The sequence below is a fragment of the Pseudoxanthomonas gei genome, from assembly GCF_010119615.1.
Taxonomy (GTDB): Bacteria; Pseudomonadota; Gammaproteobacteria; order Xanthomonadales; family Xanthomonadaceae; genus Pseudoxanthomonas_A; species Pseudoxanthomonas_A gei.
The window spans coordinates 1-112865 of sequence record NZ_QOVG01000007.1 but is presented as its reverse complement, the minus strand read 5'-3'; the positions used below and the strand labels follow the sequence as shown (position 1 = coordinate 112865).

Below are 112865 nucleotides of genomic sequence, written 5' to 3'. Positions count from 1 at the left end.
ATCCTGCAGGCTGCGCTTGAGTTCCTCGGCGGCCAGTTCGCGTTCCAGCTCGTCCTTCACCGTATGCCACTGGGTACGCGCCCGGCGCACCCACATGCCGGCCAGGCGCGTGGCCTTGGGCAGGCGCTCGGGACCGAGCACGATCAAGGCGATGAGGGCGATGAAGAAAAGCTCGCCGCTGCTGATGCCGAACATGGCCGGGTTATGCCCCCGGTATCAACGCGCGTCGCGGTCGCGGTCCCGGGACTCGCTGGGGGTTTCGTCGCTGCGCGAGTCGTCGCCCAGCTGGCCGGGCTTGTCGTCGTCCTTCATGCCCTTCTTGAAACCCTTCACCGCCTCGCCCAGGTCCTGCCCGGCGTTGCGCAGGCGCTTGGTGCCGAAGACCAGCAACACCACCACCAGCACGATGATCCAATGCCAGATGCTCAAACCGCCCATGGTGTGCTCGCAATGAAATGAGGGTGCTCAGGATAACGCAGCGACGGGCCGGCGGACTGCGCCGGCGGCCCGTGCCCCGGTCACGGCGTACCCGGTTCGGCCAGCACTTCGCTGCGGATCTCGCCATCGGCGATGGGCTGGAAACCCTGGGTCTGGGTTTCCACGCCGGCCACTGGCTGCACCTGGGCCGCCGACGAGCCGGTCACGGTCACCGGCGCGGCGATCGCAGCCGGCTTGTCCGTTGTGGCCGTGGTGCCGTCGCTGCGCGCGGCGCGGGCGATGGCCGTGGCTTCCTCCAGCTGGTCGCGGAAGCCGACCACGGCGTCGGAAGGCAGCTCGGCGCGGCTTTCGAAAATCGCCCGGGGGGTGGCGGCGCTGCCGTACACGGCCACGTTGGCGTCATCGTCGATCTGCAGCACCGCGCCGTCCAGGGCCACGCCGGCGAACAGGCCACGGGCGCGCGACCACGACCAGATCTCGGCCTTGAGCTGGCCATCGGTGGACGCCGAGGCATTGCGCCCGACCGGACCGGCGGCCACGCCCGCATCGGCGCCCAGGGTGACCTTGCCGTTGACGATGTTTTCAAGATTGCGGTCGTTGCGGAATACCAGCACCACGTCCGAAGACTGCACCCCGGCCTGGAATCCGATGCTGCCGCCAGTGAGCTTCACGAACACCGGCTGCGACCAGCTGCCATCACGGTTCTTCACCGACATCAGGCCGTGGCCGCGGCGGGCGCCGACCACCAGCCCGACCTTGAGGGTATCGGGGATGACCACCACGGCCTTGCCTTCGTCCAGCAGCTTGTCGGGGATGCCCTGTTCGGGGATCTGCTGGATTTCAGTGAGTACGCGCACCGCATTGGTGGCGCGCTGGTCCTCGACGGGGCCGGCCATGGCATGGCTGGCGAAGGTGCTGGCGGCCAGGACGACGGCCAGACGCGACAGGCGCGACGCTGGAAAGCAATTCAGGACAGGCATGGCGGACTCCGGGTGTCGCGGTGGTTTGAAAAGAAGGTGTCGCGGAAGGAATGCACGCTAACACCTTGAAAGTTCAGCCTAGTCGCGAAAACGTGAATCGATGATGAGTATTGCAGGTGGGGTTCCGCGGACGAGGCTCGCAGCCCTTCTGTCATCATGTGGACATGCACCAAGCCCCCGATAGCCCGCCACGGATTGCACTGGTGGTCGCCAATCTAGGTACCCCCGATGCGCCCACGGCCAAGGCCGTGCGCCGTTACCTGGCCGAGTTCCTGCACGACCACCGGGTGGTCCAGCTCAGCCGCTGGATCTGGTGCCCGCTGCTGCATTTCGTGATCCTGCCGCTGCGCGGCCCCAAGGCGGCGCGCAAGTACGCCAGCGTGTGGTTGCCGGAAGGTTCGCCGCTGGCGGTCTACACGCAGCGGCTGGCCGCCGCCATGCAGGCGCGGCTGCCGGCGTGGCGGGTGGTGCATGCCATGCGTTATGGCCGGCCGGCGTTGAAGGAGGAATTGAAACGGCTGCGGGAAGAAGGATTCCAGCGCGTGGTGGTGCTGCCGCTGTACCCGCAGTATTCGACCACCACCACCGCTTCCATCCGTGACGTAGTGGATCGAGAACTCGAACTGCAGCGCGGACTCCCGGGCGGGTCCGGTGCCATGCCGGTGACCATGGTCGATGACTACTCCATGGACGCGCGCTGGGTGGTCGCAGTGGCCGATTCGATCCGCAGCTGGCGCCAGCGGCATGGCAGCGGCGAGCACCTGCTGTTTTCCTTCCACGGCCTGCCGCAGCGCATCGCCGATGCCGGCGACCCGTATCCGCAGCGCTGCGAGGCCAGCGTCAAGGCGATCACCGCCGCCCTGGGGCTCGGCGCCGACGAGTGGACGCTGACCTACCAGTCGCGCTTCGGCAAGGAGCGCTGGCTGCTGCCTTCCACCGATACGATGCTGCAGCACCTGTCCACGCGCGGCCTGCGCCGGGTCGACGTGGTGTGTCCCGGTTTCGCGGTGGACTGTTTGGAAACGCTGGAAGAAGTGGCGATGCAGTTTGCCGAAGGGTTCACCGAACAGGGCGGCGAGCTTCGCTACATCCCCTGTCTCAACGATTCGCCGGAACATGCCGAGGCGCTGGTGGCGCTGGCCCAGCGCGCCGAAGCGCGCCGGTGACAATCCCGGTCGAGACCGGCTTCGAGGTCCAGCTGGGTCGCCTGGCCGCCCTGCGCAGCGGGTCACCGGGGCAACCCCGGGTGCTGGCCCTGCATGGCTGGCTGGACAACGCGGCCAGCTTCGCGCCGCTGGCCGCCGAGCTGCCCGGCCTGGACCTGGTGATGCTGGACCTGCCCGGCCATGGCCGCAGCGCGCACCTGGCCGCCGGCGCCGACTACACCTTGTCGGTCACCCTCAACGCGATCCTCGACGTGGTCGATGGCCTGGGTTGGGAAAGCTTCGCGGTGCTGGGCCATTCGATGGGCGCGGGCATCGGCAGCATCCTGGCCGCCTCGCTGCCGCAGCGTGTCCGGCGCCTAGTCGCGATCGAGGCACTGGGCGCGCTGGCCGAAACACCCGGGCGCACCGCCTTGCGCCTGCGCCAAAGCGTGGCCGACATGCGCGCACTGCCCGGCAAGAAGCTGCGCGTGTTCCCCGACCTGGCCGCCCCCATCCGTGCGCGCATGCAGGCCAACCAGCTCAGCGAAGCCAGCGCCCGCCTGCTGGTCGAGCGCGGGGTGGTTGCCGTCGAGGGCGGCTACGCCTGGAGCAGCGACCCGCGCCTGACCCTGCCGGCGCTGCAGCGCATGACCGAAGAGCAGGTCGCCGACCTGGTCCGGGGCATCGAATGCCCTGCGCGCGTCGTCTTCGCCGACCCGGCGCAGAGCTACCTGCCCGATCCGCTGCGTCGTGCCCGCGCAGCGTTGCTGCCCGATGGCGAACTCTTCGTCATCCAGGGCAACCATCACCTGCACATGGAAAAGCCGGCCGAAGTAGCGCAGGCCATCGGCGATTTCCTCAACCGCTGATGACCGGCCGGTGGCGCTCAGCCGCCGTCTCGCATGCAATGTTTGCTCATCCGCTCGCCCCTGTAGGCGCAGCGGAGACCGAAGCTGGCGTCTACCGGGATGGAGTCGCCAGCAGGGCGCGCAGGCTCGCCTTGAGGCCGCGACCGTGGGCATGGAAATATTCCCGCTCATCGCGCCATTCGGGAAAGCGCGCTTCCACCTCGTGCCAGAACCGCGGCGAGTGGTTGGCATGGATCAGGTGGCACAGCTCGTGGACCAGCACGTACTCGAACGCCGACGGACGCCCCAGTACCAGCGCCAGATCCAGCGCCAGCGAGCCATCGGGGCTCAGCGAGCCCCATTGCGAGGACATCACCTTCAAGCGCAGCCGGGCCGGGCCGCGCGGCAGGCCAGGCAGGTAGCGGGGCAGCCAGCGGCCGATATCGGCGCGTGCTTCGGCCTCGTAGAACTCCCTCAGCGTGCGCTGCAGGGTGGCGTCGCTGGCCCGGCCCGGCAGATGGAAATGCAGGCCGTGCTCATCGCGGGTCAGCCGTGAATAGCGGCCCTCGTGCCAGGCCAGCGGAAGCGTGGCGCCGCGCAGCGGCAGCTCTGACGTCACGTTGCGCGCCAGCACCGCCGCGTTGTCGTCGCCGGCGTACTTGTCCAGTTGCAGTGCCAGCCACTGGCGGTGTTCGTGCAGGAAGCGATCGCCCGAGACCAGGCTGGCGCGCAGCGGCAGGGTCAGGCGCGCACCCCGTTCGTCCACGCTCAGCTTGATGCGCTTGGCGCGTGGGTCGCGCACACGCTGGACTTCCAGTTGCTGGTCGGGCAGTTGTACCAGCACGGTATCGCGCTCGATGGAAGGCGAGGGCTTGAGCAGAAGACGGCGCAACGACATGCCGCAAGTATGCGGCCATTGCCTGTGAAAACGCCCGCCGCGGGCAGGGGGCGCGGCGGCGCTGGCATTACCGGGCAGCGGAGCCCGTTGGCCCTGTGCCGCCGCGGTGCATCGAACTACCTGCCGGAGCTCATCTGCAACGGCATCGTGCGCAGCGCGGCGACCGTGTCGAACGGCAGGAGCGCGTTGCTGTCGGGTACGAGAATGGCAACAGCGCGAACGCGGGGGTTGTCGCGCCGGACGAGCGCCAGTTCGGCTTCACCGCGCCAGTGCGCCAGCAGGGTCTGGCAGCGACGCGCCAATCTGGCTGAATCAGCCGCTTGGGCAAAGGCAGCGTCGGTGCAGGTGCTGGCGAAGCGTTGGCCGCTGGGGGTCATTATTCCGGGCACCCGCAAGGATTCGCTTGCGGAAACAGATTGGGCCAGGGCCAGGGGCGGTGCGAGGGACAGTGCCAGCATTGCGAGCTTGAGCATTTTCATGTGGATTCCTTCCTGGTTGGGGTGGTTTCGACCAAGCCGCAGACCAGCCATCTGACCGGCATGCACCGACTATACGACCCGTCGCGCCCGGTCGTCGCAGTCCACTGCCGCGAGCATGTGCCCCGGCGCGTGGCCCACAGGGAGGATTGCCCTGAATACCGTGCAGGGACAGCAAGCGAAGGCTCGCTGTGGTCGGGGGCGGCCAGGCGCTCGGTGCGCTGCGCCGTTGCCCGCGGCTATTGGGATGGCAGGCGTTCGCAAAATCAGCATCCAGGCCCTTGGCTGCCGGCCAGTTCAAACCCGGCGTCAGGGTCCGGCACCTGGCTGGCCATGGTGGCAAGGCCCCGGACTTGATGCCGTCGCGAACTCAGGCTTCGGCCTTGCTCAGCTTCAGCGCGCTTTCGAGCACCACGAACAGCCGCTTTACTTCGCCACTCATCAACGCGAAGCGCGCGTCCAGTTCGGCACGCAGGTCCTCGCGTTCGGTGTTTTCCAGCTGGTCGACCGCGCCATCGAGGAACTTGAGCTTGCGCACGATCAGGTCCTCGCCGAGCACGAACGACAGATGGTCATCCAGGGTCAGGGCCAGCTTGGTGACCTGCTTACCCGATTCCAGGTGCTTGGCGATTTCGTCGCCCTGCAGGTCCTGGTTCTGGCACTTGACCACGGCGCCGCCTTCCATCGCGTCCTTCATCTCGCATTCCTCGCCCAGGGCCAGGCCCTCGGGCAGAGGCTCGCCGGCGATCCAGCCGGTCAGGATCGAGCGCGGCGCCACTTCTGCATTCAACGGCAGGGCCGGGAAACTGCCCATCGCATGGCGGATCTCGGAGACCAGGTTCTCGGCGCCCTTGCGCGAGGAACTGTCCACGGCGATGAAACCGTGCTCCAGGTCGAGCAGGGCGTCGGTGCGCGAGGGCTTGACGAAGGCGCGCGGCAGCAGCTCGTGCACCAGGTCTTCCTTGATCCGCTTGCGCGTGCGCCCACCGGGCTTGCGGCCTTCCTTCTGTTCGATCTCGGCCAGCTTCTTGCCCAGCAGGTCGTTGACCACCGACGACGGCAGCAGGCGATCCTCGCTGCCCAGGGTCAGCCAGATGGATTCGGCGACGCGATGCGAGATTTCCTCGGAATCGCGCCCGAACGGCGACACGAAACCGCGCGAGGAAAGTTCAAGCGCACCCACCGGCTTGAGCGGCACTTCGGCAAGCAGGCTGTCGAGCTGGGAGAAATCGAGGGTGGTGGGGAAGCGGAAGAAAGTCAGGTTGCGAAAGAACATCAGGAATCCGGTGGTGAAAGGGGAATGGAAAAAGGGGGAAAGAAAAGGACTACTCGGCGCGGTCAGCCTGGGTGGCTGCGGGTCCAGCTAGGCGTGCGGTGATGCGCCGGCAGCCGGATGATCGGGGTCCTGTTTCGAGGACAACCCCAGGAAATCGAACAGCTTCGGATCGGCCAGCTGCGAAGGTTCCACCCGGGCCAGCGCGCGCGCGATCTGGTCGATGCGGCCGGGCGTCGCGGCTTCCCACGCCGCCATCATGTTCTGCACCTGCCTGCGCTGCAGGTTGTCCTGCGAGCCGCACAGGTCGCAGGGAATGATCGGGAAGGCCATGGCCTCGGCGTGCGTGGCGATGTCCGCTTCGCTGGCATAGGCCAGGGGCCGGATCACCACATGCCGGCCATCGTCGCTCAACAGCTTGGGTGGCATGCCGCTGAGCTTGGCGTGGAAGAACAGGTTGAGGAAGAAGGTGGCCACCATGTCGTCACGGTGATGGCCCAGTGCGATCTTGCTGAAGCCATGCCTTGCGGCATGTGCGTACAGCGCCCCGCGCCGCAGCCGCGAACACAGCGAACACATGGTGCGGCCTTCGGGGATCACCCGGCTGACCACCGAGTAGGTGTCCTGCTCGATGATCTGGAACGGCACGCCCAGCGACTTCAGGTACCCGGGCAGGACGGTGGCGTCGTAGCCCGGCTGCTTCTGGTCCAGGTGCACGGCCACCAACTCGAAATCCACCGGCGCCTTCTTCTGCAGCTGCAGCAGCAGGTCCAGCAAGGTGTAGCTGTCCTTGCCGCCGGACAGGCAGACCATGACCTTGTCGCCGTCCTCGATCATTCCGTAGTCGGCGATGGCCTGGCCGACCAGGCGACGCAGGCCGTCGCCGCCTGCGCCAGCGGCGCGAACGGAACCTGGGTGGGGGAAGCGGGGTGCCAGAAGCGGTTGTGCCGATGCGTTGTTCATGCGAGCGGCCATTGTACCCGCCGCCCGCCGCGCTCCGACCCGCGCCAGGCCACGGCTGCGGTGACGTCGACGCCAGCGCCGGTGTAGGCTGGACCGGTGGAATCCCTCAGCCTTTCCGAGATAACCCGCCGCGTGTCCGAGCTGAAGCTCGAGCACCGCAACCTCGACGCCGAGATCGACCGGCTGGTCGCCGACATCCAGGGCGACGAGATAGCGATCAAGCGCCTGAAGAAGCGCAAGTTGTGGTTGAAGGACTGCATCTCGCGGCTGGAAAGCGCGCTGATTCCCGACGAGCCGGCCTAGGTTCCGCAACCACGGGCTGACACCGGCCCGGCCCGCGCATGCAGTTCACGCATGCCGTTGCTTTCTGACGCGATGCGTCACTCCTGAGTACGGTCCGGTCCGGTCTGCGAGCGGCCGGACCCCCTGTCTTCAAGCCTGGACCTGCATTGGCGCGATGTTTGCGTGACCCAATGCGCATTCCCGCTCTGCAGGATCCAGGTGAACGAGCACGCTGTGCACACGCCGGTACCGACCGTCGCTCCCGAGGGGGGTGTTCGCGGCGTGCCGCGCGCGGACTGGCGCGAGCCGGGGGCATCGTTGCGGGCCCGACGCATCTACCCGGGCGAGTCCCTGGGCGACGTGCAGCGTCTGCGCCGCGAGGTGTACTTCCAGGAGCAGGGGCGCGATGACCAGCGTCGCAGCCGGCGCATCGCCGACGGCCTGGATGCCAGCGGCACCGTGGTGGTGGTCGAGGCCGGCCTGCAGGCCGCGGCCACGTTGCGCTTGCATGACTTCGCAAGCCCGGCGGTGCAGGTCGAGTACGGCCGCCTGTTCGAGATCGACCGCTTCGCCGAAGCCTGGCCGCCTGAGCGGGTGGCGGCGTGCACGCGTTTTGCGGTGCAGGCCGACCAGCGTGTCAAGGCGGTGGTCGACGCGCTGATGGAGGAGATGTACCGGCACGCGAGCGAGAATGGAATCCAGTTCTGCCTGCTCGCCTGCGAGCCCTTCCTGCATAGCGTGTTCGAGCACTACGGCTTCCGCGAGTACCTGCCTCCAGCGGTGTTGCCGAGCGGTGTGGCCTTGCTGCGCATGGTCCTGGTGGTCGACGACGCGCTGCTGCTGCAGGAGTGCGCCTCGCCGTTGTACGGCCTGGTTAGCAATGCTGCCGCCGGCCATGCCGCCAGTGGCTGGCTGATGCGCGCCTTCCCGGAGAACAGCGCGATCTGAGGATCAGTCCTGCGACGTGGGCTCGACCTCGGGCCTTGCCGCTTCCGGACTCACGCGCTCGATGGTGTGGCGCAGCTCGCGGCCGAGGATGACCTTGGCGTCCTTGGCCCAGGCATCCAGGCGCTCGTCGAACACCAGCTTGCTGTTCTGGTCGGGCCATACCAGTTTCAGCTCGCGCAGCTTCTGGATGAAGCCGCGGAACAGCGCCTTGTCGAAGAACTCCGGGGCGGCCGGTGCGTACAGCAGGCTCAGGCGCTGCGCCGCCTGCTGGCACAGGCTTTCCAGTTCCGCGGTGCCCAGCACGCCGGGGCCGTTCTTCACCAGCACCGAAATGGCGATGTAGTAGCGCTCGAACGCCTGCTGCAGGGAGTGGCCGATGGCGCGCAGGCGGAACACTTCGTCGGTCTGGCCTGCGTTGCGCTGCAGGATGCCGCCGGCGTCCTCGTTGACCTGTTCCAGCAGGCCTTCGCGCACGAAGACCTCGATGGTCCGGTCGATGCGTTCGGCGAACTCGTCCTCGGTCCAGGGCAGGAACAGTTCCGCCTGCAGGAACGGGTACAGCGAGCGGCCCAGCTTGATCACCCGTCCGCGCGCCATGCGCCGGTTGCTCTGGAAGCAGCAGGCGATCCACGCCGCGGCGGTGAACAGGTGCAGCACGTTGTTGCGGTAGTAGCTCATCAGCACCGCGGTGTCTTCACTGACCACGTCCAGCACGTCGCCCAGCGGATGCTGGATGCGCTGCAGGACGTTGATCTCCACGCCGTGGGCGATGATGCGTTCGGGCGTGTGCGGGGTGATGGTGACCCGGTCCGAATACGGCATTTCCGACAGCAGCGTCTTGCACAGCTCGATCTGCGCGATGAGGTCGGCCTCGCCCATCGCGTGCTTGGGCGTGGACAGCAGGGCCAGGGCCAGCAGGTTGATCGGGTTGACGTCGGCGGCGGCGTTGATGCGCACGTTGATCTGCTCGGCCAGCGCATCGACGGTGTCGGACAGCCAGGCCGGCTTTTCTTCCTCGCCCAGGGCCTCGCCGTCCCATTCGGGTGCGTGCCTGGCCAGCATGTCGGAAAGCGAAATGACTTCGCCGAAATTCACCACCACCTGGCCGTAGTTCTGCCGCAGCACCTTGGGGATGCTCCACAGCACCTCCCAGATCGATTCCTTTTCCTTGGGGCGGCCGCTGAGTTCGTCCAGGTAGCTGGTGCCTTCCAGCAGCTTCTCGTAGCCGATGTAGACCGGCTGGAACAGCACCGGGCGCTTGGGCTGGCGCAGGAACGCGCGCACCGTCATGGTGATCATGCCGCCCTTGGGCTGCAGCAGGCGGCCGGTACGCGAGCGCCCGCCCTCGATGAAGTATTCCAGCGAATAGCCGCCGGACACCAGTTGCGCCACGTACTCGGTGAACACCGCCGAGTACAGCGGATTGCCGCGGAAGCTGCGGCGCATGAAGAAGGCGCCCCCCTTGCGCAGCAGGGTGCCGACCACCGGCAGGTTGAGGTTGATGCCGGCGGCAATGTGCGGTGGCACGATGCCGCGTTCGTACAGCAGGTACGACAGCACCAGGTAATCCATGTGGCTGCGATGGCAGGGCACGTAGACCACTTCGTGACCGGGCGCGGCTTCCTTGAACTTGTCCAGGTGGTGGACCAGCATGCCGTCGAAGATGCGGTTCCAGACGTGGCTCAGCAGGAAGCTGGCCGAGCGCACCGCCGGGGCCGAGTAATCCGCAGCCACTTCCCAGGCATAGGCGTGGGCTTTCTTCCACGCGTCCTCGGGCTTGATGTTGTCGCGCCTGGCCTGCGAGGCGATCGCCTCGCGCACCGGTTCGGCGGCCAGCACCTGGTCCACCAGCAGGCGGCGCGTCGACAGGTCCGGGCCGATCACCGCTTCGCGGATGCGATGGAAGTGGGTGCGCAGCACCCGCGAGAGTTTGCGCACGGTGCGTTCGGGCGGCAGGTCCTCGGCAATGCTGTCGCGAATCGAGACCGGCGCGGCGAAACGCACGATGGTGTCGCGGCCGTTCAACAGGATCGCCAGAAGCCGGCGGAAGCGGCCGACGATGGCCCAGTTTTCCGAGAACAGCACCGAGAACCAGCCGCTGGCCTTGTCCGGCGAGCGGCCGACGAAGATCGACACGGGCACCAGTTGCACGTCCAGCTCGGGATTGGCGCGGTGGGCCTGCAACAGGCGCGCCAGCGACCCGGAGTGGGTCTTGCTGCTGCGCGGCTCCGGCGCCTTCAGCACGCCGAGCGGCGAGGGACCCGCGTTGCGTCGTGACAGGGCCACATAGGCGCGCTTGCGCCCCAGCGGGTCGCCCGGCAGCGGCGACAGCGGCGAAGGCATGCCGGCATCGCGGCAGGCGCGGTCCAGGATCAGCGCGTTGGACAAGCCGTAATCCTCCAGCACGTAGCAGACCGGCCGCGCGTCGACGTACTGGCGCGGGTCTTCCGGTTCGATGCTGGGCGTCAGCCAGGGATCGGCCAGCTTGCTCATCAGCGCGGCCCACAGCGAGCGCTTGACCGGCCGTGCAGGTGGACGCGGAGGCGCCAGCAACGGATCCAGCGGCGGCGTGGGTTCCGGGGCGGGTTCGGGCGACGGTGGCGGCGGCGCGTCGGGGAACGGCAGGGAATTCTGTTCTGGCATCGGCGACATTATGGCCCAGGCGCCCGTTTGGCCCCGGGTGCGGCCATCAATCGGCCTTGGCGGCAGGGACCGGCAGGATTTCGGCCGCGGCCGTTTCGCCGGCCGGCGCTGCCAGCGCCTGTTCGGCCCGGCGCAGGTGGTCGCTCAGGTACCAGCGCCCACCACGCCGCTGCAGGCTGACCACGGTATCGATCCTGCGCCGACCCAGCGGATAGGCGATGCGGACCCGGGCCAGATCGCCCTTCTGCTCGACCAGGGTGGTGTCCAGTTCGGCCAGGCTGCGGTCCAGCGGCAGCCCGTAGTCCGCCAGCACCGCCTTGGCCTGGGCCAGGAACGGCGAAAGCCGGTGCAGGCTGCCGGTCATGCCGGCGTCGTGGAAGCTCTGGGCCGTGCTCAGGCCGGTCCTGCGCGCGGCCGCCACCAGTGGGGGAATGGCCGCGGCACCGCGCTTCGGATCAGACAGTGGCGCGCGTTCGGCCCAGTCCCCCAGGGCCGCGATCACCTGCGCGTAGTGGACGCGTTCCTCGTCGGTGAACACACCCTCGCGCTTGACGTACTGCACGCCGAACAGGCCCAGCGAACGGGCCGCGTCCTTCAGGTCCTTGCCCTGGTTGGCGAAATTGCGCTTGAACCCCTGCTGCAGGGTGCGTTCGGCATCGGGTGCGGCCAGGGTGGTGAGCAGCGGCTCCAGCTGGTCGTCCAGCGGCAGTTCCGTCAACGGCCAGCGGCTGCGTCCGTCGCGCCAGGCGGATTCCAGACGCGCGTAATCGGCTGCCGGCACGGCATCGCGGGCGAACCCTTGCAGGTCGTTGTCATGCAGGTGTCGGGCCAGCTGCCTGACGGCTGCCTCGGGACCGCTGGCCACCACCGGCGGCGGCCTGGCATCGGGTTTGCAGCCCGTCAAGGCGCCCAGCGTGCACAGCAGCAGGGCGAGCAGGCTTGTTGTTGGCGAAGCTAAACGTGGCGGCATGATCAAGGCGTCCCCAATCCAGCCGCATGGTGCTGGCTGCGAAGGTCGTCCACAAGTACCGCCATCACGCGCAGTGCCGGCCGCCAGCATAAAAAAGAGGCCGTGTTTCCTTGCGGAACCAGAGGGCCTCTGAAGCCGGCCGAAGCCGGTAGACATTGTTGTGGCACATTTCCGGCCAAGACCGGACGCGGCCATCTTAGGTCGCGTAAAAAGTTAATGCAACACTTCAATTGAATTGCTGCAACTGTTTGATTTGCTTCAGCTTACCCGATGATTTCCCGCTGGATTGCCTCCGCGGCTGCACGGGGGTCGGCGGCCAGGCTGATCGGCCGCCCCACTACGATGGCATCAGCTCCAAGCTCGAATGCTTCGGCGGCACCCACCGTGCGCTTCTGGTCGTCCCCCGCCCGACCCCCGGGACGGATGCCTGGGCAGACGATGGAGAAACCGGGGCCGCAGGCCTGGCGGAGAGGCGCTGCTTCCTGGCCCGAGGCGATCACCCCATCAATCCCGCACGCCTGCGCCGCCAATGCGCGTTGGACGACGATAGCCGCAGGATCGCCGGAAATGCCCATCTCATGCAGGTCGTTGGCATCCATAGAAGTGAGCACCGTCACCGCCAGCAGGCGCAATTCACCGGTACGGGCCTCGGCGGCGGCCTGCATCATGCCGGCATGCCAGCCATGGATCGTGGCAAAGGTCACTGGCCAGCGTGACAGTCCGCGGATGACGCCGGCCACGGTGGCGGGTATGTCGAAGAATTTCAGGTCGACGAAGATCTTCTTGTCGCGGCGGGCCAGTTCGTCCAGCACGGCGAAGTAGTCGCCGGACGCCAGCAGCTCCATGCCGATCTTGTAGAAGCCCACCGCATCGCCGAGGCGGTCCACCCAGTCCAGCGCCTGCTCGCGACTGGGGGCGTCCAGCGCGAAGATCAGGCGGTCACGCGGCGCCAACTCGAGTTTGGCGCGCGCCGTCACGGTGCGTAGTCCAGCGCGGCGCGCTTGTCCTGGCGCCGCGCTTCGGCCGGCTTGGCCCATTCGTTGTTAAACAGGGCCGGCTCCCATGAACCATAGGTGGGGTTGGGCAGCATCCACCAGCGTTCGCCGAACCAGTCGTTGTATTCGTCATACAGGCTGTCGCGGCCCTGGCGGGTATTGACCTGCACCTCGACGAAGTCGCCGATCTGGTCGCCAAACTGCATCAGCACCCGGTACTTCTGCCCGGCCAGTTTGCGCCGGCAGTTCTTCTCGCTGCCGTTCTGCTCGCAATCCTTGACGAAGGTGCCCAAGCCCAGGAACACGCTGTCGTCGGCGACTGGCAGGCCCGCGGACTTCAGGTTGGCCAGGGTCGCTTCCTTGAGATGCTCGGCACGATTGGAGATATAGAGGATCGTCACGCCCTTGGCGGAGGCGGCTTTGGCGAAGTCCACCACTCCGGGTACAGGTTTGGCCTTTTTTTCCGCCACCCATTGCGCCCAGGTCACCTCGTCGTAATCGGCGCCGTCGCGGATCAGGCGTGCCTGGTAGGGCGAGTTGTCCAGCACGGTCTCGTCGACGTCCATGACCACGGCCGGCTTCAGGCCGGTGGCGGCGTTGCCGCGCTCCTCGGGCACCAGCGCGTCCCAGTTCTTTTCCTTCAGCGCCTTGTCCAGCTGCTCGGCGGCGGCGCGGTAGGTCTGCTCACTGAGCGCGCGGTATTCCACCGAGGTCTGGACCCAGGCCACGGCATTGAGGTTGTCATGCGCTGACACGACGCTTGCTGGGGCCGGCGCCGCCGCCTTCACGGGCGCGGCGGCGGTCGTGGCCGGGGCGGGGATGACCGGCGCTTCGACGCGCTTGCATGCGCTAAGTGGAAGCAGGACACAGGTGGCAAGCAGCAGTCGGCGCATGGGAGATCTTCGACGTGGAAAGGGCGCAGTTTAGCGGCTGCCGATGACGGTCGGCGCTTGCGGCGCTGCCCGGTCCGCTATCCTTGCGCGCTGTTCAAGAGGTAGCGCATATGGATACGACCCACGACGAGACCGCACTGGTGCTCACCCTTGCCGAAGCACGTGTGCTGGGTTGCCTGATCGAAAAGGAAGCCACCACGCCCGATGCCTATCCCCTGACGATCAATGCGGCGCTGGTCGCCGCCAACCAGAAGACCGCGCGCGACCCGGCCATGGCCCTGAACGTCGGCGATGCGAGCCATGCGTTGCGCCAGCTGGAACAGAAAGGCCTGGCCAGGCAGGTGTTCTCCTCGCGCGCCGAACGTTACGAACACCGCGCCGACAAGACCCTGGACCTGTCCCGGCAGCAACTCACGCTGGTGGGCCTGCTGCTGCTGCGCGGGGCGCAGACGGTGCATGAACTGCTGGCGCGCAGCGAGCGCCTGGCCACGTTCAATGATGCCGACGACGTGCGCCACCATCTTGATCGCCTGATCGCGCGGCAGCCGGCACTTGTCCAGCAGATTCCGCGCGGTCCGGGCCAGCGCGAGGACCGCTACGTGCACCTGCTCAGCGGCGCGGTCGACGTGGCTGCGGTGACGGCGAGGATCGCGTCCTCGTCCTCCCCGGCTGAATCAGCCTCGCCGGCGCTGGAAGCGCGCGTGCAGGCACTGGAAGGCGAAGTGGCCGAATTGCGCGCGGCCATCGCCGCGTTGACGCAAGCCTGAGTCCAGCCTCAGGCCGGTCGCCTGCTGCTGCGTAGCAGGAACAGGCTGCCCAGCAGCGTGCCGGCAAGCGCAACCGCCAGGCCGGTGCCGGCCGCCACGGCCAGGTCCGCCGGCCACAGGTCGTTGGCGCCGGGATGGGTGGAGCTTTCCACCAGCAGGCGCGCCAGCACGGCGCACGGAATACTGGCGGCGATCGACAGCCACACTTTCCAGAACCGCGCGATCCCGAACGCGCGCGCCAGCATCGCGACCACGCCTACGGCAACCAGGCCCGGCCCGTACAGGGATTCGGGCAACGAGACCTGCGGGTACGGAATCTGCCAGTAGCGGAAACCCACGCCGACAAAAGCGATGAGGAAGGCGATCAGCAACCAGGCAGGACTGGATCGGGTCATGGGATTCGCGCGCGGTCAACGAGGGCGTCCAGCGTAACGCAGCGATGGTGGCGGGCCGTATCGGCCCATGAAAACCGACGCACGACGCGCCATCAGAGCCGCAACGAGGATCAGGCCGTGCTCAGTCGAACAGGGCCTGGATCGCCGCCAGACCGGCGCTGGCGCGTTCCTTCTTGCTGGCTGCGTCCAACTCGGGGTCGGCGCCGTCGCGTTGCAGCTCCGCCTGCGGCAGTTCATCCAGGAAGCGGCTGGGCTTGAGCCTGAGGCGATCGCCGAAGCGGCGCGTTTCGCGGCTGTGACTGAGGTACAGGCCCTGCTTGGCGCGGGTGATACCCACGTACATCAGCCGGCGCTCCTCGGCCAGGTTGCCTTCCTCCAGGCTCATCTCATGCGGCAGGGTGCCGTCCTCGCAACCGATGATGAAGACGTAGCGGAATTCCAGGCCCTTGGCCGCATGCAGGCTCATCAGCCGCACCTGGTTGCCGCCATCGTCCTTGTCGTTGCGCGAGAGCAACGCCAGTTGCGCGGCCAGGTCGCCGGCGTTGCCGCGGCGCTCGTTGCCGCTGGTGTGCTCGAACCAGTCGGCCAGTTCATCCAGGTTGGCGCGGCGGCGCGCGAACGAGGCATCGTCCTTGCATTGCGCGCGCAGTTCGGCCAGCAAGCCCGAACGTTCGGCCAGGCGGCGCACCAGGTCGGCCGCCGACAGTTGCGCAGATTGCGTGCGCAGGTCGCGCAGGATATCTACGAAAGCGCTCAGCCCGTTGGCCGCGCGTGGCGTGAGGGCTTTCAGTGCGCCCATCGACTCGGCGGCGCGCGACATCGGCAACTGCGCGTGCTGGGCCATTTCCGCCAACTTGGCCAGCGAAGTCGCACCGACTTCGCGCTTGGGCGATTGCACCGCGCGCAGGAAGGCGGCGTCGTCGTCCGGATTGACCACCAGGCGCAGCCACGACAGGGCGTCCTTCACTTCCTGGCGTTCCAGGAAGGCGGTGCCACCGGTGAGGTGGTAGGGGATGCGCAGCAGCTGCATCGCCTTTTCCAGCGGCCGCGACTGGTGGTTCCCGCGGAACAGGATGCAGAAATCACTCCACGCCGCGTCGCGCGCCACATGCAGGTAGGAAATCTCGGCGGCGACCTTCTCGGCTTCGTGCTCGTTGTCGCGGCATTCCCACACGCGGATGCGGTCGCCGTCGGGCTGGTCGCTCCACAGCTTCTTGGGGTGTTCGTGCGGATTGTTGGCGATCAGCGTATTGGCCGCGCGCAGCACGCGGTTGCTGCAGCGGTAGTTCTGCTCCAGCTTGATCACCTGCAGGGCCGGATAGTCCTGCGCCATCTGCAGCAGGTTGTCCGGGTTGGCGCCGCGCCAGGCATAGATGCTCTGGTCGTCGTCGCCCACGCAGGTGAAATCACCGCGCGGGCCGGCCAGCATCTTCAACAGCCGGTACTGGGCGTCGTTGGTGTCCTGGCACTCGTCCACCAGCAGGTAGCCGATGCGCTCGCGCCAGGCCAGGGCGATCTCATGGTCGTTTTCCAGCACCTGCACCGGCAGGCGGATCAGGTCGTCGAAATCCACCGCATTGAACGTGGCCAGCCGCGCCTGGTAGCGCGCGTACAACTTGGCCGCTTCCAGCTCGCGTGTCGTTTTTGAGGCAGCCAGTGCTTCCTCTGGCGAGAGCCCCGCATTCTTGGCCCGCGAGATCAGGTTCTTGGCCGCCTCGATCGCGTCATTCTTGGCGCCTGGCATCAGGTCCTTGATCTGGGCATTGCTGTCGTCGGCATCGAAGATGGAGAAGCCGCGCTTGAGGCCTACCGAGGCATGCTCGATCTGCAGGAACTTCAACCCCAACGCATGGAAGGTGCACAGGGTCAGACCTTCGGCGGCATCGCCCCTCAGGCGCTTGCCCAGGCGCTCGCGCATTTCCTTGGCGGCCTTGTTGGTGAAGGTGATCGCGGCGATGCGCTTGGCCGGTACGCGGCCCGAAGTGACCAGGTGCGCGATCTTTTCGATGATGACGCGGGTCTTGCCGCTGCCCGCGCCTGCGAGGACCAGCAGGGGACCTTCGCAGTGCCTGACTGCGTCGCGTTGGGGAGAGTTGAGGGAGTTCATGCAGGAGCCGTCGTATATGCCATCAGTTTACAGACATTGGGTGAAGTACCCGCCTAAGCTTCGCCCCACAAGGAGCACGCGGCGACGAACTGCCGCCCGCCGACGTACTCCTGGTTACGCCCATGGAACGGGGCCCGGTAATGACTGCCACATGACGAAAGGAACTCCGTATGAAGCTTCATCAATTCACGCTGCTGGCGTTGGCAATGGCCTCGGGGCCGGTGCTTGCCGGAGTGGCCGAGGCACCGCCTCCCTTCAAGGCCGAGCTGGAACAGCCGATGGAGCGTCCCAGGCAAGGTAATTACGTCGGCGAAGCGGGAATCCCGGCCAATGTGATGACGGAAGGCTTCCTGTCGGCGCATCCGGACTTGCGCTGGCGGCGCGAGGCCCTGCACGCCTACACCAACAAGCGCTACGACGAGGCCATGCAGTACTTCCTGCGTTCGGCGCGCTATGCCGACAAGCCGGCGCAGGCGATGATCGCCGAGATGCACTGGAAGGGCATTGGCGTGCCGCAGGATCGTGCACTGGGCTACGCATGGATGGACCTGGCTGCCGAGCGCTTCTATTCCAATTTCGTGATCAAGCGCGAACAGTACTGGGGGACATTGTCGGAAGCAGAACAGCGCGACGCGATCGCGCGCGGGCAGTCGCTGCTGGTGGAATACGGCGACGCGGCGGCCAAGCCGCGCATGGCCAAAATCCTGCGCAAGCAGCGCATGACCTCCGGCAGCCGCGTCGGCTTCGTGGGCAACCTGCAGATCATCCCGTTTACCGGCCCCGACGCGGGTAGCGGCATGACCATACGCGGCGACGAGTACTACGCGCCCAAGTACTGGCGTGCAGAGGAATATTTCAAGTGGCAGGACGAGGTATGGGATGCCCCCGGGGCACGCAAGGGCAAGGTCCAGGTTGGCGAACTCGAGAGCGCGGACAAGCCAGCGCCTGCGGCCAAGGATCCGCCATGAGCATGTTCTTGGATGTGGCGCAAGGAGCTGCATTGTCGTGCCTGGCTCGTGCCAGGCAGAAGATGAGGGCTGCCAGCGACGGTGACCGGCCGACGGCTCGGCGATAGAATCGCCGGATGGCCAAGCTCTATTTCTATTATTCGGCGATGAACGCCGGCAAGACCACAACCTTGCTGCAGTCGGCGCACAACTACAGCGAGCGCGGCATGCGGGTGGCGATACTGACGCCCAAGCTGGATCATCGCGCCGGCAGCGGCGTGGTGGCTTCGCGGATCGGATTGAGCGCCGAGGGCATCGCCTTCGAGCGCGGCACCGACCTGGAGCACCTGGTCCATGCCGATATCGCCAGTCACGGTAAGCTTGATTGCGTGCTGGTGGACGAAGCCCAGTTCCTGTCGCGCGCACAGGTCTGGCAACTCAGCGAGGTGGTGGACAACTTGCGCATCCCGGTGCTGTGTTACGGATTGCGCACCGACTTTCGTGGCGAACTGTTCGAAGGCAGCCAGTACCTGCTGGCCTGGGCCGACGAGCTGACCGAAATCAAGACCATCTGCCACTCGGGAAAGAAAGCCACGATGACTGTGCGCGTGGACGAGCAGGGGCGTGCGGTGCAGGACGGGCCGCAGGTGGAAATCGGCGGCAACGAGCGCTACGTGTCGGTCAGTCGCGCCGAGTACAAGAAGATCGCGCGCGGTGAAGGCAGCATCGACCCGATGCAGACCGCATTGCCGTTGTCGTGACCGGTTGGCGCCGAAGCCTGTCGGCTACTGCTGTTGCCCCGACGCATCGCCGGGGTCCGGCCTGGGCGCGACCCGCCGCGGCGGCAGCGCCGGGACCGATGAAGAGGCCTGCTCCTCCTCGGCACGCGCCGGCTCCCATGGAAAGCGCGGCAGGCTGTGCACGGCGGCCTCGAGCTTGCGCGACCAGGTTTCGTGGATTTCCGAATACAGCGGTGTGTCGCTTTCCATGCGCATCTTCTGGGTGACCTTGAGGTCGCCGGCACGGATCAGGGCGATGTCGATCGGCAGGCCGACCGACAGGTTCGAACGGATGGTGGAATCCAGAGACACCAGCGCGCAGCGCGCCGCATCCTCCAGCGTGGTCTGCGGGCGCAGGATGCGATCCAGGATCGGCTTTCCGTACTTGGATTCGCCAATCTGCAGATAGGGAGTTTCGGGCGAGGTGGCGATGCAGTTGCCCAAGGGATAGATCATGTACAGGCCGGGGCGCTCGCCGTCGATCTGACCGCCCAGGATCAGGGTGGATTGCACGCTGACCCCGCTCTGCTGCGCCTCGTCCTTCATCCTGATCTGGCTGGCGACCAGTACTTCGCCCACGTATTCAGCCACTTCGTACAGGTGCGTGAACGTGCGCAGGCTGCGCGTCGACCTGGCATCTTCGGCGTCGTGCATCAGCCGCGAAATGGTGAGCTGGGTCGTGGCCAGGTTGCCGGCCGACATGATCACGAAGACCCGGTCGCCCGGGTACTCGAAGATGTGCATCTTGCGGTACACCCGCACGTCGTCGAAGGAAGCGCTGGTGCGCGTATCCGCCGCGAAGACCAGGCCTTCGTCCGTTTCTATGCCGACGCAATAGGTCATGTGGCTGTTTGTACTGCCATTGTGCTGTGCACCAACGATTCTATGCGGGCCACCTGTGCTTGGCTAGCGCGCATGGCCGACGCGTAAGATGGCGCACCCGCTCCCCGCCATCGTCCGATGCCCGAACTTCCCCTTCCCGATCCCGATGCAGCCCGCCACAGCGACGCCCTGACGTCCCTGATTGGTGAAGAAATCGCCGCTTCCGGTGGCACGCTGCCGTTCTCGCGCTTCATGGAGCGCTGCCTGTACGCACCGGGCCTGGGTTATTACAGCGCCGGCAGCACCAAGTTCGGCGCTGCCGGTGATTTCGTCACCGCACCCGAGCTCGGCCCGTTGTTTGCCGGTTGCATGGCCGAGGCAGTGGCGCCGGTATTGCGGCAGCTGGGGCCTGAAGCGGAGTTCGTGGAAATTGGCGGCGGCAGTGGCGCCTTCGCCGAGGTCATGCTCAAGCGCCTGCTGGCGATGGATGCGCTGCCCGCGCGGTACGCGATCCTGGAACCCAGTGCGGACCTGCGTGAACGCCAGCGTGAGCGGCTGGGTCGCGGATTGATTCCGCCGGTGTTCGACCTGGTCGAATGGCTGGATGGCCCGCCCGAACCGGCGTGGAACGGCGTGCTGTTCGCCAACGAGGTGATCGATGCGTTGCCGACCTCGCGCTTCACCCTGCACGAAGGCGAAGTCTTCGAGGAACATGTAGCGCTGGATGGGCAAGGCCACTTCCTCCGCACTGACCGGCCCGCCGATCCCTTGCTGGCCGCTGCCGTGCGCCATCTAGAGCGAACGCTGGGCTACACCTTCCCCGATGGCTATCGCTCCGAGATCCTGCCGCAACTGCCGTACTGGATCCAGGCGGTGATGGGCGGGCTGGACGCCGGCGCGATGCTGTTCGTCGATTATGGTTACCCGCGCCGCGAGTTCTACCTGCCCCAGCGCGACAACGGCACGCTGCGCGCGTTCTACCGCCATCTGGTCCACAACGATGCCTACCGGTGGCCGGGCTTGCAGGACCTCACCGCATCGGTTGATTTCACCGCGCTGGCCGAGGCGGGCACGCAGGCCGGCTTCGACCTGGCCGGTTATTGCAACCAGTCCAGCTTCCTGCTCGGCAACGGCCTGCCGCAATTGCTGGAGGACGCCGAGTCGCGGGCCAGCGAGATCCAGTTGCAGAAGCTGCGCAACGAGGCCAAGACCTTGACCCTGCCCAGCGAAATGGGCGAGCGCTTCCAGGTGATGGGGTTCGCGCGCGATGTCGAATTGGGCGCGTCCTTCCTGGCCGGTGACCTGTCATGGCGGTTGTGAGCACGGGCCTCAAGCCGCTGCGGTGGCCGCGAGTGTGGGTGGGGCTGTGGTCACTGGCGGTAGTGGCGTTGGTCGTGATCTGCCTGGTGCCGCTGGACGGGTTGCCGCCGTTGCCTGAAAACAGCGACAAGGTCGAGCACCTGCTGGGATATTTCAGCTTGTCGGCGGCGGCGGTGCAGTTGTATCGCGGCCGCCTGCTGTGGCAGGCCGCCGCGGCGCTGGTGGTGCTGGGAATCGCCATCGAGTTCGCGCAGGGGATGACGGCTTACCGGTCGGCCGATCCAGTCGATGCGCTGTTCAACTCGCTGGGCGTGGCGCTTGGCATGGCCATGGCGTTGACGCCATGGCGCGACCTGTTGCTGCGCATCGAGCAGCGCCTGCCCGGGTAGGCGCGGGCGAGGCCCGCGCCTGCTGATTACCGGGGTTGCAGGGTCAACCGGTCCAGCACCCACATTGTCGGACGGGTGTCACCGGTGAAGAACACGCACAGGTCCTGCTTGCCCGGCGATGGTTTCAGCATGGCTCCCAGGATCACGAATCCATCGGCATCGGTGGCGGCCGGCAAAGGCACGCTTGCGAGCACGGCACCTGCGCAGCCCGCGCGGATTTCCAGTTCGCCATGCGGCGTGCGCGCCGGCTTGAACTTGCGCGCCGGTTCGTCATGGGCAAGCTGGAAGTAATAGGGCATGCGGCCTGCCCGCACTTCGATGCGGGCGATGCCATCCAGTCCGGCCGCTTTCCACAGCCAGCACGGATTGAAGATGTCGACGTTGAAGAGGGCGCGTTCTCCTTCCAGCGGACCGTCGTCTTCCAGGCGCAGCGTCAGCGCGCCGGTGCACATGGCCAGTTCCTCGTCGCTGCGGCTCAGCAGCGACGAAACATCCAGCTTGCGTGCTTGCGCGGGGACCAGCGGTAGCCCCTGCACGAAGACCGCCGCACGCAGTTCGGCCGGCAGCTTCACTTCGAAAGGCGCCTTGTACGCAGCCGATCGCGCGGAAGGTGCGCCGCCATCGATGGTGTAACGCATCTGCGGATAACCCAGGGGATTGGACAAGGTGACCAGCGCCTTGCCCTGGGGCTGGTCGCTGACCACGCTGCGTACCTCGAACGGCGTTTGCGCGTAGTCGATGCCCAGCAGGCGATAGCGCTGCAACTGTGCCGCCAGGCGGGCGCGGAATCCGGCCCAGTCCTTTTTCTGACGTGGCGACCAGGCGGTCTCGGCCAGCGCGGCGATCCGCGGAAAAATCGCATGCTGGACCCGGCCGTAGCTGCGCATGTGCTCGGTCCACACATTGGCCTGCAGGCCGAGGATGTGCGCGCGCTGGTCTGCGGGAAGCGCCGCCGGAATCGGCTCGAAGGCGTATACCTGCTGCAACGGGATCAGCGCCGGACGCCCGGGCGGCTCGTTCGGGGAGTCGGTCTGCAGATAGTCCAGATACAGCTCCGAGGAGGGCGCCATGACCACGTCGTGGCCCAAGCCGGCTGCGGTGACGCCGCCTTCGATGCCGCGCCACGACATCACCGTGGCTTCCTCGGGCAGGCCGCCCTCCAGGATCTCGTCCCAGCCGATCAGGCGGCGTTTGTGTGCGACCAGGTACTTCTCCATGCGTTTGACCAGGTAGCTCTGCATGCCGGCCTCGTCCTTAACGCCTAGCTCGCGCATGCGTTCCTGCACGCGTGCCGAAGCCTTCCACTGGTCCTTGACCGCCTCGTCGCCGCCGACATGCACGTAGGTGCCCGGAAACAGCTCGACCACTTCAGCCAGCACGTTCTCCAGGAACTGGAAGGTGCTTTCCTCCACGTTGAACAAGGTGGTGTTGACGCCCCATTCGTTGAGCACGGGAAGCTGCTTGCCGGTGACGCCGAGCTCCGGGTACGCCGACACCGCCGCCTGTGCATGCCCCGGTGCGTTGATCTCGGGCACGATGGTGATGTGGCGTTCGGCGGCATAGCGCACCACCTCGCGTACCTGATCCTGCGTGTAGAAGCCGCAATAGGGCCTGGGCTTGCCGTCGGCGCCAATGCCGCCATCGCCCGCGGGAATGCGGCAGCCGCCGTCTTCGGTCAGTTTCGGATAGCGCTTGATCTCGATGCGCCAGCCTTGGTCGTCGGTAAGGTGCCAGTGGAAGGTGTTGAGCTTGTGCAACGCCATCGCATCGAGCAGCTGCTTGATCTCCCCCACCGACTGGAAGTGGCGCGCCGAATCCAGCATCAGGCCGCGCCAGCCGAAGCGTGGTGCATCTTCGATGCGCAATGCGGGGATCGTGATCGGCACCTCCGGGTTCGCCGTCGCCAGTTGCCACAGCGTCACTGCGCCATAGAACAGGCCGCGCGGCTCGGCTGCCGCCACCCGGACGTGATGCGGGTTTACGTCCAACCGGTAGCTCTCCGGGCCTCCGCCGATGCCTGCATCGATCACGAACTCGATCACTCCGCCTTTTGCCGTGTTGCCGGGGCGCGATAGCGGCACCTCAAGCTTGCGTGTCGTCCGCAGGTAATCGGCAAACTGCCTGGCGACTGCACTGGCCGCATCGCCCTCGGCCAGCAGGGATGTAGTACTGGAAATGCGGAAGCTGCCCTTGGCTGGCTGCAGGCTTGCCGGCAGAGGCACCAGTGAGTAACCCGTTTCCGTCGCCGTGGCGGGCGAGCCCGTGGGCCCGGCGATCGCATTGCAGGCCAAAGGTACGGCCAGTGCCAGCATGGCCGAAAGCAGAACCCGGAACCGGTAGCCAGCTTGCCGCTTGGATGTTCTTGTCATGTCGCCAGTCTCTCGCAAAAAAATCGGGCCCGGACAAGTCCAGGCCCGTGAGGGAAGCACATCAATTGATGCCTTGTCTGTCGATCAGAACTTGAAACGCAGGTTCAGGTAATACTGGCGGCCATTGTTGTAAATGCCGCGTGGCTGGTCTTTGTTGTCCGCGTAGTATTTCAATTTCTCGTTGCTCAGGTTCATGCCGTCCAGCGAGACGCTGACCATGTCGTTGAAGGTCCAGCCCACCGAGGCCGAGACCGACTGCGTGTCGTCCTGGTTGAACGCAGACCGGCGATCCAGGCCGCTGTAGAAGTGCGAACGGTAGTTGTAGGCGACACGGGCATTGAAGTGTTCGTTCTCGAAATACCCCACCAGGTTGAAGGTGTTGCGCGAAGCGCCGACCACCGGGTCGCCATCATCTTCTTCTGCGTCCGTGTAGGTGTAGTTGGTGTTGAAGCCGAAATGTTCGCCCAGCGGCTGTTCCCACGAAAGTTCGATGCCCTTGGCCGAGGCCGGGGCGTTGATCGGCGAGGTGACCAGGTAGTTGCCCAGGTAGCCGTCCGGGTGGGCCGCATCGAAAGTCAGGAATTGCTGGTTGCTGGCGCCCTGGCTGACATAACTCGACATGTCCATGTAGAACACGCTGGCAGACAACAGCGAGCGCGGCGCGTAGTACCACTCCAGTGCGGCGTCGTAGTTGTTGGAGTAGATCGGCTTGAGGTTCGGGTTGCTGGAATTGCCGCCACCGACGTCGTTCTCGTCGGCCGGCGGCGAGAGGTTCAGGCCTCCGGCCAGTGCCGAGTAGTCGGGCCGGCCCATGGTGCGGGTGGCAGCCACGCGCGCGACCAGGGTGTCGCTCAGCTCGAACCTGAAGTTGGCGCTGGGCAGGACGTCGGTGTAGTCGTTCTTTATCGTGAACGGCGAGAAGATGCCGAAGGCCGAACCCTGGATGGCGCCCGGTGTGGTAGTGGTGCCGCCCGGCACATACTGCAGCACTTCCGTGCGGGTCTTGACCAGGCGCACGCCGACGTTGCCGCTCCAGCGGTCGCCGGACAGGTTGGCCTGCACGTAGGCAGCCTGGGTCTTTTCCTCCAGCGAGAAATCGTAGAAGGGGTAGCGGCGAACGACCGGGTCACGATTGGCCTGCACGGCATTCCATGCCGCCATCTGCTCGGCGGTGAAGTACCAGATGTCGCGCGGGAAGTTGCCGCCCAGGCCACTGGCGTAGTCACCGGGATAGTTGCTGTAGCCCTGCGGGAACGTTGCCGGATCAAACGGGCTGGCACCCCAGTTGGGTCCCTGCGCCACCACGTTCGCCGACTCGCGATCGTGGTTGGCCACCCGGACACCGAAGTCCAGCGACTCGAACACGCCGCTCTCGATGAAGTACTGGGCGTCGATCTGGCCCCAGGTGTCCTTGTCCTCGATGTCCAGGTTCTGCAGGCCGAAGATCCAGTCCAGCGCCAGGTTGGCCGGCGGAGTGGCCGTGGAATCATTGAGGTTGAAGGAAGGCGCCCGGTCGATGCCGTTGAGGGCGTAGGAGGCGCCAGTGCCCTGGCCGACGGTCCATTCGGCGACGTCCTGGGTCGGGGTTTCGCCATGGCCGGTGGAGGTGCCCAGCTTGAAGTCCAGGTTGAGCTTGTCGCTCGCCTTCCAATCGGCTTCGAAGGCCACGTAGGTGGTGCTGGCGCTTTCATCCGGACGCGAAATCATGTCGTACAGGCCGGTGTTGACCCCTGGCGTCGGGGCAAATTCCGCCGACACCAGGGTATTGTTGCGCACGACATACCCGGGCAATGGCAGCTGGCCGGCGCCGAGGATGCGCGGGTTGTACAACAGATAGTTGCGGTTGTAGTTGGAGGCATCCAGCTTGGACACGAAGCCGGACAGATCGAAACTCAGGTTGTCCGTCGGCTTGAACTGGACCTCGACCAGGCCACCGCGGCGTTCGCGCTTCTGCTCGAAAAGCGCCGCGCCAATCGCGCGTGGATACCAGACACCCGCCAGCGGGCTGGCCGAGCCGGGGGCGATCTGGTCGTAGCCCAAAACCTCCACGCCGTCGCGACGCAGGGTGCGATCTTCAGAGAAAGCCTGCACCAGTACGCCGAAGGTCGAGGCCTCGTTGCGGAAGTTGAGCAGCGCATTGATCTGCGGATCGGTCTCGCCCGGCAGGGTGGCGTAGACGGCGCCCACCGAACCGCTTGCGGTGAAGGTTTCGGCGAATTCGGTCGGCTTGCGGGTAATGATGTCGACGGTGCCGGTGACGCCACCCTCGTTCAACTTGGCCTGCGAGGTCTTGTGCACCAATACCTGGCTTACCAGGCTCGACGGCAACAGGGTATAGCTGACGCTGCGGCCGGCGTTGTCGCTCTGGTTCAGTACGAACCAGTCACCCGAGGAGACCGGGTGGCCATTGATCTGGGTCAGGGTGAGGCTGGGATTGGTGCCGCGCATGGACACGCGGTCGTTCTCGTCGAAGCCGCCCTCGGTCGCGCCGGCCGAGCTTATGGTGACGCCGGGAAGGCGCTGCAGCGAGTCGGCGACATTCTTGTCGGGCATCTTGCCGATGTCCTCGGCGGTGATGACTTCGACATGCGACTTGGCCTCGCGTTTCACATCCAGAGATTTCTCGATGCTGCCCCGGATGCCGGTGACGACGATCGTGTCGAGGTCTGTCGCTGCATCCGCAGGCGCTGTTGCCACCTCCTGCGCATGCAGTTGTGCGGCGAAGCCAAGGCTTGCCACGATCGCGGCCGAAAGGATTGATTGCTTGCAGTTCATGATGCTTCCCTATCGCTGGTTGAGTTGAGGCAGCGAAGACGGCTGCCATGCATGTGCTTCATTGCAACTACGCGATCACTTGCTGGAGGATCCGCCTGCGTTCAAGCAGTCAATCCATTCGGTGCGACGACTTCTCCTAATCACCCTCACATTGGCCGAGGTACCAGTTCGCGGCGCCGATGACGCCGAGTTGTCCGTGCTCGACCAGGCGCACGGGTATGCGTTCCAGCGCCGCGCGCATCGGTCCCTTGTTGAGGAAGCGTTCGACGAAGCTGCTGTTCAAGAGGAATTCGCGGATATGCGGCAGGATGCCGCCGGCCAGGTAGACGCCGCCCTGCGCGCCGTACAGCAGGGCCATGTCACCCACCGCGCTGCCCAGCAGGCCGCAGAAGACCTCCAGGCTTTCATGCGCCTGCGCGTCGCTACCTGAAATGGCGGCGGCAGTGATCTCGTCCGGCGTGCGGTACGGATTGCGGCCGCCGCGCATTGCACACAGCGCGTTGTGCAGGTTCATCAGGCCGGGCCCGGAAAGCGCGTACTCGACCGGCACGTGGCTGCGGTCCTTGAGCATTTCCGAAAGCACGGCCATTTCCAGCGCGTTGCCCGGGGTCAGCGCAGCCTGGCCGGCCTCGGTGGCCAGGACCAGCGCGCGCTTGCCGGCCGGGATCCAGACCGCGGCGCCAAGACCGGTGCCAGGCCCAAGTACCAGGGTGGGGCCGGACACGGGTGCGGTTTCCGGGCCGCTGAGATGCAGCACTTCGCTGGCATCCACGTAGGCGGCCGCATGCGCCACCGCTTCGAAATCGTTGACCAGCAGCAGTTCGCGGAAGCCCAGTCGTTCGCAGATAGCCTTGGGCGACAGGCGCCAGGGCAGGTTGGCGGTGATCACCGTGCCGTCTTCGAGCGGATAGCCGGCGCTGGCGATGACGCCGTGGGTGACCGGCTCGCCGTGCAGGGTGCCGATGAAATCCTCGATGATTTCGGCCAGGCCGGGGTATTGCGCGCAGACGTATTTGCGGTACTGCAGCACGCTGACTGGATGCGCCGCGTCGCCACTTCCCCGCACCAGGCCAATGCGTACGTGCGTCCCCCCCACATCGGCGGCGATGAAAGGCGCCCGCAGCGAGGCTGGAGAGTCCGGCGTTGGATTGGCGTTGGCGACCACAGTGCTCCCCGTGTTCTCGTGCCCCGCTGCAACGAATCGCAGGGCATTGGCGCCGGAGTGTGGGAGCGTTCTGACAACGTTGTCAACGGGCTGTCACATAAAATTTGAAGATGCCGTCGTATTAATGTCATTGATGGAACTGAATACGCACGAGTCTGATTTTTTGAATAAAGACTAGCCTTATACGTTCATAAATGATGCTTTGCTTGCGGTCAAAAGAAGTACCCGTCGGCCGACGTCGACGTGGACGGGGGGAGTGACAGGTCTCGTGGATGCGCCATGAAAGTAGCCCGACGCGACAAAGTATGACAACGTTAGCCCCGGTCATTACTTGGGGCCCAGGGTTGAGGACACGCTCGCCAGCCCACTTCCCACGTACGGCCGGAAAGCGAGAAGGCGTTGTTGCCGCCCGCGGAATATTCACGCGGCCGGGCAGGACGAACAGGCGGGCCACACCGGGAGCAACAGAGCATGGCTGAGCAGGGCACGCGCCGACCGACCATACGGGACGTCGCCGCGCACGCGAAGGTTTCCCTGAAGACCGTATCGCGCGTCATCAACAACGAGCCCTCGGTGATGCAGGGCACCCGCGCGCGCGTGCTGCATGCGATCGCCGAACTCGACTACGAGCCGGACCCGTCCGCGCGCAACCTGCGCAGCGGCACCCCGTTCGTGATCGGGCTGATCTACGACAACCCCAACCCGTACCACATCATCGGCGTGCAGAACGGCGTGCTGGCCGCCTGCCGCGAAACCGGATTCGGCCTGCAGATCCATCCATGCGATTCGACCTCGCCGTTGCTGGCCGAGGAGTTGGCCGAGTTCGTTCAGCGCTCGCGACTGGCAGGCCTGGTGCTGACTGCACCGATGTCAGAGCGCATGGACCTGGTCGCGGCACTGGCCGCGCGCGGCGTGAAGCTCGTACGCATCATCGCCGCGACCGAGGATCCCAACGACGGCTACCCCTGCATCTACGTGGACGACCACGACGCCGCCTACGAAATCACCGAGCACCTGATCCAGCTGGGCCACCAGCGCATCGGCTTCCTATGGGGCGGGCTGGCGCACCGCTCCAGCACCGAGCGCTACACCGGCTACGAACGTGCGCTGAAGGAATACGGCATCACCCTGGACAAGCACCTGGTCATCCCCGGTGACTACACCTTCGACGACGGCTTCCGCGGCGCGCGCCGGCTGCTGGCGCTGCGCGAACCGCCCACCGCGATCTTCGGATCCAACGACGAAATAGCCGCCGGCGTACTGGCGGCCGCCAAATCGGCGGGCATGAACGTGCCCTACGACCTGTCGATCGCCGGCTTCGAGGACAGTCCGTTTTCCAAACAGTCGTGGCCGGCGCTGACCACCGCCAAGCAGGCCACCGAGGACATCGCCAGGCAAGCCGCGCGCCTGCTGATCGCAGGCCTGCGCAGCGACGCCTATGACGACCATCCCGCGCCGCTGCACAACCAGGGTTTCGTCCCGCAACTGGTGGTGCGCGGTTCCACTGCGCCGGTCCGTCCGCGCAACGACTGAGGCCAGGTCATCCATATGAGTGCCGCACCTATCCGCCCGCTTGACCTGCCCGACCCGACCGGAACCCTGATGTTTGCCGAGGCCGCGCAAGCGGCCGACGTGGTCCAGGCCCAGTTCCAGCGCAACCAGGCCGTGCTTGCCGAGCTGGCTGCGGACCTGCGCCGCGATCCCCCGCCGTTCGTGGTGACCTGCGCGCGTGGCAGTTCCGACCATGCTGCCACCTACGCCAAGTACCTGTTCGAAACCCAGCTGGGCATCGTCACCGCTTCGGCGTCGCCGTCGGTGGGCTCGGTCTACGAAGCGAGACAGAAGCTGGATGGCGCGCTGTATCTGGTGATCTCGCAGTCGGGAAAGAGTCCTGACCTGCTGCGCAATGCCGAAGCCGCGCGCGAGGCCGGCGCGCGCGTGGTCGCACTGGTCAACGTGGAGGATTCCCCGCTGGCCCAGCTGGCGCATACGGTGGTCCCGTTGCATGCCGGGCCGGAGCGCAGTGTCGCGGCGACCAAGAGTTACCTGTCCTCGCTGTCGGCGATCCTGCAGCTTGCGGCCAACTGGAAGAACGAAAAGCCCTTGCTCGACGCGCTGGAAGTGCTGCCCGACCGCCTGCGCGCGGCCTGGCAGGCGGATTGGTCGCCACTCACCGAAGGCCTGGTCGAGGCCCACAACCTGTTCGTGCTCGGCCGTGGCCTGGGCCTGGCCGCCGCGCAGGAAGCGGCGCTCAAGTTCAAGGAAACCTGTGGCCTGCACGCCGAGGCCTACAGCTCGGCGGAAGTGAAGCATGGCCCCATGGCGCTGGTCGGCCCGGGCTTTCCGGTGCTGTGCTTCGCCCAGCCCGATGAAACCGAAGCCGGCATGCTGGCGCTGGCGCAGGAGTTCCGGGCGCGCGGGGCCGGGGTCTGGGTGTGTTCGGCGCACGGCGATCTGCCACTGGTGCAGGCCTCGCACCCGGCCTGCGCACCGCTGCTGACCATCCAGAGTTTCTATCGGGCCATCAACGCGCTGGCGTTGCGCCGCGGCCACAATCCCGATGTGCCGCCGCATCTGAACAAGGTCACCGAAACCACATGAGCGGCCTCGCGCTTTTCAATGGAAGGGTGCTGACCGATCGCGGCATCGAGGACGGACTGGCGGTGCTGGTGGAAGGCGGCCGCGTTGCGGCAGTCACCACGCGCCACGAAGCCCTTCAGCGCGCCGATGAAAGCCACGACCTGCAAGGCGCCACGCTGCTGCCCGGTTTCATCGATTGCCAGGTCAACGGCGGTGGCGGCGTGTTGTTCAACAACGCCACCGATGTCGCGGCCCTGCGCCGCATTGGCGCGGCGCATCGCAGATTCGGGACCACCGGCTTCCTGCCCACCCTGATCAGCGACGATGCCGCGCGCATGCGCGCGGCCATCGGCGCCACCGAAGCGGCCATCGCCAAGGAAGTGCCCGGCGTGCTCGGCATCCATCTGGAAGGCCCGTACCTGGCGCCGGCCCGCAAGGGCACCCATGACGCCGGCCAGTTCCGGATACCGGGCGCCGAAGAGATCGAGCTGGCCACTTCACTGGGCAACGGCCTGACCCTGATCACGCTGGCGCCGGAACAGGTGGGCGCCGAAACCATCGCCGCCATGGTCGCGCGCGGCGCCATCGTCTGCGCCGGCCACACCGCTGCGACCTACGAACAGGCGCGCGCCGGGATTGCGGCGGGCGTCCGTGGCTTCACCCACCTGTACAACGCCATGTCGCCGCTGACCGGGCGCGAACCCGGTGCAGTCGGTGCGGCGCTGGAAGATCCCGATACCTGGTGCGGCGTCATCGTCGACGGCCATCACGTGCATGCAGCCAGCCTGCGCGTGGCACTGGCGGCCAAGCCGCGCGGCAAGCTGTTCCTGGTCACCGACGCCATGCCGCCGGTGGGCGCCGACAATCCCAGCTACGAGCTGTACGGTGAAACCATCACCGCGCGCGATGGCATGGTGCGCAACGCAGCCGGCGCGCTGGCCGGCTCGGCGCTCGACATGGCCACGGCGGTGCGCAACAGCGTGGCGATGCTGGGTGTGCCGCTGGCCGAAGCCGCGCGCATGGCGTCCACCTACCCGGCCGAGTTCCTCGGCATCGGCGACCGTTACGGCCGCATTGCAATGGGTTACCACGCCGACTTCGTGGCGCTGGATGCCGAGCTGCAGGTGGTCGCGACCTGGATCCGCGGCAAACAGTGAACGAGGCGCCACGCCTGGCCTCGGTCGACGCCTTGCGCGGCCTGACCGTGGCGGCGATGTTGCTGGTAAACAATCCAGGCGACTGGGGACATGTCTACGCGCCACTGCTGCATGCGCAGTGGCATGGATGCACGCCGACCGACCTGGTATTCCCGTTTTTCCTTTTCATCGTCGGGGTATCCATCGCGCTGGGCATCGTGCCGCGCGTGGAAGCAGGTGCGGAGCCCGCCCCTCTGCGTCAAGCAGTGTGCCTGCGCGCGGCGAAGATCATCGGATTGGGATTGCTGCTGCACCTGCTGGCGATGTGGTTGCTGGGCAAGCCTGCCTTCCGGCCGTGGGGCGTGCTGCAACGCATAGGCCTCTGCTTCGGCATCGTTGGACTGTTGGCGACCGCGACGCGTGCCTGGCTGCAATGGGCACTGGTTGCGGCGTTGCTGCTCGGCTACTGGGCATTGCTGGCCGCAGGGGGTTCGTATGCGCCGTGGGAGAACCTTGCCAGCCGCATCGATGGCGCGATGCTGGGTCCACTGGCCTATCAGTACGATGCATCTACCGGCCGTGGACACGACCCCGAAGGATTGCTGAGCACGCTGTCGGCAATTGCCACCACGCTGCTGGGCCTGCGCGCGGGCCAGTGGCTGCGCAGTGGGGAATCTTGGCGCCTGTTGCCGGCCTCGGTCCTGGCCGTGGCGGTGGGCGGGCTGTGGTCGCAGTGGCTGCCGTTGAACAAGAACCTGTGGACCTCTTCCTACGTCCTGTGGACCGCGGGCTGGGCCATGCTGGCGCTGTGGCTTGCGCATGCGCTGGTGGACAGGCGCCGGTGGCCGCCGCTGGGCCGGAGTTTCGGAGTCAATGCGATCGCGGCCTACGCCGGATCAGCCGCGATGGTCTATGTGCTGGCCGGCCTGGGCTGGTGGGAGCCCCTCTATCGCCTGGGCTTCAGCAACGGGCTGGCGCCGCAATTCGGCCCGACCTTTCCCTCGCTGGTGTTCGCACTGGCCTTCGTCCTGTTCTGGTGGGCCGTGGTGCGCGGCCTGGACCGTCTCGGCTGGCATCTGAAAGTGTGACGCATCGTTCCGACGCGCCGACTCCGCTCAGAGGTCTATGACCGCCTCGATGCTCGCGAAGCGATAGGCATACGTCCCGTTGCCGGTCTGGCCCACCACCGGGGTGTCGCGGTAGCCGGCATTGGCGCGCAGCCACGCCTTCTTCCAGTGGGGTGTATCGACCCCGACTTCCAGCAGGCGCGCACTGCGCCAGCTTTCGGCATCGTTGCGTTGCCGGCCTGCGCCGATGATCGCGCGCCACTGGTAGCCGCCACGATTCCTTCGCAAGGCCAGCACGCCCAGCGCCTCGCCATGCCATTCCGGCGAGTAGTAGTCCCCTTCGTGGGCAACGCTGTTGCGGAAATAGCGGGTGCGCACCTGCACGCTGATCCCCTGCTCGGGCAGCGCAGCGAAAACAAGGTTGCCGCGCATGTGGGTGCGCAGGTTTGTGCCCGAACCGAAATCCTGCAGCCCCGCCAGCGCGGTGGCGGTCCAGCGCGCGCCGAGCGGAAGATCGATGGCGGCGCCGGCGAACGTCAGCATGAGGTCGCGCTCGACGCCTTGCCGCGTCTCCAGCAGTTCGCGCTCGATGAAGAACTCCTTGCGGCGCGCATCCTGGCTGTGGAGGGACGCGCTACCCAGCAGGTCCTCGCCATTGGTGCCGGCATCCACCTTCCAGCGCCAGTTGCCCCGGCCGCCTGCCGCCCGGCCATACAGGCGGTTTTCCGACCTGGACCAGTCGTCGCCGGCAAAGCGCGCGTGTTCGAGCTTCACGCCCAGCCAGTGGTCCTCATCCACGCGGCGCAGGTCCCAGCCAAGGGCCTGCTTCGATGTTTCATTGCCATCGGCATCCGAGGAGAACCACAGTTCCGGCCTGAGCGCCTGGCCCGGCGCATCGTCGGCCGCCGCCTCGGCGGCCAGCCCCAGGCCGAGCGCAAAGGTGAGTGCGAGGATCGCCGGTTTCATTTCGTGCCCCAGGTCTTGCGGAAGCGGAACAGTTCGGCGGCATATCCCATCACGCAAACCGGTTGCAGCAGCATCGTGTATCCCACCGAATAGAACAGGAAGCCGCCCCAGTTCCGCCGCACTCGCAGGCCCTGCTGCTTGAACATGCGGGTCTGCACGCCGAAGATCACGATGTTCCAGACCATGGCCAGCGGCAGCACCAGCAGGGTCATGAGCCCGGCGATCCAGTAGTAGCCGAACAAGGCCAGGACCAGGCCGGGCAGGAAGGCCAGCGTATAGACCAGGTCCAGCGGCAGGAACAGCAGGTTCCACCAGATGAACAGCGTGCTCATGCGCGGCGCCAGCAGCAGGCGGCCGTGGCGCGCGAAGGCTTCCATCAGGCCGCGCGACCAGCGCTGGCGCTGGCGCGAGAACTGCCTGAAGCTGGTGGGCACCTTGGTGAACAGGCACGCATCCTCGCAATAGCCGATGCGCGCGCCGGTCGCCAGCAGTGCCCACGACACCACGATGTCCTCGCCTACGCATTCGGGCCAGCCGCCGACCTGTGCCAGCGCTTCGCGCGTGTACAGCGAGAACGCGCCCTGGGCCACCAGCGTGCCGTGGTACATGCTCTGCATGCGCTTGACCGCAGCGATGCCGTGAAAATAGTCCCACTCCTGCGCACGCGCGAGCCAGTTATCGCGTGAGTTGCGCACCAGGACCGCGCCGGCCACCGCCACCGTGCCGGCGGGGTCTGAGAGAAAGCGCTGGACGATCTTGCGCAAGGCATCGGTGCGCAGGTAGGAGTCGCCGTCCACCGTCACCACCAGCGCCTGGCCGGTTTCGGCGAACCCGCGGTTCAGCGCCGCCGACTTGCCCGCATTGCGGGGCTGGGCGATGACACGTATCAGCATGCCCTGGCGCGACAGTGAAGCGGCCGCGGACCTTGCGATGGAAAGGCTGTCATCCGTGGATCCATCGTCTATTACCAGCACTTCCACAGCACCGGTGTAGTCCTGTTGCGCCAGGCTCTGCAGCGTGTCGGCGATGTTCTCGCCTTCGTTGTAGCAGGCCACTAGCACGCAGACCTGGGGGTAATGGGCGAACTCGCGCCGCGGCGGTCGGTGGTCAGCGAGTATCGAGCCGATCAGGAAGGCATTCATGAAGCCGGGCACGTAGGCAATGAAGGCGATGACTACCACAGCCAGGCCTAAACCCACCACATGCGACAGCTCGCCTAACCAGGACTGCGAGAGCCAGACGCTCAAGGCCATCCACGAGGATGCGAATGCCAGGACCACGGCGAATTTCAGCCGAAGCGGCATATACAGGGTCTTGCGCGACACCGCCGATGCGGTCGCTGGCACCGGCTGCGCGACGTACGAATCTGGCAACGGGTCGGAGGTCGGGTCCGGGGCCATGGCGGTGTCGATCGTGTACATGGCAATCCAGGCGCCGGCGTGGCAAACCCGACAGTATAAGCAATAGCCATGCCAAGTCAGGATTCGGTGTTTTGAGTCGCTTGCGCCCCGGCGCAGTGCAAACGACGGCGTCCGTTTAGGGCACAAAGTGCAAGCTGCGTCACATTTACCGCTGAAACGGCTCCGTCAGCCCGGCCCCGCGTCGCCCTGCGGCCCACGCGCGCTGGCAATCGCCAGGATCCGCGCCTGCTTCAGGGCCAGTCCCAGCGCCGGGCCGCTGGCCTGCTCGGGCAGGTCGCGGGCGCTGACGGCCAGGGCAACGCGATGGAGGCGCACCAGCTCGGGTCCTTGCGCATAGTCCGCCTCCTCGCTGCCGAGGCGACCGCGCTTGTCGGCCTCGCACACCAGCGCCAGCTGGGCGATCCGCTCGGGCTTGCGGAAGCCATCGCAGCGCGCCAGCAGCTCGAACACGGTGGCATCGCGAAGTTCGTCCAGGCGATGCACGTTGAGGTGCTCGCGGCAGGCCATGATCGCCAGCTCGCGGTGGGCGGTGGGCACTCTCAGGCGTTCGCACAATGTTTTCAGGGGGGCGAGGCCGGCGCGCTCGTGGCCGATGTGTTTCGGCAGCACCCCGGCGGGCGTCAGGGCCTTGCCCAGGTCGTGGACCAGCGCGGCGAAGCCGATCACGTCGTCGCCCGGGGCGAGTCTTGCCGCCATGTCGCTGACCAGTTCCTGGTGCATGCCGGTGTCGATCTCCGGATGGTATTCGGCACGCTGCGGCACCCCGTACAGGGCGTCGACTTCCGGCAATACCTGCACCAGCGCATTGCACTGGCGCAACGTCCGCAGGAAGGCCGACGGCGTTGGCGCGCGCAGCGCGCGGAGCAGTTCCTGCCAGACCCGCTCGGGCACCAGTTCGGCCAGCTCGCCGCCTTCGGCCATGGCCCGCATCAGCTGCAGCGTTTCCGGCGCAATCGAAAATCCCAGCCCGGCGAAGCGCGCCATGAAACGCGCCGCCCGCAGCACGCGCAAGGGATCCTCGACGAAGGCGCTGCCGGCGTGGCGCAGGACGCGCGCGTCCAGGTCGCGGGCGCCTCCCAGCGGGTCGGACAGCGTGCCGTGCTCGTCCTGGGCGATTGCGTTGATGGTGAAATCACGACGGCGCAGGTCTTCTTCCAGGGTGACCGAAGGATCGCTGTCGACCACGAAGCCGCGGTAGCCGCGGCCGCTCTTGCGTTCGGTGCGCGCCAGTGCGTATTCCTCTCCGGTTTGCGGATGCAGGAACACGGGGAAATCGCGGCCGACCGGCTTGAAGCCCTGCGCCAGCATCTCTGCAGGCGTGCTGCCGACCACGACATGGTCGCGGTCACCGGGTTGCAGGCCCAGCAACCGGTCGCGTACCGCGCCGCCGACCAGATAGGTTTTCATGCAGCGATGATGCCTGACTTCTCCCTTCAGGCGCCGTGGCAGGGAAGCAAGCCTCAGCTCTTCGGCAACTGCGCGCTTGGGCAGGTGAAGGATTTGCGCCTGGCCTGCACGCGGCCGAGCATGCGATCAGTCAACGGCAGCGCATCGCCGTTCAAGCGCCAGTCGTAGATCACGCTGAAGGCCAGCACGCGGGCCACGTACTCGCGGGTTTCCTTGTAGCTGATGGTCTCGATCCAGAAATCCGGATCGTAGTTGGGACGCTGCGACTGCCAGCGCGCGGTCGGCGCGGGGCCGGCGTTGTAGGCGGCGATGGCCACGTAAGGCACGCCGTACTTGTTTTCCATCTGCCGCAGGTAGGCGGTGCCCAGCATGATGTTGGTATCCGACTCGTACAGGCTGGCCGCGCCGCCCCAGGCCAGGCCCAGGCTTTTGGCGGTGGCCGCGCCGGTGCTCGGCAGCACCTGCATCAGGCCCATGGCGTTGGCGCCCGAACGCGCCTTGGGGTTGAAGATGCTTTCGGCGCGTATCTCGGCGGCGACCCAGGCCGGATCGATGGCGTTTTTCGCGGCTTCGCGGCGGATGGTGTCGACGTGGTGCAGCGGAAAGCGCAATTCGTACAGGCGCTGCTCATCGGGTCGGCTTTCACCACGCACGCTGCCCAGCGAGAACACCGCGCGGTCGAACCAGCCGTTGTCGCGCGCCACTTCCACCGCGATGCGGCGCTGGGTGTCGTTGAAGCGCGCCAGCGCGCTGTTCCATTCACTGGTCGCCCAGCCCGGCCGCTCCAGTTTCCACAATTCCATGGCGCGGACGATGGCCGGATCGCGGGCCACGGCGGTGCGCGCGGCCGCGCCGTCGTTGGGAATCCATGCGCACAGCGCATACGGCTGTTGCAGGCGGTCGGCGGCCAGGAAGCCATGGAACGTCGTGGTCTTCGCCGCTTCGCGGAACAGGCGCTGGGCTTCGGTGTTGTCGCCGGTCTTTTCAGCCAGCCGCGCCTCGAAATAGCGCCAACGCGAATCCTCGCGTTGCGCCTTCGGCATCTTGCGCACGGCCGCCAGTGCCGCGCGCCAGTCGCCGCGCGCCATGGCCTCGCGGGCGCGCCACTCGTGCAGCTTGTCGTCATAGACCGATTCGGGCACCGCATTGAGGCGGCGCGCCGAATCCGGCTCGTAGGAAGCCACCGTCCACAACGCCACCTCGTACAGCACCTTGCCGCGCTCGCCTTCGCCCATGCCCAACGCGCTGGCGTACTGCGGAAGCTGCAGTTCGGCGCTGGCCGGGGCTGACTTGGCCAGCCGCATCAGCCCGTACATGGCCATGCGCCGGCTGCGTTCGGTCTTCGGCCAGCCGAGCGCGCGCGCATGTACGCTATCCAGGAAAGCCGCGTAATCATTCGCCAGCGCCGCATCGGCCATGGGCAGCCCGCGCGCGGCACTGCGCATGACCGCCGACTGCTGTTCGGCGGCGGCCTTGTCGATGCGTTCCCAGCGCAATGAAGCGGGCAAGCCGCCCTGGGTGGCGAGGAGGGCGAACACCGGGTCGCAGCTGTCGGGCAGCGCCTTGCCGGTGCTGGTCCAGATTTTTTGCGCGTCGCTGGCCCACTGTGCATCGGCCTTGCCCAGGGCCTGGCGCGCGTTGAGTTCGGCGCATTGCAGGCCGACGTTGGAAGTCGGCTTCCAGGCAGCGCGCAGGGTCGGCCAGTCCTGGCGACGCGACAGTGCGGGCAACCACAGGGCGCGGAACGCCTCGGCCACCGCCTGGCCGTCGTAGCGCCTGAGGAAGGACTGCGCCTGCGAGGTCGGCAAGGTGTCGATATTGCGTTTCAGGTCGGCCAGTTCCACCCAGCCGAAGAGTGGGTGAGCGGCGAGGCCCGGGTACTGGGCCGCATCGAAACGTCCGCTTTCAGCGGCCGCCAGTGCGGCCTTGAGCTGCGGGCGCTGTGCATCGAGGTTCTGCGCAGCGGCGCGCGGTGCGGACGAGAGCAGGCAGGCGGCAGCGAGTACGATGGCGAGGCGTGGAATTTGCATGCGCGGGATACTAAAGGATGGAGGGTGAACAGCCTTTCCCGCCGCGCCCGTGCAGGCGCCCGCATGGTCCTGGTCGGTCAGCAACGGGGTGGGTGTGGTTGAAGGAATCTGGATGTTCCCGCTGCTTGGGATCGTGGCCGGCGTACTGGCGGGCTTGCTGGGTGTCGGCGGTGGCCTGGTGCTGGTGGCGGCACTGGCCTGGCTGTTGCCTTTGCATGGCATTCCCCGCGAAGCCGCGATGCATGCGGCGCTGGCCAGTTCGCTGGCCAGCATCGTACTGACCGCCGCCTCTTCGGCCTACGCCCACCATGGCCGTGGCAGCGTGCTGTGGCCGACGGTGAAATGGATGGTGCCCGGCCTGCTGCTGGGTGGCTGGCTGGGCAGCGGCATCGCCGTGAAAATGGATGATCAGGTGCTGCGCTGGGTGGTCGCCGGGTATTGCGTGCTGGCGGCGCTGCAGCTGCTGTTCGGCAAGACCCGCGCGGGCGACGCGGCGGCGCTGGCGCGTGCGCCGACCGGCCTGCCGATGTCGGCCGCTGGCGTGGGCATCGGTGCGATGTCGGCGGTGGTCGGCATCGGCGGCGGCAGCATGACCGTGCCCTTGCTGGTGTGGCGCGGGGTGGCGCCGGTAAGGGCGGTGGGCACTTCCAGTGCCTGCGGCGTGGCGATCGGTCTGGCCAGCGCGCTGGGCTATGCCTTGCATGCCCCGGCGGGCGCGCTTCCGGAGCACGCCATCGGTTACGTCTACCTGCCTGCCGCCATCGGCGTGGCCGCTGCCTCGGTACTGGCCGCGCCGTATGGCATGCGCCTGGCGCACCGGATCAGCGGGCTGGCGCTGAAACGGATCTTTGCCGCCTTTCTGATAGCCGTCGCGGTCTCGCTGCTCGTGTAAAGCGAAGGCGAGAACCGGGATTACATTCGGCTTCGTTTCACTTGCCGGCTTTACCTTTCCTTTACAAACTGCGCGGAGATCGCTGGAGCAGGGGCGAGCGGTCGATCTTCCTTCCCGCAGAAGAGAGACGCCATGAACATCCTCGGTTCAAGCCCGTTACGTCCAAGCCCGTTCCGTCAAAGCCTGCTCATCCCCACCCCGTACCATCAAGGTCTGCGCGAGGCCGGCCTGCGCCGGCAAAGATTGTCCCGCGCCGTCCACCTCAGCCTGTTGCTCGCCGTGCCCGCCTTCACCATGCCAGTCCTGGCGCTGGCCCAGGAAGAGCAGGCCAAGACACTCGAAACCGTGACCGTGACCGGTAGCCGCATCAAGCGCGCCGAGCTGGAAGGCCGCGTGCCGGTGCAGACCCTGACCCGCGAGGACATCGAACGCACCGGACTGACCTCCATCGGCGAGATCGTGCAGGAACTCACCGGCTCGGGGTCGGCACTCAACACCAAGTTCAATTCTTCCGGCAACTTCGGCTTCTCGCCCAATGGCGACGGTGTCGGTGCGGGGTCGGCGCAGGTGGACCTGCGCAACCTGGGTCCCAAGCGCGTGCTGGTGCTGGTCGATGGCCTGCGCTGGGTCAATGAATCCTCGGCATCGGGCGTCAGCGCCGCGGTCGACGTCAACACCATCCCGCTGGCGCTGGTCGACCGCATCGAAGTGCTGGAGGACGGCGCCTCGTCGATCTACGGCTCCGACGCCATCGCCGGCGTGGTCAACATCATCACCCGCCGCAATGTGGAGGGCGGGCAGGTGACGGTGCACTACGGCCAGTACGGCGAAGGCGATGGCCAGCTCGGCGGCGCCGACCTGTCCTGGGGTTTCAATACCGACCGCAGCAACCTGTTCCTCAGCCTCAGCTATACCAAGCAGAAGGAAGTGAGTTCGGATGATCGCGCGATCAGCGCGATCCCCCTGCAGGGCGGCAGTTCGCGCGTTCCCGGCGGTCGCTTCGCGTTCACCGACCCGGACGGCAATGAATACGACCTCACCACCAACGCCGGGCTCTCCAATCCGGTCTATACCCCTGGGCTGCCCGATTGCGAATCGGGCGTGGCACGCACCGACGATTTCCATTGCTTCGACTTCGGTACCGACGCCTTCAATTTCGCGCGCTTCAACATGCTGGTAACGCCTTCCGAGCGCCTGGGCGTGTTCGGTCAATACCGCTTCCAGTTCACCGAGAACACCAGCTTCTACGCCAAGGCGCTGTTCAACCGCCGCGAATCGACCAACCGCGCCGCGCCCGAGCCGATCGACCTGGGTCCCGGCGCCGGCACGGCCTACACCGCCAACGTGGTCATCCCCGCCAACCACCCCTTCAATCCCTTCGGCTTCGAGCTGGTTGGTGGCGAGGGCGGCAACATCGGTACGATCCGCCGGCGTCCGCTGGAAGGCGGGCCGCGCATCTTCGAGCAGCAGGTGGACACGCAGTACTTCGCCGCCGGGCTGGAAGGCTCCTTCGGCGGCCAGCGCCGGTTCTTCTGGGACGTCAACGCGGCCTACAGCAAGAACGAGGCCGAACAGACCAACCGCGGCAGTTACAACTCGCGCAACATCGCCACTGCGCTGGGTGACCCCGCGGTGTGCGCCGCCACGCCGGGCTGCACGCCGCTGGACATCTTCGGCTTCGGCACCATCACCCCGGCGATGCTCGCCTACATCAGTCCGCTGTTCCGCGACCGCAGCCAACAGGAACTGACCCAGGCCACGGCCAACCTCAGCGGCGTGCTGTTCGAAGGCTGGGCAGGCGACGTCGAATTCGCCACCGGTTACGAGTACCGCAAGTACCAGGGCAGCTACAACCCGGATCCGCAGACCGTGGCAGGCGAGTACAACGGCGTGCCGTCGCTGCCAACCTCGGGCAGCTACGACGTCAACGAGGTGTTCGTCGAATTCAACGTGCCCTTGTTTGCCCAGGACGGCGGCAGCCAGAAGCTCGACCTCAGCCTGGCAGGCCGCTATTCGGATTACTCGACCTTCGGCGGCGAGTTCACCCCGAAATACGGCTTGCGCTGGCAGGTGGCCGAGGAGCTGTTGTTGCGGGCAACCTATGCCGAAGGCTTCCGCGCGCCCTCAATCGGCGAGCTGTATGGCTCGCAAAGCCGCTTCGATGCACTGTTGGTGGATCCCTGCCTGGTGCCGCCCACCGCCCCGCTTGGCTCGCTCGCCCCGATCGCGTGCCCAGGGGTTCCGGTAGGCGCGCGCCAGAACGACCCGCAGATCCCGGTCCTTACCGGCGGCAACCCTGCCCTGGATCCCGAACGCGCCCGCAGCTTCAGCGTCGGCATGGTCTTCAGTCCGGCGTTCGCGGTCGATGCCCCGTGGTCGGAGAAACTCGATTTCGAGGTCACCTTCTATCGCCACGACCTGCAGGGCGCGATCCAGGCCATCGACGCGCAGACCCAGCTGGACCTGTGCGCCAACACCCAGGCATCGCAGTACTGCGACGGCATCACCCGGCTGGCATCGGGCGAGATCGATACCTTCAGCAACTTCCTGGTCAACCTGGGTTCGATCAAGACCGATGGCTGGGACGTGGACCTGTTCTGGACCCTGCCTGAGACCAGCTGGGGTCAGTTCAAGCTGGCATGGCAGAACACCTTCGTCACCCGCTACGAGGCACGCGGCGCCGGCGGCCAGTTGCAGCCGCAGGGCCCGGGCATCGTGGTCAACGACAGCGCGATTCCGGAGTGGACATCCACGGCGGTGCTCGGGTGGGAGTCCAGCGACTGGAGCGCCTCGTGGACGGTGCGGCACCTTTCGGAAATGGAGGAAACCTGCCTGGCCGCCGATCCGGCCACCTATTGCAGCGATCCTGCCGGAGGCAGCAACACGCTGGACGCCACCACCTACCACGACGCCCAGGTCGGCTATGCCTTCGACGTGCTGAAGGGGCTGCAGCTCACCGCCGGCGTCAACAACCTGTTCGACGAGGATCCGCCGGTGTGTACGTCGTGCTCGCTCAACGGCTACGAAGCCTCCACCTATGACATCCCGGGCGGGCGCTTCTTCTACCTGCGCGCGGACCTGAAGTTCTAGTGATCGGACCGGACTGCCGAAACGAAGAAGGCCGGCATCGCCGGCCTTCGTCATTGCGGGTCGTCACGCTTGCCGCATGACTCTCTCAGCGCAGGGCGCTGTGCGGAACGTCGATGCTCATCGCCAGGGCCAGATGATCGGAGAACGCCGCGGGAATGGCGCGCGCATCGGCGAACTGGATGCGTTCGCTGACCAGGATATGGTCGATGGCCCGCTGCGGGCGCCAGCTCGGGAAGGTGGGCACGCAGAAGCTCGGTGGGCGCAGGTGGGTGCGCTTGTAGAGCAGTTCCATTTCCGGGCGGTCCGGCACGCAGTTGAAATCACCCATCAGCACCGCATGCGGATGGTCGGCCAGCAGTTCGGCGATGAAGGCCAGTTGCGAATGGCGCGACGCCGCGCCCAGCGACAGGTGCGCCACCGCCACCACCAGGCCGTCGTCACCGGTGCCGAAGCGCGCCATCAGCACGCCGCGGCCGCCGATGCGGCCGGGCAGCGCATGGTCGCTGACTTCCATCGGCTCGACCTTGCTCAGCAGGCCGTTGGCGCTGGACGCCACGCGTCCGACGTTGCGATTGGTCTGGTGGCTCCAGAAATCGAAGCCGCCCTGCTCGGCCAGGTAGTGGGTCTGGTTGGTGAAGCCGGAGCGCAGGCTGCCGGGATCGGCTTCCTGCAAACCGACGATGTCGTGTTCGCCAGCCATTTTCGCGATCGAATCCAGGCTGACCCGCTTGCCGGCCGAAATCGCATGCGACCAGCTGCGGGTCACGTAGTCGCTGTAGCGACGCGTGCTGGAGCCGGCCTGGATGTTCGCGCTGAGCAGCCTGAGCCGGCGCGTGTCCGTGGTCACGGTCACGTGGGAAGGATCTGGGGGCTTACTTCGCCGGGCCAGACATCGCCGCCCGTTCGCGCGCGACCAGGTGCTCGACCGTGTTGAACATCACGTCATAGCCGCGCTGGTCCACCGACACCAGGTATTTGCCGGCGACCACGAGCGAGGGCGTGCCTTCGACCTTGGAGCGCACCGCGAACTGCTTGGCGCGGTTGAGCTTGGTTTCCACGCCGAAGCTGGACATGGTGCTGGCGAAGGTCTTGGCGTCGACGCCGTATTTGGCATAGAAGGCGCCAATCTGCTCGGGAGTCGAATTGAGTTCGAGGCTGTGCTGCACGTGCAGGGCGTTGAACACCGCGTCGTGGCTCTTTTCCATCACGCCCAGGGTTTCGGCGGCATAGAAGGCGCGCGCGTAGGTGATCCAGTAACCACCGAACGCCGCCGGGACCGGGGTGACCTGCACATCGGCCGGCTGCTTGCGTTTCCAGGCGGTGATCAGCGGTTCGAACTGCGCGCAATGCGGGCAGGTGTAGCCGAATACCTCAGCCACTTCGATCTTGCCCGCCTGTGGGGCATAGGGCTGGCCGGCGTCGATTTCGGTGTAGTCGGTGCCGGCCACGGGTTCGGGTCCCGCCGGTGGCGTGGCGGTGACCGGCGCTGCCGGCGCGGTCTCGGCCGCGGCCGGCGTGGCCGCAACTGCGGCCGGGGCCGCCACTTCCGCGGGCGGGGCGGCGGTGACCGGGGCCGGGGTCTCGGTAGCTGCGTCTTTCGGGCCGCAGGCGGACAGGAGCGGCAACACGGCGACCAGCGCCAAGGCGATCAGTCTGGAAGGAAACTTCATTGACAACTCCGGCGTGGAAGGTGGATTGCGGGCCAGCACTATGCCCGCGAAGCAGGCAGTTTCATACGCGAGGCGTTACGCAGGCGTCACTTGCGGGCCGCGCGCTCCCGCGCCACCAGGAAGTCGGTGATGCGCAGGCTGTCATCGAAGCTGCGTCCCAGCACCCGGTATTTGCCGTTGACGATCAGGGTGGGCGTGCCCTCGACCCCGGTCACGGTGGCGAAGTCCCGGGCGCGGTCGATCAGCAGGTCGGTGGCCGGGCTGTCCATGGCCGCGACGAAGGCCTTGGGGTCGGCGCCATAGCCGGCGTAGAACGCGGCGATTTCCTGGTTCGACACATTCTGTATGGGCAGCGTGCCGGTCTCGTGCACGGCCTTGAACATCGCATCATGCGATTTGGCCAGCACGCGCAATTTGGCGGCCGCGTAGTAGGCGCGCGCATACGGCGTCCAGTAGCCGCCAAACGCCGCCGGCACCGGGGTAAAACGCACCCATGACGGCTGCTTCTTCTGCCAGGCGCTGAGCACCGGCTGGAAATGGGCGCAGTGGATGCAGGTGTAGCCGAATACTTCCGCCACTTCCACCTTGCCAGCCAGCGCGGCATACGGCTTGCCCCCGGCAATCACGACGTAGTCGGTGCCCTCGACCGGCGTAGCCGGTGCAGTGGACGGGGCGGCACTGGCGAACAGCGGCACCAGCGCGAGCAGCACAAGCAACAGAGGTGATTTCATCAGGCGGGCTCCGGGCACAAAAAGAAACGCCGGCCATGATTGGGCCGGCGCGATGAACAAGACCTGTGATGCGACCGCGCCACGCGCGCTAAGTTCAGGACTGCTGCGGGGCGGGCTCGGCGGCGGGCGCGGGTGCGGCCGGAGCGGGTGCGGCAGGTGCCGCCGGTGCCGGGGCCTTGCCCGTCGAGGCGGCGTCATCGGCGCGGTCATGCAGGCCCTGCACGTAGGTGCCCAGCGCCTGGATTTCCTGGTCGGTCAGCTTGTTGGCGACCTGGGCCATGATGTTGAACTGCGCCGGATTCTTCTCGGTGGTGGTGCCGCTGCGGTATTCCTGCAGGCGCCGTGCCGCGTAATCCTGGCGCTGGCCACCCAGGTGCGGATAGGCGGGGCCGGGGTTGCCGGCGCCGCTGGGACCGTGGCAGGCCATGCAGGCCGGGATGCCGCGGGTGGCGTCGCCGCCGCGGTACAGCTGCTGGCCTACTTCGTAGAACTTCATGCCCTTGTAGGCGCCGTCGGCGATCAGGGTGTCGTCGGCGAGGCCGGCGCTGGCCTTCTGGGTCGCGAAGTAGGCGCCGATGTCGCGCATGTCCTGCGGGGTCAGGTTCTGCACGAACGGGACCATGGCCACGGCCGGGCCGGTGCGCTGGCCGGTGGCGATCAGGGCGATCTGGTGGGCCACGTAGCGTTCGCTCTGGCCGGCGATGTTGGGGTACTGCGGGTCGCTGGCATTGCCATCGGCGCCATGGCAGGCCGCGCAGGCCGAGGCCTTGGTCTGGCCGGCCTTGGCATCGCCCCACATGGTCTTGCTGAGGTCGATCTCCAGCGGCGCGGTGACCACCGGCGCGTTGTCGGGCAGGGGGGCCACGGTGGTCTGGGCAAATGCGACTGCACCGACGGCCGCAATGGCCAGTCCGGCAAGTCCAAAAACGCGAGCGTGGCGCATGCTAAAGCTCCGGAAATCATGAAAAGGCAGCGCCGTGCGGCAGCCGCGAAACTGGGGAATTATCGTCGCGGCGGGCCTTGCGGGTCAATGAAAGCCCGCATCGTCGGGCTTTTACCGCGCTTTGCAGCGGACATGATGCCCGGCCGCGGGCGTCGGCGTGCGATCCTAGGCGCATGTTCAATCCCCTAGAAAAAGCCAAATACCTGCTGGCGGCCCATCTTCCCCAGCAGCTTCCCGACGACACCGGCCATGAAGTGGCCTTTGCCGGGCGCTCCAACGCCGGCAAGTCGACCGCGCTCAATGCGCTGACCCGGCAGAACTCGCTGGCCCGCGTCTCCAAGACCCCGGGCCGCACCCAACAGCTGGTGTTTTTCGAGGTCGAGCCCAACAAGTACCTGGTCGACCTGCCCGGCTATGGCTATGCCAAGGTCCCGCACGAGCTGAAGGACCACTGGCAGGCGTTCCTGGACCGCTACTTCCGTACCCGCGAAGCCCTCAAGGGCTTGGTGGTGGTGATGGATATCCGTCATCCGCTCAAGGAATACGACCTGCACATGATCAGCTACGCGGTGGAAAGCGGGATTCCCGCCCACGCCCTGCTGACCAAGGCCGACAAGCTGGGCCGCGGCCAGCAGGGCAATACCCTGCAGGCCGTGCGCAAGGAGCTGTTCACCAAGTTCGGCGACACGGTCAGCGTGCAGACCTTCTCCGGCGAATCCAAGCAGGGCGTGGACGAGGCCCGCGCGGTGGTGAATGGGTGGCTGGGTTTCGGGCGGCCGCAGGCCGATCCGCGTCCCCCCGCAGGACGCGACGACAGCCAGGGCTAGTTCCTAGCCTTCGCCCTGCAGGCGCGGATCCATCCAGCCGCGCAGCAGGTCCACCAGCGTATTGATCGCCACGATCAGCGCGCCGACCACCAGCACCACGCCCAGCACCAGGGTGTAATCGCGGTTCAGGGCGCCCTGCACGAAGTAGCGGCCCATGCCGGGGATGCCGAACACCTGTTCGACCACGGCCGAACCGGTGACCACGTTGATGAGCGCCGGCGACAGCCAGGCCACGACCGGCAGCATGGCCGGCTTCAAGGCATGCGAGAACAGCAACCGGCTTTCCGAGAATCCGCGTGCACGCGCCGCGCGCAGGTAGTCGGCCGACAGGGTCTCCAGCATCGCCACCCGGCTCAGGCGGGCGCAGTAGGCGATGTTGGGCAGGGCCAGGGCGATCACCGGCAACACCAGGTTGCGCCACTCGCCCCAGCCACCGGCCGGCAACCAGTGCAGGGTCACCGCGAACAGCAGCACCAGCAAGGGCGCGGCGACGAACTTCGGGATCGCCAGTCCCAGCCCCGCCAGCAGCATCAGCGCGCGGTCGATCCACCTGCCCGCACACAGGGCCGCGAGCACCCCCAGCGGAATGCCGAGGACCAGGGCAAGCAACAGGGCCAGCCCGCCATTGACGGCCGATACCGGCAGCGCTTGCGCGATCAGCTGGTTGACCGTGTAGTCCGGGTACTGGAACGAAGGCCCCAGGTCGCCACGGGCCACGTCTCCCAGCCACGCTCCGTATTGCGCGAGCAGCGGCTGGTCGAGCCGGTACTGCGAGGCGAGTGCCGCCTGTACTTCCGGGGGCGCGGACTTCTCGGTGTCGAACGGGCCGCCGGGCGCGGCGCGCAACAACACGAAGCACAGCGTGGCCAGAAGCCACAGGGTGACCAGCGCTTCCAGCAGGCGCGCGAAAAATCGCCGCATCCGGTCAGCGCGCTGCCGTGACCATCAGACCTGCACGTCGAACAGGCGGCCAATCAGATAGGAGGCCGCCATCGCCAACGCACCCCAGAAGGTGACCCGCAGGGCACCGCGCAGCGGGGAGGCGCCGCCAACATGCCCGGCCAGGGCACCGGACAGCAGCAGGCTGACCAGGGTGGTGACGATGATCACCGGCTGCAGCTGGCCGGCAGGGGCCAGCAGCACTGCAGCCAACGGCAATACCGCGCCTACGGCAAACGATGCCGCCGAGGCGAGGGCCGCCTGGACCGGACGCGCGCGCAGGGTTTCGGTGATGCCAAGTTCGTCGCGCGCATGCGCACCCAGCGCGTCGTGGGCGGTCAGTTGCTCGGCCACTTGCCGGGCCAGGTCCGGTGCCAGGCCGCGGCGCACATAGATATGCGTCAGCTCGGCCAGCTCCGGGCCTGGTGTTTCAGCCAGTTCGCGCTTTTCCCGCGCCAGGTCGGCGTTCTCGGTGTCTGCCTGCGATTGCACCGAGACGTATTCGCCCGCAGCCATGGACATTGCCCCGGCGACCAGTCCCGCCACCCCGCTCATCAGCACGGTGGATGCGCTGGAGCCGCTGGCGGCCACGCCCACGACCAGGCCGGCGGTGGAGACGATGCCGTCGTTGGCGCCCAGCACGGCCGCACGCAGCCAGCCGACCCGATCGGAGCGGTGTGTTTCCGGGTGCGTGGTGCGCATGCGTGTCCTCCCCGTATTCAATGTCGCCAGCGTAACCAGCGCGAGGCGTGGCGGTCGAGTGGATTGGCCTCGAAGCCCTCCAGCTCCGGTCCGACCAGGTGCTTGGAGGTGTAGAAATACAGCGGAATCGCCATGTGGTCGTTGAGCAGCGTCTGCTCGGCTGCATGCAGCCAGGCGTTGCGAGCCGCCTCGGTTTTCGCGGCGTCGGCCCTGGCCAGGCGCTCGCGGAAACCGGCATCGTCGTAGCCGGTCCAGTTGAGCGGCCCGTCGCTGCCGAAGGCGGCGATGAAATTGCGCGCGTCGACCACGTCGCCGACCCAGCCGCCACGGAACACCTGGGTAATCGTGCGCTGCTTGCGATTCTGCACGAACACTTTCCATTCCTCGTTGCGCAGCCGCACCTGCACCCCAAGCACGTCCCGCCACATCGAAGCCACGGCCAGGGCCATGCGCCGGTGCGGAGTGGAGGTGTTGTAGCGCAACTCCAGCACCAGCGGTTTTCCTTCCGAGTAGCCGGCAGCGCGATACAGCGCCTTCGCCCGCGCCTCGCGTTGGGCCTGGCTTGCCCGGGCCCAGGTCGTCTGCGCGCCCGCATAGCCGGGAATGCCGGTGGGCACCAGGCCGTACGCCGGCTGCTCACCCAGGCCGGTGACGTGGCGGGTCAGTTTGTCGCGATCGACCGCCAGTGACAGTGCCTCGCGCAATGCCGGAGCGTCCTTGAACGGTGGCCTGGTCAGGTTCAACCCCAGCCAGAACGCGCCCAGATAGGGCGCGATGCGGAGCCGGCCGCCAAAGCGTTCGCGCAGGGCCTGCAGCGGCTGCGGCGGCACGGTTTCGGTGATGTGCAGGTCGCCGGCGGCAAAGCGCTGCAGTTCCGCCGAAGCATCCTCGGTCACCTGGTAGCGCACCCGCGCGATCGACACGTCCGCGGCCGCGTGGAAGTGCGGATTCTTCTGCACGCTCAGGTTCGCCTGTGGCGTCCATGCCAGCAACGAGTACGCGCCGTTGCCCACCAGTCGGCCGGGCCGCGTGTGCTGCGCGCCGAAACGCTGCACCGCCGGCAGGTACACCGGAAAGGCGATCGGCAAGGTCAGCAGGGCGGGCAGGGCAGCGCTGCGACTGAGTGTGAACACCACGCGTCGCGGATCCGGTGCGGCCACGCCCAGCGACGCCGGTGGCAGTTGGCCGGCCTGCACCGCCTGTGCGTTCTGCAAGGCGTCGAACAACTCGGCGAAAGGCGCGGCGGTCTGCGGCGAGAACGCGCGCCGGAAACTGGCCACGACCTGTGCCGCATCCAGTGGCGCGCCATTCGACCAGCGCAGTCCATCGCGCAGGTGGAAGGTCCAGGTACGGCCATCGGCCGACACCTCCCAGCGTTCGGCCATGCCGGGGATCAGGCGCCCGGCCGCGTCCTCGGTAACCAGGCCTTCGTAGAGATCGCGCAGCACGTTGCCGCACGCCACTTCCTGGCAGCGGTGCGCATCCAGCGTGGAAGGTTCGGGTCCATTGCCGCGCTCGAGCTGGCGGACTTCATTGCCGGCCTGCGCCAGAGCGCTGGCGGAACACAGAAACAGCAGGGCGGCAACGATAGGGCGCATCGGCTCAGGATATAGTGCGGGCCTTGCGATATCAGGCCCGCGGCCCGATGTCCCCCAGTCTTCCGACGCAGAGTATCCCCTTGTCCAGTCCGAGCCACGTTGCGGGTACGCCCATCACCGACCGCAGGCAACTGGTCGAGTACATCGCTTCAGGCGAGAAGCCGAAGGCCGACTGGCGCATCGGCACCGAGCACGAGAAGTTCGGATTCCGCCTCGATGACCTGCGTCCGCCGACCTTCGAGGGCGAGCGGGGCATCGAGGCGCTGCTCAAGGGCCTGACCCGCTTCGGTTGGGACCCGGTCGAAGAACACGGCCATGTCATCGCCCTGTTGCGCGACACCGCCTCGGTCACCCTGGAGCCGGCCGGTCAACTGGAACTGTCGGGTGGCATGCTTGAAAACATCCACCAGACCTGCAGCGAAGTCGGCACCCACCTGAAGGAAGTGAAAACCGTTGCCGATGAGTTGCAGCTCGGCTTCCTGGGCATGGGCTTCCAGCCCAAGTGGACGCGCGAGGAGATGCCATGGATGCCCAAGGGCCGCTACCAGATCATGCGCAACTACATGCCCAAGGTCGGCACCCTGGGTTTGGACATGATGAAACGCACCTGCACCGTGCAGGTCAACCTGGATTTCTCCAGCGAAGCGGACATGGTGAAGAAGTTCCGCGTGTCGCTGGCGCTGCAGCCCATCGCCACTGCGCTGTTCGCCGATTCGCCGTTCACCGAGGGCAAGCCCAACGGCTACCAGAGCTACCGTTCGCACATCTGGACCGATACCGACAACGATCGCACCGGCATGCTCGACTTCGTTTTCGAGGACGGCTTCGGCTACGAACGCTACGTCGACTACCTGCTCGACGTGCCCATGTACTTCAGCTACCGCAATGGCGAATACATCGATTGTTCCGGGCAGAGCTTCCGCGATTTCATGGCCGGCACGCTGCCGGCGTTGCCGGGCGCACTGCCGACGATGACCGACTGGTCGGACCACATGACCACCGCGTTCCCGGAAGTGCGGATGAAGAAATTCCTGGAGATGCGCGGCGCCGACGGCGGCCCCTGGGGCCGGCTGTGCGCGCTGCCGGCGTTCTGGGTCGGCCTGCTCTACGACCAGACGGCGCTGGATGCGGCCTGGGACCTGGTCAAGGACTTCAGCATGGAAGAACGCAATGCACTGCGCGACGGCGTGCCCCGGCATGCATTGAAGCTGCCCTTCCGCGGCGGCAGCGTGCGTGACCTGGCGGCGGCGGCATTGAAGATCGCGGTGGCCGGCCTGCAACGTCGCGCCGTGCACAACAGCAAGGGCGCCGATGAATCCGGTTTCCTGGATCCATTGATCGAGTTCACCGAAGCCAACGAAACCCCGGCCGAACGCAAGCTGGCGCTTTTCCACGGCGAATGGAAAGGCGACATCGACCGCGTGTTCCGCGAATTCGCATACTGATCGCGCTGCTGTAGTCTGGATTCCTTCCTCAGGAGTCCACCCAATGATGCGATGCACCGGCTTGTGCCTGTTGGTTCTGCTTGTCTTCGCACCTGCAGGTCAGGCAGTCGAACGCCTCGCCATGGTCGGTGGCACCCTGGTCGATGGCACCCTCAGCGATCCGATCCGCAACAGCGTGATCCTGATCGAGGACCAGCGCATCGTCGCCGTCGGCACCGTGGGCAACCTTGCCATTCCAGCCGACGCCAGGGTGATCTCCACCGAAGGCATGACCGTGCTGCCGGGGTTGTGGGACATGCACGTGCACCTCATGCTCAACGGGCATTCGGACTACGCGTACTGGGACAAGACCTATCCGGCGCAATTCGGCAGCGTGATCATGCCGGCCTCGGCCAAACAGTTGCTGATGGCCGGCGTGACCGGGGCCCGCGACCTGGGTGGCCCGCTGGAGGAAAGCATCGCCGTGCGCGATGCCATCAACAAGGGCGAACTGCCGGGTCCCACGCTGTTCGTGTCGGGCCCCTTCATCCAGAAGAAGGCCTACCCGGGCACCGAACAGTTCCGCTGGGGCGTGGATTCGCCCGCCGATGCGCGCGCCAAGGTCCGCAGGCTCGCCGAGGCCGGCGTCGACACCATCAAGCTGATCGACCAGGACCAGATGAGCGATGCGGAAATCGCCGCCATCGTCGACGAGGCGCACAAGCATGGCCTGCCGGTGGTGGCGCATGCGCACCGCCCCGAGGAAATCCGCCGCGGCCTGAAGGCCGGCATCGACTGCTTCGAGCACACCGGTCTGGCCGCGGCGCCCGAATACCCCGAGGACGTGATCAAGGCCCTGCGCGAACGCACCGCGGACATGTCGGCCGGTCCGTTGTTCTGGACGCCCACCATCGAGGGCCTCTACAACTTCCCCTACGCGGTCAAGAACCACGAGTTCATCGATGGCGATGCGTGGCATGAAGGCCTGACTCCGGAAATCGTGGAGGACATCAAAAAATCGCTGGAGCACCCCGAACGCATCAGCTACTTCCAGCAGACCCCGCAGCGCTGGCCCACGCTGAAGCGCAAGTTCCAGCAATTGCGCGAGAACGGGGCGATGCTGCTGATCGGCACCGATTCGGGCATCCCGATGAAGTTCCACAGCGGCAGCACCTGGAATGAACTCGACGTCTGGGTCAACCAGCTGGGCGTGCCCGCGATCGACGCGATCCGCGCCGCGACCTACTGGCCGGCGGTCGCGATGAAGGCCGACAAGGACTACGGCAGCATCGTCGAAGGCAAGTACGCCGACATCATTGCGGTCAAGGGCGACGTGCTGAAACAGGTCGCCTTGCTGCAGCGCGTGGACATCGTGGTCAAGCATGGCAAGCAGGTGAAGTAAGCCGTCGCCGGGGTGGATTGCCGGCGCAATCGTGCGGGGCATGTATACTCCACCCCAGTATGTAACCGGTCTTGCGCCATGCCTCATTCCGCCCACGAGAAGAAGCGCGTCCTGACCCGGGTGCGCCGCATCAAGGGCCAGGCCGACGCGCTTGAACGCGCGCTTGAGGCGGGCGTGGACTGCGGCACGGTGCTGCAGCAGATCGCGGCCATCCGCGGCGCGGTCAACGGACTCATGTCCGAAGTGCTGGAAGCGCACGTACGCGAGGAATTCGGCCAGGCCGCACGCTCGGATGCGCAGCGCGAGGCACGGGTGGTCGAACTGACCTCGCTGGTGCGTTCTTACCTTAAGTAGTCGGCGCCGCATGCGTCGCCTTCGCCACCAGTCCCATTGCAGGAGCCCTTCATGAAATCACGTGCCGCCGTCGCCTTCGCAGCAGGCGAACCCTTGCAGATCGTCGAGATCGACGTCGCCCCGCCCCGGAAGGGCGAGGTGCTGGTGAAGATCACCCATACCGGCGTCTGCCACACCGATGCGTTCACGCTGTCGGGCGATGATCCGGAGGGCCTGTTTCCCGTGGTGCTCGGCCACGAAGGCGCGGGCATCGTGGTCGAGGTCGGCGAGGGCGTCACCAGCGTCAAGCCGGGCGACCACGTGATTCCGCTGTACACGGCCGAATGCGGCGAGTGCCTGTTCTGCAAATCCGGCAAGACCAACCTGTGCGTGGCGGTGCGCGCCACCCAGGGCAAGGGCGTGATGCCCGACGGCAGCACGCGCTTTTCCTATAACGGCCAGCCGATCTACCACTACATGGGCTGCTCCACCTTCAGCGAATACACGGTGGTGGCCGAAGTGTCGCTGGCCAAGATCAATCCGGACGCCAATCCCGAACAGGTCTGCCTGCTCGGATGCGGGGTCACCACCGGCATCGGCGCCGTCCACAACACGGCCAAGGTGCAGGAGGGTGATTCGGTGGCCGTATTCGGCCTCGGCGGCATCGGCCTGGCGGTGATCCAGGGCGCGCGCCAGGCCAAGGCCGGCCGCATTATCGCCATCGACACCAACGCCGACAAGTTCGTGATGGCCAGGGAAATGGGCGCCACCGACTGCCTCAACCCGAAAGACCACGACAAGCCCATCCAGCAGGTGGTCGTCGAGATGACCACCTGGGGGGTGGACCATTCCTTCGAATGCATCGGCAACGTCAACGTGATGCGCGCGGCGCTGGAATGCGCGCATCGCGGCTGGGGCCAGTCGGTGATCATCGGCGTGGCCGGCGCCGGCCAGGAAATCTCCACGCGGCCGTTCCAGCTGGTGACCGGTCGCAAATGGATGGGCACCGCGTTCGGTGGCGTGAAGGGCCGTACGCAATTGCCCGGCATGGTCGAGGACGCGATGCGCGGCGATATCCAGCTGGCGCCCTTCGTCACCCATACCTTGCCGCTGGACGGGATCAACGAGGCGTTCGACCTGATGCACGAGGGCAAGTCGATCCGCACCGTGATCCATTTCTGACCTGCATCGCACAGGGGCGGCGCGCGGACGTTCCGCGCATCCTTTGCAATCGGTGGTATCCACCGGAGGGTCACCATGAGCACAGTCAGGATTCATCCGTCCGTAGACGATGGCATCAAGGCGGGCGACGATAATTTCCAGGGCGGCACGCTGGCCTGCCATTGCACGCAGGAGCAGGTCACCGTCCAGGTCGACGCGCAGACCGCGCACAACCACGCCTGCGGTTGCAGCAAGTGCTGGAAGCCGCAGGGCGCCACGTTCTCGGTTGTCGCCGTGGTGCCACGCGACAAGGTGTCGGTCACCGCCAATGCGCACAAGCTGAAGGTGGTCGACGAGGCTGCCACCATCCAGCGCCACGCCTGCAGCGGCTGCGGCGTGCACATGTATGGCCGCATCGAGAACCGCGAGCATGCGTTCTACGGCCTGGACTTCATCCACACCGAGCTGTCGCCGCAAACCGGCTGGTCGGCGCCGGGCTTTGCGGCGTTCGTGTCCTCGATCATCGAGACCGGCACCCCTCCGGCGCAGATGGCGGCGATACGCGCGCGTTTGCGCGAACTGGGCCTGGAGCCTTACGACTGCCTGTCGCCGACGCTCATGGACGCGATCTCCACCCACGTGGCCAAGGCACGCGGCCTGTTGCCTGCGTGAATCCGCGCGCAAGCGCGCAACCGGTTCCTGCCTCCCGGGAGGAAGGAACCAAGGGAAAGATCTATGACGCTTGAACGCATCGAACACCGCGCCTGTTTCGGCGGCTGGCAGGACGTCTACCGGCACCGTTCGCAGGTGCTCGGCTGCGACATGGCTTTCGCGGTGTACCTGCCGCCGCAGGCCGCCACCCGGAAATTGCCGGTGCTGTACTGGCTGTCCGGACTGACCTGCAGCGAGCAGAACTTCATCACCAAGGCCGGCGCGCAGCGTTATGCGGCCGAACATGGCGTGATCCTGGTCGTACCGGACACCAGCCCGCGCGGTGACGAGGTCGCGAATGCGGAGGGCTACGACCTGGGCCAGGGTGCCGGCTTCTATCTCAATGCCACCCAGGCGCCGTGGTCGACCCACTACCGAATGTATGACTACGTTGCCGCGGAGCTGCCCGCATTGGTGGAGGCAAATTTCCCGGTCACCGACGCGCGCGCCATCAGTGGCCACTCGATGGGCGGACATGGCGCGCTGGTCGTGGCGCTGAAAAACCCCGGGCGCTACCGCAGCGTTTCGGCGTTCTCGCCGATCGTGGCACCCTCGCAGGTGCCCTGGGGCGAGAAGGCGTTCACTGCCTACCTGGGCGAGGATCGCAATGCTTGGAATCCCTGGGATGCCACGGCCCTGGTCGCCACCGCGTCCGAGCGCTTGCCATTGCTCATCGACCAGGGCGGAGCCGATGAATTCCTCGCCAACCAGCTGAAACCGGAGCTGTTGCAGGCGGCATGCGCCGCGGCCGGCCACCCGCTCACTTTGCGCGTGCAGCCCGGATACGACCACAGCTATTACTTCATACAGAGCTTCATCGGCGAGCACATCGCCCATCATGCGGCCGCCTTGAACGCATGAAGGCGCGCGGTCTGTAGGAGCGACGCGAGTCGCGAAGCTTCGACGGCGTCAGATGTTCACGGGCTTCGCGACTTGCGTCGCTCCTACAACGCCGGCGGCGCTTCCAGTTCCAAGTCGGTGTAGGCGAAGCGCGCGTCGCGCAGGACGGTTGCGCCGCGCACAAGCCGGAGCGGCCGGCTGAACATCGGGCCGGCCTGCACGCAAGTGTGGAATTCGCCGTTTTCCCCGCAGGGGTCGATCTGCGCTGGCAGGTCGCGGAGCAGTGACGCGTCAAAGCGGCGACCCGCGAAATCCGCGGACAGTTGCAGCGTATCGACACAGCACACGTCCGCTTCCAGTCCGCCAGCCTGCATCTCCCGCGCCAGCAACGCGGTATCGCTGCCGAACAACGGCGTCTGTACGTTCCAGCCATGGCGCCCGAGCATTTCCACCCGGTAGTCCCGTATGTCCTGCAGGAACAGGTCGCCGAAGGCGATCTGGTCCAGTCCCGTCCAGCAGGTGCTTACGGTCCGCAGGCCCGAGGCGAACGCGTCTTCATAGGTGCGGTTGTCGCAGTCGGGTGGAATCATCACCTCGACCAGCGGCAATCCGGCTGCCGCGGCCTGCGCATGCAGGACGCTGCGGCGGATGCCCTGCATTGAAACGCGTTCGTAGCCCGCGGTGATCGTGGTGATCAGGGCAACGACGTGAGTACCCGACTGTTGCAGCCGGTGCAGTGTCCACGCCGCGTCCTTGCCACCGCTCCATGACAACAGCATGCGCTGGGACATGGCGCCGCTCAGGCGTTGGAGACGTCGCGCAGCTCCCAGGCATTGCCGGCCAGCAGGCGCAGGCGGTGCTTGAACACGGCGCCGGGAATGGAGGTGATGGCAATCAGGTCGATCTGCAGGTCGTGCTGTTCGCCCGTTACCGTCGCCGCGGGATCGCTGGCGCCCAGGCCGGGGTCGACCGCGTCGGGTTCGGCCTGCGCATCGCGCCAGCGCTGGAAGAAACCCGTGCTGCGCAACGCGTCCTGCAGCTGCGCGGCGAATTCGTCGGCCCCGTGCGCGGTGAACGCGAACGCGGCATCGTGGCCGCGTGCCTTTTCCGGGTTCTTCAGGCTGATGTAGTAGCGGATGGGCATGGAGCGCTCCCTTTGGGAAGGGCTCCAGCCTAGCGATCCTGCGTTAGTGGCTCGTTACGAAGTCACGAACTTGTGCGGTTCGGCGGCGAAGCCGACCACCACCGCGCCCTTGCCGACGTTGACCATGCCGGTCAGGCTCATCACGCTCTCGAATACTTCCACGTTGTTGCTGGCGCAGACCTCGCGCAGGCGGTTGTAACCGGGCAGCGCGCGCAATTCGCCCAGCTCGCCGCCATAGCTCATGCACAGCGTGGGCGTGAGCAGGCCCGAAATCACCCGGTTGCCGGCGAACTTGAACATCTGCTCGACCGCATTGTCGAAGCCCTTGAGCTTGGCGACGGGCTCGGTCTTGCCCGCATGGCCATGCAGCACCGGCTTGATGTCCAGGGCACTGCCCAGCGCCGCGCTCATGAAGCTGACGCTGCGGTCGCCCTTGGTGCGCGCGCGGGCGCGCAGGTAATAGAGGTCGCGCGGAATCATGTAGCCATGCGAATTGGCAGCCAGGTATTCCAGCTTGGTGCGGATGTGCTGCACGTTCTCGCCGGCCGCGCGCATGCGCACGGCCTCCACCGCGGTGATGCCCTGGGCGGCGAACAGCGTCTGCGTATCGATCACGCGCAATGCGAACGGCGAATTGTGGCCCGCGGCCTGCCGCACCGGCTTGTAGTCGTTGAGGATCGCGAAGCTGGCCTGCATCGCGTTCTCGTGGATCGGGCTGCGCGTCTTGGTGATGGTCATGCAGTAGACGTGGTCGTAGTCGATGACCAGCCGGCTCAGGAACAGGTCACGGATCTGGGCGACCGAGAACGGAATCGTCTCGGCCTCGTGCCCGCGCTCGGCGACGTGCGCATGCAGGAAGCTCAGCGTGGCCTCCTCGTCGCGGTGGTCGGCCAGCACGGCATCGCCGATGCGGACGGTGATCGGCAGGACCACGATGTCGTTCTTCTCAATGTAGTCCTGCGGCAGGTCGCACGCAGAATCCACCACTATCCCAATGCGCATGAAGCCCCTCCCGGCATGCATCGCTATTCAGCGCGGCAACGTAACGCGTTTGTGCTACCCAGCGCGCCATAAAATTGTGAACGGCCCCACATTATCGCGATCGAGGGGCACTAACCAGCCTCGTTGCAGGGGTTTGGCGGCCCACGCCAGCCTGCCGGGGCAAGGGATAACCCCGGTTTGGGCGGCTGCAGGCGTTCACGCGCCAGGGATGTGATCTCCATCACATTTTGCTTGCTTCCAGAACTTGTCAGCCCGTTCTGTTCAGGCGGACACTGAAAGCGCAGGCAAGGAGCGAAATGATCAGGCAGTGGCTTTTGGCGACTGTGGTTGGGGTGATGGCCTTGTCCTCCGTGCATGCGCGGGAACAGGGCATCGCCCGCATCGATCCTTTGTCTACGGCGCCGGCCCAGCCGGCGCAGAGCGCCGGCATCTTCGCCGAGCGCGATTTCGTGCGGGACCCGAACCGGCCCTCGGTGCTGGCCAATGGGCGCTGGCGGGTCCAGCCGGTCGCCGGGATGGAAGAGCCGTTGCTGCTGGTCTACCACCCCTACAGCGCCCGGGTCACGGTGCAGGGCGCGGCAGGCACCCCGCCGATGGCGCAGACGCTGTTCCAGCCGGACCTGGACCCGCAGTACTCACGCCACGCGCTGGTATTCCCCCTGGCTGGCAGCGATGCGGTGGAAGTCAGCGTGCAGGGTGCGCGCTATCCACTGCAGGTGGCGGTATTGCCGCGCGCCAGCCACATCGCGCGCGACCTGACCCAGGTGCGCGTGCTGCTGCTGTCCTGCGGTGTGCTGGTGGGCGTGGCACTGACCGTGCTGCTGTTCTGGGCCGTGCTGCGCGAACGGGTCTACCTGCTCTACGCCGCCAGCATGGCGCTGCAGCTGCTGTTCCTGCTGTGTTCCTACGGCGAGGCCTATGCCTTGCCGTTATTGCGCGGCCTGTCGGTATTTGGCGCGCCGGGCATCTGGTTCATCGCCACGCTGTCGACCATGGTCACGGTCTACATGCTGCTCGACTACGCGGCCCTGCGTACCTGGGTCCCGCGCCTGAGCGCTGGCATGCGCTGGCTGGGCGCCTACATCCCCGGCGTGCTGCTGCTCCTGCTGGTCTTGCCGTGGCCGGCCAGGAAAGAGTGGTTCCCCAATGCCGGCAACCTGCTGTTCCTGGCGACCAACGCACTGGCCATCCTGGCCCTGCTGGTGGCGTGGCGACGCGGCGGTCGGCACGCGGGCTTCGTGCTGATCGCGTGGGTGCCGCTGGTGTTCTTCAGCACCGCGCGCGCGCTGCAGCTGAGCATGGGCATTCCCATCGAACCCTGGCTGCAGTACGGCCTGCCGCTGGTGCTGGCCTTCAGCGCGGTGGTGCTGGCGCTGGGCCTGGCCGATCGCATGCTGACATTCCGACAGGAGCGCGACACCGCGCAGGCCCATGCCGAACGCGACTGGCTGACGGGCGTCATGAACCGCGCCGGCATCGAACACCGGCTGGACTGGGCGATCCTCAACACCCGCCGCGAAGGCGTGCCGCTGTCGCTGCTGTTCCTGGACCTGGACAATTTCAAGCAGGTCAACGACCGCTTCGGCCATGAAGTCGGTGATGGCTGCCTGCGCGCGGTGGTGCGCCTGATCAGCGGCGAACTGCAGTACGGCGACCAGCTCGGGCGACTGGGCGGCGAGGAGTTCGTGCTGGGCCTGGCCGGCGCCGACCGCGGCCGCGCCACCGCCATGGCCGAGCACCTGCGCCGGCAGATAGAAGCCCAGTGCCGCATCGTCGAGGGCATCGAAGTGGCCCTGACGGTGAGCATCGGCGTGGCCGAATGCAATGGCGCCGACACCGTCGCCAGCCTGATCAAGCGCGCGGACGGCGCCATGTACGTTGCCAAGCACGGGGGCCGCAACCGGGTCGAGGTGCAGGAAGCGACAGCGGGCTGAACGCAGCCGGCGCTGTCAGCAGCCGACCGATTCGTATCGCGCCACCTCGTGCAGCAACTCGCCCCGGCCTGCCTGCGATGACAGGAACAGGGTCGGGCGCGAGACGTTGTAGTGGTCGGTCGTATCGAAAATCAGGTCAAGCTTGCCGTCCCGGTCCAGGTCGCCGGCGAAGCGCAGGGTCGGGCTGGCGTCGTCGCCCAGCGACATGGTGGCGGAGCCGGGCTCGCGGTAGCCACCAAGCCTGGCCAATAGCTGCCGCTGGCCGCCGGTGTGCAACTCGATGCGGCAGTCGAACTGGGGCTGTTGCTCCTGGACCGTGCGCGGCTGCGGGTCGCATTGACTGGCGAGGCGGTACGGCTGGCCATGGAAAGTGAACTGGTACGGCAAGCCTGTGCCGGCCTGCTGGCCCGACAGGTCGACGGCTTCGATCGTGCCCGCAGCCAATCGCCCGCCACGCAGGTAGGCGATGACGCCCTCGTCGTGCGGCGAGGAAATCGCCAGGCCAGTGTGGGCGCCCTCTTCATCGACCAGTTCGTCCCGTACGACGCGCACGTTCAGCGTGGTCACCACCAGCGCTGCCTGCTTCTCGTGGACCCGCAAGGCCAGCCATGGTTCGCCGTCGCGGGCGACGGCCTCGCCTGCATGGAACTGGCCGGGTGGCTGGATCGCGAACGTTCCCGCCAGCAGCAGCGCCCATGCGGTGGTCATCGACATGTCCTCTCCCTGCACAGCTGCGCTGCGCGCATCGATCCGGCCCGGCGCCCGTGCCTGCAGGCTTCAGGGTGCATAGGCGCGTGGCAACGGACCTGCCGCCGGCAGGTAACGGTCACGCAATTCGGTCTGGCGCGAGCGCATCGGGATGGGCTTACCGCCCAGCCACAGCTGCGTGGCCACGTGGGCCACGTCCAGCGGGTCGCCGGTCCACAGCACCAGGTCGGCCAGCTTCCCCGGTGCGATCGTGCCCAGGCGCTCGCCGACGCCCAGTACCTGCGCGGGCACCCGCGTCAGTCCCTCCAGCCCCGCTTCCCAGGGCAGGCCGTTGGCGACCGCATTGCCGGCGTACTGGCGGATCTTGCGCGCGTTGTGCGAGGCGTCGCCGAACTGGGCGAAACTCACTTCGACACCGGCCGCATGCAGGCGCGCCGCATTCTCCAGGGTGGCGCCGATCTGGTCGAAATCGCCGGGCAGGTCGGCCAGCGCATCAACGAACACAGGCACCCGTGCGCGGGCGATCTCGGCCGCCAGCTTCCAGGCCTCGACGCCACTGGCAATGGCGATGTTGACGCGCTCGCGCTGCGCCCAGCGCAGCAGCTGGCGGATATCGGCGGCGCGGTTGACGGTGACCACGATGCGGCCGTTGCCGGCCAGGTAGCGCGCCAGTACTGCGCGCCCGGTGGGGGTCAGCAGCGCGTGCGGCGAGTCGGCGGCAATGCGCCCGCGCGCCTCGCCCACCATCTGGTCGAGCAGCATCCATTGCGCCGCGCGCGAGCTGCCGCTCTTGCCCAGCACGTCGCTGCCCAGTTTCACGAACAGCACGCGCGGGCCGATCGGGTCGGCGCCGCCATCCAGTCGCAGCACGCCACCCTGGCCGGCGATGAACGAGCCGCCGGTACCCGCGCCGAGCAGGGTGAAGCCGATGCCTTCCACCCGCGCCACCGGCACCAGCACCGACTCGGGGTTGTAGGCCAGGGTCACGTCGAATTCCGGACGCATCGGCTGGCCGTCGGCCAGGGTCACCGCGCTGTCCACGGTCTCCGACTCGCCGGACACTTCCTCGATGCCGATTTCGGTGATGCCGCCGAAGAAGGCAGGCGTCAGCGGCCGGCCTTCCGCTTCCACCACGCTGATCGAAGCAGGCGCCTGCAGGTTGCTGCCCACCGCGCGGATGAGGCCGCCCTGCACCAGCACGTCGGCATTCTGCAGCGTGCCTTGCGCGCCCGCGGTGTGCACGGTGGCGTGGCGGATGAGCACGTCCTGGGCGAGGGCGGGGACGCTGGACAAGCCGGCACCGAACATCAAAAGCACCGAAAAAATTCGCTTCGTCGTTTCCGCGAAGGCGGGAATAGCTCTCCGGCCAGATTGCGGTGCTGTTGCAGAGGAGCGATTCCCGCCTTCGCGGGAATGACGAGCAAAGCGATCGCGTAACGTGCTCATTTCCCACCCTCGCTTGCCGCATCCCCGGATCCCGTCCCGGGCAGGCCCTGCCCCAGCATGAAATCCGACCGTGGCTGACGCGCCCGGTCATTGCGGTCATACACGCGCGCGCCATCGATGTAGACCTGATCGGCATGCGCGTAGACGCTGAAGGGGTTCTGGTTCCACACCACCACGTCGCCCATCTTGCCGGTCTCCAGGGTGCCGGTGACCTCGTCGATGCCCATCGCCTTGGCCGGGTTGCGGGTCAGCCAGCGGATCGCCCGCTCGGGTGGTATCTCGATGCCGGCGCGGCGCGCATTGGCGATGACCTTGGCCGCTTCCTGGTTGAGGCGCTGGATGCCTTCGTCCGAATCCGAATGCACGATCGCGCAGCTGTTGGCGGGGCGGTCGACCAGGGCGATGTTTTCCTGGATGCCGTCGAAGGCTTCCATCTTGAAGCCCCACCAGTCGGCCCACAGCGCCCCGCACACGCCCTCCGCGGCCAGCCGGTCGGCCAGCTTGTAGGCCTCCACGCCGTGATGGAAGGCGGCGATCTTGAAACCGAATTCCCTGGCCAGGTCGAGCATGGTCGCCATCTCGTCGGCACGGTAGCAGTGGATGTGGACGCGGATCTCGCCGTTGATGGCGCCGGCCAGCGTGTCCAGTTTCAGGTCGCGCTTGCCGCCGCTGTCGCCGGCGCTGTCGGCACTGTCATCGCCCCGGGCGCGCTCCCACCAGCGCTTCTTCTTCGGCTTGGCGGGCTTTGGCTGGTTCTTCTTCAGGTATTCGCTGGCATCGATGAAGGCGGCGCGGTAGCCGGCGATGTTGCCCATGCGCGTGGACGGGCCGCCCTTCTGGCCGTACACGCGCTTGGGGTTCTCGCCGCAGGCCATCTTCAGGCCCCACGGCGCGCCGGGGAATTTCATGCCCTGGTAAGTGGTCGCCGGGACGTTCTTCAGGGTCACGCCGCGGCCGCCGACCAGGTTGGCAGAGCCAGGCAGGACCTGCAGCGAGGTGATGCCGCCGGCCAGCGCAGCGTGGAAGCCGGGATCCTGCGGCCAGATCGAATGTTCCGCCCACACATTGGCGGTGACCGGGGCGGTGGCTTCGTTGCCGTCGCTGTGCGCATTCATGCCGGGGCTGGGATAGACGCCCAGGTGGGAGTGCACGTCGATGACGCCCGGCGTGACCCAGCGGCCGCGGGCATCGACCCGCGTTGCGTTGGCGGGTGCGTCCAGTGCGCGTCCCACCGCGGCTATCCTGCCGTCCTGCAGCAACACGTCGGCATCGTCGAGGCGTTCACCGGTGCCGGTCAGTACGGTGGCGTGTTCGATCAGCACCGGGCCCGAGGCGATGGCGCGGTAGGTGCTGGGGTAGGGATCCTCGGTAAAGCGTGATTTGGCTGCGGCGTTGCCGACAGCCGCGCCCACGGAAACCAGGCCGATGACGGCCAGCAAAGCAATGCGCATGGTGTTGCCCCGGAAGTGCAGCCTTGAAACTAACCGGACCACCGGTGCTTGCCAAGTGCCGCGCCGCGGCTGCATGCCACAATTGGGCCAGCAACGAAAACCGGACAGGAGCTGTGATGAAGGACAAGAACGAGATCGTCGACAACTGGTTGCCACGCTACACCGGCGTGCCGCTGGACCAGTTTGGCGAACACATCCTGCTGACCAATTTCGGCGGCTACCTGCACGCGTTTTCCGCGCTGACCGGCGCCCCGGTGGTCGGCCTGGACCGGCCCATGGCCAGCGCCACCATCGACGGCATCACCATGATCAATTTCGGCATGGGCAGTCCCAACGCGGCCACGATGATGGACCTGCTGTCGGCGATCATGCCCAAGGCGGTGCTGTTCCTGGGCAAGTGCGGCGGCCTGAAACGCAAGAACCAGCTCGGCGACCTGGTGCTGCCGATCGCGGCGATCCGTGGCGAGGGCACCAGCAACGATTACCTGCTGCCCGAAGTGCCGGCGCTGCCTGCGTTCGCGTTGCAGCGCGCGGTCTCGACCATGATCCGCGACCTCGGCCACGATTACTGGACCGGCACGGTGTTCACCACCAACCGCCGGGTCTGGGAACACGACGTCGAGTTCAAGGAATACCTGCGCAAGCTGCGCTGCATGGCCATCGACATGGAAACGGCGACCATCTTCGCCGCCGGTTTCGCCAACCGCATTCCCTGCGGCGCGCTGCTGCTGGTGTCCGACCAGCCAATGATCCCCGAAGGCGTCAAGACCGAGGCGTCGGACGCGCGCATCAGCGCCGATTTCGTCGACCGCCACATCAATATCGGCATCGAAGCCCTGAAGCTGATCCGCCGCCACGGCAAATCGGTGCGGCACCTGCGGTTCGACGAGTGATGCCGGCGCAGGCTACGCCGATCGATCCGCAACTGCAGGAGTGGCTGGCCGCCGGCCGCTATTTCGAACATGCAGGCCACCGCAGCTTCTATCGCGACGATGGCGACGGTCCGCCGCTGCTGTGCCTGCATGGCTATCCCACCGCGTCATGGGACTGGCACCGGGTCTGGCCGCTGCTGCACGGCCACTATCGACTGGTCGCGCCGGACCTGCTCGGATTCGGTTTCTCGGACAAGCCGCGCGACCACGCCTATTCCATTGCCGACCAGGCCACGCGCGTGGAGCGGCTGCTGGTCAAGCTGGGTCTGCACGAGGTGCACCTGCTGGCGCACGACTATGGCGACACCGTGGCCCAGGAACTGATGACGCGGCATCAGACACGCCTGCAATCCGGAGAAGCAGGCGTGCGGCTGCTCACGGTGACCCTGCTCAACGGCGGGCTGTTCCCGGAAACCCACCGCGCCCGCCCCATCCAGACCTTGCTGCGTTCGCCACTGGCGCCGGTGCTGCTGCGGCTGTTCAACGCGCGCGCGCTGGGCCGCAACATGCGCGCGATCTTCGGCGCCGACACCCCGCCCGACGCGGCGGAGCTGGCGCGCTTCTGGGCGCTGATCAACTACAACGGCGGCCGCGCGATCATGGGACGGCTGCTGCATTACATCGGCGAGCGCAGGCGCAGCCGCGAACGCTGGGTCGGTGCGCTGGTCGATGCGCCCATGCCACTGCGGCTGGTCGCCGGCATGGACGATCCGGTGTCAGGCGCGCACATGGTCGAACGCTATCGCCAGCTGGTGCCGCAGCCCGACGTGGTCGAGCTGCCCGGCATCGGCCACTACCCGCAATGGGAAGCGGCCGAACGCGTGGCCGTGGCGGTCATCGGGTTCGCGCGCTAGCAAGGTAGCCGCGCTACGGCCCCACGGTTTTTTCGGTGGCCAAAGGCTTGAGGGTGCTGTGGTGCGCGGCCAGGAACGCGCGCAGCGACGCCGGCTTGACCGGCTTGGTCAACAACCGATAGCCGCGTTCGCGCGCGCGCTGCTTCAGCTCGTCACGCCCGTCGGCGGTCAGCAGGGCGCCGGCGATGTTGGTGCCGCTGGCCTGGCGCAGCGCGTCCAGGGTTTCCAGGCCGTCCAGCCGGTCGTGCAGGTGGTAGTCGACCAGCATCACCGCCGGTGCCAGGCCGATTTTTTCCAGCGCCTCGTCGACGGTGGCCGCGGTGACCACTTCCACCTGCCAGCGGCCGAGCAGGGCGCGCATGCCGTCCAGGATCTCCTGGTCGTTGTCCACGCACAGCACGCGCAAGCCGGCCAGCGAATCAAGCACCGGTGCGGGCGGGCGTGCGCGTTCGGACTCATCGGCCACCGCCGCGCGCGGCACGGTAATGGAAAACATGCTGCCGTGGTCGACCTTGCTCTGCGCGCCCAGGTCGTGGCCCAGCAGGCGCGAGATGCGCTGGCAGATCGACAACCCCAGGCCGAGGCCCTGCTCGCCCCAGTCGAAGGGCTGCGGATAGCGGTGGAACTCCTCGAAGATCTGGCGCATGTGGTGCTCGGGAATGCCCGGGCCGCTGTCCCAGACCTGTATTTCCAGGTTGCGCCCGCGCCGGCGCATGCCCAGCACGATGCGCCCGCTGCGGGTATAGCGCAGCGCGTTGGCGATGAAATTCTGCAACACCCGGCGCAGCAGGCGACGGTCGCTGCGTACCGCCAGGGCGGCGCCATGCACGCGCAGGTCCAGGCCGCGGCCCGCAGCGACCGGCGCGTACTGCGAGGCGAGTTCACGCAACAGGGCGCCGGCGTCGAAGTCGCTGATCTCGGTGCGCATGCCGCCGGCATCCAGCCGCGACACGTCCAGCAAGCCGTCCAGCAACTCCTCGGCCGCGCGCAGCGAGGCGTCCACGCGTTCGGCCAGGTGGCGCTGCTCGGCCGGCTCCTCGGTGTCGCGCAAGGCCGACGTGAACAGCCGCGCCGCATTCAACGGCTGCAGCACGTCGTGGCTGATCGCGGCCAGGAAGCGGGTCTTCGACTGCTGCGCCGCCTCTGCCTCGCGCCCGCGGTCGGCCACGCGCTGCTCCAGGTTCTCGTTGGCCTCCAGCAGCGCGTTCTCGGCGCGCTTGAAGTCGGTGATGTCGTTGTAGCTGGTGACGTAGCCGCCACCCGGCAGCGCCTGGCCGCGCATCTCGATGACGCTGCCGTCGCTGCGCACGCGCTCGAAGATGTGCGGCGAACCGATGCGCATGTAGTCGATGCGCTTGGCGATCTGGGCTTCCAGGTCGCCTTCGCCCAGTTCGCCGCGCTCGGCGTTGTAGCGGATCAGGTCGGCGACCGGGCGGCCGACGTAAAGCATGCCCTGTGGAAACCCGAACATCACCTGGTAGCGCCGGTTCCAGGCCACCAGGCGCATGTCCGGGTCGACCACGCTGACGCCCGAGCTGATGTTCTCCAGCGTGGTCGACAGGATCTCGCGGTTGAAGCGCAGTTCCTGCCCGGCCTCGTCCAGCACCGCCACCACTTCGCCCAGTTCCATGCCCGAGCCGCGCAGCACGCTCGTCAGCACCAGGCGCGCCGACGCCGCGCCGATGGCCGCGGCCAGCAGGCGTTCGGTGAACTGCACCCAGGCGCGATCGGCGGCGGCGGCCGGTTGCAACTCGCGTTGCATCATCGTCGCCTGCTCGGCGAAGGCGCGGCGCGCGTGGCGTTCGCCGACGATGCGCTCGGCCAGCGACAGCAGGTCGGAGACGCGCACGTTGCCGGGCCATTCGCTGGCCACCAGCGCCTGCCGCTGTGCATAGGGATCCAGGAACGGGGCGATGCGCAGGCGCTCGTCCACGCTGGGCCGCCAGCGCGCCGACACCAGCATCATCACCGCGGTATTGAGCAGCAGCGACCAGAACGTGCCATGGGTCAGCGAGTCCCAGCCGGTCATGTTGAACAGCTGCTGCGGGCGCAGCCAGTGGATGCCGTAGGGCCCGGTCTGCAGCCATTCCGGGCCCAGCCAGCCGGAGGCCGACAAGGTCGGCAGCAACAGCGTGTAGACCCACGTGCCGAAGCCGACCAGCATGCCGATTTCCACCCCGCGGCGACTGGCGCCCCGCCAGTACAACCCGCCAAGCAGGCCTGGCGCGAACTGCGCCACCGCCGCGAACGCGATCAGCCCGTACGAGGCCAGCGAATTGTCGTTGCTGCTGGTGCGGTAGTAGGTGTACGCGCACAGCGCCAGCATCAGGATGGCCAGGCGCCGTATCCACAGCACGCGCGAGGCCACGTCGGCCTCGGCGTGGCGCTCGGCCCAGCCACGGCGCAGCAGTACCGGCATGACCAGGTCGTTGCTGACCATCGTGGCCAGGGCGATGCTGGCGACGATGACCATGCCTGTGGCCGCCGAAAAGCCGCCGACGTAGGCGACCAGGGCCAGCGCCTTGTTGCCGGCGGTCAGCGGCAGGGCCAGCACGAAGGTGTCGCTGGCGATGCCGCCGCCATTGCCGAACATGGCCACGCCGGCCGCCGCGATCGGCACCACCATCACCGAGATCAGCACCAGGTAGATGCCGAAGAACCAGCGCGCCTTGCGGATGTCGCCGATGTCGCTGCATTCCACCACCGCCACATGGAACTGGCGCGGCAGGCAGACGATGGCCAGGAAGCCGAGCAGGGTCTGGGTGAAGAAGCCCACCGGCGGCGCATTCTCGAACAGGGTGCGCGCCGACTGCTCCACGTGCAGGGGCTGCCCGCCCAGCCACACGTAGGCGAAGATGCCCACCGTGATGATCGCCACCAGCTTGATCAGCGACTCCAGGGCGATGGCCAGCATCATGCCGTGGTGGTGTTCGGTGGCATCGACCTGGCGGGTGCCGAACAGGGCCGCGAACAGGGCCATCAGCAGCGCGACATACAGCGCTGGATCGGTGAAGAAACCGGTGTTGTCGGCACCCTGTCCGGTCAGCACGGCCAGGCTCAGCGCCACCGCCTTGTACTGCAATGCCAGGTACGGGACCACGCCGATCAGGGCGATGACCGTGACCAGGGCCGCCAGCCGGCGCGAACGTCCGTAGCGCGAGGAAATGAAGTCGGCGATGGACACCGTGTTCTGGCTGCGCGCGATCAGCGCCAGGCGCTCGATGATGCGCCAGCCGAACAACAGCAACAGCAGCGGGCCCAGGTAGATCGGCAGGTAGCCGATGCCGTTGCGGACCGCGCTGCCGACCGCGCCGTAGAACGTCCACGAGGAACAGTAGACCGCCAGGGCCAGGCTGTAGACCACCGGCCGCAACCACGGCCGGTCCGGATACAGCGGGCGCTTGTCGCCCCACCAGGCCACCGCGAACAGCAGCGCGGCATAGGTGACCGACACCAACAGCAGGATCCAGCTGGAAACCAAGCTTATGCTCTCCCTGCTCGTGAGGGTCCGAGTTTACGTCGATAAGCCGTCATCAGCCCTCTGCCGCCGTACGGTGTGTGCAAGCTGCATCGGCTGCGACCTGGACACGCGGAAACCGGGGAAAGCCACCGGAAAGCAAGTTTCCGGTTGCCGCGGACGCAGCTCCTACAGTCCGGCCAGCAACTGGCGGGCGGCGCGCTCGGCCTGCCCGCGAAGTTCCGGGACGGCGATGCTCTCCCACAGGCGGCCGATGCGCAGGCTGCCGACCACGATGACGCCAGGCAGAATTTCGGCTTCGGCGTTGACCAGGTCGCCGTCGCTGGCCGTGTCCAGGCCGATCCCGTGCGGGCCTGGCCGCGCATGGCCCTTGCCCAGCAGGTCCGACAGCAGCGGGTTGCGCATCAGCTGCGCGCGCATCTCCACGCCGGTGGCGTTGACGATGCGGTCCACGTCCAGCTGCAACGGGCGCCGGTCGCGCAGCATCACGCTGACCCGGATGCGTCCACCTTCGCGCGCCACGGTTTCCAGGCGGCCGCGATGCAGCTGCAGCTGGCCGCTGGCCTGCAGGGCCTGCAGCTGCGCGTGCACCGGCGCGGCGATGCGGTGCCGGTGCACGTCCCAGTAGCGGACCACGTGGCGCAGGAAGCGGCGCTGGTCATCATGGGACAACGTGCACCACAGCTTCTGCACCAGCGGCCGCACGCTCTCCATCGCGGCCTGCCATGGCAGGCCTTGCGCGACGGCGGTACGCGCCAGCTCGCGCAGGCGGTGCATGCGTTGGCGCAGGTTCTGCCCCAGCAGTGTTTCAGGATCGAATCCGGCCAGCGCATGCTCGGCGTGTGGCAGCGGCAACAGTGCGTGCCGCGACAGCACATGGATGCGGCCGCGATGGCCATTGGCGGCCAGGCTGAGCACCGTATCGACCATGCTCAGTCCGGAGCCTGCGATACATACGCTGGCCGCGGCCGGAATGCGCTTGATCGCGTCGAAGTCCCAGGCTTCCAGCACCGAATCCGGCGGCAGGCTGGACGCCCCACGCGCCGGCAGCGGCTTCGGCGTGTTGCCGACCGCCAGCACCACGCCGGCGCAGCGCAACGTTGCGCCGGATTCCAGTGACAGGCGCAGATCGCCCTCTTCGTTGTCCAGCGAGACCACTCGATCCTGCAGCAATTCGAAACGGGCGGGCGACGCGGCGCGCGCACGCTCGAGGCGGTCGCGCAGGTAATCGCCATAGCGGCGCCGTTCGGCGTAGGAGATGGCCAGGTCGGTACGCGCTGCTTCGCCTGCCTGCACCACCAGGTAATCGACGAAATCATCCGGCAGGTCGTTGAAGGCGCTCATCCGGCGCGCCGGCACGTTGAGCAGGTGTTCGCCATGGCGGGTGGCATAGGCCACGCCCTGGGCCAGCCGCGACCCTGGTTCTATCAGCACGATGCGGGTGCCGGCGGCGGCCTGGCGCAGCGCATGCAGCGCGGTGAGAACCCCGCCCGCGCCGCCGCCGATGATGGCGATATCGAAATCGCGGAAAGGTGTGTGTGTCGTCATCGGGCGCCATTGTAGGCGATGGCCTGGTGGCCTTCTTCGCTCGGCCACGCCTGCATAGCCTGCTGCGTCGGCCTCGCTTGCATCAGCCTCGCTTACATCAGTGAGTCGGCCAGCCGGGCGATGCCTTCGCGGCTGCGTCGCCAGGCCGGCCGGCGGCGCCAGGCCTGCGGATCAAGGTGGCGACTGTCGGCCAGGTAGCCGGCTTCGATCTGCCGCATGCGCGCGACCACGCCGGCGTCGTAGCAGAGCAGTCCGATTTCCGCATTCAGCGCGAACGAACGGATGTCCAGGTTGATCGATCCCACCAGGGCGATGTCATCGTCCACGCTCAGGTGCTTGGCGTGCAGGAAATGCGGCCGGTACAGGGCGATGCGCACCCCGCAGGCCAGCAGCTCGTCGTAATAGGAATCCTGGGCCCAGGCGGTAAGCCGCTGGTTGTTGCTGGCGGACAGGATCAGCTGCACTTCAACGCCCGACAACGCGGCAATGCGCAGCGCGCTGAGCGTGGCGTCGTCAGGCACGAAGTAGGGTGTCGTCAGCACGATCCGGCGCCGGGCCAGGTGGATCAGCGCGTTGACCGTGTCGTGCGCATTCTCGAATGGATAGGCCGGGCCGCTGGGCAGCAGCTGCATGGCCACGTTCGCATCGCCCGCCACCGGCACCGGCTTCACCTGCAGGCGCTCGCCGGTTTCGATGTACCAGTCGCTGGCGAACACGCCTTCCAGGTGCGCGACCACCGGACCCTGTACCCGCGCCACCAGTTCGCGGTTGGGGAAGCCGGCCACGAAATCCGGCGTAGCCAGGTTCTGCGAGCCCACGTAGCCGGCGCAACCGTCGATCACGGCGAGCTTGCGGTGGTTGCGCAGGTCCATGCGCCCGCTGCGCCGCCAGCGCAGGCCGCCGGGCAGCATCACGTGCAGGTCGATGCCGGCGGCGCGCAGGCGTTTCGAGTAACGCTGCAGCCCGCGCTTGGCGCCGACCGCATCCAGCAGCAGCCGGCACTGCACCCCACGCGCGGCGGCGCGCTCCAGCGACTGGCAGACCGCTTCGCCCACCGCATCGTCCAGCAACAGGTAGTACAGCAGGTGCACGCGTTCGCTGGCGCCGTCGATGTCGGCCAGCAGCGACCGCAGCGAGCCTGCGTAGTCATCCAGCAATTCCACGGCGTTGCCATGGGTGGGCATGAAGTCGCCCAGCCGTTCGACCAGCGGCACCAGCTCGCCGGCCGCGCCGTGGCCGCCCGGCAGCCAGCGCAGGGCGCCGTGCGGCTCCTGCTCGTCGCGGATCCCGCCCGAGGCCAGCGCTTGCCGGCGGATGCGTTCGCGCGACAGCCAGGGATGGCCGAACAGCAGGTACAGCGGCAGCCCCACCAGCGGCAGGAAACCGACCAGCAACAGCCAGCTGCGAGCCGCCGCCGGGGTGGTGCGGTTGGGAATCCACAGCAGCGCGGCCAGCCGGATCAGCCAGTCCAGCGCCAGCAGCCAGACGCCGGTGGAGATGGGGATGGCCCAGTCGGCGAGCTGGTGCAGGAAGGCGTTCATGCCGGGATTCTGCGGGGTGGTGGTGGAAAGGACAAAGCATGAGGCGTTGGTGCAGGAAGTCATTCCTCCTAGAAGAGGCTGAATTGTCCATCCCCTCCCTTGCGCAGCAGGGGAGCTCGACGCTGCGGCCAGCAGCGGAGGGGGAGGGGTGCCTTTTGCGTGGAAATGAAACCGAGGATCGAATGCTTCGGACTTTGGTGAGGGGTAGGACTTCAGTTGAGTCGACGGACCCCGCCCAGAGCACCCCTCCCCAACCTCCCCTTTGCTGCGCAAAAGGGAGGGGGCTGTTTCCGGGGCGTTGCAGATATCGCGCGTGGCCCGCCACCGATTCGCCGTGCTCGCGCAGGAATGATGGGCATTAAAAAACCCGCCTTTCGGCGGGTTCTCAGGAGGCCGTGGATCCCCGCCTTCGCGGGGATGACACGTTGGCAAAGCCGCGCTGGCGCGCGGGCCAATGTGTCACTTGATCTTGCCTTCCTTGTACATCACGTGCTTGCGCACGACCGGGTCGTACTTGCTCATTTCCATCTTGCCCGGGGTGTTCTTCTTGTTCTTGTCCGTCGTGTAGAAATGGCCCGTGCCGGCCGAGGAAATCAGACGGATCTTGTCGCGTTTGCCTGCCATGATTTATCTCCTCAGACCTTTTCGCCGCGCGCACGCAGCTCTTTCAGAACGGAGTCGATGCCATTCTTGTCGATGGTGCGCAGGGAATGCGCGGATACTTTCAGCTTGATCCAGCGGTTTTCGCTGGCAACCCAGAAACGGCGTTCGTGCAGGTTGGGCAGGAAACGACGACGGGTCTTGTTGTTGGCGTGGCTGACGTTGTTACCCGTCATCACACGCTTGCCGGACACTTGGCATACGCGGGACATTACGCACCTCGATGGTTGATCTTGTCGCCCTTAGCCAGGGGGACGGCGGCCCCGATGCAGGCTCCAAGGGAGTCGGGCATCACGCGATACGGGTAAAGGTTCCACTGCCGGGGCGGGCCGGAATCGCACTTCCGGACGCAAATCCGGACAGACCGGACGCAGCGAGCCGCGCATTATGCCCATCTTCCCCTTCTGGCGCAAACACTTAGGGGCGAACCGGGGGCCGAAACCGGGCCTGCCCGGCAGGCATGGCTGGCTGCCCGCTTGCTCGGGGTCCGCGGAATCAGCGCGCCGCCGATCCCCGCAGCCGCTCCAGCACCCCTTCCAGGGTGTCCAGGTCGGTGTAATGGATGACCAGCTTGCCCTTGCCGCTGCGGCCGTGGGCGATGGCGACCTTGGCCCCCAGCGACTCGGACAGCTCGGTTTCCAGCGAAGCGATGTCGGCCTGCGGCGCCGCCTTGCCCGGCTTGGGTTTGCGGCCGCCGTTGACCGGCACCTTGCCGGCGGCGAACTGCTGGGCGCGGTGCTCCACCTCGCGCACCGACCAGCCCTGGTCGGCGGCGTCGGAGGCCAGCCTGCTGGCCAGGTCCGGGGACAGGGTCAGCAGCGCGCGGGCATGGCCCATTTCCAGGCGCCGGGCTTCCAGCAGGGCGCGGATGGCCGGCGGCAGTTCCAGCAGGCGCAGCAGGTTGGAGACGGCGGCGCGCGAACGCCCCACCGCTTCGGCGGCCTCGGCGTGGGTCAGGGAGAACTCGCCGATCAGCCGCTGCAGCGACTGGGCCTCTTCCAGCGGATTGAGGTCTTCGCGCTGGATGTTCTCGATCAGGGCCATGGCGATGACGGTGCGGTCGTCCAGCTCGCGCACCACCACCGGCACGTCGGCGAGGCCGGCCTCCTGCGAGGCGCGCCAGCGGCGTTCGCCGGCGACGATCTCGTAGCGCGCCGGACCTTCGCTGCCGGGCGGCAGCTCGCGGACCACGATCGGCTGGATGACGCCCTGGGCCTTGATCGACTCGGCCAGCTCGCTGAGTTTGGCCGGGTCCATGTGCAGGCGCGGCTGGTACTTGCCGGCCTGCAGCTGCGTCACCGGGATCTGGCGCAGGGTCTCGCCCGGCTGGGCTTCCGGTGGCGCCGTGGCGGCGGCCTTGGGACCAAGCAAAGCTTCGAGGCCGCGGCCGAGGCCGCGCTTCTTGGGGGCGGACATTTACACGTTCTCCGGGTGGCGGAATTGCGGCCTGGCGGGCGGCTTGTTGCGTTCGTGCTGGCGGCGCAGGATCTCGCCCGCCAGGCCCAGGTAGGCGACTCCGCCGCGGCTGGCCTTGTCGTAGCCGACGATGCTCTGGCCGTGGCTGGGCGCCTCGGCCACGCGCACGTTGCGCGGCACGATGGTGCGGAACACCTGGTCGCCGAAATGGTTGGTCAGTTCGCCCGACACCGCATTGGCCAGGTTGTTGCGCACGTCGAACATCGTGCGCAGCACGCCTTCGATCTCCAGGCCGGGATTCAGGCGCGCCTTGAGTGCATCGATGGTTTCGATCAACGCACTCAGGCCTTCCAGCGCGTAGTACTCGCACTGCATCGGCACCAGTACCGAATCGGCGGCGGTCAGCGCATTGAGGGTCAGCAGCGACAGCGCCGGCGGACAGTCGATGAGGATGAAATCGTAGTCCTCGCGCAACGGATCCAGCGCGGCCTTGAGGCGCTGTTCGCGGCCATCGATCTGCATCAGCTGGATCTCGGCGGCGGTCAGGTCGATGTTGCCGGGCAACAGGTCGAAGCCTTCCGGCGTCCTGACGATCACGTTGCGCGCATCGGCTTCCTGCAGCAGCACGTCATAGCTGGAGGCTTCCAGCTCGCGTTTGTCGATGCCGCTGCCCATGGTCGCGTTGCCCTGCGAATCCAGGTCGACCAGCAGCACGCGCTTGGGCGCGCGCGCCAGCGCCGCGGCCAGGTTGACTGCGGTGGTGGTCTTGCCGACTCCGCCTTTCTGGTTGGCAATGGCGATGATGCGGGCCATGCAGGAGCGCCTCGAAGGAACCATGGTGGGCCGGGGATTATGCGGGATGCGGGCGGCAACTTTGGGGAATCGGGGCCAGGCATACGGATTTGAGCTGTTTGTGCCCACTCGACGCGCATGCGCTCCAGGCCCTGCCGCCTATGGCAACGGGGTTACGGGGGATTTTCCCCTCGTCGCGAAAAGAAAAGCCCCTCAATCCTCCGTTGACGAAGGGGAGCGCCTGTTTCAGGCATCGCGATCGATGATCACCAGGTGGCGTTCGCCGACCAGCCCCGGTACGGCAAGCGCATGCACGCCTGAAACCGTCCAGCCCGCCGGCAATGCGGCGATTTCCTCTTCCGGCCGCACGCCCTTCATCGCCAGCAGTTTGCCGCCCGGCCCCAGCAGGTGGCCGCCGACCTTGATGATGCCCGCCAATGTGTCCAGCGCCCGGGCGGTGATCGCGTCATAGGCGCCGCCGCGGTTATCGGCATCGACCTCCAGCGCTTCGGCGCGCGATTCGGCCACGCGGGCGTTGGCCAGGCCCAGCGTGCGCACGGCCTCGCGCAGGAAGCGGGCCTTCTTGCCGTTGCTTTCCACCAGCGTGACCTGCAGGCCGGGCCGGGCCAGGGCCAGCGGAATCCCGGGCAGGCCGGGTCCGGTGCCCAGGTCGGCCAGGCTGCCGTCCACGACGAAGGGATGCATGGCCAGCGAGTCGAGCAGGTGGCGGGTGACCATCTCGCGCGGGTCGCGGATGGCGGTGAGGTTGTAGGTGCGGTTCCAGCGGTCCAGCAACGCCAGGTACGCCAGCAGCGGCGGCGCCAGCGTGCCGGCATCCAGGCCCAGCGCGGCCAGGCCGTTGTCGAGTTCGTCCTGCAGCGCGCGTGGAAAAGGGGAGTTGGTCATCGCCGCAGTATCGCAGACGACCGGAGGACCTACGGGCCGGCAGTGGAACGCCAGGCCAGCGCCGCGTTATAACCGGGCAAGGGCGTCCACTCGCGCAAGCTCCAGTCCTGCGGCCGGCCCAGGGCGAAATCGCAGTCGACCAGTTGCAGCGCGCCGGCGGTCTCGGCGAACACCAGTTTCTCCAGGCCGAACGACAAGCCCTTTCCATGGGCTTTGAGTACCGCTTCCTTGGCGCACCACAGGCGCACGAAGGAAAATTCCATGGCGGCCTCGTCCTGTTCGTCCAGCCAGCGCACTTCATCGGCATGGAAGAAGCGTGCCGCCAATTGCCGCGCGCGCGGCCGCGGCCGGATCTGTTCGATGTCCACGCCCAACTGCACCGATTCACCCAGGGCCAGCAGCAGCGCGTCGCCGCTGTGGCTCCAGCCCGCGTCGCAATGCTGGTAGGGAGGCCCCAGCAAGGGCCGGCCTTCGCTGCCGCGCGACAGCGGCAGCTGGTCGTCATCGCAGCCCAGCGCCTCGCACAGCAGCGGGCGCACGTAGGGTTCGCCACGCTCGCGACGGGGATGGCGCAGCAGCCACAGGCGGACCGGCGTTTCTGGAAATTCGTGCGACATGCGTACCAATGTAGTCGATGGCCGGCGCGGTGGTCGCCCTGCTGCGCAGCGGCGTGCAAGCCCCGCCGGTTTGCGCTATCTATCCCGTCAACAGGAGAGGGCCCCACCAGGACGCGGGTTTAACACAGGTTTCACATATCGAAGCCTTAAATCGTTGCCAGTTGAGAGTTCAACTGTTCCTGCACGAAGCAGGGACGCCCTTCCACAAGTAAAAGCAAGGAGAACGCTGGATGAATTTTCTGATCTATCTGATTGTCGGTGGTATCGCAGGCTGGCTTGCCAGCATCGTAATGAAGCGCGATGGCTCACAAGGCATCATCCTCAACGTCGTAGTTGGCATCATCGGCGGTTTCCTGGGCGGCTGGCTGTTGCCGCAGCTTGGTTTCGCAATGGGTGGCACGATCGGTTTCCTGATCACCGCGTTCATTGGCGCGGTCGTGTTGCTGCTTATCGTCAACCTGTTTACGCGCGGCAGAACGCGCTAAACGTTTCGCTGCGACCGCGTGCGCATGTAGACGCACCCATGGTTCGTGGCACCACAAAGGCCCGGCATTGCCGGGCCTTTGTTCGTCTGGAGATTGCGGGTTGTTGCGAACAGTGTGGGAAAAACTTCAGCGCGGGCTTTGCAGGCAGAAGCCTCGGGGCTGAAGCCCCTCCCACGACAACCGCAACATGGAAGCCCGGCGCGCAGGCGGTGCCTTCAGTTTTTCAGTTCGACCCAGGCTGGCGCGTGGTCGCTGGGGCGTTCCCAGGTGCGCGGCTCGCGGTCGATGCCGGCGGCGAAGGCGTCTTCGCGCAAGGCTTCGGAGACCAGGGTCAGGTCGATGCGCAGGCCCAGGTCGCGGCGGAAGCCGGCCATGCGGTAATCCCACCAGCTGAAGACGCCGCCGGCCTCGTTGTGCAGGCGGTAGGCGTCGTGCAGGCCCAACGCGTACAGGCGTTTGAGCGCGTCGCGTTCGGCGCTTGAAGTCAGGATGTGCGAATCGTTCCACAATGCCGGGTCGTGCACGTCGCGCTCGTCGGGGGCGATGTTGAAATCGCCCAGCACCACCAGTTTCGGATGCGCGCGCAGCTCCTGCTCCAGCCAGGCGTGCACCGCCTCCAGCCAGCGCAGCTTGTAGGCGTATTTCTCGGTGCCCACGTCCTGGCCGTTGACCACGTACAGGTTGACGATGCGCACCTCGCCCACGGTGGCGGCGATGACGCGCTTCTGTTCGTCGTCGAAGCCGGGAATGCCCACCTGCACGTCGCTGGCCGGCAGCCGCGACACCAGGGCCACGCCGTTGTAGGTCTTCTGCCCGGCGAACACGCTGCGATAGCCGGCCTCGGCCAGCACGGTGTCGGGAAACTTGTGGTCCTCCAGCTTGGTTTCCTGGATGCCAACCACGTCCGGTGCGAACGTGCCCAGCCACTGCTGCAGGTGCGGCAGGCGCACGTTGAGCGAGTTGACGTTCCAGCTGGCGATTTTCATGGTGCGCTCTTGGTAGGAGCGGGCCTGGCCCGCGATGCTTTCCGATGGCGTCAGGGTAAGGCATCGCGGGCCAGGCCCGCTGCTATGGGTAATGCATGCGCGCCTAGCGGATGATGAAATCGATGAAGCGTGCGACCTTCGAATAAGGCGGCTTGAGCATGTCGCTGCCCGCGCGCCGCGGCTGCCACAGGATCGGCAGCGCCTTGCTGAAGGCATCGAAGCCGGCGCGTCCGTGGTAGGCGCCCATGCCGCTGGGGCCGATGCCGCCGAACGGCAGGTTGTTGATGCCGAAATGCAGCACCGTGTCGTTGACGGTGACGCCGCCGGCCAGGGTGCTGCGCAAAATCTGCTCCACCTTGGTGCGGTCATGGCTGAAGGGATACAGCGACAGCGGGCGGTCGTGCGCGTTGACGTAGGCGATGGCCTCCTCGAGGCTGCGGTAGGACTTGATCGGCAGGATCGGCCCGAAGATCTCTTCCTGCATCACCCTGGCGTCGTCGCCCGGTTCCAGCACCAGCGTCGGCGCGAACAGGCGCTCGCCGGCTGCTCCGTTCTGGCCCAGCGCCAGCACCTGCAGTCCGCGCGCGCGCGCGTCGTCCAGATAGCCTTCAAGGCGCGCGTACTGGCCGTCGTTGATGATGCGGGTGTAATCGGCGGAGTCGGCCAGCGTGCCGTAGCGCGCTCGCACCTGTTCGCGCAGCGCCTCGGCCAGCGCCGGGGCACGGCCTTCGTCGATCAGCACGTAATCCGGGGCGATGCAGGTCTGGCCGCCGTTGAACCACTTGCCGGTCGCCAGGCGCGCGGCCGCCTGTTCCAGGGGGAAGTCGGCGCAGACGATGGCTGGCGACTTGCCGCCCAGTTCCAGGGTCAGCGGGGTCAGGTTCGGTGCGGCGGCGGCCATGACCTTGCGGCCGACCGCCGTCGAGCCGGTGAACACCAGGTGGTCGAAGGGCAGGGCGGCGAACGCGCCCGCCACGTCGGCGCCGCCGGCGGCGACGGCGACGCGATCGGCCGGGAACACCTCGGCCAGCAGGCTGCGCAGGAAGCCGGTGGTATGGGGCGTGTGCTCGGACGGTTTCAGGTAGACGTGGTTGCCGGCGGCAATGGCGGTGGCCAGCGGAATCAGGGCCAGGTTGACCGGATAGTTCCAAGGGGAAATCACGCCCACCACGCCGACCGGTTCGCTGCGCACTTCCGCGCGCGCGGGCCAGAAGCGCCAGCCCACGCCAACGCGCCTGGGCTTCATCCACTTGCGCAGCTGGCCGCGCAGGTGATCGATCTCGTTGAGCACGGTCATGCCGTCGGCAATCAGGCTTTCATGACGCGAGCGCTGGCCGAAATCTTCGGCAATGGTCCCGGCCATTTCCTCCAGCCGTCGTTTCAGCACCTCACGCAGTCGTTGCAGGTCGGCGCGACGCTGGTCATAGCCGGGCTTGTTGGCCTGCCACGCCCGGCGCAACTGCTGCAGCATCGGCGCGAGCTCGGCAACTGCGGTATCGCCGCCGGCCTCTGCGGGCTGCCAGTTGCCTGGCGAATCGCCATGGCTGGCGGCCCTGTCGGCAGTGGCGGCGGTGATGGCCGCATTGGCTGCGGTAATGGCCGCGTTGGCGGCGATGTTGGCGGTGATGGTCATGGGCCGAGTGTATGTCTTCCGATGCGGATCGGCGCACTACAATGCGGCCATGCATCAGACCCTGACCGCATTGCGCCCCTATCTTGGCCGCCTTCCCACCCTGGGCCAGCGGGTCTACGTGGACCCCGCTGCCACCGTGATCGGCGAAGTGGAACTGGGCGACGATGTATCGGTCTGGCCAGGCACCGTCATCCGCGGCGACGTCAACCACATCCGCATCGGTGCACGCACCAATGTGCAGGACGGCACCATCATCCACGTCAGCCACCACAGCCCCTACAACCAGGCCGGCCATCCGACCCTGGTCGGTGAGGACGTGACCATCGGCCATGGCACCATCATCCATGCCTGCAGCATCGCCGACCGCTGCCTGATCGGCATGGGTGCGTGCATCCTCGACGGCGCAACGGTCATGACGCACGGCTTCGTCGGCGCCGGGGCCATCATCGGCCCGGGCAAGGTGGTGGGGGAAGGCGAACTGTGGCTGGGCAATCCCGGCCGTTTCGTGCGCCGGCTGGGCGACAAGGAAATCGAGAGCCTGCTGTATTCGGCCCAGCACTACGTGCGCCTGAAGGACCAGTACCTGGCCGCCACCGCGTAGGAGCGCGCCTTGCGTGCGAGGAGTGCTGCTACGGACGTGTGGCGATTTCGAGGCTGCCCAGATAGGCCGATGCGTCGCCGCGATTGTTTCCGCACATTTCCATGGAAGGACGCAGGGACACGCAGAACGCCGGGCGATCGGGCTTGCCGAACAAGCGGCAGCGAAACTCCGCATCGAGTTGCACGCAGGCCACCCCGGCCGGTTTGCCATCGGGCATTCCGGGGATGGGCGAGGTGATCGACGGCGCGATGCAGCAGGCGCCGCACAGGCTGCGGCAGGGGTATGGGGTGTCCTTCACTGCGACAGTCTAGTCGCGCTGGGCAAGGGCGGGATTCGCGGCTAAAGTCGACGCCGACGGAAATCGCACACACACAGGGACGCGCATGGCGCGCAAATTCGATACGCCCACTGGACTCCGTCCCTGATGCTGGACACCTACCGTGAAGTGGTCACGCCCGAAGGCGTGGCCCTGCACCTGCCCGCCGCCGGACCGGTACCGCGTGCGCTGGCCTGGGGCATCGACCTGGCCATCCGTCTCGGCATCCTGCTGCTGCTGGCGATGGTGCTGGGCCTGCTGGGCGCGGCCGGCCAGGGCCTGTATCTGATCGTACTGTTCGGGGTCTTCTGGGCCTATCCGATCCTGTTCGAAGCCTTGTGGAACGGGCAGACGCCGGGCAAGAAAGCCATGGGCCTGCGCGTGGTCAACGGCGACGGCGCGCCGGTGGGCTGGTTGCCGGCCATTACCCGCAACCTGTTGCGCACGGTCGACATGCTGCCGTTCGGCTACACCGCCGGCCTGCTCGCCTGCCTGGCCGATCCGCACGGCCGGCGCCTGGGCGACCTGGTGGCCGGCACCCTGGTGCTGCACGAGGCACGCGAACACCAGCACGTGGCCGCGCCGATCAACGCGGTGCTCGCGCCGCCACTGGCCTTGCAGCCGGCCGAACAGGCCGCGGTGGTGGCCTTCGGCGAGCGTGCCCCGTTGCTGACACCGGCGCGCCAGGAGGAACTGGCCGACATCGTCGAACCCCTGACCGGTGCGCGCGGACAGGCCGGTGCGCTGCGGCTGTTCGGCATGGCCAACTGGTTGCTGGGGCGGCGATGAGGCAGGAGCAATTCGTTGCCCGCCACCAGCGCGAATGGCAGGCCTTCGAGCACTGGCTGGAAACGCGTGGCGATGCGCGCACGGCCGCGGCCGAACGCAATACCGGCGAGATCGGTGACGAGGACGTTCCGGCCCGTTACCGCCGCCTGTGCCAGCAACTGGCACTGGCGCGGCGGCGTGGCTACAGCCCGGTGGTGACCGCGCGACTGCAGGCATTGATGCAGCGTGGGCACAACCTGCTGTACCGCACGCCGGCGCCGCGCTGGCAGCGCGCGGCCGAATTCCTGCTCGCCGATTTCCCGCGGCTGGTGCGTAGCGAGGCGGCCTGCATGTGGGCTGCCGCGGCGCTGTTCGTGGTGCCGCTGCTGGCGATATTCGTACTGCTGCAGTTCCATCCCGAGCTCATCCACGGACTGATGAGCCCGCAGCAGGTGGCCGAGCTCGAGCGCATGTACGACCCCTCCAGCGAGCGCCACAAGCTGGGCCGCGAGAGCGGCACCGACTGGGCCATGTTCGGCCACTACATCATGAACAACATCAGCATCGGCCTGCGCACCTTCGCCAGCGGACTGCTCGCTGGCGTCGGCACGATCCTGGTGCTGATCCTCAACGGCCTGACCATCGGCGCCGCCTTCGGCCACCTGCAGCAGATCGGCTCGGGCGACCCGCTGTGGCGTTTCGTCGCCGGGCACGCGCCCTTCGAGCTGACCGGCATCGTGCTGGCCGGTGGCGCCGGACTGCGGCTGGGTTTCAACCTGATCGCGCCGGGCCGGCGCCGCCGCGTCGATGCGCTGTTGGTGGCCGGCCGCAAGGGCGCCAGGCTGTGCCTGGGGATCGCCTTCATGCTCCTGGTGGCCGCCTTCATCGAGGCATTCTGGTCGTCCACGCAATCGATCCCCGCGGTGGTCAAGTACTCCGTGTCGGCCGTGCTTTGGACGCTGGTGATGCTGTGGCTGTGGCGCGGTGGCCGCCACCAGTCCGGAGCTGCGGATGCGCCTTGAGCAGATGACCGTGCACCTGCGCGCACGCTCGGCCTGGGAGGCCATCGAGCTGGGCACCGCGCTGGTTCGCCGGCACGCCGCCGTGATCTGGAAACCCTGGTTGCTGGTGACCCTGCCACTGTTCGTTGCCTTCAATGCCGCGGCCTGGGCCATCGATGCGATCTGGCTGGCCGGGCTGCTGATGTGGTGGCTGAAACCGGCCTTCGACCGCATTCCCCTGTTCGTGATCTCGCGCGCCACCTTCGGTGCGGCGCCTTCGCTGCGCGAAACCCTGGCCGCGCAACTGCGCTGGGGCGGGAAGCCCTTGCTGCACTACCTCAGCTGGCGTCGCTTCGGTTTCGCGCGCTCGCTGTACCTGCCCATCGACCTGCTGGAAGGCGTGCAGGGTGCGCGACCGGGCGATCGCCGGCGCGTGCTCGGTGGCGCGGTGTATGGCAACGCGGTCCTGCTGTCCCTGGTCTGCCTGCACTTCGAAGCGTCGCTGCTCTTCGGCGGCATCGCCCTGATCTTCCTGTTCGTGCCGGTCGAGTCCCTGCCCGAAACCCTGCGCGCGGGCTGGTCGCTGATCAGCTCGCAGCCACCGTGGTGGGCGCAGGTGGGGTTCAACGGCTTTGCCTGGCTTGCGGTTTCGGTGATCGAACCGTTCTTCGTCGGCGCCGGCTTCGGCCTCTACCTCAATCGCCGGACCCAGATCGAAGCCTGGGACGTGGAAATCGCCTTCCGCAGGCTGCGCGCGCGCCTGGCTGCGGCTGCGGCACCGTTTGCGCTGGCGCTCGCCCTGCTGGGGCCGGGGCTGTTGCCTGCGCACGCACAGGAACCGCAATCCCCCGCGCCCGCTGCCGCGCCCGCGGCGGCGGCAACGCCACGCAAGCCGATCGAGCCCACCTTGCCGCGTGTCTTCGGCGAAGCGCGCGTGGACGAGCGCGGTTTCAGCAAGGCCGTCGACCGCGCCTACCTGGACCCGCTGCTCAGCGGCAAGCGCAGGCAGGTGACCTGGGAGAAGAAGGACAAGACCCAGCCCGAGCCACCCGGGCAGCAGGACCTGTCCTGGCTGTCGGGCGTGGGCGCGCTGTTCGCCTTCATCGGCGAATGGGGACTGTGGTTGCTGGCCGGTGCCCTGGTCGTGCTCCTGCTGTTGACCCTGCGCCACTGGCTGCCATGGATGCGCGGTTCGCTGCGCCGGCACAAGCCGCAACCGGCAGCAGTGGAAACCGAGGTCCTGCAGCTGCCCGACAGCTTGCCCGACAACGTGCCGGCCGCCGCCCGACGCCTGTGGGCCGAGGGCCGGCCGCGGCATGCGCTGGCCCTGGTGTATCGCGCCAGCGTCGAGAGCATGGCCGTGCGCGCGAATGTCGCCCTGCCGCCGGGCGCCACCGAATCCGAATGCCTGCGCGCGTCGCGGCGCATGCCCGATGGTGAGGACCGCAGCCTGTTCGCGGGCGTGGTGCGGGTCTGGCAATACGCGGCCTATGGCCAGCGCCTGCCGACGGTGGACGAATTCAACGCCTTGTTGTCGCAACTGCAGCAGCGCTTCCGGTGGGCCGCATGAAGCCGATGGGCAAGGCGCTGCGCATCGTGCTGGTCGGGGCACTGGTCGTGGCCGTCGCGGGCGCGGGTGTGGCGTGGTTCCTGCACTACTACGAGCGGGTCGAAAAGCAGGTCGACCTGCCGCCACGCGGCGAAGCAAGCTACAACCCGCTCTACGCGCTGAAGAAAGCCCTGCAGGCCGACGGCCTGCAGGTTGAATCGCGCCAGCGGCTTGACTTGGGCGCGCAGCGACTGGGTCCGCGCGACACGCTGCTGATCCTCAACGATCCGCGCGTGATGACGCCGGTGGAATCGCGCAAGCTGCTGGAATGGGTCGCTGGCGGCGGCCACCTGCTGGTGCGCACGCCCTCGCCGCAGGGTTGGCAGGAACAGGGCCATGCCGCACTGCTCGATGCGCTGGGCGTGCTGCCAAGGGAGGACAGCGCCCGATGCGAGCCGATGCAGGTCGAAGGACAGGACCACCACGTCGAGTTCTGCGCGGGCAGCCGTTTCAGCTTCGACGGCGTCGAACCCGAGCTGGCCTGGGGCGACCTGCAGGCGGGCTACGCGTATGCACGCCTGGCCCACGGCGAAGGCCACGTGGACGTGCTGGCCGATTTCGATTTCCTCGGCAATGGCGGCGACGGCGGCGGCGACGTCGCCGGCGATGGTGTGTCGGTGCCCGGCGCCGGTGGCATGCGCAGCGGCGGCCTGCGCGACGGCCCGCATCGCGCCCTGGCCCGGCAGGTGCTGGCTCCCAATTACGGCCAGGGCACCATGCACCTGGTCTACGCCGCGCAGATGCCGTCGTTGCTGCGCACCGTGCTGATGCTCGGCTGGCCGGTATGGCTGCCGTTGCTGCTGGCGCTGCTGGCCTGGCTGTGGCGACGCATGCAACGCTTCGGCCCGCGTCTGCCCTCTCCCGTCGGCGAGCGCCGCTCGTTGCTGGAACACGTGCGCGCCAGTGGCGAACACCTGTTCCGCTACAACAAGCGTGCCCTGCTGTATGCGGCGGTACGCAAGTCCTTCCTGGCGCGCCTGCGCCGCCGCGATCCGGTCGCCGCGGTCCTGGGCGGCGACGCGCAAGCCGCTGCCATCGCCGAGCGCGCTGGCATGCCGGTCGAGGCGGTGCGCATCGCCTTGCAGGCGCCCTCATCGCACGACAAGCAGGCATTCCGCACCCGCATTTCCACCTTGATCCAATTGAGAAACCGCATATGAATGACTCAAGCATGGCTGGCGTCACCGCGCCGGTTGCCATTACCGGCCAGGCCCTGGCCGAACGCGCCGCCGCGGTCCGCGAGGAAGTGTCCAAGGCCTTCATCGGCCAGCCGGAAGTGCTGGACCAGATCCTGATCGCGCTGCTGGCCGGCGGCCACGTGCTGATCGAGGGCGTGCCCGGCCTCGGCAAGACCCTGCTGGTGCGCGCGCTGGCCCAGGCGCTGGAGCTGAACTACGCGCGCGTGCAGTTCACCTCGGACCTGATGCCCAGCGACGTCAGCGGCCACGCGGTCTACGACCCGAAGACCGAGAGTTTCAAGATCCGCCGCGGCCCGGTGTTCACCAACCTGCTGCTGGCCGACGAGATCAACCGCGCCCCGGCCAAGACCCAGTCGGCGCTGCTGGAAGTCATGCAGGAAGGGCAGGTCACCATCGAAGGCAAGCCGTTCGAACTGGCGCCGCCGTTCCTGACCCTGGCCACGCAGAACCCGGTCGAGCAGGAAGGCACCTATCCGCTGCCCGAAGCGCAGCTGGACCGCTTCCTGCTCAAGATCCTGATCGACTACCCGGAGCTCGAGGACGAGAAGCGCATGGTCGATGCGATCACCACCGGACGCAGCGCGGGTGATTTCGATCTTTCCAAGGTGCAGCGCGTGCTGGGTGCGGCCGATATCGTCGCCATGCAGCAGGGCACCGCCGCGGTCACCGTCGATGCGCAGGTCATCGACTACGCAGTGCGTATCGTGGCCGCCACGCGCAAGTGGCCGGGCATCTCGCTGGGCGCCGGCCCGCGCGGCAGCCTGGCCCTGGTCCGCGCGGCGCGCGCGCAGGCGGTGCTGCAGGGCCGCGACTTCGTCACTCCCGACGACGTGCGCGACATCGCCAGGCCCGCGCTGCGCCATCGCATCACCCTGTCGCCGGAATTGCAGATGGAAGGCCAGTCGGCCGACGACGCCCTGCATGCGCTGCTGGCCAAGGTCGAAGCGCCACGGAAATGATCCAAGGCAATTCCACGATTGCCCCGCCTGTCTTCCCCCTTTGCAAAAGGGGGCCCGAGGGGGATTTGCTCTTGCCGTTGCCTGCAGGCAATGACGCGAAGAGCAAATCCTTCCCGACCCTCCTTTTTCAAAGGAGGGGGCGGTCATGAGGCCCGCACCATTGCTGATTGCCCTGCTGGTGGGGTGGGGTCTCGCCGGCCTCACGGTACTGTTCGCCGACGTGCCTTTGCACACCTGGCAGATCACCGGGCTGGCGATCGCGTTGCTGGCCATGCTTGACGGCCTGCTCCTGCGCCGCCGCGCGACCCCGGTGGTCACCCGCGAGATCCCGCAGGTCCTGCCGCTGGGCATCGAACGCGAGGTGACCCTGCGCGTGGAATCGCGGGTGCGCCAGCGCGTGGACGTGTTCGACCTGCATCCCGGCAGCTGGCCGGCGCAGGGCATGCCGCAGACGCTGAAACTGGCGGCGGACACCGCATCCACTTTCAGCTATCGCCTGCGGCCCATCGCGCGTGGCGATGCAAGCTTCGAAGGCGTGCAGCTGCGCCTGGCCTCGCCGCTGCGCCTGTGGACGCAGTCGCGCGTCGCCGGGGCGCCGCAGCGCGTGCGTGTGTATCCCAACTTCGCGCCGCTGACCAAGTTCGCGCTGTTCAGCGCCGAGCGCGCCTCGCGCCTGGTCGGTGCCCACCTCAGGCGCCGGCGTGGCGAAGGCACCGACTTCAACCAGATGCGCGAGTACCGCGTCGGCGACAGCCTGCGCCAGATCGACTGGAAGGCGACCTCGCGCTCGCGCAAGCTCATTTCACGCGAGTACCAGGAAGAGAAGAACCAGCAGCTGGTGATGATGGTCGACACCGGCCGCCGGATGATGGCGCGCGATCCCGCCCCCACGAAGGCGGGGAGCGAGCTTGCCCATTTCGACCATGTCCTCAATGCCGCGCTGGTGGTGTCCTACCTGGCCCTGCGCCAGGGCGATGCGGTAGGCCTGTTCGCCAGCGGCGGGGACTCGCGCTGGGTCGCGCCCAGGCGCGGCATGGCCAGCATCGATGCGCTGCTGCGCGCCAGCTATGACCTGCAGCCGCAGGCGGTCGCCACCGATTACCTGGCCGCCGCCAGCGAGCTGTCGCTGCGCCAGCGCAAGCGTTCGCTGGTGATGCTGGTCACCAACGTGCGCGACGAGGATATCGAGGACCTGCTGGCCGCCGTGCGCCTGTTGCAGAAGCGGCACCTGGTCTGCGTGGCCAGCCTGCGCGAGCGCGCGCTGGACCAGGCCATGGAAGAAGAGGTGCACGACCTGCCCGGCGCCATCCGCGCCGGCGCCATCGCCCGCTACCTGGAGCAGCGCACCGCCGCGCACGACGCACTGCGCAGCCATCGGGTCATGGTGCTGGACGTGGCCAGCGAGGAGTTGCCCGCGGCCCTGGTGGAGCGCTACCTGGCGGTGAAGCGGCAAGGCTTGCTGTAAGGCATTGCCGGTTGCGGCGTAGCCACCCGGCGGGGACGGGTTTTCGCATGGGACGTGGGACGCACGGCACTGGCGGCCCGGCCCACGCTATTGGTCGGTGATCTCGATCCAGCGGCGGATGATCGTTTGCAGCGCCGCCCGCTGGGCCTGTATATCGGCCATGTCGTTGAAACGGGCCAGTCTGCGGTCCTTGTAGTCGCCGGTCAGCAGGCCGTGACCGTCTTCGATCATCCGGCCGCGATGGAACACGAATACGATCTGCACGAAACCATTGGCGCGCGGATTGAAGGCGGCGATGTCGTCCTGGTAGAAGAAGCTCGGCGCATTCCACTTCACCCGTTCCTGCACTTTGGGGTCGGCCGCCAGGATGATCTCACGCAGCGCCTGGATCTCTGCCTTGAACGGGTGTTCCAGCGCGGCCATGTAGGCGTCGACGGCCTCGCTACCGGAAATCTTGCTCGTCCTGGCCATCTGGGCATCCATGATTGCTCGCCGGCGACGCGCCGGCAGGAGCGGAGGGTCAGGCCGGTGGCGGTGCGGCGTGCGACGTGCGCGTGGCCTGGCACAGCGCCCACACCACCAGCAGGAACCCGCCCAACGACACGCAATTGACCAGCAGGCGCACGGCGCCCAGCAGCGCGAACAGGCGGCTCATGCCGACGGCCGAATCGCCTTGCATGCCGTCGATCATCCAGGTCTGGTAAAAACCGATGCCCAGCTGCAGTACCGCGCACACCAGCATCAGTCCCGCGCCCCACAGACCGTGGTCGCGCGCCCTGCCGCGCTGCGCGCTGCTCCACAGCAGCGCCAGCGCGACCCCGCATGCCAGCAGCTCCGGCAGCGCGTAACCCAGCGTAGTCAGCATGCGCATCAGTGATGCGTCCATGTCCGTCCCTCAGTCCGCAGTGACCAGGGAAGCATCCTTGCCGCGCAAGGTCGCATAGACACCGGCCGTATCCGGGCGCACGCCGTGCCACAACTCGAAGGCCGCGGCCGCCTGCTCCACCAGCATGCCCAGGCCGTCGACCCGGTCGCGGCAGCCGGCGGCCTGCGCCCAGGCGAGGAAGGGAATGGCAGCCTCGCCATAGTTGAGGTCCACGGCCAGCGTACGCGACGCGGCCAGCGCGAACGGCAGCGAGAATTCCTGCAGTCCGTCGCGGGATGCGGAGGTCGCATTGACGATCAGGGCGAAGTCGCCTTCGTTCACCAGGTCATTCCAGTAGCGCGAATGCGCACGTCCCGGTTCACCCAGCAGGTCGACAAGTGCATCGGCGCGTTCGGGCGTGCGGTTGGCGATGACCAGTTCCGACACGCCCGCATCCAGCAACGCCGGCGCCACCCCGCGCGCCGAGCCGCCGGCGCCCAGCAACAACGTGCGCCGTCCGCGCAGGTCCAGCCCGAGTCGTGCGGTGAGGTCCCGGACCAGGCCGATGCCGTCGGTATTGTCGCCATGCCACTGGCCGTCGTTGCGGGTCAGCGTGTTGACCGCGCCGGCCCGTCGCGCCCGCTCGCTGGTGACGCTGCACAGGGCGAAGGCGGCTTCCTTCAGCGGCAGGGTCACGTTGGCGCCCTTGCCACCGGCGGCGGCGAACGCATCCAGCGCCTGCGCGAAGCCTGCGGGCGTGGCCTCGATGGCGGTGTAGTCCAGCGCGATGCCGGTCTGCCGTCCGAACTCGGCGTGGATGCGCGGCGACAGCGAATGGGAAACCGGATGGCCGAAGACGGCGTAATGGCTCATGCAGGACTCCTCGATGACAGGCCTGCAGTGTGCAACCGATGGCGCCGTGTTGGAAGCAGCAGGCCGGCATCGACCTCTTGTACAACCGGGCAAGCCCGGCTCTACGAGGTCCAGGGCCGGACTAGTGGTTTTCCTGCAGCCAGCGCGCCGCATCCAGCGCGAAATAGGTCAGCACGCCATCGGCGCCGGCGCGCTTGAACGCGGTCAGTGCTTCCAGCACGCAGGCGCGTTCGTCCAGCCAGCCGTTGGCGAAGGCGGCCTTGAGCATCGCGTACTCGCCGCTGACCTGGTAGGCAAAAGTCGGCACGCCGAACTCGGTCTTCACCCGGCGCACCACGTCCAGGTAAGGCATGCCGGGCTTGACCATGACCATGTCGGCGCCTTCCTCCAGGTCCAGCGCCACTTCGTGCAGCGCCTCGTCGGAATTGGCCGGGTCCATCTGGTAGTTGTACTTGTTGCTCTTGCCCAGGCTGCCGGCACTGCCCACCGCATCGCGGAACGGGCCGTAGAACGCAGAGGCGTACTTGGCCGAGTAGGCCATGATCTTCGTATGCACGTGGCCGTCGTTTTCCAGCGCCTCGCGGATCGCGCCGATGCGCCCGTCCATCATGTCGCTGGGGGCCACGATGTCGACGCCGGCGCGTGCATGCGACAGCGCCTGCTTCACCAGGGCTTCGACGGTGATGTCGTTCATGACATAGCCGCTGTCGTCGATGATGCCGTCCTGGCCGTGGGTGGTGAACGGGTCCAGGGCCACGTCGGTGATCACCCCGAGTTCCGGAAACCGCTGCTTCAACGCGCGTACCGCGCGCTGGGCCAGGCCGTCGTCGTCCCACGCCGCCTCGGCCTCCAGCGACTTGGTTTCGGGCGCGGTGACCGGGAACAGGGCCAGCGCCGGAATGCGCAATCCAGCGGCCTGTTCGGCGACCTTGAGCAATTCATCGATCGACAGGCGCTCCACGCCCGGCATCGACGGCACCGCTTCGCGGCCGGCCAGCTCGTGCACGAACACCGGATAGATCAGGTCATTGGCGCTCAGCACGTTCTCGCGCATCAGCCGGCGGGAAAAATCGTCGCGGCGCATGCGGCGCGGGCGGGTATAGGGATAGGCCATGGGGGCTCCTGGATCAATGTGGGAATGATACGCCCGTGGTCCAGAGCCCCTCTCCCTGCGGGAATCGAAGCCGCGCCCGGCGGATGAGGGTTGGGGTGAGGGTACGGCGAAGCAGACGTGGACAAGATCCTGGTTGCTTCGCGTAGCCTCCACTTGAACTCGGAACGCGCTCAACCCAGAAGCAGCTCATCCTCGTTTCATTCCCACGCCAAGAGCACCCCTCCCCAACCCTCCCCTTTGCTGCGCAAAAGGGAGGGGGCTAAAGCCGCGCGCTGATTGATCCCGCATGCGGCGCGTGACCGCCAGGGTGCTCATGGCGGCCCCGGCACGCCGCGAGCTGCTGAACAACTTGGGACGCTCTGGAACGGCCCCCTCCCTTGCGAAGCAGGGGAGGGTTGGGGAGGGGTGCTCTTGGCGAGGTCCATCAACGCCATCTGCCCCCGTATTGAGTACGGTGCAGGCTCTGCGGGCACGCCCGGCTTAGTGGGAGGCTCTTCGCCCGAAGGGAGAAGGGATTTGAAGCAAGTTACGATGCCCCTCATGCAATCCCTGCGCTCCCTCCCGCCCATCGCGCGCGCCTGCCTGGCCACGCTGGCGGTGCTGGCGCTGATCTGCTGGCTTGGTCCGCTGCTCAGCGCGTATCCGCCGCATTCGCCGGACTGGAATTCGCTGTCGGTCGCGCCCGGCGTCAACGGACACTGGTTCGGCACCGACGCCATCGGCCGTGACGTGTTCGCGCGCACGCTCGCCGGCGGGCGGTTGTCTCTGACCATCGGCCTGCTGGCCAGCGTGGTCGCGCTGCTGATCGGACTCGGCTATGGCGCCATCGCCGGCCTGGCCGGCGGACGCGTGGAGCGGGCGATGCTGCGTGTGCTCGATGTGTTCTCCGCCTTGCCGTTCCTGCTGGTGGTGATCCTGCTGCTGACCCTGTTCGAACGTTCGCTGGGCCTGTTGCTGGCGGCGATCGGCGGCTATGTGTGGATCGACCTGGCGCGGGTGATGCGGGCCGAGAGCGCGCGCCTGCGCGAGGCGCCGTTCGTGCTGGCCGCGCATGCCGCCGGGGCAACCTTCAGCCAGCGCCTGCGCTGGCACGTGCTGCCCAACCTGATGCCGCTGGCCTTCGTCTACCTGGGCCTGATCCTGCCGCAGGCGATCCTGGTGGAAAGCTTCCTCGGCTTCCTCGGCCTGAGCGTGGACGAACCGTCGGCCAGCTGGGGTACCTTGCTGGCCGAGGGCGTGCAGGAGCTGGATTCGGCGCCGTGGACCCTGCTGTTCCCGGCCTCGTTCCTGGTGCTTACCCTGGCGGCGTTCCAGTTCCTGGGCGACGGGCTGCGCGACTGGACCGATGTCCGTGGCGCCGCGCGCCGCAGCGAGCCGGCTGCCGCATGACGGCGTCCACCCGCGTCGAGCTGTCCGACCTCCAGGTCACTACGCAGGGCCGCACCCTGCTGGATGGCCTGTCGCTGCAACTGCAGGGCGGCCAATGCACGGGCCTGGTCGGTGAATCGGGCAGCGGCAAGAGTCTGACCTCGCTGGCCCTGCTGGCCCTGCTGCCTGCGCAGTTGCAGGGCAGCGCGACCCTGCGCGTGGATGGCGAGGACATTGCGTTCGCCTCGCCCGCGCATGCGGCCCTGCGTGGGCGCGTGTTCGGCCTGGTGCCGCAGGATCCGCTGGCCGCACTGCATCCGTTGCGCCGGATCGGCGCGCAGCTGGTGGAGACCCTGCGGGTGGCGCGCGGCCTGGGGCGCGACGCCGCACACAGGCAGGCCGAAGAACTCCTGCGCCGCGTGCAGTTGCCCGAACCACGCGCGGCGTTGTCGCGTTACCCGCATTCGTTCTCGGGCGGGCAGCGCCAGCGCATCGCCATTGCCCTGGCGCTGGCGACGCAGCCGCGCGTGCTGATCGCCGATGAACCGACCTCCGCACTGGATGCCCGCATCGCCCGCGACATCCTCGACCTGCTGGATGAGTTGCGCCGCGAGGAAAACCTCGCCCTGCTGCTGATCAGCCACGACCTGCCGCTGGTGGGCGCGTACGCCCAGCAGTTGCTGGTGCTGCAGCGTGGCCAGGTGCTGGAGCGCGGCGATACGCGGGCGATATTTTCGGCCCCGCGGCATCCCTACACCCGCGAGCTGCTGGCGGCGGACGTGTTGCAGGCCCTGCCCGCGCCCAGCGAAGCGGCGCCGGTGCTGCTGCGCGCCGAAGGCATGCGCATGCGCTACCGCGACGCCGGCCGCGACGCGCTGGATGGGGTGGACCTGGTCCTGCACCGTGGCGAAGGCCTGGCCCTGGTCGGCGAATCGGGCAGCGGCAAGAGCACACTGGGCCGGGCCGTGCTCAAGCTGTTGCGTGGCGCGCGCGGACGCATCCTCCTGGACGGCGTTGAGCTGGGTTCGCTGGATGCCGCCGGGCTGCGCCGCATGCGCCGGCGCATCGGGGTGGTATTCCAGGATCCCTACGCCTCACTGGATCCGCGTTTCACCGTTGCCCGCATTGTCGGCGAGCCGCTGCGCATCCACGGCATCGGCGATGCCGCCAGCCAGCGCGCCACGGCCTCGGAGCTGCTGGCGGCGGTGGGCATGGACGATTCGGCGCTCGACCGCTATCCGCACCAGTTTTCCGGCGGCCAGCGCCAGCGCATCGCCATTGCCCGGGCCCTGTCCACGGCACCGGAGCTGCTGGTCTGCGACGAGGCGGTCTCCGCGCTCGATGCCCACCACCGCGCCGCCATCCTGGCCCTGCTGGCGAAGCTCAAACGCGAGCGCGGCCTGGCGCTGCTGTTCGTCACCCATGACCTGTCCGCCGCTTCGGCCGTGGCCGAGCGCATCGCGGTGCTGGAACTGGGGCGCATCGTCGAAACCGGCGCCACGGCCTCGGTGCTGGAACATCCACGGCACCCCCATACCCGGGCGCTGGTGGCGGCGCGTCCGGCCCTGGCGCAGGCCCAGTAGCGGCGGCTCAAGGGCGCCGGCCGCAGCCAGGGCCTGGAAGGCGCCCGCAAGGACCTGGCCAACCGCTTCTACAAAGGCCCGCGCAAGCCCGAGCCGCCCGCCACCCCGTAATCCCCGCTGCACGCCGCCTGCACCACCGGGAAAGCCGCCTTCGGGCGGCTTTCCTTTTGTCCGTTGCCGCAAAACGCCCCGCCGCCAGCGTCAAAAGCGCCGTGCATGGCGTTGAAAGCGTCATCGCTGCCGCTCAAAGCGCCATCGATGACGGTCAAAGCGCCTCCGTTGCCGCTCAAAGCGCCATCACTGACCGAAAAAGCGCCAGCGATGACGCTTTTTTCGTCACCACCCAGCGTCAAAAGCGTCATGCACGGCGCTCAAAGCGTCATCGATGCCGCTTTCAACGCCATCGATGACGCTTTTTTCGTCATCGACGACGCTTTTGACGCTGGAAGCAGCGTCGACTTCGCTATCCATTGCCGCTTTGACCGCCAGCGATGACGCTCAAAGCGGCAGCGATGGAGGAAAAAGCGTCATGGCTGACGGAAAAAGCGGCATCGATGGCGAAAAAAGCGGCATCGGGTCATCCCGGCTACCGGCGCAGCTAGGACCGCGTGGGCTTCCGGATGGGCCGTCGATCAGGGGGCGCAGCGGTCGGGCGACTGGCGTCACTGCCGCGGCGGCGTTTGTCGCTCCCGCCGGTCAGATGATCCCGCCGCCGATGCCCAGGCGGATGATGCCGACCACGATGACGATGCCGTTGAGCAGCAGGCCGGTCTTGGCGCGGCCGGTTTTGGCACTGGAAGTGAACAGGACGCCGATGGCGCCGATGATCGCGCCAACCGCCGCGAACGGGATCAGGAACCAGTTGCTCCACCCCAGCAACGGAATCAGCGCCAGCACCATCAGGAACATGGCCACGATGCCCCACACCAGACTGATAAGACCCATGAATGCGCTCCCTGTTGGATAGCGCCACTATAGCGGAGGCCGTCCATCGGCCCGTCCCACGCCAGCGGCCATTGCGCGCCGCACCGCTCACATCGGCGCTGGCGGGGGTATGCGAGCATTCAGTGCTACAGGCCGATCATCCCGGCATTCTTCCAGGGAGCACCACCATGATCCTGCGTTCCGCAAGCCTCCTGCTGTTCGCGCTGGCCGTCACCGGCTGCGCCGGCACCTCCAGGGTCATGCTCGGCAGCGCCCGCGCGCCGGTCGATCCGGCCCAGGTCCGCATCTACACCACGCCCCCACCGGGCTCGATTGAAATCGCCCAGCTCGAATCCTCCAGCGCCGTCGGCTTCGGCACGCAGGGACAGACCGATGCGGCGGTGGCGCGGCTCAAGCGCGATGCCGCGGCCCTGGGCGCCAACGGGGTGATCCTGATGGGCGTGGGTTCCAGTGGTTCACCGGTCGGCATGTCGGTCGGTGCCGGCAGCTTTGGCCGCCACACGGCCGGCGGCATCGGCATCGGCATCCCGACCACGCAGAAGAAGGCCGCGGGCGTGGCGATCTACGTGCCGCCAGGCTCGCAGGCTCCCAGGCCCTAGGCGGGAATCGCGAAGCGGCGGCCAGCCGCTTCGCGTGATGGCCTGCGTCAGCTCTTCTTTTTCTTCTGCGCCGGGATGAATTGTGCTTCCACCGCCTTGGCCAGCTGGTCCGGCGGCAGCAGCCCCTGGTCAAGCAGGAAATTGTTGAAGGCCTTGCGGTCGAACTGCCGGCCCAGCGCCAGTTCGGTGCGCATGCGCAGTTCCAGGATGCGGGTGTAGCCGTAGAAGTAGCTGCCGGCCTGGCCGGGGGCGTTGAAGGTGTAGCGATCCAGTTCCTGGCGCGCCATCGGTTCGGACAACCCGACATCGTCCTCCAGTACCAACCGCGCGCGTTCGCGGTCGACCAGGCCCAGGTTGAGGCTGGGGTCGAGCATTGCGCGCGCGGCGCGCAGCAGCCGGAACTGCAGGGCGATCAGCTGCCCGTCCAGCGGTTCGTACGGCACCATTTCGGCTTCGGCGTACAGCGCCCAGCCTTCCACGTTGACCGAATTGAAGGCGAACAGGCTGCGCGCCAGCGACACGCCACGCTCGACCATGGCGGTGAACTGCAGCTCATGGCCGGGGCGGCCCTCGTGCGCCGACAGCGTCCAGGCCACCGAGTCGAAGTTGAAGTCGTCGTACTCCTTGCCCTTGCCGTCCTTGTCCGGGTTGCCCAGCGGCAGCACGAACGTGCCCTGCTGGCCGGTGTTGCCCACCAGGGGCGCCGGCAGGAAATGTGGCGCCGGTTGCGCGGCGCTTTCGGCGGCCGAGCCCAGGCGCATCTGCATGGGCCGGTTGGGCACGTCGACGATCTTCTCGCGCGCGATGATCGGGTCGATCCGGTCGATGATGCCGCGGTAGAAGGTTTCCAGCTGCGCGTTGGCGATCGGCTTCTTCTTCAGCGCCTTGATCACCTCGCGGTAGTCGGTGGCCTCGATGCCCTGGGCCTTGGCCACCAGCGGGGCCAGCTGCTGCATCACCGCGCGGGTTTCCATGAACTCCAGTTGCGCGCGCTGCATCAGCAGGGCCGGGTCGATGTCGATGCCGTACTGCTTCAACTGGTAGGCATACAGCTCGGGCGGCAGGCGGGTATCGGTGCGTGCCTTGGGCAGGACCTGGCTGCGGCTCCAGTCGTTGTAGTCCTTGACCTGCTTTGCCATCGCATCCAGCGCCTGTTCGGCGCCGGCGATCCTGTACTTGGCGAACAGCTCGCGCACGCCGGTGACGTAGGTATCGCCGTTGCCGACCGCGCGCTGTACTTCCAGCCGGGTCGGCTGCAGCAACTGGCCATCGGCCAGCTTTTCCTCGTAGCGCTGCCTGGCCAGGGTGGTCAGCGCCGTGCTGCCCGGGGCCAGGCCCACGTAGGCCTTGAGGCGATCCAGCGCCTTGGCCCGGCGCTCCGGCGGGGTCTGGTCGGAGAGCAGCCCGTTGAGGCCGCTGAAAATGGATTGCGGCGCATCGCTCCACGGCAACAGGTACTTTTCGTTGAGCGCGCTGCCTTCGATGTTCTCGTCGGCCGCCTTGATCATGATCTCCAGGTCCTGGCGCACGTTGGTATCGCGCTCGGTCTGCAGTTTTGCCTGCAGCGCGGTCCTGGCCTTGGCGACGGCGTCCCGGTAGCGCCGCGGATTGTCCGGACCGAAGTCGGCGACCTTGTCGTCGTAACCCGGCACGCCGAAGAAGCTGGCGTACTCCGGCTGGAAGGCGGCCTGCGCCTGCAGCAGGATCTGCGCATTGCGGTTGCTGGCTTCCACCCAGGCGGGTGCCGGCGCGGTGCTGGTGCGGGTCGCGGGCGCGGCGGCCTGGGCGAAGGCGGGCAGGGGCGCGGACAGCGCCAGGGCAATGGCAAGAACGAGTGGCTTCATCGGCGGACTTCCAGGCAGTGAGTCCGCCGACCCTACGCGGTCGTCAATCCGCGGGCAATGCGCCGTAGGTCACGCCGGGCAGACGCAGGGCCTTCGCCGCGGTTAGCGGCCGCTTGGCCCGGGCATGAGGTCGGAAGGCAGCGTGGGCTCGGAAAGGATCCGTTCCATGGCCGCCCAGCGCGCCGGTGCGGTGGCGCCGGCGGCGTCGACATGCGCGCGCACCAGTTCCTGGCCGAGTCCGTAGTTGATGACGTAGCTGCGGTATTTGTCGGTGAAGGCGATCGACTGCTCGGCGCGTTGCGGTGACAGCAACTGGTAGTGCTGCGCCAGGCGCACGGCCTCGGCGCGGTCGATGCGGTGGTCCAGGTAGTCGCGGGCGATGGTCAGGCGCGCGCCGGCCAGTTCGCTGCGCGCCTGCTGCAGGCGCGCGTCGCGCGCGGCCAGCGCCGGATCCAGCCCGGCCAGTGGATACAGTACGTCGCGTTCGAAGGTTTCCTTTTCGTTGCCGGGAAAGGCCAGTTCAATGCCGAAGTTGGCCGAGCCCTCGGCGATCAGCGACATCGGGCTGTACAGCGGATACACGGTGAACTCGATCCAGCCGCGCTGCTTCGACAGGCGCTGCTCGAGCAGCAGGTTCAGCACATGGTGGCCGGGATAGCCTTCGTGGCAGCCCAGGTCGACGGCACGGCTCATCAGTACCGGCAGGTCGGTGTTGATCTGGATCAGGCTGGTGGCATCGCCCTTGTACCAGTTGTAGCCGGACCAGGGCTGGCCGGTGACCAGTTCCAGGCTGAACTTTTCGTCCTTCGGCAACGCGATATGCGCCAGCGTGCGCCGCTTGCACTCCTCGATCGACGCATGCATGACCGCCTGCAGCCGGTCGGCCGGAATGGCCGTGGTGCTGGCGAAGGCATCGACGCGTTGCCACAGCGGACCGGTGCCGGGGAACTGCGCTTCCAGGCGCTGCAGCGCCGGGTCGTAGGCGGTGCGCGGTTTCAGGACCGGGCGCAGTGCATACAGGCCTTCGGCTTCCTGCTCGAACGGCAGCGCTTCGCCCGCGAGCATGGCCATGCGCGTGCGCGCCGCGACCAGCTGGGCGGCGAGCAGGCGCTTGCGGCGCACTTCCAGCGGATCGAGTCCCGCCTCGTCGACCGCCGAGACCTGTTTCAGCAGCGCCTCGGCGGCAGTGCGCAACTCAGCCAAGGCGCGCGGGGATTGCCTGGCCTGGCGCGCCCACTCCTGCGGCCCGTAGTAGGCGTCGATATAACCGGGTTCGTGCTCGCCGATCTCCAGGCTGAGGTGGACGTAGGCCTCGGCGATGGGATCGAGCGTGTTGCGCGAGGTGTCGGTGCCCGCAATAGCCGGCGCGTGAGCAGCGTGGACGGTGCTTGAAATCATCATCAGGGTGGCCAGCAGGAATCGCATCAGGTCATCTCGTTTGATTATGCGGAAGCTTGTCTGGTTTGCGCCCCTCTCCCCTTGCGGGAGAGGGTGGCCGACAGGCCGGGAGAGGGGAAGGCCGGAGCCTGCATTAAATCCGCTGTTCCGACGTCTCGAGTGCGGAACTCATTGCAGCAATGCTGCATTCGAAAAATCCGTTTGACTGGATGGGTTACTGGCTCCGGCCTTCCCCTCTCCCGCCTTCGGCACCCTCCCCCACAAGGGGAGAGGGCGTGCCCTGTGCTTTTTGCGTGGGTTGCGGATGCGCGGTTCCCAGGAGTTCGAACCCCATCTGCGCCAGGATGACGAACATTATTTCTGCTGTGGGCCTTGCCCGAACAGATGCCTGCGTTCCTCCTCGCTCAACGGCTGCCCGGCCTGCGGGTTCACCTTGTGCTTCCACGCATAGGCACGCGCGGTGGCCGGGCGTGAGGCGATGGCGTCATGCCAGCGCCGCAGGTGCGGGAAGCGGGCGAAATCGGCGGGCAGTGCGTCGTAGGCACCGATCCACGGATAGCTGGCCATGTCGGCGATGCTGTAGTCGTCCCCGGCCAGGAACTCGTTGCGTGCAAGCCGCTGGTCCATGACCCCGTGCAGGCGCGCCACCTCGTTGCCGTAGCGTTCGATGGCATAGGCGATGGGCTCGGGTGCGTAGACATTGAAGTGACCCATCTGCCCGCTCATCGGACCCAGTCCTCCCATCTGCCAGTACAGCCATTCCAGGGTGGCCATGCGTCCGCGCAGGTCCTGCGGCAGGAACAGGCCGGTCTTTTCGGCCAGGTACTGCAGGATCGCGCCGGATTCGAACACGCTCACCGGCGCGCCGCCGTCGGCAGGTGCGTGGTCCACGATCGCCGGCATCTTGTTGTTGGGCGAAATGGCCAGGTAGTCGGGCTTGAACTGGTCGCCGGCGCCGATGTTCACCGGCTTGATCGCGTATTCCAGCGCATGGCCGGCGTCGACCAGTTCTTCCAGCAGCAGGGTGATCTTGTGGCCGTTGGGGGTGGGCCAGTAGTGCAGGTCGATCATGCTGAGCTCGTTGCAGGGCGGGGGAAACCGAGTGTAGCCCCGCCGTCGTGCTTGGCAGCGTCACCATGGGCCGGTAACCTGCCCGATTCCCGCAACGCAGCATTCCGATCCCATGCAGCCCGACCGACCCGCCCGCCTTGGCCCCCTGCCGGCCCTGATCTTCAGCTCGCGCTGGCTGCAGCTGCCGCTTTACCTCGGCCTGATCGTGGCCCAAGGCGTCTATGTCGTGCTGTTCATCAAGGAGCTGTGGCACCTGGTGCATGGCGCCACCAGCCTGAGCGAGCAGGACATCATGTTGCTGGTGCTGGGCCTGATCGACGTGGTGATGATTTCCAACCTGCTGATGATGGTGATCGTAGGTGGCTACGAGACCTTCGTCTCGCGTTTGCGCCTGGAGAACCACCCGGACCAGCCTGAATGGCTGAGTCACGTCAATGCTTCGGTCCTGAAGGTCAAGCTGGCGATGGCCATCATCGGCATCTCCTCTATCCACCTGCTCAAGACCTTCATCGAAGTGGGCGGGTTGGGCGAACTTCCTTTTTGCGGAACGGCCGATGCCTTCGCTGCGGCCGACATCGCCAGGAGCGCAGCCTCGAAGGTCAAGACCTGCACGACGGCCACGCAAATCGGCGTCCTCTGGCAGACGATCATCCATACGGTGTTCATCCTCTCGGCCATCGGTATCGCCTATACCGACAAGCTCATGCAGAACGACAATCACAAGGTCAAGGCCGCTGCGCACTAAACTCACGTAGTGGATGTCTCTCACCTACTCGATGACCTGAACCCGGCGCAGCGCGAAGCGGTCTCCGCCGCGCCCGGTCACTACCTCGTGCTTGCGGGCGCCGGCTCGGGCAAGACCCGCGTGCTGACCCATCGCATCGCCTGGCTGCACGAGGTGCATGGCGTGCCGGTGCACGGCATCCTGGCGGTCACCTTCACCAACAAGGCCGCCGACGAGATGCGCCATCGCGCGGCCGCGCAACTGGGCCAGTCCGGATCGGGCCCGGGCAACCGCGGCATGTGGATCGGCACCTTCCACGGACTGGCCCATCGCCTGCTGCGCCTGCACTGGCAGGACGCGAAGCTGCCGGAAAGCTTCCAGGTGCTGGATTCGGACGACCAGTTGCGGCTGGTCAAGCGCGTGGTGCAGCAGCTGGAACTGGACGACGCGCGTTTCCCGCCGCGGCAGATCGCCTGGTGGATCAACGCGCAGAAGGACGAAGGCCGGCGCGCCGAACACATCCAGCCCGGCGACGACCAGTGGACCGACACGCTGCGCCGCGCCTATGCGCTGTACCAGGAACGCTGCGACCGTGCCGGCCTGGTCGATTTCGCCGAACTGCTGCTGCGCGCGCACGAGCTGCTGCGCGACACCCCGGCGTTGCTCAACCATTACCGCTCGCGTTTCCGCGAAATCCTGGTCGACGAATTCCAGGACACCAACGCGGTGCAGTACGGCTTCGTGCGCCTGCTGGCCGGCGACACGGGACACGTGTTCGTGGTCGGCGACGACGACCAGGCCATCTATGGCTGGCGCGGCGCCAAGGTCGAGAACGTGCAGCGTTTCCTCAAGGACTTCGACAGCGCCCGGACCATCCGCCTGGAGCAGAACTACCGCTCCAGCGCCAATATCCTGGGCGCGGCCAACGCGGTCATCGCGCACAATCCCGACCGCATCGGCAAGCAGTTGTGGACCGATACCGGCGAAGGCGAGCCCATTGACCTGTATGCCGGCTACAACGAGGTCGACGAAGCCGGCTTCGTGGTCGAACGCATCCGCCAGTGGGTGCGCGACGGCGGCAGCTACGGCGACTGCGCCATCCTCTACCGCAGCAACGCCCAGTCACGCGCGTTCGAAGAGCGGTTGCAGGCCGAGCCGCGCGTGCCGTTCCGCGTGTACGGCGGCATGCGCTTCTTCGAGCGCGCCGAAATCAAGGACACCCTGGCCTACCTGCGCATGGTCGGCAACCGCAGTGATGACGCGGCCTTCGAACGCGCCGTCAACACGCCGGCGCGCGGCATCGGCGATCGCACCCTGGACGAAGTGCGCAAGCGCGCGCGTTCGCAGTCGCAGTCGCTGTTCGAATCGGCGCGCGAGCTGTCCATCGGCAACGAGCTGGCGGGCCGCGCGCGCAATGCACTGGGCGGTTTCATCACCCTGGTCGAGGCGTTGTCGGTGGAAGTGGCCGAGCTGGAGCTCAAGGACAAGATCGACCACGTGCTGATGCGCTCGGGCCTGCGCGAGTTCTACCTCAACGAGAGCCGTGGCCAGCTCGATTCGCGCACCGAGAACCTCGACGAACTGGTGTCGGTGGCCTCGCGCTTCGAGCGCCGCGACGAGGAAGAGATCGCCGGCATGAGCGACCTGGTCGCCTTCCTGTCCTACGCCTCGCTGGAAGCCGGCGAAGGCCAGGCCCAGGCCGACGAGGACGGCGTGCAGCTGATGACGCTGCATTCGGCCAAGGGCCTGGAATTCCCGGTCGTGTTCCTGGGCGGCCTGGAGGAAGGCCTGTTCCCCAGCAGCAAGTCGCTGGACGAGAGCGGACGCCTGGAGGAGGAACGCCGGCTGGCCTACGTGGGCATCACCCGCGCGCGGCAGAAGCTGGTGCTCAGTTATGCCGAGACCCGGCGCATCCACGGCCAGGACATGTACGGCATTCCCTCGCGCTTCCTGCGCGAGATCCCGCCGCACCTGCTGCACGAGGTGCGGCCCAAGGTGCAGGTATCGCGCAGTTATTCCGGCGGCCCGTCGCGCAATGCCGGCCACGCCAGCATCGAGGCGCCACCGCTGAAGATGGGCGCCAACGTGGTGCATGCCAAGTTCGGTTCCGGCGTGGTCACCGACTACGAAGGCACCGGCGCGCATGCGCGCGTGCAGGTGAACTTCGACGACGAAGGCAGCAAGTGGCTGGTGCTGGCCTACGCCAACCTGCAGGTCGTATGACATAGGGCGGGCCCCGGCCCGCCATTGCCACTGCGATTGCGATTGAACAGCATGCATTTGTAGTGGCACACGCTCATTTCGCTGGTTGCCATCGGCAGCGGCAAGATGGCAATGGCGGGTCAAGACCCGCCCTCCGCCGCAAGTCCCGGTGACGCCTGGCATATGCGCACGGCCCGGCTTTCGTGGACTACTGCCTTCGGACGTGAACCGGAGCAAGGCGATGCCGCATGAAATCCCGCCCACACCAGCCGCCAGCGGCAAGCACTGGCTGCGCCGGGAACTGCCGCAGATCGTGGCCATGCTGCTCCTGCTGGCCGCCGCGCGCGATTCGCTGGCCAACCATTACTCGGTGCCGTCGGGATCGATGGAACACACGCTGGAAGTCGGCGATCGCGTCGCCGTCGACATGCGCGCCTACGGCATCCGCCTGCCGTTCACCGACATCACGCTGGTGGAAACCGGCGCCCCGCAGCGCGGCGACATCGCCGTATTCGACTCGCCGGAGGACGGCACCCGCCTGATCAAGCGCGTGGCGGCGGTGGCTGGCGATGAAGTGGAGCTGGAAGACGGCAGGCTCAGCCTCAACGGCGCGCCGATGGCGACCGTGGCCGACAGCGATACCGAGCTCTTCCTCAGCCATCGCGCCACGCTCAACCTCAGCCATGGCGGCGGGCCCGACATCCATGGGTTGACCGTGCCCGCCGGCCAGGTGCTGATGCTGGGCGATGCGCGCGGCAACAGCCATGACGGGCGATTCTTCGGGCTGGTGCCCGCCACGGCGCTGTATGGGCGGGCCGTGGCCGTCTACTACCGCCGCGACGAGGGCCTGGGCTGGCGCGGCCTGTGACGGTATGGCGCCAGCTTCGATCACAGACTCTCAATCGGGTTTTACGTAACTCACCTCCAGCTTGAAATTGCCGGCCGCGTAGCCACGCACCATGACGTAGATCTTGCTGCGGTTGGTCGGCACTTCCAGTTCGCAGGTCTCGTTGGCATGGCTCAGGTACGGCCGGCAATTCCAGCGTGCGGTATCGGGCTGGCCGGTGTAGCGCACGTACAGATCCGGATCGCCCGGGTTGGCGCCCACCGCCGTCATCTTCACCTGCGCCAGCGTGCCGGGCTTCACCGTGAACGGCCCGTACTGCTTCTTCGCATCCTTGGCCACCGACTGGTTGTCGAAGGTCTGGCTGCTGGCGGTGCCGGTCGCCGGCGCGGATGGTGCGTGGTAGGTGCACTGGCTGAGGTTCTCCGGATTGTTGCTGCCCTTGCCGTACAGGCAGGCCGAACCGGCCTTGTCCAGGCCGGTCAGCACCAGTGACCAGTCGCCGCCGCCGTTGCATTGCGGGTAGTGCATGACCGAGAACTTGTCGTAGGCGGTGACGGTGATGACGTTGGCATCCTCGAAGCACATGCCGGCCTCCGGCCGCGTGTGTTCGTGGCGCAGGCCCAGCGCATGGCCCAGTTCGTGGCGCAGGATGCCGACCAGTTGCAGCGGCTCGCCAGGCGTCAGGTCGAACGAGGTGTTGTCGATCAGCACGTTGCGATCGGCGCGCTGGTCGCTGGGGAAGAACGCGCGCGCCAGGTATTCGCCGTCCACGTCCACCGGCCGCACGTCGAAGACCACGCTCTGGTTGCCGGCGGTGCAGTTGCCGTCCTGGCCGGCGACATGGATGAAGTCGACGTCGGCGGCCTGCTCCCAGGCCCCGGTCGCCGCCTGCATGTCGGCCACGACGGCGGCCTTGTGCGGGCCGAAGGCATCGCTGACGCAATAGGCCAGCTGCTTCTTCTTCGCGCTGGTCCAGATGTCCACGCCACCGTTGGTGGTGGTGGCCGCGGTCAGCGCCCTGGCCACGGTCAGCTTGCCGTGGGCTACGCCATCGGCTTCCTGCTGCATCTTTTCGAAAAATTCGCGCAGCAGCTTGCGGTCGGGAATGGCGATGTCGCCGTTGACGATGTACTTGCCGCCTTCGCCCGGCTCCTTGTACACGCTGGCTTCGAATTCCTCGAAGGTCTTGCCCAGCCATTTCCTGCGCGCGGCATCGGCGGCTTCCTTGATGGACTGCTGGGCCGCGGCGATATTGGCGTCGGTGGGTTCCACGGCGCCGCTGGCGGGCTTGAGGTCGGTGACGACGGGCGTGGCAGCCGGCTCGGCGGCCGGCACCGCCGGCGGGGTGACGACAGGTTCGTCCTTCCTGCAGCCGGCCAGCGCCAACGCCAGGGCCAGGCTCAGCAGCGAGACATCGATCGTTCGGTGGTTTGCATTCATGGGGTCGGTTCCTTGCGGTAGGGGCAGGGGGTTTCGGCGATCTCGAGCAGGTCGCTGCCTGTCGCGAGGCGGCGCATCTCGGCCAGCGCGGACTGGGCGTCGGCGGCACTGCGGAATTCGATGCACAACCTGGACTCGCCTTCCAGGCCGATGCGCTGGACCTCGAGCGCGGTGACCGAGGCGCTTGCCTTGCGTTCCTCCAGCAAGGCACGGATGCGCTTCAGCACCTCGCGTGTTTCCGGTGGCACGCCCTTGCCGCGGGACAGCGTGGTGACCGTGGCGTGGACCGGCGCCGCGTCCGGCACCGGCACCGGCGCAGCCGCAACGGACGGCGGCCTGGGAGCGGGCTCCCTGACTGCAGTGAGGGGGCGGGGCTTCTTCACCGGCGCAGGCGCCGGCGCGGGCGCGGTGGCGACTGGCGGAGCTTCCACCACCGGGTTCTCGATCACGGCGGCAGGGGGCGCGGCCGGTGGTGCAGTCTCGGCAACCGCCGGCGCGCTGGCCGGCGGCGATGGCGATGGCAAGGGTGCTGCGGATGGTGATGGCGCGCCGGTCGCCTCCTGCGGCGGCGGCGTGGGTGCACTGCAGGCACTGCACAGGCATGCCAGCAGCAGCGCACGCCCAGCGTGGGCAATGCTCACGGCGTGCCTGCCATGCGCGTGGCCAGGGCGCGCGACGCCCGGGGCTTGACGGTGTCCGGTGCCTGCAGGGCGCCCGGGGACGGCGCTTGCAGCGTGCGCTGGAAACCCTCCGGGTCGCGCATCGCCAGGTCCATCAATTCGGGGCCGAACCGTTCCAGTTCCGCATCCAGGTCGGCGGGCTGGCCCAGCAGCCGCTGCAGCCCCGCGCGCACTTCCGCCGGATCGCGATCCAGGGTGCGCGCCATCAGGTTGACGGTGTCGTCCCGGGGTGGCGCCCGCAGCTGGGTGCGCGCGGCCCCCAATGGCTGGCGCAGCAGTTTTTCCAGGTTGAGGATGCCGGTGCCGTAGCGTCCCGCGTCCCAGCCGGCAGGCACCCGTGCGCTGGCCTGCATCGCCTTCACAAAGAGGTCGCGCCGGGTCAGGCTGCCCTGCGCGGCCTTGATCCGCGCGCGACCATGGAACGCGATCCAGCTGGCTGCCGCGCCGGCCACCGCGGCGGTGGCGAACGAAGTGCCGTTGCCGGGACTGGACTCGATGCCGGTCGCGCCGGCGACGGCGTCGGCGACGTAGACGTCCTCGCCGGGCGCGGAAATGTCCACCGCGCGACCCTTCGACGAACCCTTCCACGGCTTGTTGTCGACATTGGTGGCCGCCACCGCGATGGCGTTGTCGTAGCTGGCCGGCGCGACCACCATGCCGATGCAGTTGCCGGCGGCATTGACCACGATGATGTCGCGGCGCACGGCATCGTTGATCGCGCGCTCCAGGCCGAAGAACGCGCGCCCGCCCAGGCTCATCGAGATCACGTCGCACTGCGCGGTGGTCGCGTGGCGCACGGCGCGCGCGGTGTTGGAATCCAGCACCCGGATCACGCTGTTGAACGTGCGGATCGGCACCAGCGTGGCCCTGGGCGCCAGTCCGTCGATGCGACCCGGTGCGGTGGTGTTGCCGCTGGCATCGAAGCCGCCGTCGCTGACCAGCACGCTACCGGTCTTGGTGCCGTGGCCGGGATTGCCGGAATAGCCCAGCGGGTCATGCGCGTCGGTGCCGCCTTCCATCAGGTTGAGGGTGGAGCGCCGGTCGATGCGCCCGGAGTCCAGGTCGACGTGGTCGGTGTAGCCGCTGTCGGGATGGCAGATGCGCACGCCTTCGCCCAGCGCCTTGCCACCCGGCGGCAGTGCCAGCTTGCGTGCCGCTTCCACGGCCATGTGGTTCGCATCCAGTGACCAGGCCGGATTGGCCGGTGCGGCCACGCCGGTATCGCCCAGGCAGGCGGTGACTGCCGCGCGCTTCTGCGCCTCGGTCAGGGTGTCTTCGCTGTCCGGCTCCACGCGCAGGAAACCGCCGCGCTCGCGCAGCGCATTGGCGCCGTCCCAGGGCGTGCCCTGGGGTGCATCGGCGACGCGCACGCGATGGATGCGCGAAAGCCCTTCGGGGTCGTCGCCGGGTTGCACGTCCGGGAACAGCGGTTCGACGCTGACCACCTTGGCGAACACGGCCTCGGCCGCCGCGCGCAGCTCGGCCGGCGTCTGCGTGGGTGCCAGTTCGACCACATAGCCCTGCGTGTAGGCCGCCGGCGGCACCGGCACGCTGGCAACGGGTGCAGTGACCGGTGGCGTCGCCACGGGTGGCTTGTCGGGCTTGCAGGCCACAACGCCCAGCAACAGCAACGGCAACAGAAACAGACAGCGCATGTTCAATCCTCAGGAATGGGCAGGCAGTACGCAGACGCGCGGATCGCTGCGCCAGGCCGGCGCGGCCAGGTCCAGGCGCTCGACCACCTTGGTGATCGGCAACACCGCTTCATGCGCGCGCCAGCCGGCGGCCCAGGGTTCGGACAGGTCTTCCTGGCCGTCGAACAGCAGTCCGATCACGGCGTGGGAACGGCGGTGATAGACCGGCGAGCCGGAATTGCCGTGATAGGTATCGCTGTCGGCGCCAATGGTGGGCTGGTGGGCGAAGCGCACGCTGATGTATTCGTAATAGGGGGCGCCATCGCCTTCGCGCAACTGGTAGCTGTCGACGAATTCCTTCAGCTTGCCTTCGCGATAGGACAGGTCCTCGGCCTCGATGGAATCGAATTCGGCACTGACCAGCAGTTTCATGGCGATGTATTCGTCCGGCGTGACCCGGAACGGGAAGTACACGAAACTGTTGTCATGCACGGTGCGCGGCTCGCCCAGGGGATAGCCGATCACGTACAGCGGATCATCGCGCTTGACCTGGGTCAGCGACAGGCACTGCACCGGATAGGCGTTGCCTGGCGCCACGCCCTCTGCATTGGTGCCCAGTTCAAGCAGGACGAAATCCAGGTTGCCGCGTTCGTCCTCGTCGCTCAAGCGGATCGCAGTGACCGGGAATACCTGTCTTGCCAGGTGGTTTCCATCCAGGTCGTCCTCGTAGTCGAACACCGCCTCGAACTCCTCCGGTGTCTCTTCCAGGATGCAGTGGTTGTTGGTGAGCGCGAGTTTCTCGCCGATCAGCACGGCGCTGCAGCGCGGCTTCTCCTCGGCGCGCGCGCGCAAGGCGAAGGCGCCACGCGAATTGGCGTAGATGCGCTGGTAGGTCTGCGGCGGATAACGGTCGTCTTGGTCCAGCCCATACAGCGACTTGTTGAGCCGGCGCAGTTCGGCGTGCTGCTCCACCAGTTCGCGCTGTTCGCTGCGCTGGTTGGCGCCCAGCGTCTTGTAGGCCTGCACGAGTTGCCGCTCGGTGTCTTCGGCGCTGCGCTTGAGCTGGCGCAGGTCGGCTTCGGTCGCGTTGGCGCCCAGCGCGGTTTCGGCGATGGTGCTCATGCGTCGCTGCGCCGCATCGACCCGCCGATACTTCGCGCGCCGCGCCGGGGCCAGGTCGTTCCAGCGCTTGGTGGCCTGCAGCTGCACGTCCTTCAGTTCCACCGAATCGCCGGGGCCTGCGCCGACTGCCGCCTGGATGGGCACCTGCCGCACCTGCTGCGCCACTGCGCCGGCGTTGGATACGGTGACCGCCGAATCGGCCGTCTGCAGCACCACGCGGTCGCCCTGCTTGGTGATTTCCACTGGCACCACCACGCCTTGCGGGCGCCGGCGCACCTGGTCGCGCAGCTCGCCGGTACTGATGCGCTGCTCACGCGGCGCGTCCTGCGCCAGCGATGGCAACGGGGCGTAGAGGCACACGGACAGGGCAAGGCAGAGGCAACGGACAGGCAGAACCATGGGCGGATCTCGCGGGGGGAAATCGTTCGATGCGGCGCTTGCACGCAGAAGAATTTTTCGGACTTGCATAGCAGTCAACGCGACGACGCGTGAATTGGGGCCAGTGGCTGCAGGTGTCCTGCCACGGCGCGCCGCTGCGTTGGGTGAGACGTGACGGCGTGAGGGGACGTCGCGGCGCAGGACGCCGACGCAGCGCCGTGCGCGTGCAAGCACGGCCATCCCATGGAGGTTGCCCCGTTGAACAATCCACGCGCGCGCTGGCCACTCACTCGATTGACCTGTGCCCTGTTGGCACCCCTGGCACTGGCCACGTGCACGCAACAGGCACACATACGTTCCGCACCGCCGGCATCGGCGGACGGAGAGGCGCCGCGCTCCGCATTGGCGACCGCCTTGTTGCCGGCCGCCAGCGGATGCGCGCCAGGCGCGCGTTGCCTGGCCGTCACTGCTGCCGGCCGGCCTGCCGCAACAGGCAATTACGTGGCGCAGTGTCGCGGCAGGTTCGCCGATTTCATCGTGCCCAGGACCACGCTGCCCGCTGCGTATCCGGGTCCCTGGTTCCAGCCCAGCCTGCTGGAGCAGGCCGCAACGGGCGTGCCTGGCGGATCGCGGCCGTGGCTGTCGTTCAATCCGCGCGATCCTGCTCAAAGGCTTGGCTACGCGCTGGCGTTGCGCAACTACGCCATGAGCAGTGCGGTGGCGCGCGCACTGACCCCGCAACTGTTGGCCGATGACGACTACCGCGATCCGCTCGGCGGCAGCGTGACCACCGCCCAGCGAAACCAGAAGTGGTATCCGGCGCCGCGCATGTTCTATGGCGCCACCAATGCGCCCGGCACCCGCGAAGCCGCGCACGGCATGACCCTGGAGCGCACCGTGCGCGTCAACGAACTCGGCGGCAACACCGCCGCTTTCCAGAACTACGCCGTCGCCTACTACGATGCGCGCGGCGGACGCGTATTCCAGAGGCTGTGGAAGACGACCACGCCGGGCATCGACCGGCCCCAGCCGAGCGGGATGAAGTTCACCGAGGGCAGCTTCGTGTTCAAGCTGCTTTACAGTGCCGCGCCGTCGGCGGCGTTCCCGCAGGACCTGCTGGCCGGCTCGTTGCGGGTGGAGATACTGCCCAATCCCGGGGGCGTGCCGGTGCCGGTGCGACTGATGCAGATCGATATCGCGGTGAAGGACAGGCGCGCCGGACCCACGGGCTGGTACTTCGCGACTTACGCCTACGACGTCTCGCAGGCCGGTGCTTCGCCCTGGACGAAAATGGCGCCGGTCGGGATAATGTGGGGCAACGATCCCGCTGGCGCGCCGCTCACCGAATCCTGGATCAATCCGGCGGCACCGGCGTATGCGCGCGCGCACCTGGGCGTGGAGGGGCGCCTGAACGGCCCGGTCGACAATCCCGCATCGGCCTGCATGAGTTGCCACAGCACCGCGCAGGCGCCCGCATTGGCGCCGATGCTGCCCACTGCGGCGTGCGCGCAGCCGCCGTTCCGCGCCGACTGGTTCCGCAACCTGCGGGGCACCACGGCCTTCGGTCGGCGCCAGGCAAGCGGCGGCGCGTGCCAGACCGATGCCTCGGGCATCACCGTCACCGCCGCCGACTATTCGCTGCAATTGTCATCGACGGTGGCCCGCGCCCTGCCAACCGCCACCGGAGGCCCGACCTACAACCCCTGCACCTGGGACGAAAACGCACCGCCTTCGGCGCTGGTCAGGCCATCGGCCGACGCTTCGCGCCTGCAGCAACGGCACATCGAACAATACGAAGTGACGCGCGACCCCTAGCGTGCGATGCGCCGCAACTGCGTGGACGGCCGTTCGCCGTCCACGCCAGCGTGTCACCAGCCGTAGAGCTTCCAGTAGACCGGCGAGACCGTGCCTTCGCCCTTGCTCTTGTCCAGGCGGCCATCGCCATTCTCGTCCATCAGGTAATAGGCCGGGCCGCGCGACGGGGTGACCTTGACCATGCGCAACTGGCCAGCGACCCGGTATTCCTCGACCACGTCACCGTTGGTCTCGGTGCGTACGGCCACCTGTGCATCGGCCAGGTCCGCGGTCGGGTCGCCCTGGGCGGCCATCGACGCGCATCCCGCCAGGAGCAGCAGCAGTGGCCCGATCCAAAGGGTTTTCATGGCAGTTCCTCGCAGTACGGGACAGGCCGCGATTATGCGCCGCGCCGGCACGCGTGCGTGAAAGGGCAGGGGTTAGAATTGGACCATGCCCAGACTCGTATTGATCGACGGTTCCAGTTATCTCTATCGCGCTTTCCACGCGCTGCCGCCGCTGACCAATGCCGCGGGCGAGCCGACCGGCGCGCTGTTCGGCGTGGTCAACATGTTGCGCGCCACGCTCAAGGAAAACCCCGAGTACCTGGCCTTCGTGGTCGACGCGCCGGGCAAGACCTTCCGCGATGCGCTCTACCCGCTGTACAAGGCCAATCGCTCGGCCATGCCCGAGGACCTGCGTGCGCAGGTGCTGCCGATGTGCGAGATCGTCAAGGCCCTCGGCATGCCGATCCTGCGCGTGGATGGCGTCGAAGCCGACGATGTGATCGGCACGCTCGCATTGCAGGCGGTGAACGACGGCATAGACGTCACCATTTCCACCGGCGACAAGGATTTCGCCCAGCTGGTGCGGCCCGGCCTGGCGCTGGTCAACACCATGAGCGGCAGCCGCATGGATTCGGAAGCAACCGTGTTCGACAAGTTCGGGGTCAGGCCGGAGCAGATCGTCGACCTGCTGGCGCTGATGGGCGATGCCGTGGACAACGTGCCCGGCGTGGAGAAGTGCGGGCCCAAGACCGCGGCCAAGTGGCTGGCCGAATACGGCAGCCTGGACAACGTGATCGCCCACGCCGGTGACATCAAGGGCAAGATCGGCGACAACCTGCGCGCCGCGTTGCACCGGCTGCCGCTCAACCGCGAGCTGGTCACCATCAAGCTGGACGTGGAACTCGAAGGCAACGCGCAAAGCCTGGGATTGCGCGCGCAGGATGCCGATACGCTGCGCCAGCTTTACCAGCGTTACGGCATGAACCAGGCGCTGAAGGACCTGGACGCGGGCAGCCCGGCAGGCGGGGCTTCGATCGCCGAAAAGGAACCCGGCCGCGCGCGCGGCACCGGTTTTGTTTCCGCGGTCGCAACCGATACCGATGCGCTCGATCCGGCGCTTTCAGTTGCAGGCCAATACGAAACCATCCTGACCACGCAGCAGCTGCAGGCGTTGTTGGTCTCGCTGCAGGACAGCGATGAATTCGCATTCGACAGCGAAACCGACAGCCTGGACCCGATGCAGGCCAACCTGGTGGGCCTCAGCTTCGCGGTGGAAGCCAACAAGGCGGTCTATCTTCCGCTGGCACATGAATACCCCGGCGCGCCGGCGCAGCTGGAGCGTAGCGCCACCCTGGCCGCGCTGGCGCCGCTGTTCGCCGATGCGACGAAAAAGAAGTTGGGCCAGCAGGGCAAGTACGACCTGCATGTGCTGCGTCGCCACGGCATCGAGGTGGCGGGCTACGCCGACGACACCATGCTGGAAAGCTTCGTGCTCAACTCCGGCAGCAGCCGCCACGACATGGACAGCCTGGCCAAACGCTACCTGGGCTACGACACCATCAAGTACGAGCAGGTGGCGGGCAAGGGTGCCAAGCAGATCCTGTTCTCGCAGGTCGCGCTGGATGACGCCACGCGTTATGCCGCCGAGGATTCCGACATCACCCTGCGCCTGCACCGCACGTTGCGGGCGAAGCTCCAACAGGAGCCGGCGTTGCAGCGCGTGTACCGCGAGATCGAAATGCCGTTGGTGCCGGTGCTGGAGCGCATCGAAGCCAACGGCGTGATGATCGACGCCGACGAGCTGCGTCGCCAGTCGGCCGATCTGGGCAAGCGCATGCTGGTCGCCCAGCAATTGGCCACCGAGCTGGCCGGTCGCACCTTCAACCTGGATTCGCCCAAGCAGCTGTGCGCCCTGCTGTTCGAGGAATTGAAGCTGCCGGTGATGGTGAAGACGCCTTCCGGCCAGCCTTCGACCAACGAGGAGGCACTGGCGGCGATTGCCGACCTGCATGAGCTCCCCAAGGTGATCCTGGAATACCGCGGCCTGGCCAAGCTGCGCAGCACCTATACCGACAAGCTGCCGGACATGGTCAATCGCGACACCGGGCGCGTGCATACCAGCTATCACCAGGCTGGCGCGGCCACCGGCCGCCTGTCCTCGTCCGACCCCAACCTGCAGAACATCCCGATCCGCACCGAGGATGGCCGGCGTATCCGCAAGGCCTTCGTGGCCCCGCCCGGTCGCAGGATCGTGGCCTGCGACTATTCGCAGATCGAGTTGCGGATCATGGCCCACCTGTCCGAAGACCCCGGCCTGGTGCGCGCCTTCGAATCCGGCCTGGACGTGCACAAGGCCACTGCCGCGGAAGTGTTCGGGCGCAAGGTCGAGGAAGTGAGCGGCAACGAACGCCGCGCCGCCAAGGCGATCAACTTCGGCCTGATGTACGGCATGAGCGCGTTCGGGCTGGCGCGGCAACTCGGCATTGGCCGCGGCGAAGCGCAGGACTACATCGCGCTGTACTTCAGCCGGTACCCCGGCGTGCGCGATTACATGGAACGCACCCGCCAGCAGGCGCGCGAGCAGGGCTATGTGGAGACCGTGTTCGGCCGCCGCCTCTATCTCGACTACATCAACAAGGGCACGCAAGGCCAGCGCGCAGGCGCGGAGCGGGCGGCGATCAACGCGCCGATGCAGGGCACGGCGGCCGACATCATCAAGCGCGCGATGATCGCGGTCGACGCCTGGCTGGCAGGACACGCTTCACGCGCGCTGATGATCCTCCAGGTCCACGATGAACTGGTCTTCGAGGCTGAACAGGATTTCGTTGAAGTCCTGCTGCCGGAGGTCACCCGGCGGATGGCCGAAGCCGCCTCCCTCTCGGTGCCATTGGTGGTCGATAGCGGCGTTGGCGACAATTGGGACGAAGCACATTGACCCTGCGGCGCCAAGCCCGAGCAATGGCGGCCGCTTACAGCAGTTACCTGTTCGGGTGCATGCGTTATAAATTCAGTACTCGTTAGTACAATAAAATGAATACCCCTTAAACCTTACGGTTTTTTAACCGAAATCTTCACGAACTATCCATGCCCGGTCTGGTCTCATAGCCCGTGACAGATGCAAGGTCTGTCGCTAGATCTCTCCCATCCCCTGGAGTGATCTCGGAACGAAGGCCCCTCCCCAGGCCGAGT

101 protein-coding genes and 1 pseudogene (1 of these 102 running past the window's edge) are annotated in these 112865 nt (G+C 67.1%); 41 read left to right on the top strand and 61 right to left on the bottom strand.

What is annotated here, in order from left to right; translation table 11 throughout:
- From tatB to DT603_RS11460, 3 genes and pseudogenes are all read right to left on the bottom strand, one after another.
- Positions 1-195: the 5' portion of a Sec-independent protein translocase protein TatB gene (gene tatB / locus DT603_RS11470; protein WP_162350028.1), read on the bottom strand. Its footprint begins 219 nt before the window's first position; only the first 195 of its 414 coding nucleotides appear in the window; the start codon lies at positions 193-195; the stop codon falls past the left edge of the window.
- 21 nt (positions 196-216) lie between these two features.
- The gene (tatA, locus tag DT603_RS11465) at positions 217-438 is read right to left on the bottom strand and encodes a Sec-independent protein translocase subunit TatA (protein WP_162350027.1); all 222 of its coding nucleotides are present in this window, start codon (positions 436-438) and stop codon (positions 217-219) included.
- A 260-nt stretch (positions 439-698) separates the two neighbouring features.
- Positions 699-1418, bottom strand: a pseudogene (locus tag DT603_RS11460) (lipid-binding SYLF domain-containing protein); the annotation flags it as partial.
- Positions 1419-1582: 164 nt separating this feature from the next.
- On the opposite strand from DT603_RS11460, the gene hemH reads away from it, so the two are divergent.
- Together hemH and DT603_RS11450 are read left to right on the top strand one after the other, a co-directional pair.
- Positions 1583-2584, top strand: coding sequence for a ferrochelatase (hemH, locus tag DT603_RS11455; protein WP_162350025.1), 1002 nt, complete (start codon positions 1583-1585; stop codon positions 2582-2584).
- Between the two features lie 2 nt (positions 2585-2586).
- Positions 2587-3432, top strand: a complete 846-nt coding sequence (locus DT603_RS11450) for an alpha/beta fold hydrolase (protein WP_343037756.1) — start codon at positions 2587-2589, stop codon at positions 3430-3432.
- A gap of 91 nt (positions 3433-3523) precedes the next feature.
- Here the strand turns inward: DT603_RS11450 and DT603_RS11445 are convergent, their stop codons facing one another.
- The 4 genes from DT603_RS11445 to ttcA form a co-directional block, all read right to left on the bottom strand.
- The gene (locus tag DT603_RS11445; protein WP_162350024.1) at positions 3524-4309 is read right to left on the bottom strand and encodes a YgjP family zinc-dependent metalloprotease; all 786 of its coding nucleotides are present in this window, start codon (positions 4307-4309) and stop codon (positions 3524-3526) included.
- A gap of 116 nt (positions 4310-4425) precedes the next feature.
- A complete protein-coding gene (locus DT603_RS11440) occupies positions 4426-4839 on the bottom strand; it encodes a hypothetical protein (protein ID WP_162350023.1) in 414 nt (137 codons plus the stop codon).
- Positions 4840-5155: 316 nt separating this feature from the next.
- Complete coding sequence (locus tag DT603_RS11435) at positions 5156-6061, bottom strand: recombination-associated protein RdgC (protein ID WP_162350022.1); 906 nt, start codon at positions 6059-6061, stop codon at positions 5156-5158.
- A gap of 87 nt (positions 6062-6148) precedes the next feature.
- Entirely contained in the window at positions 6149-7021 is an 873-nt protein-coding gene (ttcA, locus tag DT603_RS11430) for a tRNA 2-thiocytidine(32) synthetase TtcA (protein WP_162350021.1), read from the bottom strand.
- Between the two features lie 96 nt (positions 7022-7117).
- On the opposite strand from ttcA, the gene DT603_RS11425 reads away from it, so the two are divergent.
- Positions 7118-7324: a DUF465 domain-containing protein gene (locus DT603_RS11425; protein WP_162350020.1), complete on the top strand. Its 207-nt coding sequence runs from the start codon at positions 7118-7120 to the stop codon at positions 7322-7324.
- A gap of 198 nt (positions 7325-7522) precedes the next feature.
- Entirely contained in the window at positions 7523-8251 is a 729-nt protein-coding gene (locus DT603_RS11420) for an N-acyl amino acid synthase FeeM domain-containing protein (protein ID WP_162350019.1), read from the top strand.
- Positions 8252-8254: 3 nt separating this feature from the next.
- On the opposite strand, the gene plsB is transcribed toward DT603_RS11420, so the two are convergent.
- The 4 genes from plsB to DT603_RS11400 form a co-directional block, all read right to left on the bottom strand.
- Positions 8255-10894 carry a glycerol-3-phosphate 1-O-acyltransferase PlsB gene (gene plsB / locus DT603_RS11415; RefSeq protein WP_162350018.1) on the bottom strand — a complete coding sequence of 880 codons (2640 nt, stop codon included), beginning with the start codon at positions 10892-10894 and terminating at the stop codon, positions 8255-8257.
- Between the two features lie 46 nt (positions 10895-10940).
- Positions 10941-11864 (bottom strand): hypothetical protein, encoded by a 924-nt coding sequence (locus DT603_RS11410; RefSeq protein ID WP_162350017.1) that lies wholly within the window; start codon positions 11862-11864, stop codon positions 10941-10943.
- A gap of 263 nt (positions 11865-12127) precedes the next feature.
- Positions 12128-12841, bottom strand: a complete 714-nt coding sequence (pyrF, locus tag DT603_RS11405; RefSeq protein ID WP_343037753.1) for an orotidine-5'-phosphate decarboxylase — start codon at positions 12839-12841, stop codon at positions 12128-12130.
- Positions 12838-13752: a 5'-nucleotidase, lipoprotein e(P4) family gene (locus tag DT603_RS11400; RefSeq protein ID WP_162350015.1), complete on the bottom strand. Its 915-nt coding sequence runs from the start codon at positions 13750-13752 to the stop codon at positions 12838-12840. Before DT603_RS11400 ends, pyrF begins: the two co-directional genes overlap by 4 nt.
- 110 nt (positions 13753-13862) lie before the next feature.
- On the opposite strand from DT603_RS11400, the gene DT603_RS11395 reads away from it, so the two are divergent.
- Complete coding sequence (locus tag DT603_RS11395; RefSeq protein WP_162350014.1) at positions 13863-14519, top strand: YceH family protein; 657 nt, start codon at positions 13863-13865, stop codon at positions 14517-14519.
- A gap of 8 nt (positions 14520-14527) precedes the next feature.
- Here DT603_RS11395 and DT603_RS11390 read toward each other — a convergent pair whose 3' ends face one another.
- Both DT603_RS11390 and DT603_RS11385 read right to left on the bottom strand, forming a co-directional pair.
- Complete coding sequence (locus tag DT603_RS11390; protein ID WP_162350013.1) at positions 14528-14914, bottom strand: hypothetical protein; 387 nt, start codon at positions 14912-14914, stop codon at positions 14528-14530.
- A gap of 121 nt (positions 14915-15035) precedes the next feature.
- Complete coding sequence (locus DT603_RS11385; RefSeq protein ID WP_162350012.1) at positions 15036-17021, bottom strand: UvrD-helicase domain-containing protein; 1986 nt, start codon at positions 17019-17021, stop codon at positions 15036-15038.
- Positions 17022-17191: 170 nt separating this feature from the next.
- Between DT603_RS11385 and DT603_RS11380 the strand changes: the two genes are divergently transcribed.
- Entirely contained in the window at positions 17192-17989 is a 798-nt protein-coding gene (locus DT603_RS11380; protein ID WP_162350011.1) for a sel1 repeat family protein, read from the top strand.
- A gap of 116 nt (positions 17990-18105) precedes the next feature.
- Positions 18106-18729: a thymidine kinase gene (locus tag DT603_RS11375; RefSeq protein ID WP_162350010.1), complete on the top strand. Its 624-nt coding sequence runs from the start codon at positions 18106-18108 to the stop codon at positions 18727-18729.
- A 24-nt stretch (positions 18730-18753) separates the two neighbouring features.
- On the opposite strand, the gene DT603_RS11370 is transcribed toward DT603_RS11375, so the two are convergent.
- Positions 18754-19590, bottom strand: a complete 837-nt coding sequence (locus DT603_RS11370; RefSeq protein ID WP_162350009.1) for a proteasome-type protease — start codon at positions 19588-19590, stop codon at positions 18754-18756.
- Between the two features lie 117 nt (positions 19591-19707).
- Between DT603_RS11370 and DT603_RS11365 the strand changes: the two genes are divergently transcribed.
- Both DT603_RS11365 and DT603_RS11360 read left to right on the top strand, forming a co-directional pair.
- Positions 19708-20889 carry a class I SAM-dependent methyltransferase gene (locus DT603_RS11365; RefSeq protein WP_162350008.1) on the top strand — a complete coding sequence of 394 codons (1182 nt, stop codon included), beginning with the start codon at positions 19708-19710 and terminating at the stop codon, positions 20887-20889.
- Complete coding sequence (locus tag DT603_RS11360; RefSeq protein WP_162350007.1) at positions 20877-21278, top strand: VanZ family protein; 402 nt, start codon at positions 20877-20879, stop codon at positions 21276-21278. Before DT603_RS11365 ends, DT603_RS11360 begins: the two co-directional genes overlap by 13 nt.
- A 26-nt stretch (positions 21279-21304) precedes the next feature.
- On the opposite strand, the gene DT603_RS11355 is transcribed toward DT603_RS11360, so the two are convergent.
- The 3 genes from DT603_RS11355 to DT603_RS11345 all read right to left on the bottom strand — a co-directional run bounded on the left by DT603_RS11355 (position 21305) and on the right by DT603_RS11345 (position 27587).
- Entirely contained in the window at positions 21305-23647 is a 2343-nt protein-coding gene (locus tag DT603_RS11355; RefSeq protein ID WP_162350006.1) for a beta-N-acetylhexosaminidase, read from the bottom strand.
- 84 nt (positions 23648-23731) lie between these two features.
- Entirely contained in the window at positions 23732-26422 is a 2691-nt protein-coding gene (locus DT603_RS11350; protein ID WP_162350005.1) for a TonB-dependent receptor, read from the bottom strand.
- Positions 26423-26558: 136 nt separating this feature from the next.
- A complete protein-coding gene (locus DT603_RS11345; protein ID WP_162350004.1) occupies positions 26559-27587 on the bottom strand; it encodes a glucokinase in 1029 nt (342 codons plus the stop codon).
- Positions 27588-28058: 471 nt separating this feature from the next.
- Between DT603_RS11345 and DT603_RS11340 the strand changes: the two genes are divergently transcribed.
- From DT603_RS11340 to DT603_RS11325, 4 genes are read left to right on the top strand one after another with little or no spacing between them, the layout of a single operon-like run.
- A complete protein-coding gene (locus DT603_RS11340; RefSeq protein WP_162350003.1) occupies positions 28059-29120 on the top strand; it encodes a LacI family DNA-binding transcriptional regulator in 1062 nt (353 codons plus the stop codon).
- Between the two features lie 15 nt (positions 29121-29135).
- A complete protein-coding gene (locus DT603_RS11335; protein WP_162350002.1) occupies positions 29136-30188 on the top strand; it encodes an SIS domain-containing protein in 1053 nt (350 codons plus the stop codon).
- Positions 30185-31324: an N-acetylglucosamine-6-phosphate deacetylase gene (gene nagA / locus DT603_RS11330; protein ID WP_162350001.1), complete on the top strand. Its 1140-nt coding sequence runs from the start codon at positions 30185-30187 to the stop codon at positions 31322-31324. The genes DT603_RS11335 and nagA overlap by 4 nt, the downstream gene beginning before the upstream one ends.
- Positions 31321-32391, top strand: a complete 1071-nt coding sequence (locus tag DT603_RS11325; protein WP_162350000.1) for a heparan-alpha-glucosaminide N-acetyltransferase domain-containing protein — start codon at positions 31321-31323, stop codon at positions 32389-32391. Before nagA ends, DT603_RS11325 begins: the two co-directional genes overlap by 4 nt.
- Before the next feature lie 27 nt (positions 32392-32418).
- On the opposite strand, the gene DT603_RS11320 is transcribed toward DT603_RS11325, so the two are convergent.
- The 4 genes from DT603_RS11320 to DT603_RS11305 form a co-directional block, all read right to left on the bottom strand.
- A complete protein-coding gene (locus DT603_RS11320; RefSeq protein WP_162349999.1) occupies positions 32419-33336 on the bottom strand; it encodes a hypothetical protein in 918 nt (305 codons plus the stop codon).
- A complete protein-coding gene (locus DT603_RS11315) occupies positions 33333-34757 on the bottom strand; it encodes a glycosyltransferase family 2 protein (RefSeq protein ID WP_211368405.1) in 1425 nt (474 codons plus the stop codon). Before DT603_RS11315 ends, DT603_RS11320 begins: the two co-directional genes overlap by 4 nt.
- 165 nt (positions 34758-34922) lie before the next feature.
- Positions 34923-36164: a multifunctional CCA addition/repair protein gene (locus tag DT603_RS11310; RefSeq protein WP_162349998.1), complete on the bottom strand. Its 1242-nt coding sequence runs from the start codon at positions 36162-36164 to the stop codon at positions 34923-34925.
- 53 nt (positions 36165-36217) lie between these two features.
- On the bottom strand, positions 36218-38194 hold the full coding sequence (locus DT603_RS11305; protein WP_162349997.1) for a transglycosylase SLT domain-containing protein: 1977 nt from the start codon (positions 38192-38194) through the stop codon (positions 36218-36220).
- A 112-nt stretch (positions 38195-38306) separates the two neighbouring features.
- On the opposite strand from DT603_RS11305, the gene DT603_RS11300 reads away from it, so the two are divergent.
- Together DT603_RS11300 and DT603_RS11295 are read left to right on the top strand one after the other, a co-directional pair.
- Positions 38307-39086 (top strand): sulfite exporter TauE/SafE family protein, encoded by a 780-nt coding sequence (locus DT603_RS11300; RefSeq protein WP_211368404.1) that lies wholly within the window; start codon positions 38307-38309, stop codon positions 39084-39086.
- A gap of 294 nt (positions 39087-39380) precedes the next feature.
- Positions 39381-42176 (top strand): TonB-dependent receptor, encoded by a 2796-nt coding sequence (locus tag DT603_RS11295; RefSeq protein ID WP_162350108.1) that lies wholly within the window; start codon positions 39381-39383, stop codon positions 42174-42176.
- An 85-nt stretch (positions 42177-42261) separates the two neighbouring features.
- Here DT603_RS11295 and DT603_RS11290 read toward each other — a convergent pair whose 3' ends face one another.
- The 4 genes from DT603_RS11290 to DT603_RS11275 all read right to left on the bottom strand — a co-directional run bounded on the left by DT603_RS11290 (position 42262) and on the right by DT603_RS11275 (position 45520).
- Positions 42262-43023, bottom strand: coding sequence for an endonuclease/exonuclease/phosphatase family protein (locus tag DT603_RS11290; RefSeq protein ID WP_343037755.1), 762 nt, complete (start codon positions 43021-43023; stop codon positions 42262-42264).
- 25 nt (positions 43024-43048) lie between these two features.
- Entirely contained in the window at positions 43049-43846 is a 798-nt protein-coding gene (locus DT603_RS11285; protein WP_162349996.1) for a thiol:disulfide interchange protein DsbA/DsbL, read from the bottom strand.
- Between the two features lie 86 nt (positions 43847-43932).
- Complete coding sequence (locus DT603_RS11280; RefSeq protein ID WP_162349995.1) at positions 43933-44577, bottom strand: thiol:disulfide interchange protein DsbA/DsbL; 645 nt, start codon at positions 44575-44577, stop codon at positions 43933-43935.
- A gap of 94 nt (positions 44578-44671) precedes the next feature.
- The gene (locus DT603_RS11275; protein ID WP_162349994.1) at positions 44672-45520 is read right to left on the bottom strand and encodes a c-type cytochrome; all 849 of its coding nucleotides are present in this window, start codon (positions 45518-45520) and stop codon (positions 44672-44674) included.
- A 173-nt stretch (positions 45521-45693) separates the two neighbouring features.
- Between DT603_RS11275 and yihA the strand changes: the two genes are divergently transcribed.
- Positions 45694-46347: a ribosome biogenesis GTP-binding protein YihA/YsxC gene (gene yihA / locus DT603_RS11270; protein ID WP_162349993.1), complete on the top strand. Its 654-nt coding sequence runs from the start codon at positions 45694-45696 to the stop codon at positions 46345-46347.
- Between the two features lie 3 nt (positions 46348-46350).
- Here the strand turns inward: yihA and DT603_RS11265 are convergent, their stop codons facing one another.
- From DT603_RS11265 to DT603_RS11255, 3 genes are read right to left on the bottom strand one after another with little or no spacing between them, the layout of a single operon-like run.
- Positions 46351-47268: an ABC transporter permease subunit gene (locus DT603_RS11265; RefSeq protein WP_162349992.1), complete on the bottom strand. Its 918-nt coding sequence runs from the start codon at positions 47266-47268 to the stop codon at positions 46351-46353.
- Between the two features lie 24 nt (positions 47269-47292).
- On the bottom strand, positions 47293-47988 hold the full coding sequence (locus DT603_RS11260) for a VIT1/CCC1 transporter family protein (RefSeq protein ID WP_162349991.1): 696 nt from the start codon (positions 47986-47988) through the stop codon (positions 47293-47295).
- Positions 47989-48005: 17 nt separating this feature from the next.
- Positions 48006-49586: a peptide ABC transporter substrate-binding protein gene (locus DT603_RS11255; RefSeq protein ID WP_162349990.1), complete on the bottom strand. Its 1581-nt coding sequence runs from the start codon at positions 49584-49586 to the stop codon at positions 48006-48008.
- A gap of 80 nt (positions 49587-49666) precedes the next feature.
- On the opposite strand from DT603_RS11255, the gene DT603_RS11250 reads away from it, so the two are divergent.
- The 6 genes from DT603_RS11250 (at position 49667) to fghA (ending at position 55478) form a co-directional block, all read left to right on the top strand.
- Positions 49667-51031, top strand: a complete 1365-nt coding sequence (locus tag DT603_RS11250) for a glutamate--cysteine ligase (protein ID WP_162349989.1) — start codon at positions 49667-49669, stop codon at positions 51029-51031.
- Between the two features lie 43 nt (positions 51032-51074).
- Positions 51075-52412, top strand: a complete 1338-nt coding sequence (locus tag DT603_RS11245) for an amidohydrolase family protein (RefSeq protein ID WP_211368403.1) — start codon at positions 51075-51077, stop codon at positions 52410-52412.
- Between the two features lie 78 nt (positions 52413-52490).
- Positions 52491-52766: a metal/formaldehyde-sensitive transcriptional repressor gene (locus DT603_RS11240; RefSeq protein ID WP_162349988.1), complete on the top strand. Its 276-nt coding sequence runs from the start codon at positions 52491-52493 to the stop codon at positions 52764-52766.
- A gap of 51 nt (positions 52767-52817) precedes the next feature.
- Complete coding sequence (locus DT603_RS11235; RefSeq protein ID WP_162349987.1) at positions 52818-53927, top strand: S-(hydroxymethyl)glutathione dehydrogenase/class III alcohol dehydrogenase; 1110 nt, start codon at positions 52818-52820, stop codon at positions 53925-53927.
- 75 nt (positions 53928-54002) lie between these two features.
- On the top strand, positions 54003-54578 hold the full coding sequence (gene gfa, locus DT603_RS11230; protein WP_162349986.1) for an S-(hydroxymethyl)glutathione synthase: 576 nt from the start codon (positions 54003-54005) through the stop codon (positions 54576-54578).
- A 63-nt stretch (positions 54579-54641) separates the two neighbouring features.
- On the top strand, positions 54642-55478 hold the full coding sequence (fghA, locus tag DT603_RS11225; protein WP_162349985.1) for an S-formylglutathione hydrolase: 837 nt from the start codon (positions 54642-54644) through the stop codon (positions 55476-55478).
- Between the two features lie 83 nt (positions 55479-55561).
- On the opposite strand, the gene DT603_RS11220 is transcribed toward fghA, so the two are convergent.
- From DT603_RS11220 to DT603_RS11210, 3 genes are read right to left on the bottom strand one after another with little or no spacing between them, the layout of a single operon-like run.
- Positions 55562-56248, bottom strand: coding sequence for a Dph6-related ATP pyrophosphatase (locus DT603_RS11220; protein WP_162349984.1), 687 nt, complete (start codon positions 56246-56248; stop codon positions 55562-55564).
- Positions 56249-56256: 8 nt separating this feature from the next.
- Entirely contained in the window at positions 56257-56601 is a 345-nt protein-coding gene (locus DT603_RS11215) for a hypothetical protein (protein ID WP_162349983.1), read from the bottom strand.
- 54 nt (positions 56602-56655) lie between these two features.
- On the bottom strand, positions 56656-57603 hold the full coding sequence (locus tag DT603_RS11210; RefSeq protein ID WP_162349982.1) for a DegV family protein: 948 nt from the start codon (positions 57601-57603) through the stop codon (positions 56656-56658).
- Positions 57604-57938: 335 nt separating this feature from the next.
- Between DT603_RS11210 and DT603_RS11205 the strand changes: the two genes are divergently transcribed.
- Complete coding sequence (locus tag DT603_RS11205; RefSeq protein WP_162349981.1) at positions 57939-59537, top strand: GGDEF domain-containing protein; 1599 nt, start codon at positions 57939-57941, stop codon at positions 59535-59537.
- 15 nt (positions 59538-59552) lie between these two features.
- On the opposite strand, the gene DT603_RS11200 is transcribed toward DT603_RS11205, so the two are convergent.
- The 3 genes from DT603_RS11200 to DT603_RS11190 all read right to left on the bottom strand — a co-directional run bounded on the left by DT603_RS11200 (position 59553) and on the right by DT603_RS11190 (position 63142).
- Entirely contained in the window at positions 59553-60251 is a 699-nt protein-coding gene (locus tag DT603_RS11200) for a hypothetical protein (protein WP_162349980.1), read from the bottom strand.
- Positions 60252-60314: 63 nt separating this feature from the next.
- Positions 60315-61538, bottom strand: a complete 1224-nt coding sequence (locus tag DT603_RS11195; protein WP_425500960.1) for an amidohydrolase family protein — start codon at positions 61536-61538, stop codon at positions 60315-60317.
- Between the two features lie 149 nt (positions 61539-61687).
- Complete coding sequence (locus DT603_RS11190; protein ID WP_162349978.1) at positions 61688-63142, bottom strand: amidohydrolase; 1455 nt, start codon at positions 63140-63142, stop codon at positions 61688-61690.
- 116 nt (positions 63143-63258) lie between these two features.
- Between DT603_RS11190 and DT603_RS11185 the strand changes: the two genes are divergently transcribed.
- Both DT603_RS11185 and DT603_RS11180 read left to right on the top strand, forming a co-directional pair.
- Complete coding sequence (locus DT603_RS11185; RefSeq protein WP_162349977.1) at positions 63259-64035, top strand: AMP nucleosidase; 777 nt, start codon at positions 63259-63261, stop codon at positions 64033-64035.
- Entirely contained in the window at positions 64035-64928 is an 894-nt protein-coding gene (locus DT603_RS11180) for an alpha/beta fold hydrolase (RefSeq protein WP_162349976.1), read from the top strand. Before DT603_RS11185 ends, DT603_RS11180 begins: the two co-directional genes overlap by 1 nt.
- Before the next feature lie 13 nt (positions 64929-64941).
- On the opposite strand, the gene DT603_RS11175 is transcribed toward DT603_RS11180, so the two are convergent.
- From DT603_RS11175 to DT603_RS11135, 9 genes are all read right to left on the bottom strand, one after another.
- Positions 64942-68409, bottom strand: coding sequence for a hybrid sensor histidine kinase/response regulator (locus DT603_RS11175; RefSeq protein WP_162349975.1), 3468 nt, complete (start codon positions 68407-68409; stop codon positions 64942-64944).
- A 165-nt stretch (positions 68410-68574) separates the two neighbouring features.
- Complete coding sequence (locus DT603_RS11170; protein WP_162349974.1) at positions 68575-69954, bottom strand: FAD/NAD(P)-binding protein; 1380 nt, start codon at positions 69952-69954, stop codon at positions 68575-68577.
- Between the two features lie 92 nt (positions 69955-70046).
- Positions 70047-71495 (bottom strand): cardiolipin synthase, encoded by a 1449-nt coding sequence (gene cls, locus DT603_RS11165; RefSeq protein WP_162349973.1) that lies wholly within the window; start codon positions 71493-71495, stop codon positions 70047-70049.
- A 459-nt stretch (positions 71496-71954) separates the two neighbouring features.
- Positions 71955-72122, bottom strand: coding sequence for a 50S ribosomal protein L33 (gene rpmG / locus DT603_RS11160; RefSeq protein ID WP_206733724.1), 168 nt, complete (start codon positions 72120-72122; stop codon positions 71955-71957).
- Positions 72123-72130: 8 nt separating this feature from the next.
- Positions 72131-72367 (bottom strand): 50S ribosomal protein L28, encoded by a 237-nt coding sequence (rpmB, locus tag DT603_RS11155; protein ID WP_162315001.1) that lies wholly within the window; start codon positions 72365-72367, stop codon positions 72131-72133.
- 283 nt (positions 72368-72650) lie between these two features.
- A complete protein-coding gene (locus DT603_RS11150; protein WP_162349972.1) occupies positions 72651-73571 on the bottom strand; it encodes a ParB/RepB/Spo0J family partition protein in 921 nt (306 codons plus the stop codon).
- Positions 73572-74384 carry a ParA family protein gene (locus tag DT603_RS11145; RefSeq protein WP_162349971.1) on the bottom strand — a complete coding sequence of 271 codons (813 nt, stop codon included), beginning with the start codon at positions 74382-74384 and terminating at the stop codon, positions 73572-73574.
- 225 nt (positions 74385-74609) lie between these two features.
- Positions 74610-75269: a 16S rRNA (guanine(527)-N(7))-methyltransferase RsmG gene (gene rsmG / locus DT603_RS11140; RefSeq protein WP_162349970.1), complete on the bottom strand. Its 660-nt coding sequence runs from the start codon at positions 75267-75269 to the stop codon at positions 74610-74612.
- 29 nt (positions 75270-75298) lie between these two features.
- Complete coding sequence (locus DT603_RS11135) at positions 75299-75886, bottom strand: 4'-phosphopantetheinyl transferase family protein (protein WP_162349969.1); 588 nt, start codon at positions 75884-75886, stop codon at positions 75299-75301.
- Positions 75887-76116: 230 nt separating this feature from the next.
- Between DT603_RS11135 and DT603_RS11130 the strand changes: the two genes are divergently transcribed.
- Positions 76117-76371 (top strand): GlsB/YeaQ/YmgE family stress response membrane protein, encoded by a 255-nt coding sequence (locus DT603_RS11130; RefSeq protein ID WP_162349968.1) that lies wholly within the window; start codon positions 76117-76119, stop codon positions 76369-76371.
- A 215-nt stretch (positions 76372-76586) separates the two neighbouring features.
- Here the strand turns inward: DT603_RS11130 and xth are convergent, their stop codons facing one another.
- Together xth and DT603_RS11120 are read right to left on the bottom strand one after the other, a co-directional pair.
- Positions 76587-77357, bottom strand: a complete 771-nt coding sequence (gene xth / locus DT603_RS11125; RefSeq protein ID WP_162349967.1) for an exodeoxyribonuclease III — start codon at positions 77355-77357, stop codon at positions 76587-76589.
- A 103-nt stretch (positions 77358-77460) separates the two neighbouring features.
- Positions 77461-78828, bottom strand: a complete 1368-nt coding sequence (locus tag DT603_RS11120; RefSeq protein ID WP_246191792.1) for a coniferyl aldehyde dehydrogenase — start codon at positions 78826-78828, stop codon at positions 77461-77463.
- A 211-nt stretch (positions 78829-79039) separates the two neighbouring features.
- Between DT603_RS11120 and DT603_RS11115 the strand changes: the two genes are divergently transcribed.
- Positions 79040-79591: a gamma carbonic anhydrase family protein gene (locus DT603_RS11115; protein ID WP_162349965.1), complete on the top strand. Its 552-nt coding sequence runs from the start codon at positions 79040-79042 to the stop codon at positions 79589-79591.
- A 28-nt stretch (positions 79592-79619) separates the two neighbouring features.
- Here DT603_RS11115 and DT603_RS11110 read toward each other — a convergent pair whose 3' ends face one another.
- Positions 79620-79889: a YkgJ family cysteine cluster protein gene (locus DT603_RS11110; protein WP_162349964.1), complete on the bottom strand. Its 270-nt coding sequence runs from the start codon at positions 79887-79889 to the stop codon at positions 79620-79622.
- Positions 79890-80015: 126 nt separating this feature from the next.
- Between DT603_RS11110 and DT603_RS11105 the strand changes: the two genes are divergently transcribed.
- From DT603_RS11105 to DT603_RS11080, 6 genes are all read left to right on the top strand, one after another.
- Complete coding sequence (locus tag DT603_RS11105) at positions 80016-80696, top strand: RDD family protein (RefSeq protein ID WP_162349963.1); 681 nt, start codon at positions 80016-80018, stop codon at positions 80694-80696.
- Positions 80693-81697 (top strand): stage II sporulation protein M, encoded by a 1005-nt coding sequence (locus DT603_RS11100; RefSeq protein ID WP_162349962.1) that lies wholly within the window; start codon positions 80693-80695, stop codon positions 81695-81697. Before DT603_RS11105 ends, DT603_RS11100 begins: the two co-directional genes overlap by 4 nt.
- A complete protein-coding gene (locus DT603_RS11095; RefSeq protein WP_162349961.1) occupies positions 81687-83246 on the top strand; it encodes a DUF4129 domain-containing protein in 1560 nt (519 codons plus the stop codon). The genes DT603_RS11100 and DT603_RS11095 overlap by 11 nt, the downstream gene beginning before the upstream one ends.
- Complete coding sequence (locus DT603_RS11090) at positions 83243-84445, top strand: DUF4350 domain-containing protein (RefSeq protein WP_246191781.1); 1203 nt, start codon at positions 83243-83245, stop codon at positions 84443-84445. Before DT603_RS11095 ends, DT603_RS11090 begins: the two co-directional genes overlap by 4 nt.
- 11 nt (positions 84446-84456) lie before the next feature.
- A complete protein-coding gene (locus DT603_RS11085) occupies positions 84457-85443 on the top strand; it encodes an AAA family ATPase (protein WP_246191790.1) in 987 nt (328 codons plus the stop codon).
- Between the two features lie 145 nt (positions 85444-85588).
- Positions 85589-86908 carry a DUF58 domain-containing protein gene (locus DT603_RS11080; RefSeq protein WP_162349959.1) on the top strand — a complete coding sequence of 440 codons (1320 nt, stop codon included), beginning with the start codon at positions 85589-85591 and terminating at the stop codon, positions 86906-86908.
- 87 nt (positions 86909-86995) lie between these two features.
- On the opposite strand, the gene DT603_RS11075 is transcribed toward DT603_RS11080, so the two are convergent.
- From DT603_RS11075 to hemB, 4 genes are all read right to left on the bottom strand, one after another.
- Positions 86996-87379 carry a DUF1801 domain-containing protein gene (locus DT603_RS11075; protein ID WP_162349958.1) on the bottom strand — a complete coding sequence of 128 codons (384 nt, stop codon included), beginning with the start codon at positions 87377-87379 and terminating at the stop codon, positions 86996-86998.
- A gap of 49 nt (positions 87380-87428) precedes the next feature.
- On the bottom strand, positions 87429-87794 hold the full coding sequence (locus tag DT603_RS11070; RefSeq protein WP_162349957.1) for a hypothetical protein: 366 nt from the start codon (positions 87792-87794) through the stop codon (positions 87429-87431).
- A gap of 9 nt (positions 87795-87803) precedes the next feature.
- Positions 87804-88646 (bottom strand): shikimate dehydrogenase, encoded by an 843-nt coding sequence (gene aroE, locus DT603_RS11065; RefSeq protein ID WP_162349956.1) that lies wholly within the window; start codon positions 88644-88646, stop codon positions 87804-87806.
- A gap of 121 nt (positions 88647-88767) precedes the next feature.
- Positions 88768-89760, bottom strand: a complete 993-nt coding sequence (gene hemB, locus DT603_RS11060; protein WP_162349955.1) for a porphobilinogen synthase — start codon at positions 89758-89760, stop codon at positions 88768-88770.
- A gap of 540 nt (positions 89761-90300) precedes the next feature.
- On the opposite strand from hemB, the gene DT603_RS11055 reads away from it, so the two are divergent.
- Together DT603_RS11055 and DT603_RS11050 are read left to right on the top strand one after the other, a co-directional pair.
- A complete protein-coding gene (locus DT603_RS11055) occupies positions 90301-91149 on the top strand; it encodes an ABC transporter permease (protein ID WP_162349954.1) in 849 nt (282 codons plus the stop codon).
- Entirely contained in the window at positions 91146-92711 is a 1566-nt protein-coding gene (locus tag DT603_RS11050; RefSeq protein ID WP_162349953.1) for a dipeptide ABC transporter ATP-binding protein, read from the top strand. Before DT603_RS11055 ends, DT603_RS11050 begins: the two co-directional genes overlap by 4 nt.
- A 68-nt stretch (positions 92712-92779) precedes the next feature.
- Here DT603_RS11050 and DT603_RS11045 read toward each other — a convergent pair whose 3' ends face one another.
- The 3 genes from DT603_RS11045 to DT603_RS11040 form a co-directional block, all read right to left on the bottom strand.
- A complete protein-coding gene (locus tag DT603_RS11045; RefSeq protein ID WP_162349952.1) occupies positions 92780-93073 on the bottom strand; it encodes a hypothetical protein in 294 nt (97 codons plus the stop codon).
- Positions 93048-93182 carry a hypothetical protein gene (locus DT603_RS16215; protein ID WP_281350915.1) on the bottom strand — a complete coding sequence of 45 codons (135 nt, stop codon included), beginning with the start codon at positions 93180-93182 and terminating at the stop codon, positions 93048-93050. Before DT603_RS16215 ends, DT603_RS11045 begins: the two co-directional genes overlap by 26 nt.
- 225 nt (positions 93183-93407) lie before the next feature.
- Positions 93408-93656 (bottom strand): hypothetical protein, encoded by a 249-nt coding sequence (locus DT603_RS11040; RefSeq protein ID WP_162349951.1) that lies wholly within the window; start codon positions 93654-93656, stop codon positions 93408-93410.
- A gap of 167 nt (positions 93657-93823) precedes the next feature.
- Here DT603_RS11040 and DT603_RS11035 point away from each other — a divergent pair, with 167 nt between their 5' ends.
- A complete protein-coding gene (locus DT603_RS11035; protein WP_162349950.1) occupies positions 93824-94255 on the top strand; it encodes a hypothetical protein in 432 nt (143 codons plus the stop codon).
- A 47-nt stretch (positions 94256-94302) separates the two neighbouring features.
- Here the strand turns inward: DT603_RS11035 and DT603_RS11030 are convergent, their stop codons facing one another.
- From DT603_RS11030 to DT603_RS11020, 3 genes are all read right to left on the bottom strand, one after another.
- Positions 94303-96099: a DUF885 domain-containing protein gene (locus DT603_RS11030; protein ID WP_162349949.1), complete on the bottom strand. Its 1797-nt coding sequence runs from the start codon at positions 96097-96099 to the stop codon at positions 94303-94305.
- A 102-nt stretch (positions 96100-96201) separates the two neighbouring features.
- Complete coding sequence (locus DT603_RS11025; RefSeq protein ID WP_211368402.1) at positions 96202-97524, bottom strand: hypothetical protein; 1323 nt, start codon at positions 97522-97524, stop codon at positions 96202-96204.
- Positions 97525-97851: 327 nt separating this feature from the next.
- A complete protein-coding gene (locus DT603_RS11020) occupies positions 97852-98568 on the bottom strand; it encodes a glutathione binding-like protein (protein WP_162349948.1) in 717 nt (238 codons plus the stop codon).
- A gap of 112 nt (positions 98569-98680) precedes the next feature.
- On the opposite strand from DT603_RS11020, the gene DT603_RS11015 reads away from it, so the two are divergent.
- The 3 genes from DT603_RS11015 (at position 98681) to lepB (ending at position 102362) form a co-directional block, all read left to right on the top strand.
- Entirely contained in the window at positions 98681-99313 is a 633-nt protein-coding gene (locus tag DT603_RS11015) for a TIGR00645 family protein (protein ID WP_162349947.1), read from the top strand.
- A 9-nt stretch (positions 99314-99322) separates the two neighbouring features.
- Positions 99323-101515 (top strand): DNA helicase II, encoded by a 2193-nt coding sequence (gene uvrD, locus DT603_RS11010; protein ID WP_162349946.1) that lies wholly within the window; start codon positions 99323-99325, stop codon positions 101513-101515.
- A 220-nt stretch (positions 101516-101735) separates the two neighbouring features.
- A complete protein-coding gene (lepB, locus tag DT603_RS11005) occupies positions 101736-102362 on the top strand; it encodes a signal peptidase I (protein WP_162349945.1) in 627 nt (208 codons plus the stop codon).
- A gap of 30 nt (positions 102363-102392) precedes the next feature.
- Here lepB and DT603_RS11000 read toward each other — a convergent pair whose 3' ends face one another.
- From DT603_RS11000 to DT603_RS10985, 4 genes are read right to left on the bottom strand one after another with little or no spacing between them, the layout of a single operon-like run.
- A complete protein-coding gene (locus tag DT603_RS11000) occupies positions 102393-103781 on the bottom strand; it encodes a matrixin family metalloprotease (RefSeq protein WP_162349944.1) in 1389 nt (462 codons plus the stop codon).
- On the bottom strand, positions 103778-104422 hold the full coding sequence (locus tag DT603_RS10995; RefSeq protein WP_162349943.1) for a hypothetical protein: 645 nt from the start codon (positions 104420-104422) through the stop codon (positions 103778-103780). Before DT603_RS10995 ends, DT603_RS11000 begins: the two co-directional genes overlap by 4 nt.
- The gene (locus DT603_RS10990) at positions 104419-106116 is read right to left on the bottom strand and encodes a S8 family peptidase (RefSeq protein ID WP_162349942.1); all 1698 of its coding nucleotides are present in this window, start codon (positions 106114-106116) and stop codon (positions 104419-104421) included. Before DT603_RS10990 ends, DT603_RS10995 begins: the two co-directional genes overlap by 4 nt.
- A 9-nt stretch (positions 106117-106125) precedes the next feature.
- The gene (locus DT603_RS10985) at positions 106126-107577 is read right to left on the bottom strand and encodes a trypsin-like peptidase domain-containing protein (RefSeq protein WP_162349941.1); all 1452 of its coding nucleotides are present in this window, start codon (positions 107575-107577) and stop codon (positions 106126-106128) included.
- 519 nt (positions 107578-108096) lie between these two features.
- On the opposite strand from DT603_RS10985, the gene DT603_RS10980 reads away from it, so the two are divergent.
- On the top strand, positions 108097-109410 hold the full coding sequence (locus tag DT603_RS10980) for a hypothetical protein (protein WP_162349940.1): 1314 nt from the start codon (positions 108097-108099) through the stop codon (positions 109408-109410).
- Between the two features lie 53 nt (positions 109411-109463).
- Here the strand turns inward: DT603_RS10980 and DT603_RS10975 are convergent, their stop codons facing one another.
- Positions 109464-109757: a DUF2782 domain-containing protein gene (locus DT603_RS10975; protein WP_162349939.1), complete on the bottom strand. Its 294-nt coding sequence runs from the start codon at positions 109755-109757 to the stop codon at positions 109464-109466.
- An 85-nt stretch (positions 109758-109842) separates the two neighbouring features.
- Between DT603_RS10975 and polA the strand changes: the two genes are divergently transcribed.
- On the top strand, positions 109843-112611 hold the full coding sequence (gene polA, locus DT603_RS10970) for a DNA polymerase I (RefSeq protein WP_162349938.1): 2769 nt from the start codon (positions 109843-109845) through the stop codon (positions 112609-112611).
- The last annotated feature ends 254 nt before the right edge of the window (positions 112612-112865 follow it).

Bases quoted from the DNA above. Each gene is read 5' to 3' on its own strand.
- tatA (WP_162350027.1), bottom strand. From the start codon at position 438: ATGGGCGGTTTGAGCATCTGGCATTGGATCATCGTGCTGGTGGTGGTG.
- hemH (WP_162350025.1), top strand. From the start codon at position 1,583: ATGCACCAAGCCCCCGATAGCCCGCCACGGATTGCACTGGTGGTCGCC.
- DT603_RS11445 (WP_162350024.1), bottom strand. From the start codon at position 4,309: ATGTCGTTGCGCCGTCTTCTGCTCAAGCCCTCGCCTTCCATCGAGCGC.
- DT603_RS11440 (WP_162350023.1), bottom strand. From the start codon at position 4,839: ATGGCTGGTCTGCGGCTTGGTCGAAACCACCCCAACCAGGAAGGAATC.
- DT603_RS11435 (WP_162350022.1), bottom strand. From the start codon at position 6,061: ATGTTCTTTCGCAACCTGACTTTCTTCCGCTTCCCCACCACCCTCGAT.
- ttcA (WP_162350021.1), bottom strand. From the start codon at position 7,021: ATGAACAACGCATCGGCACAACCGCTTCTGGCACCCCGCTTCCCCCAC.
- plsB (WP_162350018.1), bottom strand. From the start codon at position 10,894: ATGCCAGAACAGAATTCCCTGCCGTTCCCCGACGCGCCGCCGCCACCG.
- DT603_RS11410 (WP_162350017.1), bottom strand. From the start codon at position 11,864: ATGCCGCCACGTTTAGCTTCGCCAACAACAAGCCTGCTCGCCCTGCTG.
- DT603_RS11400 (WP_162350015.1), bottom strand. From the start codon at position 13,752: ATGCGCCGACTGCTGCTTGCCACCTGTGTCCTGCTTCCACTTAGCGCA.
- DT603_RS11395 (WP_162350014.1), top strand. From the start codon at position 13,863: ATGGATACGACCCACGACGAGACCGCACTGGTGCTCACCCTTGCCGAA.
- DT603_RS11390 (WP_162350013.1), bottom strand. From the start codon at position 14,914: ATGACCCGATCCAGTCCTGCCTGGTTGCTGATCGCCTTCCTCATCGCT.
- DT603_RS11385 (WP_162350012.1), bottom strand. From the start codon at position 17,021: ATGAACTCCCTCAACTCTCCCCAACGCGACGCAGTCAGGCACTGCGAA.
- DT603_RS11380 (WP_162350011.1), top strand. From the start codon at position 17,192: ATGAAGCTTCATCAATTCACGCTGCTGGCGTTGGCAATGGCCTCGGGG.
- DT603_RS11375 (WP_162350010.1), top strand. From the start codon at position 18,106: ATGGCCAAGCTCTATTTCTATTATTCGGCGATGAACGCCGGCAAGACC.
- DT603_RS11370 (WP_162350009.1), bottom strand. From the start codon at position 19,590: ATGACCTATTGCGTCGGCATAGAAACGGACGAAGGCCTGGTCTTCGCG.
- DT603_RS11365 (WP_162350008.1), top strand. From the start codon at position 19,708: ATGCCCGAACTTCCCCTTCCCGATCCCGATGCAGCCCGCCACAGCGAC.
- DT603_RS11360 (WP_162350007.1), top strand. From the start codon at position 20,877: ATGGCGGTTGTGAGCACGGGCCTCAAGCCGCTGCGGTGGCCGCGAGTG.
- DT603_RS11355 (WP_162350006.1), bottom strand. From the start codon at position 23,647: ATGACAAGAACATCCAAGCGGCAAGCTGGCTACCGGTTCCGGGTTCTG.
- DT603_RS11350 (WP_162350005.1), bottom strand. From the start codon at position 26,422: ATGAACTGCAAGCAATCAATCCTTTCGGCCGCGATCGTGGCAAGCCTT.
- DT603_RS11340 (WP_162350003.1), top strand. From the start codon at position 28,059: ATGGCTGAGCAGGGCACGCGCCGACCGACCATACGGGACGTCGCCGCG.
- DT603_RS11335 (WP_162350002.1), top strand. From the start codon at position 29,136: ATGAGTGCCGCACCTATCCGCCCGCTTGACCTGCCCGACCCGACCGGA.
- nagA (WP_162350001.1), top strand. From the start codon at position 30,185: ATGAGCGGCCTCGCGCTTTTCAATGGAAGGGTGCTGACCGATCGCGGC.
- DT603_RS11320 (WP_162349999.1), bottom strand. From the start codon at position 33,336: ATGAAACCGGCGATCCTCGCACTCACCTTTGCGCTCGGCCTGGGGCTG.
- DT603_RS11315 (WP_211368405.1), bottom strand. From the start codon at position 34,757: ATGTACACGATCGACACCGCCATGGCCCCGGACCCGACCTCCGACCCG.
- DT603_RS11310 (WP_162349998.1), bottom strand. From the start codon at position 36,164: ATGAAAACCTATCTGGTCGGCGGCGCGGTACGCGACCGGTTGCTGGGC.
- DT603_RS11305 (WP_162349997.1), bottom strand. From the start codon at position 38,194: ATGCAAATTCCACGCCTCGCCATCGTACTCGCTGCCGCCTGCCTGCTC.
- DT603_RS11300 (WP_211368404.1), top strand. From the start codon at position 38,307: ATGTTCCCGCTGCTTGGGATCGTGGCCGGCGTACTGGCGGGCTTGCTG.
- DT603_RS11295 (WP_162350108.1), top strand. From the start codon at position 39,381: ATGCCAGTCCTGGCGCTGGCCCAGGAAGAGCAGGCCAAGACACTCGAA.
- DT603_RS11285 (WP_162349996.1), bottom strand. From the start codon at position 43,846: ATGAAGTTTCCTTCCAGACTGATCGCCTTGGCGCTGGTCGCCGTGTTG.
- DT603_RS11280 (WP_162349995.1), bottom strand. From the start codon at position 44,577: ATGAAATCACCTCTGTTGCTTGTGCTGCTCGCGCTGGTGCCGCTGTTC.
- DT603_RS11275 (WP_162349994.1), bottom strand. From the start codon at position 45,520: ATGCGCCACGCTCGCGTTTTTGGACTTGCCGGACTGGCCATTGCGGCC.
- yihA (WP_162349993.1), top strand. From the start codon at position 45,694: ATGTTCAATCCCCTAGAAAAAGCCAAATACCTGCTGGCGGCCCATCTT.
- DT603_RS11265 (WP_162349992.1), bottom strand. From the start codon at position 47,268: ATGCGGCGATTTTTCGCGCGCCTGCTGGAAGCGCTGGTCACCCTGTGG.
- DT603_RS11260 (WP_162349991.1), bottom strand. From the start codon at position 47,988: ATGCGCACCACGCACCCGGAAACACACCGCTCCGATCGGGTCGGCTGG.
- DT603_RS11255 (WP_162349990.1), bottom strand. From the start codon at position 49,586: ATGCGCCCTATCGTTGCCGCCCTGCTGTTTCTGTGTTCCGCCAGCGCT.
- DT603_RS11245 (WP_211368403.1), top strand. From the start codon at position 51,075: ATGATGCGATGCACCGGCTTGTGCCTGTTGGTTCTGCTTGTCTTCGCA.
- DT603_RS11240 (WP_162349988.1), top strand. From the start codon at position 52,491: ATGCCTCATTCCGCCCACGAGAAGAAGCGCGTCCTGACCCGGGTGCGC.
- DT603_RS11235 (WP_162349987.1), top strand. From the start codon at position 52,818: ATGAAATCACGTGCCGCCGTCGCCTTCGCAGCAGGCGAACCCTTGCAG.
- gfa (WP_162349986.1), top strand. From the start codon at position 54,003: ATGAGCACAGTCAGGATTCATCCGTCCGTAGACGATGGCATCAAGGCG.
- fghA (WP_162349985.1), top strand. From the start codon at position 54,642: ATGACGCTTGAACGCATCGAACACCGCGCCTGTTTCGGCGGCTGGCAG.
- DT603_RS11220 (WP_162349984.1), bottom strand. From the start codon at position 56,248: ATGTCCCAGCGCATGCTGTTGTCATGGAGCGGTGGCAAGGACGCGGCG.
- DT603_RS11215 (WP_162349983.1), bottom strand. From the start codon at position 56,601: ATGCCCATCCGCTACTACATCAGCCTGAAGAACCCGGAAAAGGCACGC.
- DT603_RS11210 (WP_162349982.1), bottom strand. From the start codon at position 57,603: ATGCGCATTGGGATAGTGGTGGATTCTGCGTGCGACCTGCCGCAGGAC.
- DT603_RS11205 (WP_162349981.1), top strand. From the start codon at position 57,939: ATGGCCTTGTCCTCCGTGCATGCGCGGGAACAGGGCATCGCCCGCATC.
- DT603_RS11200 (WP_162349980.1), bottom strand. From the start codon at position 60,251: ATGTCGATGACCACCGCATGGGCGCTGCTGCTGGCGGGAACGTTCGCG.
- DT603_RS11190 (WP_162349978.1), bottom strand. From the start codon at position 63,142: ATGCGCATTGCTTTGCTGGCCGTCATCGGCCTGGTTTCCGTGGGCGCG.
- DT603_RS11185 (WP_162349977.1), top strand. From the start codon at position 63,259: ATGAAGGACAAGAACGAGATCGTCGACAACTGGTTGCCACGCTACACC.
- DT603_RS11180 (WP_162349976.1), top strand. From the start codon at position 64,035: ATGCCGGCGCAGGCTACGCCGATCGATCCGCAACTGCAGGAGTGGCTG.
- DT603_RS11170 (WP_162349974.1), bottom strand. From the start codon at position 69,954: ATGACGACACACACACCTTTCCGCGATTTCGATATCGCCATCATCGGC.
- cls (WP_162349973.1), bottom strand. From the start codon at position 71,495: ATGAACGCCTTCCTGCACCAGCTCGCCGACTGGGCCATCCCCATCTCC.
- rpmB (WP_162315001.1), bottom strand. From the start codon at position 72,367: ATGTCCCGCGTATGCCAAGTGTCCGGCAAGCGTGTGATGACGGGTAAC.
- DT603_RS11150 (WP_162349972.1), bottom strand. From the start codon at position 73,571: ATGTCCGCCCCCAAGAAGCGCGGCCTCGGCCGCGGCCTCGAAGCTTTG.
- DT603_RS11145 (WP_162349971.1), bottom strand. From the start codon at position 74,384: ATGGCCCGCATCATCGCCATTGCCAACCAGAAAGGCGGAGTCGGCAAG.
- rsmG (WP_162349970.1), bottom strand. From the start codon at position 75,269: ATGACCAACTCCCCTTTTCCACGCGCGCTGCAGGACGAACTCGACAAC.
- DT603_RS11135 (WP_162349969.1), bottom strand. From the start codon at position 75,886: ATGTCGCACGAATTTCCAGAAACGCCGGTCCGCCTGTGGCTGCTGCGC.
- DT603_RS11130 (WP_162349968.1), top strand. From the start codon at position 76,117: ATGAATTTTCTGATCTATCTGATTGTCGGTGGTATCGCAGGCTGGCTT.
- xth (WP_162349967.1), bottom strand. From the start codon at position 77,357: ATGAAAATCGCCAGCTGGAACGTCAACTCGCTCAACGTGCGCCTGCCG.
- DT603_RS11120 (WP_246191792.1), bottom strand. From the start codon at position 78,828: ATGCTGCAGCAGTTGCGCCGGGCGTGGCAGGCCAACAAGCCCGGCTAT.
- DT603_RS11115 (WP_162349965.1), top strand. From the start codon at position 79,040: ATGCATCAGACCCTGACCGCATTGCGCCCCTATCTTGGCCGCCTTCCC.
- DT603_RS11105 (WP_162349963.1), top strand. From the start codon at position 80,016: ATGCTGGACACCTACCGTGAAGTGGTCACGCCCGAAGGCGTGGCCCTG.
- DT603_RS11100 (WP_162349962.1), top strand. From the start codon at position 80,693: ATGAGGCAGGAGCAATTCGTTGCCCGCCACCAGCGCGAATGGCAGGCC.
- DT603_RS11095 (WP_162349961.1), top strand. From the start codon at position 81,687: ATGCGCCTTGAGCAGATGACCGTGCACCTGCGCGCACGCTCGGCCTGG.
- DT603_RS11090 (WP_246191781.1), top strand. From the start codon at position 83,243: ATGAAGCCGATGGGCAAGGCGCTGCGCATCGTGCTGGTCGGGGCACTG.
- DT603_RS11085 (WP_246191790.1), top strand. From the start codon at position 84,457: ATGGCTGGCGTCACCGCGCCGGTTGCCATTACCGGCCAGGCCCTGGCC.
- DT603_RS11080 (WP_162349959.1), top strand. From the start codon at position 85,589: ATGAGGCCCGCACCATTGCTGATTGCCCTGCTGGTGGGGTGGGGTCTC.
- DT603_RS11075 (WP_162349958.1), bottom strand. From the start codon at position 87,379: ATGGCCAGGACGAGCAAGATTTCCGGTAGCGAGGCCGTCGACGCCTAC.
- DT603_RS11070 (WP_162349957.1), bottom strand. From the start codon at position 87,794: ATGGACGCATCACTGATGCGCATGCTGACTACGCTGGGTTACGCGCTG.
- aroE (WP_162349956.1), bottom strand. From the start codon at position 88,646: ATGAGCCATTACGCCGTCTTCGGCCATCCGGTTTCCCATTCGCTGTCG.
- hemB (WP_162349955.1), bottom strand. From the start codon at position 89,760: ATGGCCTATCCCTATACCCGCCCGCGCCGCATGCGCCGCGACGATTTT.
- DT603_RS11055 (WP_162349954.1), top strand. From the start codon at position 90,301: ATGCAATCCCTGCGCTCCCTCCCGCCCATCGCGCGCGCCTGCCTGGCC.
- DT603_RS11050 (WP_162349953.1), top strand. From the start codon at position 91,146: ATGACGGCGTCCACCCGCGTCGAGCTGTCCGACCTCCAGGTCACTACG.
- DT603_RS11045 (WP_162349952.1), bottom strand. From the start codon at position 93,073: ATGACGCTTTTGACGCTGGGTGGTGACGAAAAAAGCGTCATCGCTGGC.
- DT603_RS16215 (WP_281350915.1), bottom strand. From the start codon at position 93,182: ATGGATAGCGAAGTCGACGCTGCTTCCAGCGTCAAAAGCGTCGTCGAT.
- DT603_RS11040 (WP_162349951.1), bottom strand. From the start codon at position 93,656: ATGGGTCTTATCAGTCTGGTGTGGGGCATCGTGGCCATGTTCCTGATG.
- DT603_RS11035 (WP_162349950.1), top strand. From the start codon at position 93,824: ATGATCCTGCGTTCCGCAAGCCTCCTGCTGTTCGCGCTGGCCGTCACC.
- DT603_RS11030 (WP_162349949.1), bottom strand. From the start codon at position 96,099: ATGAAGCCACTCGTTCTTGCCATTGCCCTGGCGCTGTCCGCGCCCCTG.
- DT603_RS11025 (WP_211368402.1), bottom strand. From the start codon at position 97,524: ATGCGATTCCTGCTGGCCACCCTGATGATGATTTCAAGCACCGTCCAC.
- DT603_RS11020 (WP_162349948.1), bottom strand. From the start codon at position 98,568: ATGATCGACCTGCACTACTGGCCCACCCCCAACGGCCACAAGATCACC.
- DT603_RS11015 (WP_162349947.1), top strand. From the start codon at position 98,681: ATGCAGCCCGACCGACCCGCCCGCCTTGGCCCCCTGCCGGCCCTGATC.
- lepB (WP_162349945.1), top strand. From the start codon at position 101,736: ATGCCGCATGAAATCCCGCCCACACCAGCCGCCAGCGGCAAGCACTGG.
- DT603_RS11000 (WP_162349944.1), bottom strand. From the start codon at position 103,781: ATGAATGCAAACCACCGAACGATCGATGTCTCGCTGCTGAGCCTGGCC.
- DT603_RS10990 (WP_162349942.1), bottom strand. From the start codon at position 106,116: ATGCGCTGTCTGTTTCTGTTGCCGTTGCTGTTGCTGGGCGTTGTGGCC.
- DT603_RS10975 (WP_162349939.1), bottom strand. From the start codon at position 109,757: ATGAAAACCCTTTGGATCGGGCCACTGCTGCTGCTCCTGGCGGGATGC.
- polA (WP_162349938.1), top strand. From the start codon at position 109,843: ATGCCCAGACTCGTATTGATCGACGGTTCCAGTTATCTCTATCGCGCT.